Annotated in this window: 106 protein-coding genes (2 of these 106 running past the window's edge); 47 read left to right on the top strand and 59 right to left on the bottom strand. The window is 66.2% G+C overall.

What is annotated here, in order from left to right; translation table 11 throughout:
• From IHQ52_RS14800 to IHQ52_RS14785, 4 genes are all read left to right on the top strand, one after another.
• Positions 1–573: the final stretch of a phosphotransferase gene (locus tag IHQ52_RS14800; protein ID WP_024499223.1), read on the top strand. The gene continues 576 nt to the left of window position 1, outside the view; the window shows 573 of its 1,149 coding nt (coding positions 577–1,149); its start codon lies off the left edge, out of view; it ends in the stop codon at positions 571–573.
• Between the two features lie 260 nt (positions 574–833).
• On the top strand, positions 834–1,820 hold the full coding sequence (locus IHQ52_RS14795; protein WP_232512983.1) for an oxygenase MpaB family protein: 987 nt from the start codon (positions 834–836) through the stop codon (positions 1,818–1,820).
• A gap of 75 nt (positions 1,821–1,895) precedes the next feature.
• Positions 1,896–2,204 carry an ArsR/SmtB family transcription factor gene (locus tag IHQ52_RS14790; RefSeq protein ID WP_051349633.1) on the top strand — a complete coding sequence of 103 codons (309 nt, stop codon included), beginning with the start codon at positions 1,896–1,898 and terminating at the stop codon, positions 2,202–2,204.
• 1 nt (position 2,205) lies between these two features.
• Positions 2,206–2,601 (top strand): VOC family protein, encoded by a 396-nt coding sequence (locus IHQ52_RS14785; protein ID WP_024499226.1) that lies wholly within the window; start codon positions 2,206–2,208, stop codon positions 2,599–2,601.
• 63 nt (positions 2,602–2,664) lie between these two features.
• Here IHQ52_RS14785 and IHQ52_RS14780 read toward each other — a convergent pair whose 3' ends face one another.
• The gene (locus tag IHQ52_RS14780; protein WP_096274046.1) at positions 2,665–3,798 is read right to left on the bottom strand and encodes a DUF2235 domain-containing protein; all 1,134 of its coding nucleotides are present in this window, start codon (positions 3,796–3,798) and stop codon (positions 2,665–2,667) included.
• A 97-nt stretch (positions 3,799–3,895) separates the two neighbouring features.
• Here IHQ52_RS14780 and IHQ52_RS14775 point away from each other — a divergent pair, with 97 nt between their 5' ends.
• The 5 genes from IHQ52_RS14775 (at position 3,896) to fadD5 (IHQ52_RS14755) (ending at position 9,598) form a co-directional block, all read left to right on the top strand.
• Entirely contained in the window at positions 3,896–4,414 is a 519-nt protein-coding gene (locus IHQ52_RS14775; protein WP_024499228.1) for a M15 family metallopeptidase, read from the top strand.
• A gap of 91 nt (positions 4,415–4,505) precedes the next feature.
• Positions 4,506–4,883, top strand: coding sequence for a YciI family protein (locus tag IHQ52_RS14770; RefSeq protein ID WP_024499229.1), 378 nt, complete (start codon positions 4,506–4,508; stop codon positions 4,881–4,883).
• Complete coding sequence (locus IHQ52_RS14765; RefSeq protein WP_024499230.1) at positions 4,880–6,127, top strand: RNA polymerase sigma factor; 1,248 nt, start codon at positions 4,880–4,882, stop codon at positions 6,125–6,127. The genes IHQ52_RS14770 and IHQ52_RS14765 overlap by 4 nt, the downstream gene beginning before the upstream one ends.
• 165 nt (positions 6,128–6,292) lie before the next feature.
• A complete protein-coding gene (fadD5, locus tag IHQ52_RS14760) occupies positions 6,293–7,897 on the top strand; it encodes a fatty-acid--CoA ligase FadD5 (protein ID WP_024499231.1) in 1,605 nt (534 codons plus the stop codon).
• A 93-nt stretch (positions 7,898–7,990) separates the two neighbouring features.
• Complete coding sequence (fadD5, locus tag IHQ52_RS14755; RefSeq protein ID WP_024499232.1) at positions 7,991–9,598, top strand: fatty-acid--CoA ligase FadD5; 1,608 nt, start codon at positions 7,991–7,993, stop codon at positions 9,596–9,598.
• An 81-nt stretch (positions 9,599–9,679) separates the two neighbouring features.
• Here the strand turns inward: fadD5 (IHQ52_RS14755) and IHQ52_RS14750 are convergent, their stop codons facing one another.
• From IHQ52_RS14750 to IHQ52_RS14725, 6 genes are all read right to left on the bottom strand, one after another.
• Complete coding sequence (locus tag IHQ52_RS14750; RefSeq protein ID WP_024499233.1) at positions 9,680–10,369, bottom strand: hypothetical protein; 690 nt, start codon at positions 10,367–10,369, stop codon at positions 9,680–9,682.
• A gap of 30 nt (positions 10,370–10,399) precedes the next feature.
• A complete protein-coding gene (locus IHQ52_RS14745) occupies positions 10,400–11,554 on the bottom strand; it encodes an FAD-dependent oxidoreductase (RefSeq protein ID WP_024499234.1) in 1,155 nt (384 codons plus the stop codon).
• A complete protein-coding gene (locus tag IHQ52_RS14740) occupies positions 11,551–12,459 on the bottom strand; it encodes a DUF1295 domain-containing protein (RefSeq protein WP_024499235.1) in 909 nt (302 codons plus the stop codon). Before IHQ52_RS14740 ends, IHQ52_RS14745 begins: the two co-directional genes overlap by 4 nt.
• 25 nt (positions 12,460–12,484) lie before the next feature.
• Positions 12,485–12,961, bottom strand: coding sequence for a glutathione peroxidase (locus IHQ52_RS14735; protein WP_024499236.1), 477 nt, complete (start codon positions 12,959–12,961; stop codon positions 12,485–12,487).
• Positions 12,962–13,027: 66 nt separating this feature from the next.
• Positions 13,028–13,744, bottom strand: coding sequence for a ferredoxin reductase (locus IHQ52_RS14730; RefSeq protein ID WP_024499237.1), 717 nt, complete (start codon positions 13,742–13,744; stop codon positions 13,028–13,030).
• Positions 13,741–14,337: a sulfite oxidase-like oxidoreductase gene (locus IHQ52_RS14725; RefSeq protein ID WP_024499238.1), complete on the bottom strand. Its 597-nt coding sequence runs from the start codon at positions 14,335–14,337 to the stop codon at positions 13,741–13,743. Before IHQ52_RS14725 ends, IHQ52_RS14730 begins: the two co-directional genes overlap by 4 nt.
• A gap of 137 nt (positions 14,338–14,474) precedes the next feature.
• On the opposite strand from IHQ52_RS14725, the gene IHQ52_RS14720 reads away from it, so the two are divergent.
• Positions 14,475–15,392 (top strand): ABC transporter ATP-binding protein, encoded by a 918-nt coding sequence (locus IHQ52_RS14720; protein WP_024499239.1) that lies wholly within the window; start codon positions 14,475–14,477, stop codon positions 15,390–15,392.
• A gap of 2 nt (positions 15,393–15,394) precedes the next feature.
• Positions 15,395–16,987, top strand: a complete 1,593-nt coding sequence (locus tag IHQ52_RS14715; protein WP_024499240.1) for an ABC transporter permease — start codon at positions 15,395–15,397, stop codon at positions 16,985–16,987.
• Positions 16,988–17,056: 69 nt separating this feature from the next.
• Here the strand turns inward: IHQ52_RS14715 and IHQ52_RS14710 are convergent, their stop codons facing one another.
• From IHQ52_RS14710 to IHQ52_RS14700, 3 genes are all read right to left on the bottom strand, one after another.
• Positions 17,057–17,923 carry an LLM class F420-dependent oxidoreductase gene (locus IHQ52_RS14710; protein ID WP_024499241.1) on the bottom strand — a complete coding sequence of 289 codons (867 nt, stop codon included), beginning with the start codon at positions 17,921–17,923 and terminating at the stop codon, positions 17,057–17,059.
• 48 nt (positions 17,924–17,971) lie between these two features.
• Positions 17,972–18,862: a hypothetical protein gene (locus IHQ52_RS14705; RefSeq protein WP_024499242.1), complete on the bottom strand. Its 891-nt coding sequence runs from the start codon at positions 18,860–18,862 to the stop codon at positions 17,972–17,974.
• A gap of 94 nt (positions 18,863–18,956) precedes the next feature.
• The gene (locus IHQ52_RS14700) at positions 18,957–20,120 is read right to left on the bottom strand and encodes a beta-ketoacyl synthase N-terminal-like domain-containing protein (RefSeq protein ID WP_024499243.1); all 1,164 of its coding nucleotides are present in this window, start codon (positions 20,118–20,120) and stop codon (positions 18,957–18,959) included.
• Between the two features lie 320 nt (positions 20,121–20,440).
• On the opposite strand from IHQ52_RS14700, the gene IHQ52_RS14695 reads away from it, so the two are divergent.
• The 4 genes from IHQ52_RS14695 to IHQ52_RS14680 all read left to right on the top strand — a co-directional run bounded on the left by IHQ52_RS14695 (position 20,441) and on the right by IHQ52_RS14680 (position 29,139).
• Positions 20,441–22,837, top strand: coding sequence for a sensor domain-containing protein (locus tag IHQ52_RS14695; RefSeq protein WP_394855162.1), 2,397 nt, complete (start codon positions 20,441–20,443; stop codon positions 22,835–22,837).
• Between the two features lie 177 nt (positions 22,838–23,014).
• A complete protein-coding gene (locus IHQ52_RS14690; RefSeq protein ID WP_035760598.1) occupies positions 23,015–24,481 on the top strand; it encodes a sugar porter family MFS transporter in 1,467 nt (488 codons plus the stop codon).
• An 18-nt stretch (positions 24,482–24,499) separates the two neighbouring features.
• Positions 24,500–25,513 carry an NAD(P)H-dependent flavin oxidoreductase gene (locus IHQ52_RS14685; RefSeq protein ID WP_024499246.1) on the top strand — a complete coding sequence of 338 codons (1,014 nt, stop codon included), beginning with the start codon at positions 24,500–24,502 and terminating at the stop codon, positions 25,511–25,513.
• A 161-nt stretch (positions 25,514–25,674) separates the two neighbouring features.
• A complete protein-coding gene (locus IHQ52_RS14680) occupies positions 25,675–29,139 on the top strand; it encodes a serine/threonine-protein kinase (protein WP_024499247.1) in 3,465 nt (1,154 codons plus the stop codon).
• Positions 29,140–29,198: 59 nt separating this feature from the next.
• Here the strand turns inward: IHQ52_RS14680 and IHQ52_RS14675 are convergent, their stop codons facing one another.
• Entirely contained in the window at positions 29,199–29,672 is a 474-nt protein-coding gene (locus IHQ52_RS14675; RefSeq protein ID WP_024499248.1) for a MarR family winged helix-turn-helix transcriptional regulator, read from the bottom strand.
• Positions 29,673–29,786: 114 nt separating this feature from the next.
• On the opposite strand from IHQ52_RS14675, the gene IHQ52_RS14670 reads away from it, so the two are divergent.
• From IHQ52_RS14670 to IHQ52_RS14655, 4 genes are all read left to right on the top strand, one after another.
• The gene (locus IHQ52_RS14670) at positions 29,787–30,251 is read left to right on the top strand and encodes a DoxX family protein (protein WP_024499249.1); all 465 of its coding nucleotides are present in this window, start codon (positions 29,787–29,789) and stop codon (positions 30,249–30,251) included.
• Positions 30,252–30,353: 102 nt separating this feature from the next.
• Complete coding sequence (locus IHQ52_RS14665) at positions 30,354–30,704, top strand: DMT family transporter (protein ID WP_024499250.1); 351 nt, start codon at positions 30,354–30,356, stop codon at positions 30,702–30,704.
• 2 nt (positions 30,705–30,706) lie between these two features.
• Complete coding sequence (locus tag IHQ52_RS14660; protein WP_024499251.1) at positions 30,707–31,027, top strand: DMT family transporter; 321 nt, start codon at positions 30,707–30,709, stop codon at positions 31,025–31,027.
• Positions 31,028–31,168: 141 nt separating this feature from the next.
• Entirely contained in the window at positions 31,169–32,683 is a 1,515-nt protein-coding gene (locus tag IHQ52_RS14655) for an acetyl-CoA hydrolase/transferase family protein (protein ID WP_024499252.1), read from the top strand.
• A gap of 4 nt (positions 32,684–32,687) precedes the next feature.
• Here the strand turns inward: IHQ52_RS14655 and IHQ52_RS14650 are convergent, their stop codons facing one another.
• The 7 genes from IHQ52_RS14650 to IHQ52_RS14620 form a co-directional block, all read right to left on the bottom strand.
• Complete coding sequence (locus tag IHQ52_RS14650; protein ID WP_024499253.1) at positions 32,688–33,704, bottom strand: YihY/virulence factor BrkB family protein; 1,017 nt, start codon at positions 33,702–33,704, stop codon at positions 32,688–32,690.
• 131 nt (positions 33,705–33,835) lie between these two features.
• Positions 33,836–35,158, bottom strand: a complete 1,323-nt coding sequence (locus IHQ52_RS14645; RefSeq protein WP_024499254.1) for an NAD(P)H-binding protein — start codon at positions 35,156–35,158, stop codon at positions 33,836–33,838.
• Positions 35,159–35,299: 141 nt separating this feature from the next.
• Positions 35,300–35,734 carry a nuclear transport factor 2 family protein gene (locus IHQ52_RS14640; protein WP_024499255.1) on the bottom strand — a complete coding sequence of 145 codons (435 nt, stop codon included), beginning with the start codon at positions 35,732–35,734 and terminating at the stop codon, positions 35,300–35,302.
• Positions 35,735–36,085: 351 nt separating this feature from the next.
• Positions 36,086–36,739 carry a UdgX family uracil-DNA binding protein gene (locus IHQ52_RS14635; RefSeq protein ID WP_024499256.1) on the bottom strand — a complete coding sequence of 218 codons (654 nt, stop codon included), beginning with the start codon at positions 36,737–36,739 and terminating at the stop codon, positions 36,086–36,088.
• Between the two features lie 82 nt (positions 36,740–36,821).
• Positions 36,822–38,027, bottom strand: a complete 1,206-nt coding sequence (locus tag IHQ52_RS14630; protein ID WP_024499257.1) for a lipase family protein — start codon at positions 38,025–38,027, stop codon at positions 36,822–36,824.
• Positions 38,028–38,207: 180 nt separating this feature from the next.
• Positions 38,208–38,789 carry a hypothetical protein gene (locus tag IHQ52_RS14625; RefSeq protein ID WP_024499258.1) on the bottom strand — a complete coding sequence of 194 codons (582 nt, stop codon included), beginning with the start codon at positions 38,787–38,789 and terminating at the stop codon, positions 38,208–38,210.
• 10 nt (positions 38,790–38,799) lie between these two features.
• Positions 38,800–39,948, bottom strand: a complete 1,149-nt coding sequence (locus IHQ52_RS14620; protein ID WP_024499259.1) for a zinc-dependent alcohol dehydrogenase — start codon at positions 39,946–39,948, stop codon at positions 38,800–38,802.
• 163 nt (positions 39,949–40,111) lie between these two features.
• On the opposite strand from IHQ52_RS14620, the gene thiD reads away from it, so the two are divergent.
• On the top strand, positions 40,112–40,906 hold the full coding sequence (gene thiD, locus IHQ52_RS14615; RefSeq protein ID WP_024499260.1) for a bifunctional hydroxymethylpyrimidine kinase/phosphomethylpyrimidine kinase: 795 nt from the start codon (positions 40,112–40,114) through the stop codon (positions 40,904–40,906).
• A gap of 139 nt (positions 40,907–41,045) precedes the next feature.
• Positions 41,046–42,521, top strand: coding sequence for a flavin-containing monooxygenase (locus tag IHQ52_RS14610; RefSeq protein WP_024499261.1), 1,476 nt, complete (start codon positions 41,046–41,048; stop codon positions 42,519–42,521).
• On the opposite strand, the gene IHQ52_RS14605 is transcribed toward IHQ52_RS14610, so the two are convergent.
• From IHQ52_RS14605 to IHQ52_RS14590, 4 genes are all read right to left on the bottom strand, one after another.
• Positions 42,480–43,802, bottom strand: coding sequence for an LLM class flavin-dependent oxidoreductase (locus IHQ52_RS14605; RefSeq protein WP_024499262.1), 1,323 nt, complete (start codon positions 43,800–43,802; stop codon positions 42,480–42,482). The genes IHQ52_RS14610 and IHQ52_RS14605 overlap by 42 nt on opposite strands.
• A 56-nt stretch (positions 43,803–43,858) precedes the next feature.
• Positions 43,859–45,079, bottom strand: coding sequence for an acyl-CoA dehydrogenase family protein (locus tag IHQ52_RS14600; RefSeq protein ID WP_024499263.1), 1,221 nt, complete (start codon positions 45,077–45,079; stop codon positions 43,859–43,861).
• Positions 45,076–45,987 (bottom strand): haloalkane dehalogenase, encoded by a 912-nt coding sequence (locus IHQ52_RS14595; RefSeq protein ID WP_024499264.1) that lies wholly within the window; start codon positions 45,985–45,987, stop codon positions 45,076–45,078. Before IHQ52_RS14595 ends, IHQ52_RS14600 begins: the two co-directional genes overlap by 4 nt.
• Positions 45,988–46,243: 256 nt before the next feature.
• Positions 46,244–47,458, bottom strand: coding sequence for a cation:proton antiporter (locus IHQ52_RS14590; RefSeq protein WP_024499265.1), 1,215 nt, complete (start codon positions 47,456–47,458; stop codon positions 46,244–46,246).
• A gap of 171 nt (positions 47,459–47,629) precedes the next feature.
• Here IHQ52_RS14590 and IHQ52_RS14585 point away from each other — a divergent pair, with 171 nt between their 5' ends.
• Together IHQ52_RS14585 and IHQ52_RS14580 are read left to right on the top strand one after the other, a co-directional pair.
• Positions 47,630–48,058, top strand: a complete 429-nt coding sequence (locus tag IHQ52_RS14585) for a DUF1622 domain-containing protein (protein ID WP_024499266.1) — start codon at positions 47,630–47,632, stop codon at positions 48,056–48,058.
• Between the two features lie 93 nt (positions 48,059–48,151).
• On the top strand, positions 48,152–48,937 hold the full coding sequence (locus tag IHQ52_RS14580; RefSeq protein ID WP_024499267.1) for a thioesterase family protein: 786 nt from the start codon (positions 48,152–48,154) through the stop codon (positions 48,935–48,937).
• Positions 48,938–48,941: 4 nt separating this feature from the next.
• On the opposite strand, the gene IHQ52_RS14575 is transcribed toward IHQ52_RS14580, so the two are convergent.
• The 4 genes from IHQ52_RS14575 to IHQ52_RS14560 all read right to left on the bottom strand — a co-directional run bounded on the left by IHQ52_RS14575 (position 48,942) and on the right by IHQ52_RS14560 (position 52,583).
• The gene (locus tag IHQ52_RS14575; protein WP_024499268.1) at positions 48,942–50,033 is read right to left on the bottom strand and encodes a YihY/virulence factor BrkB family protein; all 1,092 of its coding nucleotides are present in this window, start codon (positions 50,031–50,033) and stop codon (positions 48,942–48,944) included.
• 151 nt (positions 50,034–50,184) lie between these two features.
• Entirely contained in the window at positions 50,185–50,922 is a 738-nt protein-coding gene (locus IHQ52_RS14570; protein ID WP_024499269.1) for a 1-acyl-sn-glycerol-3-phosphate acyltransferase, read from the bottom strand.
• Between the two features lie 113 nt (positions 50,923–51,035).
• On the bottom strand, positions 51,036–52,079 hold the full coding sequence (locus tag IHQ52_RS14565; RefSeq protein ID WP_024499270.1) for an NAD(P)-dependent alcohol dehydrogenase: 1,044 nt from the start codon (positions 52,077–52,079) through the stop codon (positions 51,036–51,038).
• A 132-nt stretch (positions 52,080–52,211) separates the two neighbouring features.
• A complete protein-coding gene (locus IHQ52_RS14560) occupies positions 52,212–52,583 on the bottom strand; it encodes a TraR/DksA family transcriptional regulator (RefSeq protein ID WP_006435605.1) in 372 nt (123 codons plus the stop codon).
• A gap of 154 nt (positions 52,584–52,737) precedes the next feature.
• Here IHQ52_RS14560 and IHQ52_RS23700 point away from each other — a divergent pair, with 154 nt between their 5' ends.
• Positions 52,738–53,019, top strand: coding sequence for a hypothetical protein (locus IHQ52_RS23700; RefSeq protein ID WP_024499271.1), 282 nt, complete (start codon positions 52,738–52,740; stop codon positions 53,017–53,019).
• A 100-nt stretch (positions 53,020–53,119) separates the two neighbouring features.
• On the opposite strand, the gene IHQ52_RS14550 is transcribed toward IHQ52_RS23700, so the two are convergent.
• Genes IHQ52_RS14550 through IHQ52_RS14530 form a run of 5 tightly spaced genes read right to left on the bottom strand, consistent with a single transcriptional unit; the run spans position 53,120 to position 62,184 of the window.
• Positions 53,120–54,625, bottom strand: coding sequence for a protein adenylyltransferase SelO (locus IHQ52_RS14550; protein ID WP_024499272.1), 1,506 nt, complete (start codon positions 54,623–54,625; stop codon positions 53,120–53,122).
• 57 nt (positions 54,626–54,682) lie between these two features.
• Positions 54,683–56,269: a phytoene desaturase family protein gene (locus IHQ52_RS14545; RefSeq protein ID WP_024499273.1), complete on the bottom strand. Its 1,587-nt coding sequence runs from the start codon at positions 56,267–56,269 to the stop codon at positions 54,683–54,685.
• A 6-nt stretch (positions 56,270–56,275) separates the two neighbouring features.
• Positions 56,276–59,263, bottom strand: coding sequence for an FAD-binding and (Fe-S)-binding domain-containing protein (locus tag IHQ52_RS14540; RefSeq protein WP_081712455.1), 2,988 nt, complete (start codon positions 59,261–59,263; stop codon positions 56,276–56,278).
• 12 nt (positions 59,264–59,275) lie between these two features.
• Positions 59,276–60,394: an enolase C-terminal domain-like protein gene (locus tag IHQ52_RS14535; protein ID WP_024499275.1), complete on the bottom strand. Its 1,119-nt coding sequence runs from the start codon at positions 60,392–60,394 to the stop codon at positions 59,276–59,278.
• Positions 60,391–62,184, bottom strand: coding sequence for a thiamine pyrophosphate-requiring protein (locus IHQ52_RS14530; protein WP_096274049.1), 1,794 nt, complete (start codon positions 62,182–62,184; stop codon positions 60,391–60,393). Before IHQ52_RS14530 ends, IHQ52_RS14535 begins: the two co-directional genes overlap by 4 nt.
• A gap of 205 nt (positions 62,185–62,389) precedes the next feature.
• Between IHQ52_RS14530 and IHQ52_RS14525 the strand changes: the two genes are divergently transcribed.
• On the top strand, positions 62,390–64,147 hold the full coding sequence (locus IHQ52_RS14525; RefSeq protein ID WP_024499277.1) for a glycoside hydrolase family 15 protein: 1,758 nt from the start codon (positions 62,390–62,392) through the stop codon (positions 64,145–64,147).
• Between the two features lie 23 nt (positions 64,148–64,170).
• Positions 64,171–65,196 (top strand): SDR family oxidoreductase, encoded by a 1,026-nt coding sequence (locus IHQ52_RS14520; protein ID WP_024499278.1) that lies wholly within the window; start codon positions 64,171–64,173, stop codon positions 65,194–65,196.
• Positions 65,197–65,221: 25 nt separating this feature from the next.
• Here the strand turns inward: IHQ52_RS14520 and IHQ52_RS14515 are convergent, their stop codons facing one another.
• Together IHQ52_RS14515 and IHQ52_RS14510 are read right to left on the bottom strand one after the other, a co-directional pair.
• On the bottom strand, positions 65,222–65,731 hold the full coding sequence (locus IHQ52_RS14515) for a MarR family winged helix-turn-helix transcriptional regulator (RefSeq protein ID WP_024499279.1): 510 nt from the start codon (positions 65,729–65,731) through the stop codon (positions 65,222–65,224).
• Positions 65,732–65,811: 80 nt separating this feature from the next.
• Positions 65,812–66,015: a zinc-ribbon domain-containing protein gene (locus tag IHQ52_RS14510; RefSeq protein ID WP_024499280.1), complete on the bottom strand. Its 204-nt coding sequence runs from the start codon at positions 66,013–66,015 to the stop codon at positions 65,812–65,814.
• Positions 66,016–66,190: 175 nt separating this feature from the next.
• Here IHQ52_RS14510 and IHQ52_RS14505 point away from each other — a divergent pair, with 175 nt between their 5' ends.
• Together IHQ52_RS14505 and IHQ52_RS14500 are read left to right on the top strand one after the other, a co-directional pair.
• On the top strand, positions 66,191–67,033 hold the full coding sequence (locus tag IHQ52_RS14505) for an SDR family oxidoreductase (RefSeq protein ID WP_024499281.1): 843 nt from the start codon (positions 66,191–66,193) through the stop codon (positions 67,031–67,033).
• Between the two features lie 115 nt (positions 67,034–67,148).
• Positions 67,149–67,904 carry a DUF6319 family protein gene (locus tag IHQ52_RS14500; RefSeq protein WP_024499282.1) on the top strand — a complete coding sequence of 252 codons (756 nt, stop codon included), beginning with the start codon at positions 67,149–67,151 and terminating at the stop codon, positions 67,902–67,904.
• A 5-nt stretch (positions 67,905–67,909) separates the two neighbouring features.
• Here the strand turns inward: IHQ52_RS14500 and IHQ52_RS14495 are convergent, their stop codons facing one another.
• Positions 67,910–68,314 (bottom strand): VOC family protein, encoded by a 405-nt coding sequence (locus IHQ52_RS14495; protein ID WP_024499283.1) that lies wholly within the window; start codon positions 68,312–68,314, stop codon positions 67,910–67,912.
• Between the two features lie 214 nt (positions 68,315–68,528).
• On the opposite strand from IHQ52_RS14495, the gene IHQ52_RS14490 reads away from it, so the two are divergent.
• Complete coding sequence (locus IHQ52_RS14490; protein WP_024499284.1) at positions 68,529–70,106, top strand: FMN-binding glutamate synthase family protein; 1,578 nt, start codon at positions 68,529–68,531, stop codon at positions 70,104–70,106.
• A 43-nt stretch (positions 70,107–70,149) separates the two neighbouring features.
• Here IHQ52_RS14490 and IHQ52_RS14485 read toward each other — a convergent pair whose 3' ends face one another.
• Positions 70,150–70,950 (bottom strand): crotonase/enoyl-CoA hydratase family protein, encoded by an 801-nt coding sequence (locus IHQ52_RS14485; protein WP_024499285.1) that lies wholly within the window; start codon positions 70,948–70,950, stop codon positions 70,150–70,152.
• A gap of 66 nt (positions 70,951–71,016) precedes the next feature.
• Between IHQ52_RS14485 and IHQ52_RS14480 the strand changes: the two genes are divergently transcribed.
• Both IHQ52_RS14480 and IHQ52_RS14475 read left to right on the top strand, forming a co-directional pair.
• Positions 71,017–71,562, top strand: a complete 546-nt coding sequence (locus IHQ52_RS14480) for a YceI family protein (RefSeq protein WP_024499286.1) — start codon at positions 71,017–71,019, stop codon at positions 71,560–71,562.
• 150 nt (positions 71,563–71,712) lie between these two features.
• The gene (locus IHQ52_RS14475) at positions 71,713–72,525 is read left to right on the top strand and encodes a hypothetical protein (protein WP_024499287.1); all 813 of its coding nucleotides are present in this window, start codon (positions 71,713–71,715) and stop codon (positions 72,523–72,525) included.
• Positions 72,526–72,606: 81 nt separating this feature from the next.
• Here the strand turns inward: IHQ52_RS14475 and IHQ52_RS14470 are convergent, their stop codons facing one another.
• Positions 72,607–72,825: a hypothetical protein gene (locus IHQ52_RS14470; protein ID WP_024499288.1), complete on the bottom strand. Its 219-nt coding sequence runs from the start codon at positions 72,823–72,825 to the stop codon at positions 72,607–72,609.
• A gap of 192 nt (positions 72,826–73,017) precedes the next feature.
• Between IHQ52_RS14470 and IHQ52_RS14465 the strand changes: the two genes are divergently transcribed.
• The 3 genes from IHQ52_RS14465 to IHQ52_RS14455 are packed head-to-tail and all read left to right on the top strand — an operon-like array spanning position 73,018 to position 77,794.
• The gene (locus IHQ52_RS14465; protein WP_024499289.1) at positions 73,018–74,259 is read left to right on the top strand and encodes an ABC transporter substrate-binding protein; all 1,242 of its coding nucleotides are present in this window, start codon (positions 73,018–73,020) and stop codon (positions 74,257–74,259) included.
• A gap of 47 nt (positions 74,260–74,306) precedes the next feature.
• Positions 74,307–77,072, top strand: coding sequence for a branched-chain amino acid ABC transporter permease/ATP-binding protein (locus tag IHQ52_RS14460; protein WP_024499290.1), 2,766 nt, complete (start codon positions 74,307–74,309; stop codon positions 77,070–77,072).
• On the top strand, positions 77,069–77,794 hold the full coding sequence (locus tag IHQ52_RS14455) for an ABC transporter ATP-binding protein (RefSeq protein ID WP_096274051.1): 726 nt from the start codon (positions 77,069–77,071) through the stop codon (positions 77,792–77,794). Before IHQ52_RS14460 ends, IHQ52_RS14455 begins: the two co-directional genes overlap by 4 nt.
• Before the next feature lie 58 nt (positions 77,795–77,852).
• On the opposite strand, the gene IHQ52_RS14450 is transcribed toward IHQ52_RS14455, so the two are convergent.
• On the bottom strand, positions 77,853–78,446 hold the full coding sequence (locus IHQ52_RS14450) for a hypothetical protein (RefSeq protein WP_024499292.1): 594 nt from the start codon (positions 78,444–78,446) through the stop codon (positions 77,853–77,855).
• Between the two features lie 243 nt (positions 78,447–78,689).
• Here IHQ52_RS14450 and IHQ52_RS14445 point away from each other — a divergent pair, with 243 nt between their 5' ends.
• Positions 78,690–79,577, top strand: coding sequence for a universal stress protein (locus IHQ52_RS14445; protein WP_191834947.1), 888 nt, complete (start codon positions 78,690–78,692; stop codon positions 79,575–79,577).
• A 60-nt stretch (positions 79,578–79,637) separates the two neighbouring features.
• A complete protein-coding gene (locus IHQ52_RS14440) occupies positions 79,638–80,453 on the top strand; it encodes a slipin family protein (protein ID WP_024499294.1) in 816 nt (271 codons plus the stop codon).
• Positions 80,454–80,525: 72 nt separating this feature from the next.
• On the opposite strand, the gene IHQ52_RS14435 is transcribed toward IHQ52_RS14440, so the two are convergent.
• From IHQ52_RS14435 to IHQ52_RS14400, 8 genes are all read right to left on the bottom strand, one after another.
• The gene (locus IHQ52_RS14435) at positions 80,526–82,550 is read right to left on the bottom strand and encodes an erythromycin esterase family protein (RefSeq protein WP_024499295.1); all 2,025 of its coding nucleotides are present in this window, start codon (positions 82,548–82,550) and stop codon (positions 80,526–80,528) included.
• Entirely contained in the window at positions 82,547–82,792 is a 246-nt protein-coding gene (locus IHQ52_RS14430; RefSeq protein WP_006435584.1) for an acyl carrier protein, read from the bottom strand. The genes IHQ52_RS14435 and IHQ52_RS14430 overlap by 4 nt, the downstream gene beginning before the upstream one ends.
• A 9-nt stretch (positions 82,793–82,801) precedes the next feature.
• Complete coding sequence (locus tag IHQ52_RS14425) at positions 82,802–84,034, bottom strand: dihydrolipoamide acetyltransferase family protein (RefSeq protein ID WP_024499296.1); 1,233 nt, start codon at positions 84,032–84,034, stop codon at positions 82,802–82,804.
• A gap of 10 nt (positions 84,035–84,044) precedes the next feature.
• Complete coding sequence (locus IHQ52_RS14420; protein ID WP_024499297.1) at positions 84,045–85,019, bottom strand: alpha-ketoacid dehydrogenase subunit beta; 975 nt, start codon at positions 85,017–85,019, stop codon at positions 84,045–84,047.
• Positions 85,016–86,017, bottom strand: a complete 1,002-nt coding sequence (gene pdhA, locus IHQ52_RS14415) for a pyruvate dehydrogenase (acetyl-transferring) E1 component subunit alpha (RefSeq protein WP_024499298.1) — start codon at positions 86,015–86,017, stop codon at positions 85,016–85,018. Before pdhA ends, IHQ52_RS14420 begins: the two co-directional genes overlap by 4 nt.
• Positions 86,014–87,843: an acetate--CoA ligase gene (gene acsA / locus IHQ52_RS14410; RefSeq protein ID WP_035760599.1), complete on the bottom strand. Its 1,830-nt coding sequence runs from the start codon at positions 87,841–87,843 to the stop codon at positions 86,014–86,016. Before acsA ends, pdhA begins: the two co-directional genes overlap by 4 nt.
• Positions 87,840–88,634 carry an SDR family NAD(P)-dependent oxidoreductase gene (locus tag IHQ52_RS14405; RefSeq protein ID WP_096274053.1) on the bottom strand — a complete coding sequence of 265 codons (795 nt, stop codon included), beginning with the start codon at positions 88,632–88,634 and terminating at the stop codon, positions 87,840–87,842. Before IHQ52_RS14405 ends, acsA begins: the two co-directional genes overlap by 4 nt.
• Before the next feature lie 415 nt (positions 88,635–89,049).
• The gene (locus tag IHQ52_RS14400; RefSeq protein ID WP_024499301.1) at positions 89,050–90,222 is read right to left on the bottom strand and encodes a GNAT family N-acetyltransferase; all 1,173 of its coding nucleotides are present in this window, start codon (positions 90,220–90,222) and stop codon (positions 89,050–89,052) included.
• A gap of 263 nt (positions 90,223–90,485) precedes the next feature.
• Here IHQ52_RS14400 and IHQ52_RS14395 point away from each other — a divergent pair, with 263 nt between their 5' ends.
• Positions 90,486–91,109, top strand: coding sequence for a TetR family transcriptional regulator (locus IHQ52_RS14395; RefSeq protein ID WP_157753396.1), 624 nt, complete (start codon positions 90,486–90,488; stop codon positions 91,107–91,109).
• Positions 91,106–91,927, top strand: coding sequence for a mycofactocin-coupled SDR family oxidoreductase (locus tag IHQ52_RS14390; protein ID WP_024499303.1), 822 nt, complete (start codon positions 91,106–91,108; stop codon positions 91,925–91,927). The genes IHQ52_RS14395 and IHQ52_RS14390 overlap by 4 nt, the downstream gene beginning before the upstream one ends.
• A gap of 160 nt (positions 91,928–92,087) precedes the next feature.
• Here IHQ52_RS14390 and IHQ52_RS14385 read toward each other — a convergent pair whose 3' ends face one another.
• On the bottom strand, positions 92,088–92,984 hold the full coding sequence (locus IHQ52_RS14385; protein ID WP_024499304.1) for an SGNH/GDSL hydrolase family protein: 897 nt from the start codon (positions 92,982–92,984) through the stop codon (positions 92,088–92,090).
• A gap of 712 nt (positions 92,985–93,696) precedes the next feature.
• Between IHQ52_RS14385 and IHQ52_RS14380 the strand changes: the two genes are divergently transcribed.
• Together IHQ52_RS14380 and IHQ52_RS14375 are read left to right on the top strand one after the other, a co-directional pair.
• Positions 93,697–94,134: a hypothetical protein gene (locus IHQ52_RS14380; protein ID WP_084811750.1), complete on the top strand. Its 438-nt coding sequence runs from the start codon at positions 93,697–93,699 to the stop codon at positions 94,132–94,134.
• 58 nt (positions 94,135–94,192) lie between these two features.
• Positions 94,193–94,429: a hypothetical protein gene (locus tag IHQ52_RS14375; RefSeq protein WP_074852728.1), complete on the top strand. Its 237-nt coding sequence runs from the start codon at positions 94,193–94,195 to the stop codon at positions 94,427–94,429.
• 79 nt (positions 94,430–94,508) lie between these two features.
• Here IHQ52_RS14375 and IHQ52_RS14370 read toward each other — a convergent pair.
• From IHQ52_RS14370 to IHQ52_RS14360, 3 genes are all read right to left on the bottom strand, one after another.
• Positions 94,509–95,674 (bottom strand): IS3 family transposase gene (locus IHQ52_RS14370; protein ID WP_085948641.1). Its coding sequence is split into 2 segments (ribosomal slippage): positions 94,509–95,387 and positions 95,390–95,674, totalling 1,164 coding nucleotides; the frame shifts between segments, so codons are not numbered across the junction.
• 535 nt (positions 95,675–96,209) lie between these two features.
• Positions 96,210–97,046 carry a F510_1955 family glycosylhydrolase gene (locus IHQ52_RS14365; RefSeq protein WP_024499307.1) on the bottom strand — a complete coding sequence of 279 codons (837 nt, stop codon included), beginning with the start codon at positions 97,044–97,046 and terminating at the stop codon, positions 96,210–96,212.
• A gap of 140 nt (positions 97,047–97,186) precedes the next feature.
• Positions 97,187–97,504 (bottom strand): hypothetical protein, encoded by a 318-nt coding sequence (locus IHQ52_RS14360; protein ID WP_024499308.1) that lies wholly within the window; start codon positions 97,502–97,504, stop codon positions 97,187–97,189.
• A gap of 235 nt (positions 97,505–97,739) precedes the next feature.
• Between IHQ52_RS14360 and IHQ52_RS14355 the strand changes: the two genes are divergently transcribed.
• A complete protein-coding gene (locus tag IHQ52_RS14355; RefSeq protein ID WP_005179979.1) occupies positions 97,740–98,690 on the top strand; it encodes a M56 family metallopeptidase in 951 nt (316 codons plus the stop codon).
• Positions 98,691–98,718: 28 nt separating this feature from the next.
• On the opposite strand, the gene IHQ52_RS14350 is transcribed toward IHQ52_RS14355, so the two are convergent.
• Positions 98,719–99,372, bottom strand: coding sequence for a DUF305 domain-containing protein (locus IHQ52_RS14350; protein ID WP_024499309.1), 654 nt, complete (start codon positions 99,370–99,372; stop codon positions 98,719–98,721).
• Between the two features lie 268 nt (positions 99,373–99,640).
• On the opposite strand from IHQ52_RS14350, the gene IHQ52_RS14345 reads away from it, so the two are divergent.
• Positions 99,641–100,576: a M23 family metallopeptidase gene (locus IHQ52_RS14345; RefSeq protein WP_024499310.1), complete on the top strand. Its 936-nt coding sequence runs from the start codon at positions 99,641–99,643 to the stop codon at positions 100,574–100,576.
• A 22-nt stretch (positions 100,577–100,598) separates the two neighbouring features.
• Here the strand turns inward: IHQ52_RS14345 and IHQ52_RS14340 are convergent, their stop codons facing one another.
• The 7 genes from IHQ52_RS14340 to IHQ52_RS14310 form a co-directional block, all read right to left on the bottom strand.
• Complete coding sequence (locus IHQ52_RS14340) at positions 100,599–100,946, bottom strand: metal-sensitive transcriptional regulator (RefSeq protein WP_005195356.1); 348 nt, start codon at positions 100,944–100,946, stop codon at positions 100,599–100,601.
• Positions 100,943–103,105: a copper-translocating P-type ATPase gene (locus IHQ52_RS14335; protein ID WP_024499311.1), complete on the bottom strand. Its 2,163-nt coding sequence runs from the start codon at positions 103,103–103,105 to the stop codon at positions 100,943–100,945. The genes IHQ52_RS14340 and IHQ52_RS14335 overlap by 4 nt, the downstream gene beginning before the upstream one ends.
• Positions 103,102–104,781, bottom strand: coding sequence for a heavy metal translocating P-type ATPase (locus IHQ52_RS14330; protein WP_024499312.1), 1,680 nt, complete (start codon positions 104,779–104,781; stop codon positions 103,102–103,104). Before IHQ52_RS14330 ends, IHQ52_RS14335 begins: the two co-directional genes overlap by 4 nt.
• Positions 104,782–104,960: 179 nt before the next feature.
• Complete coding sequence (locus tag IHQ52_RS14325) at positions 104,961–105,173, bottom strand: hypothetical protein (RefSeq protein WP_024499313.1); 213 nt, start codon at positions 105,171–105,173, stop codon at positions 104,961–104,963.
• A 92-nt stretch (positions 105,174–105,265) separates the two neighbouring features.
• Positions 105,266–106,306, bottom strand: a complete 1,041-nt coding sequence (locus tag IHQ52_RS14320; protein ID WP_005195353.1) for a flavin-containing monooxygenase — start codon at positions 106,304–106,306, stop codon at positions 105,266–105,268.
• 16 nt (positions 106,307–106,322) lie between these two features.
• On the bottom strand, positions 106,323–107,546 hold the full coding sequence (locus IHQ52_RS14315; RefSeq protein WP_005195350.1) for an MFS transporter: 1,224 nt from the start codon (positions 107,544–107,546) through the stop codon (positions 106,323–106,325).
• A 4-nt stretch (positions 107,547–107,550) separates the two neighbouring features.
• Positions 107,551–108,891, bottom strand: coding sequence for an NAD(P)-binding domain-containing protein (locus tag IHQ52_RS14310; protein ID WP_005195348.1), 1,341 nt, complete (start codon positions 108,889–108,891; stop codon positions 107,551–107,553).
• A 95-nt stretch (positions 108,892–108,986) separates the two neighbouring features.
• Between IHQ52_RS14310 and IHQ52_RS14305 the strand changes: the two genes are divergently transcribed.
• The 5 genes from IHQ52_RS14305 (at position 108,987) to lspA (ending at position 113,399) form a co-directional block, all read left to right on the top strand.
• Complete coding sequence (locus tag IHQ52_RS14305) at positions 108,987–109,892, top strand: GNAT family N-acetyltransferase (RefSeq protein WP_005195334.1); 906 nt, start codon at positions 108,987–108,989, stop codon at positions 109,890–109,892.
• A 5-nt stretch (positions 109,893–109,897) separates the two neighbouring features.
• Complete coding sequence (locus IHQ52_RS14300) at positions 109,898–110,215, top strand: hypothetical protein (protein WP_005195331.1); 318 nt, start codon at positions 109,898–109,900, stop codon at positions 110,213–110,215.
• A gap of 351 nt (positions 110,216–110,566) precedes the next feature.
• Positions 110,567–110,944: an ArsR/SmtB family transcription factor gene (locus tag IHQ52_RS14295; protein ID WP_005195330.1), complete on the top strand. Its 378-nt coding sequence runs from the start codon at positions 110,567–110,569 to the stop codon at positions 110,942–110,944.
• Positions 110,941–112,899, top strand: a complete 1,959-nt coding sequence (locus IHQ52_RS14290; protein ID WP_005195329.1) for a heavy metal translocating P-type ATPase — start codon at positions 110,941–110,943, stop codon at positions 112,897–112,899. The genes IHQ52_RS14295 and IHQ52_RS14290 overlap by 4 nt, the downstream gene beginning before the upstream one ends.
• The gene (gene lspA, locus IHQ52_RS14285) at positions 112,896–113,399 is read left to right on the top strand and encodes a signal peptidase II (protein ID WP_005195328.1); all 504 of its coding nucleotides are present in this window, start codon (positions 112,896–112,898) and stop codon (positions 113,397–113,399) included. The genes IHQ52_RS14290 and lspA overlap by 4 nt, the downstream gene beginning before the upstream one ends.
• A gap of 97 nt (positions 113,400–113,496) precedes the next feature.
• Here lspA and IHQ52_RS14280 read toward each other — a convergent pair whose 3' ends face one another.
• The gene (locus IHQ52_RS14280) at positions 113,497–114,558 is read right to left on the bottom strand and encodes an ArsO family NAD(P)H-dependent flavin-containing monooxygenase (RefSeq protein WP_005195327.1); all 1,062 of its coding nucleotides are present in this window, start codon (positions 114,556–114,558) and stop codon (positions 113,497–113,499) included.
• 2 nt (positions 114,559–114,560) lie between these two features.
• Positions 114,561–114,593, bottom strand: partial view of a thioredoxin-disulfide reductase gene (gene trxB, locus IHQ52_RS14275; protein WP_005195324.1) — the 3' end only. The gene runs 951 nt beyond the window's last position; the window shows 33 of its 984 coding nt (coding positions 952–984); its start codon lies beyond the right edge, outside the window — the gene reads right to left on this strand; the stop codon is at positions 114,561–114,563.

The raw sequence follows: 114,593 nt of genomic DNA, 5'->3' as shown, positions 1-114,593 counted from the left end.
GAATCCGCACGCCCGGGATTCCCGTTGTTGCTCTGGCAATTCCGCAAGGTGCGCAAGACGATCCTGAACGACGAGAACGTCGAGATCCCGGCCGCCGCCCGGCGGATGGCGGAGTTCGCGAACCAGAACGACAAGGCGCTGCACGCGAAGTGGGAAGAGGGTCCGCAGACGATGCTGCACGGCGACTCCCACATCGGTAACACCTACCTGAAGCCAGACGGTACGGCCGGCCTCCTGGACTGGCAGGTCATCCACCGGGGTCCGGGCCTGCGCGAGGTCAGCTACATGCTCACCCACTCGACGCCTGCGGCCATCCGCCGCGGAAACGAGGAAAAACTCCTCCGCGCGTATCTCGACACCCTCGAGGATGAAGGCGTCGAGGACGCGCCGACCTTCGATCAGGCTTGGGAAGCGCTGCGGTTCTTCGCCTTCGACGCCTGGGACTCGATCGCCATCTGCACGGTGTGGCCGGGGCTGCAACCGGCCGACCGCGTCGAACTCGCCTTCGCGGCCGCGAACTCGATGGTCGAGGATCTCGAGGTCGACAAGGCCATCAAGAAGGCGCTCGCCTGACGCCGAACACCGAATGTCGAACGCACCGTCCCGATCGGGACGGTGCGTTCGTCGTTCGGTCCGGCCGCCGGGTCGGCGGTGCGTCCCGTGTTCGGCGTTGACGACCCGAATGCGAACACTTGGATCAGACGCCCTGCCACCGCCCGCTGACGAAGCCGAATTCCCCTGCAGTGGAGCGATGTTCACGTTTCGGGGGTCGGCCAGGCAGCTCGCCGAAAGCGAATAGAATACGAATAGTCTGTCGCGTTATTCTCGGTGGCATGGTGATCCAAGACACAGCACGGCCCGCTGTTGAGCCGACCCCGTCGGTCGCGTCTGTTCCACACAAGCGCAGCGTCTTCGACTGGGCGGTGGACAAGTCCTTCCAGTCGATCCGGGACGAGTTCTTCCGGAACGTCCAGTTCACCGAACCGAAGGGTGATCCCGGGTGGTTCGGACCCGGGAGCGCCGTCTGGTACGTCCACGAGCACCTGCCGACGGTCCAGATCGCCATGGGTGCCGCCGCGATGATGGAGACCCTGCACCCCGACATGGCCTGGATGGCGTACGAGCACACGCGCGCCCTCGAACGGATCGACGGCGTACCGACCGGCCAGTTCGACGAGAAGGCATTCTCCTCACGTTCCGGACACACCCTGTCCTTCTTCTTCGGTGTCGCCCTGGCGTCGACGCCGGTGGCCGAACGGGTGTCGAAGACGGTCCGGGGAATGCACAATCGCATCGAGGGTGTGCGTCCCGACGGCCACGCCTACAAGGCCAGCGACCCCGATCTGCTGACCTGGAACTACTGCACCCAGGCGTGGGCTCTCGCAGCGTCGCACAAGGCCTTCCATCCCGACCCGCTGAGAGACGAACGTCTCGAGGAGTTCTTCCACGATTACGCACGGATGGGTCGTGAGCTGGGCGGAGCGAACGTGCCGACGACGAAGGAGGGTGTCGACAAGTATCTCGCCGACTCGCTGCCGTACCTGGCCGTGACCATGCCGACCGTCGAACTCCTCAATCCGACCGCACCGTGGCGCTACCCCTCGTGGCAGCGTCCGGTGGTGAGCCTCGTCGACTGGGCCATCCAGGATCTCCATCCGGAATGGGCGCAGAAGCTGATGAACACCAGGCAGTACCCCAAGCCGATCGCCGCGGCTCGTCGCCGCGCGGTGAAGGCGCTTCTGGGCTCGTTCCGGGACGGCAAGATGAAAGAGGTCTACGAGTCCTACGAGCGCATGGGCGTACCGTTCCCCAGGGACTGAACTGAACTACTCGACGCGGGTTCGCGGACACTGTCCACGGGCCCGCTTCGTCATCTCTGCAAGTCGGCCGTTGACATGCAAGCGGCGACTTGCCTATGGTCGGGTGTGGCCGACGTGTTCCATGCTCTCGACGATCCAACGCGACGTGCGATCCTCGACGAACTCGCCGACCGCGATGGTCAGACGCTGTTCGAGATCTGCGGACGTCTCACCGCCAACCGGGGACTGAGCCTGACCCGCCAGGCCATCTCGCAACATCTGGCCGTACTGGAGGCCGCCGGATTGGTTCACGCCGAGAAACGCGGACGCGCCAAGTTCCACTACTTCGATCCGGCACCGCTGGCAGAGATCGCCAGGCGGTGGCCCGCGCCACGAAAGGCATGACATGAGAATCGCGTTGACCTCGATCTTCGTCGACGACCAGCGAAAGGCATTGGATTTCTACACCGACGTCCTCGGCTTCACCAAACACCTCGACATACCGCTGGGTGAGGACGCCTGGTGGCTCACCGTCGTGTCGCCGGAGGCCCCCGAAGGAACCGAACTCCTGCTGGAGCCGGCCGGACATCCCGCGGTGAAGCCCTATCGGGATGCACTCGTCGAGGACGGTATCCCGTTGGCGCAGTTCGCCGTCGACGATGTGGACGCCGAGTACAACCGCCTGCGTGAACACGGTGTCGTCTTCACCCAGGAGCCCACCGACGTCGGAACGGCAATCGTGGCCATCTTCGACGACACCTGCGGCAACCTCATCCAGATCGCCGCGGTCAAGGAGGCCTGACCCGGCCTCCCGGAGGCGTTCGCCCGCGGGTGCTGGTGTTCGGTCTCGATCCGAAGGCTGCTGTCACGCTGTGGCGAGTGGCGCCGAGAGTGGTGGGATCTCGACGACGCGGGCGCGTAACGCAGCGGGGTCGCCGTCGAACATGTCGATCCACCATCCGATGTTGGGCGCCTTCCGCCTGCGCCCGTCCTGGTCGGTCTCCCATCGAGTGAGCGCGGGTTCGGCGATCAACAGCGGCGACGCCGGATCCTTCTCGACCTCGAGCCTGCGTCTCTGGCGCCGATGGCGAATTGTGGTGCCGTGCAGTCGAAATGGTCCGATTGCGAGTTTGATGAGGTTGATGACCTGGTATGCGGCGTTCATCGACTTGTTGGCGGCATACTCGGGGCACGCGGGATCGACCGGCTGTCGGATCGCCGTGAACCGGTCGTAGGAGAACTCGAGACCGCGCAGGCTCGCTTCCCGCACCATCCAGGCCAGGGTGAGTTCGGACGGTTCGACCACTTTCAGACCTCCGCCGATGTCGGAGTGCACGCCCTCGAACCAGACCTGCTTCACATCGGTCTCGGTGTTACCGGCGGTCTCCCAGACACACGGGTCGAACGTCAGCCGACACTCGTCGATCGCCAGCGCCTGACGCGCGACCTCGACCTTGTCGCCGAGCTTCACATTGTGGAAGTTGTGCTTGTACCGGGTGATACCGGGAACGCCGAGGGCTCCCACGGTGTCGAACACGCCGATGAACGCGACCGGCACCTCGCGACCGAGGGCGGATCGTTTGTTCTCGTCCCGATACGACTGCAGGGCCTTCTCGAACAGGTTGCTCGCGGGGTTCTCGGCCAGTTGGCGTGGCGTGACCAGCCCGACCTTGCTGATCATCCCGACCAGACTGCGGGCGGTGTACGCGCCTCGACTGAAACCGAAGACGAAGATCTCGTCATCGGGCTCGTAGTTCAGGACGAGAAAACGGTAGGCGTCAACGTGATTCGCGTTCAACCCGCGTCCGAAGGCGCCTCCGAGGACACGGTCGGACCACGCGGAGCCCGTCCCGACACCGTTCACGTAGTGAACCAGTTGAACGGCACCGTCGGCTGCATCGGTCTTGACGGCCCGAGCGATCTTCTCCACGTTGGAGGCCCGCGGATCCTTCGATGATTTCCACGTGCCATCGCAGCAGATGATCAGACGTTTCCTCATGCAGCCCCTCCATTGCGTCGACGGGCCCGACACATTCGACGGTAATGCCGCACACCGGTCCATGCAGTACACGTCAGTCGTACGGTTTACTGGTCTGATGAGCATCTTCGCGTCTGGACTCACGCGGGTCGTCCTCGCGACGGCCGGCGCTGCGTGTGCCGTGACCGGTGCGGTGGTCGGCGTCGGCCCGGCGGTGGCAGCGCCCACCGCCCTGGCCCCCGGGACGGCCGGACTCGTACCGGGACTGGCGGTGTCGTACACGCTCGCCGCGAACGACGGCCGCGCCCAAGGGATTCAGATGTACATCACCTCCGGCAAACGGTCCGACGCCGAACAACGACAGTTGTGGCGGAACGCCATCGCCACCTACGGCAGTCCCGCGGCGGCCCGGCGCTGGGTTCTTCCCGCGGAGGAGTCGCCGCACGTTCGCGGTGAGGCCGTCGACGTCGGCCCGTGGGAGGGCGCTGCCTGGCTGGAACGCAACGGCTATCGCTGGGGGTTGTGCCGGACATTCGTCAACGAGTGGTGGCATTTCGAACTGGCCACGACACCCGGGACAGCGTGCCCGCCGATGTGGCCCGATGCCGCGGTCCGGGCGGATCGCCGCGGAATCTGATCCATCGGCCGTAGGCTGTCGATCGACGGGTCGCACGCTCGTCATCTCCTCACACGGACCGAGAGGCGGTCCGGTGACCAGGAGGTAGACCATGCATTACTCACTTCTGCTGCACTACCCGGAGCAGGACGCCACGACGCTCGGCGAGGACGCCATCCGGTCGGGTCAGGCAGCGTTCTCCGCCTACGCACGGGCATTGCAGGACGCCGGCGTCCTGGTGAGTGCCGAGGTGCTCCAGCATTCGACCGCCACCACCACGCTGCGGAAGGTGGACGGCGAGCTCGTCATCCAGGACGGTCCGTTCGCGGACACCAAGGAGCAACTCGGCGGGTCCATCGTCGTCGATGTCGAGGACCTCGACGACGCCATCGAGTGGGCACGTCAGGCGCCCCCCATCGACTGGGGTGTCGTCGAGATCCGACCCGGGGCCACGTACACCGTGAACGGGGCGTGGACACCGAACGGATGAACCTGCCGGGAGCGCACGCCGTCGCGGAACACGCCGCTCGCGAGGCGTATTCGCGGCTGGTGGCGCTCCTTGCCGCATCATCGGGCGACCTCGCGCTCGCCGAGGACGCGTTGTCGACCGCCTTCGAACGTGCGCTCGTCACGTGGCCGGCACGCGGCATACCCGAGAATCCGACCGCGTGGCTGCTCACCGTCGCCCGCAACCACCAGCGCGACGTCTGGAAGTCCGCGTCACACCGGATGTCGGTCGATCTCTACGACCGCGCCGATACCGCCGGGGAGGCCAGCGTGACACCCATCGACGATCTCGACCCCGACGCGATCGGCGACAAGCGACTCGAATTGCTGTTCACCTGCGCTCACCCCGCGATCGACCCGGCCATCCGGACACCCCTGATGTTGCAGGCGGTGCTGGGATTCGAGGCCACTCACATCGCCGCGGCCTTCGCGGTGGCGCCCGCGACGATGGCGCAACGACTCGTCCGCGCCAAGCGACGCATCCGCGACGCCCGCATCCCGTTCGCCGTTCCCGACCGCACGGCGATGCCGGGACGACTGTCCGCGGTGCTCGAGGCCGTCTACGGGTGCTTCGCGATCGCCTGGGACGACGCGACCGGTTGCGGGCCCGACGCCGTCGAATCGATGACGGGGGAGGCGCTGTATCTCGCCGTGACACTCGCATCTCTCCTCGACGTCGAGCCCGAGGCATGGGGACTCGCCGCTCTCATCGCCCTGTCGTTGTCACGTGCGCCGGCCCGGGACGGACCGTTCGTCCCACTCGAGGAGCAGGACCCCGCGCTGTGGGACGGCGAACTGATCCGCGACGGCGAGGCGATGCTCCGACGTGCCGCCGCACTCGGCGCACCGATGGGGCGATTCCAGCTCGAGGCCGCCATGCAGTCGGTCCACGCCGATCGCGCACGCACCGGCGTCGTCGAGTGGGCCGTACTCGAGACCTTGTCGACCGCCCTCCTCACCGTCACCCCGACACTGGGTGCACGGGTCGCGCACGCCGCCATCGTGGGGCGCGCGACGTCGCCCGCCGATGGTCTGGCGCTGCTCGGGCAACTCGAGGAGCAGCACGACCTCGACGACTTCCAACCTTTCCACGCCACACGCGCAGACCTCCTGGCCCGCACCGGCGCACTCGACGAGGCACGTCGGCACTTCGAGCGCGCCGCGACGTTCGCCCGCGACCCTCGCGTCCGAGAGTACTTGCGGTGCCGGGCGGACCGCATGGGGTGACTCCGTCCCGGGGGACACGTGCGCAGACGCCGCCCCGGCGTCGTCCATAGGAGCCGGCTAACCCTTCCATAGGCGCAAATCATCGGCTGCACAGCGTATTCCGTGACAGTCACGACCTAGGGTGGTGAGTCGGACAACGAGTGTCCGACGACACGGGAGACCGCAATGACTGCATCCGCCGAGGCCGTCACCGACGTGACCTCCGAGCCCTACCGCTCGCGCCGCAACCACTGGAACAACCATGTCCGCCGCCACGCTCTGACGACTCCCGACGAACCCGCGATCACCTTCCTCGGCCAGACGCGCACGTGGACGCAGATCGACGACCGCTCCCGGGCTTTCGCCGCGGCGCTGAGCAGACGCGGTGTGGAGTTCGGCGACCGGGTCATGATGGCGCTGCTCAACCGCACCGAGTACGTCGAAGCGATTCTGGGGGCGACCCTCATCGGTGCGATCGCGGTGCCGGTGAACGTTCGCATGAGTCCCGGCGAGATCGCCTATCTCATGACGGACAGCGGCGCCGAGGTCGTGGTCACCGAATCGGCGCTGACCGGCGTCGTGGATGCCGCGCGGGCCCTGGGAGGCACCTCCGATACCGTCGTCGTCGTCGGCGAGAGCGACAACCCCGACCATCTTTCGTTCGAGGACCTCCTCGCCGAGGACCCCTCGGATCTCCCGCCGGTGGACGTCCCCGAGGACGCTGTCGCGATCATCATGTACACCTCGGGCACCACTGGCCGTCCCAAAGGTGCGATGCTGACCCACCAGAACTTTCAGTCGCAGGCCGTCACGTCGATCTCCACGACGAACCCACAGCCCGGTGACGTCGCATCGATCGTCCCGCCGATGTTCCACATCGCGGGCCTCGCGACCTTCGCGATGGTCTTCTACCGAGGAATCCGGGCGGTCATCCATCCGCTGGGATCCTTTGACCCCGACGTCATGCTCGACACGCTGGAGCGAGAGGGCTCGACATCGGTGTTCATGGTGCCCGCACAATGGCAGGCAGTGTGCGCCGCACAGCAGGCACGTCCGCGCGGCCTGCGTCTGCGTCACCTCAGCTGGGGTGGCGCCCCCGCCTCGGACACCGTGCTCAACGCCATCAACGAGACATTCCCGGGCGTTCTCAACATGACGTCGTTCGGGCAGACCGAGATGTCGCCGGTGACCTGCATCCTCGAGGGTAAAGACGCCCTGCGGAAGATCGGGTCGATCGGCAAGGTGATGCCTGCGGTGACGGCGCGCATCGTCGACCCGCTGATGAACGACGTGAAGCCCGGCGAGGTGGGGGAGATCGTCTACCGCGGGCCGACCCTGATGAAGGGCTACTGGAACAAGCCCGAGGAAACCGCGGACGCCTTCCGCGGTGGCTGGTTCCATTCCGGTGACCTCGTCCGGAAGGATGACGAGGGATTCCTCTTCGTGGTCGACCGAGCCAAGGACATGATCATCTCCGGCGGTGAGAACATCTACTGCGCCGAGGTCGAGAACGTCCTCTACGGCCATCCCGCTGTCGCCGAGGCGGCGGTCATCGGCCGGGCGGACCAGAAGTGGGGCGAGGTGCCCGTCGCGGTCGTCGTGCTCGCCGACGGTGTCGAGGACCTGACCCTGGCGGAGCTGGGACCCCACCTGAACGAGAATCTGGCGCGCTTCAAGCACCCGAAGGATCTCGTGATCATCGACGCCCTCCCGCGAAACGCCGGTGGCAAGGTCACGAAACCCATGCTGCGCCAGCGCTTTGGCAGCAAGGACGCCGGTTTGTCCGATTGACCCGGCGAAATCTGACGAGCAACCCGCCCGGTCTGCGTAGGGTGTGACGCAGACAACAACGTCGACCATCGCACGATCGACACGGGAGCAGGGATGACCGCAACCACCGACGCCACCGCCGACCTGACCACCGAGCCCTACCGCTCGCGCCGCAACCACTGGAACAACCAGGTCCACCGGCATGCGCTGATGACGCCGGACAACATGGCAATCACATACCTGGACAAGTCCACGACGTGGAAGCAACTCGATGACAGGTCACGGGCTTTCGGCGCAGCATTGAGCCGGCTCGGAGTCGAGTTCGGCGACCGAATCCTCATGGTGCTGCTCAACCGCACCGAGTACGTCGAAGCCGTGCTGGGCGCAACGCTGATCGGAGCGATCCCGGTTCCGGTGAACATCCGGATGAGCCCCGCCGAGGTCGCTTATCTCGTCGCCGACAGTGGGGCCAAGGTCATACTGACCGAGAAACTCCTCGCGCCGTTGGCCGATGCCGTGAGTGCGTCCACCGGTGGGATCGACACCCTCATCGTCGTCGACGGCAGTGAGAACCCTCAGCATCTCGACTACGAAAGCCTTGTCGCGCAGGGGGACTCGGATCTGCCGGCGGTCGATGTCCCGGAGGACACCGTCGCCGCGATCATGTACACCTCGGGTACCACCGGAAAGCCCAAGGGCGCCATGCTGACCCACCAGAATTTCCACGCGCAGGCCGTCACCACGATGGCGACCACCGCGTCCGCCGATGCCGAGGACGTGGCGTCGGTCGTACCGCCGATGTTCCACATCGCCGGGCTCGCCGCATTCGCCCCGGTCTTCTACCGCGGCATCCGTGCGGTCATCCATCCACTCGGTGCTTTCGACCCGGACGCCATGCTCGACACCCTGGAGAGAGAAGGCACCACCTCGGTGTTCATGGTGCCCGCACAGTGGCAGGCGGTGTGCGCGGCGCAGAAAGCGCGGCCGCGAAAGCTCCGTCTGCGCAACATCAGCTGGGGTGCGGCCCCCGCGTCGGACACCGTGCTCAACGCCATGGGCGAGGCCTTCCCCGAGGCGCTGAACATGACCGCCTTCGGGCAGACCGAGATGTCTCCGGTGACGACGATCCTCGAGGGCAAGGACGCACTGCGCAAGCAGGGTTCGATCGGCAAGGTGGTCCCGGCGGTGACCGCCCGCATCGTCGACCCGCTGATGAACGACGTGAAGCCCGGCGAGGTGGGAGAGATCGTCTATCGCGGACCCAACCTGATGAAGGGCTACTGGAACAAGCCCGCGGAGACCGCGGAAGCGTTCCGCGGCGGGTGGTTCCACTCCGGCGACCTGGTGCGAGAAGACGAGGACGGCTTCCTCTACGTCGTCGACCGAGCCAAGGACATGATCATCTCCGGCGGTGAGAACATCTACTGCGCCGAGGTCGAGAACGTCCTGTATGGCCATCCCGCGATCCTGGAGGCGGCCGTCATCGGTCGCGCGCACGAGAAGTGGGGCGAGGTGCCGGTCGCCGTCGTGGTCCTGGCCGAGGGCGTCATCGATCTGACGCTGGCCGAGCTGGAACCTCATCTGAACGAGAATCTCGCGCGGTTCAAGCACCCCAAGGACCTCGTGATCATCGACGAGCTGCCCCGGAATGCCGGCGGCAAGGTCGTGAAGCCGAAGCTGCGGGAGAGCTACGGCAGCAAGGATGCCGGGCTGGCCGACTGACCGCCCCCGCCCCCTGAACGGGTCAACCCGCCACCTTCGTGAGGTGGCGGGTTGACCCGTTCGGAGTGGTCTATCCGACCATCACTTCTTCTTGTCCTTCTTCTTGTCCTTCTTCTTGTCCTTCTTCGGGCGCGTCGCCTCGAGTTGTCGTCCACGCCGCCGATATCGCCAGATGAACCAGCCGACGAGGATCGCGAGAAGGACACCGATGATCACGCCCCACGCGGTGGCGGCGCGGAAGCCCGGGGCTTCGACGTCGAAGATGCGTTCACCCGCGTGGGCACCGTTGCCGCCGCCGGCGACGACGGAGAGCGTCAACAGGTTGGGGATCGCCACGACGATGCCGGCGACGGCGAACGCGATCGCCGGGACGTTCCGCAACCGGCTGCGGCTCAGGAACGCCAGCGTGAACAACAGGAGCGGAACGAAGGTGCAGAGAACACCCAGGACGAGTCCGGTCCAGACACCGCTGGCCATCGATCCGTCGACCCGGCCGCCGATCTGGCCCGCCCACCAGCGCGGCAGGAATGCCTCGAGGATGAAGTAGGTGATCACCAGGAGGGCGGCGATGATCAGGCCGATGACGACCTTCCTGACGATCGTGTTCGCACGTTCGGCGGCTGTCGGCTTCAGTGATGCATCGGTCGTCGCGGGGGCGCCCGGGGGTGTCGATCCCGCCGGTGCCGACGCGGGCGGGACCGGCGCGGTGTTCGAACCGGGCGGCGGGTCCACCGGGTCTGTCGGATCGGCCGAGAACTGCTCGTTGCTCATGGGCCGAGTGTAAGCGCGGAAGATGACCTTTCAGGTGCGACGCCGCCGACGATCGGTGGCGGCCGGCGAACCCGCGTCGCGAATCCCGCCGTAGATCCCCCGGCGGACGATCCACGGTTGCAGCACCGTGTCGACCGACCAAGCGGGGAAACGGAACGCGCGACCGTTCGGCGCGAACACCTGCAGACCGTCGCGTTGCACACCGAGAACCGATCCCCACCGTCGGCGGGGCGGCACGTAGCGCCGCGCCCGGTCCGGTCGGCCCGCCAGATCGACGCGGATGTTGTGGGCGAGAAGCCGGTCGGCACGGTTACGGGCCGAACCACGGAGGGCGTCGGTGGCGGCGATGTCGCCGACGGCATAGACGAGTTCATGTCCCGGAACCCGGAGCTGCGGTGTCACGTAGACGAATCCGCCCGGATCGAGGATCTGCGGAGGCAACCACTCCGAATTCGGGGTCACCCGACCGATCGCCCACAGCACCGCGTCGGCGTGCACGGCGTCCTGCCCGGTGGTCCAGCGCACGGATCCGCTGGTGATCTCGTCGCAGCCGAAGCCGTCGGGCACCTGGGCGCGGTGTCCGCCGTGCACACCCACACCGAGTGTGCGCAGCCGCGCCGACACGTTCCGCCAGGTCCGCCGATGGTGGCGGGGCAGTGCGCGCTCACCGGGATGGTAGAGATCGATCCGTTTACCCGGCCAGGTCGCTGCCAGGTTCGCCGCCGCGCTCACCGCGGCGGCACCCCCGCCGATCACCGCGATCGAATCCGCGACCGCCAGACGGCGGTGTGCAGCGGCCAGGTCCCGGTCGACATCGGTCGGGGACTGGAGACCGGGACGTCGCCAGAAGCCGTTGCGGACACCGGTGGCGATGACCAGCGCGTCGAACGGTTCGATGACATCGGTTTCGTCGGCGGTGCGTACGGTGACGGTTCGTTCGACTAGGTCGGCTCCGGTCAGCGACCCGTGGACGGTGCGGACGCGGTCGAGCTTCCGGAATCGTTCGAACGGAATCCGGTAGTCGCGGGCCCAGGTGTCGGGCCGACTCACGCGAAGCCCGAGTTCCTGACCGCTGACCAGCCCGGGCTTCGACGAGATCCCGACGACGTCCGCGTGGCGGGACAGATGGATGGCGGTGAGGATGCCGGTGTCACCGAGCCCGGCGACCACGACGCGGCGAGTCATCCGGTGATGCGTTCGGCGGAATGCGGCGGACGGGTTCGGCGAGGTGGGCGGGGTACGAACCGGGACACCCGGTCGACGACCTCGGGATAGCCGGGACGTCGGGACAGGCTGCGCTGCTCCATCATCGGAATGCTGGCGCCGAGGAACATCGCCAGCATCACCACCACACCCACGAGCAGCCACCACCAGTCGGCGGGCGAGGCGGCGATCCCGAACAACGCCATCGCGACCCAGAAACCGAACTCGCCGAAGTAGTTCGGGTGCCGGGACCACGACCACACGCCGGAGTCCAGCACCGACCCAGGCGTGCGGTGTGCGGTGAAGCGACGCAGCTGGGCGTCGGCGACGTACTCGAGGGCGATGGCGGCCGATCCGACGACCGCGGCGAGTGCGGTGAGCCAGCCGATCGTCGAATCATGTCGGGTGACTGCGACATACACCGGGACCATGCCGAGGAACACCTGAATGGTGGGGATGACGTGGATGGCGACCAGGTCCACGACGAAGGCCGCACGGCCGGCACGCTGCTTGAGCAGTCGGTAGCGCCAGTCCTCGTGATCCAGACCCGGCCACCCGATGGCCCAGTTGGCGGTGAGCCGGACGGCCCACACTCCGAGGACGAGAGCGATGACCCAGCAGTGCACCGCTTCGATGCCGACATCACCGGCGGCCCACCAGTACACCAGGAGTGCGGGCGGTATGACGCTCCAGTAGGCGTCATACATGCTCGAGTTCGAGTACAGGCGGCTGGAACCGAAGATCACCAGCGTCGCCCAGAGGTCGGCGATGAGGGTGTCGAGCCACAGGTGGCCGGTGTCGGGACCCAGCCACAACCATGCGGCGGCGACACCGAACGCCACCAGGTAGGCGAGCACCACGCGCACGAACGACGCTGTCCGGCTCACGAGATCTCGTCCTATCGTCGGCGGGTCACAGCTGCTTCTCGATGGCCCCGACCAACTTCTCGGGTTTGGTGGCCGGTGCGAAGCGTTCGACGACGACTCCGTCGCGGTTCACCAGGAACTTGGTGAAGTTCCACTTGATCCGTCCGCCGAACACTCCCGACTTCTGGGTGCGTAACCACTCGAAGAGGGGATGGGCGTCGGGCCCGTTCACCTCGACCTTGGCGAACATCGGGAAGGTGACGTCGTAGGTGAGCGAACAGAAGTTCTTGATCTCTTCTTCGTCGCCGGGTTCCTGATGTGCGAACTGGTCGCACGGGAAACCCAGAACATGCAGTCCCTGCTCCTGGTAGTCGCGATGAAGCGTCTCGAGGCCTTGGTACTGGGGTGTGAAGCCGCACTTCGACGCGGTGTTCACGATCAGCAGCGGGTCGCCCCGGAACTGCGAGAGGTCGACCGGGTTTCCGTCGATCCCGGTCGCGGTGAAGTCGTACGCGGAAGTCATGCCGCCACGCTACTTCCGGTCCGCGCGCGACGAAACGCATTGGCCGGAACCCGCAGGTGCCGCGGATCAGTCGCCGAATCGTTCGGTGCGGATACGGCTCGGGTCGTGGCCGGCGTCGACCATCCACTTCGCACAGTCCTCGACGAACCGATTGGGCCCGCAGATGTACACGGTCGGTGATCGGGACGGATCCATGGTGAGTGCGGCCAGTTCCGCCGAGTCGAGGCGTCCGGCCGGTCGCGCCGATCCGGCTGGTGCGTCACGGGTGTGGACGAGATGGAGATCCAGGCGATGGTGCTCCATGAGTTGCCGGATCTCGTCGCGGTAGTAGACGCGTTCCGGACTGCGCACCGAGTACACCAGGGAGAAGGGCGTGAGCGGTGCGTCGACCTCGCGGCTCCGGACCATCGACATGAGCGGCGCGACCCCGGATCCACCGCCGATCAGTTGCACCGGTCGGTCGTCGCCGGAGGCCCAGGTGAAATACCAGCCATGCGGTCCGCTGATCTCCAGAGGATCACCGACCTCGACGACATCGACCAGGTAAGGGGACACCTCACCGTCCTCGAGGCGTTCGACGGTGACCTCGAGCGATCGGCTCTCCCGGGCGTCCGATACCGAGTAGGTGCGGGCGGTGGAGTAGCCGTCCTCGGCGGTGAGCCGGATGTCGACGTGCTGACCGGGCAGCACGTGGATCGGCTCGGGGAGCGCGAGACGCAGTGTGCGTGCGGTCGGGGTGATGTCGACGACGGACGTCACCGTCGTCAGCAGCCAGTCGGTCACGAGTACCGCTGCTCGCGCCAGGGGTCGCCGTACATGTGGTAACCGCGTTCCTCCCAGAATCCCGGCATGTCCTCGGGCATGAACCGAAGGCGCCGAATCCATTTCGCGCTCTTCCAGAAGTACAGGTGAGGGACGAGGAGCCGGGCGGGACCGCCGTGTTCGGGTGCCAGCGGTTCCCCGTCGAAGGTGTCGGCAATCCAGCCTCGTCCACCGGTCAGGTCGGCGAGCGGGACGTTGGTCGTGTACCCGCCGTAGCAGTGCGCCATGACGTACGGGGCGGGTTCGAAGGGCATCGCATCGATCAGCGTGTCGAAGGAGACACCACGCCAGCGCGTCGCGAACTTCGACCACCTTGTGACGCAGTGGATGTCGGTGGTGACCTCGTCGTGGCGCAGCGCCTGGAACCGCTCCCAGGTGAATGTCGTGACCCGGTGCTCAGCAGACTGGATGGCGAGGGACCATTTGTCCAGGGGGATCGACGGTGTCGGTTCGGCCGACAACACCGGGAAGTCAAGGGTCGTGTACTGCCCGGGCGGCAGCCGGCGAGCATCGCGGTCCCGACGGCCCACGAACCCTCGGTTGACAATCGCCATGGTCGCGGAGTCTACGCCCAGGCGGTCGGGTCGGCCGCGTGGCCGTAGACGGTAGTGTGACCTCTCGGCGCGTTGCACCGGCAGCGCTTCGGGCGTCATGGAACGATCGTGGCGACTCACCGAGCCGGAGGTACGCCATGCCCGTAGACACGTCCGATCTCGTCATCGACGCACGAGGACTACGCAAGTCGTTCGGCCGTTTCGAAGCACTGCGCGGTCTCGACCTGGGGGTCCGGCGGGGGGAGGTCCACGGATTCCTCGGTCCGAACGGAGCAGGCAAGTCGACGACGATCCGCGTGCTGCTGGGATTGTTGCGGGCCAACGCGGGTGAGGTTCGGATACTGGGTGGCGATCCGTGGCGCGACGTCGTGGAACTCCATCGACGGCTGGCCTATGTCCCCGGTGACGTCGCCCTGTGGCCGTCGATGACCGGCGGCGAGATGATTGATCTCCTCGGTTCGATGCGCGGTGGACTCGACGAGGATCGTCGTGCCGATCTGGTCCGGCGTTTCGAACTCGACACCACCAAGCGCGGACGCCAGTACTCGAAGGGCAACCGCCAGAAGGTGGCGATCGTCGCCGCGCTCGCATCGGAGGTGGAGCTGCTCATCCTGGACGAGCCGACGTCGGGTCTGGATCCGTTGATGGAGAACGTCTTCCAGGAGGTGGTCGGAGAGGCCAAGTCCCGGGGTACCACGGTGTTGTTGTCCAGCCACATCCTCGCCGAGGTCGAGACCCTCGCCGATCGTCTCAGCATCATTCGCGACGGCGTGATCGTCGCGGCGGGGACCCTGTCGGACCTACGTGGTCACACCCGCACATCGGTACGTGCCGAGCTCGAGACCATCCCGTCCGAGGATCGGCTCGGTGAACTGCACGAGGTCGACATAGACGGCCAATGGATCAGTGCCACAGTCGATTCCGACCGCATCGGTGCGGCGATGGAGGTGTTGACGTCGTGTGGACTGCGGTCGCTGACCGTCGAACCTCCGTCGCTGGAAAGCCTGTTCCTCCGGCTCTACGGGTCCGAGGATTCGACGTCGGGGAAGAAGTGACCATGGCCGTCGCCTCGATCGCCGGTACGCGACCGCTGTTGACCGCGACGCTGCACCACGAGGCGAGAGCGTTCGCTCCGTGGATCGTGCTGCCCACGGCGTTGTCGGTGTCGTCGGTCCTCGTGTACCCCTGGCTGTTTCCCGACCTCGTGGAAAGGCGGGCCTTCGCGGCCACGGTCGGGGCCAACCCGGCGCTGGGTTTGATCTTCGGCCCGGCCTACGACCTGTCGACTGTCGACGGCTTCAACGCCTGGCGCAGTCTCGCACTCGGTGGGTTCATCGCTGCGCTCGGCGCGATCCTCATCGTCGTCAAGGCCAGTCGCGGGCAGGAGGACTCCGGCCAGGCCGAATTGCTGGCTTCAGGTGTTCTCGGTCGGTCGGCACGCCTGCTGACGGCGCTGGTGATGGCCGTCCTGTGCTCGCTGGCGATCGGTGTCGTGGCCGCAGTGGCCACCGGACTGTGCGGCGGCGCCTGGGGGTCGTCGATGTTGCTCGGTGCCGGATTCGCCGTCACGGGTTGGATGTTCGCCGCCGTCGCGGTTGTCAGCGCCCAGGTGGGCGCCGACGCCCGTGCGGCGACGACGATCTCGGTGTCGCTGCTCGGCGTGCTGTTCGTCCTGAGAGGCTTTCTCTATTCGGTGAGCGCACCGACCTGGACGACGTGGGCCAACCCGCTCGGATGGGTCCAGGAGACGCGGCCGGCAACGGGAGATCACTGGTGGCCGCTGGCACTCGGAGTCGCACTCGCGGTTGTTCTCGCCGGAGTCGGCTTCGTACTTCAGGTCTCACGTGATTTCGGCCAGGGACTCGTCCCGTCCAGGCCCGGACCGCCGCGGGGGCGGAGCAGAACGCCGATGGACCTCGCGGTCCGCCTCAACCGAGCCCCGATCGCCTCGTGGTCGGTGGGGTTCATCGGTCTGGGCGTTGTCTTCGGTTACTTCACCAGGTCGGTGAAAGGCCTGCTGGAGGCGAATCCGGCGATGGCCGGGGTCTTCGCCTCCGGCGCCGCGTCCCCGGCCGATTTGATCTCCGCATTCGTCACGACGATCCTCAGTCTGGTCGGGATCATCGCATCGGTCGCGGGCGTGCAGATCGTCAACCGCGTGCGTACCGAGGAACTCGAGGACCGGGCCGAAGCGGTGCTCGCGACATCGGTTGCCCGAGTGCGCTACATCGCCACCAATGTCGCTGTCGCACTGCTGGCCACGGCGGCGTTCCTGCTGATCGCCGGGATGGTGGTCGGGATCTTCGCGTCCACCGCCGACATCGGGATCACCTTCGGCGACGCGCTGCTCCAAGCCCTTGCGACGATCCCCGCGACCTGGACGGTCATCGCCTTCGCAGTCGCCGTGATCGGCGCCCGACCGGTGGCCCGTCCGGCGATCTGGCTCGGTGTGCTGGTGTCCTTCGTGATGACCATTCTCGGCCCGAGCTTCAAATTGCCTGGGTGGGCACTCGGTTTCAGTCCGTTCCACCACGTACCCGACGTCGTTGCCGCCGGCGCGAACTGGTGGGGCCTTCTGTGGATCGGCATGGTGACCATCGGATTCCTGGCCATCGGTTTCGCCGGATTCCGACGGCGCGACATTCCGTGAGCTCAGCCGAATCCGTATGACATCGAGCCCGGTTTCCGGACTCGATGTCATACGGATCGCGGTTCGCGATCAGTTCTGTCGGAGAGCCGCCGCAAGCCGGCGCCACTGCTCGCGCGGGAAGCCGCGGTGGTCCTTCTGGAGCACCTGGACGCACACGTGATCGGCGCCGGCGGAGCGGTGTTCGTCGATGCGCGACAGGATCGCCGACTCGTCGCCCCAGACGATCAGTGCGTCGAACAACCGGTCGCTGACCGTGGTGAGGTCCTCGTCGGTGAAACCGAGGCGACGAAGGTTGTTGGCGTAGTTGGGCATCGCGAGATAACCCGTGAGCCACTTGGTGCCGACCGCACGCGCCTCGTCGCGGTCCGCGGCGAAGATCGCAGTCTGCTCGGGGGCGAGCAGCGGTCCGTCGCCGAGGGTCTCGCGAGCGGTGGCGGTGTGCTCGGGCGTGACCAGGTACGGGTGGGCCCCGAGTGTCCGGTCCGCCGCGAGACCGAGCATCTTCGGTCCGAGTGCCGCGAGGACCCGGCTGTCCGCTGGGACCGGCTGCGGCGCGGCGTCGAGCCCGTCGAGGAATGCGCGGGTGGTGGCGAGCGGCTTCTGGTAGCGGCCGGCCTCCTGCGCGTCGATGAGCGGAGCGTGGCTGATACCCAGGCCGAGCAGGAAGCGCGGACCGAACTCATCGGCAAAACTCGCGTGCGCGGCCGCGACATCCGCGGGTTCGTGCATCCACATGTTGAGGATTCCGGTGGCGACCACCGCCTTCTCGGTGGCACCGAGCAGGTTGCGCACCGAATCGAGAACCGGACCGCCGACGTCGGGAACCCAGAGGGCGGTGAAGCCCAACTCGTCGAGTTCGGCAGCGGCTTCCGCGGCCTCCCCGGCGTCTCCGTATCGTAGTGGCGAACTCCAGATTCCTACCCCGTCGAGATTCATGGTCACGACACTACCGACGGTCCTCGGCGGGGGGCGCGAGTACCGGGTTCATGGCCCTTCCGACGTTCCCGGCACCGTCCTGGCCAGGCGGGTGTCGAACGCAGCGGTCAGCTGACGGAAGACCTTGATTCCGACCGCCCCGACGACGATGACGCCGATCCCGACAGCTGTGCTCAGTTCTTCGGTCAGCAGACCGGCGATCCCGATCGCCAGGACATAGCCGGGCACCCACTCGAACAGGTGGAACATGCTCTGCGGTTCCTCGTCCGTCGGCCACCCCTCACGGACGGCGGCGTGATACGTGGCGTAATCGGGATAGAACTCGGTGAACGCGATGGCGAACACCGTGCCGCCGATCTGGATGATCCAGCCGGTCCAGAAGTTGTTCGGGTCGTCCAACACGATGTCCCCGACGGCGCCCGAGATCGCTGCGACGGCGAAACCGCCGACCCACGCCCAGGTGATGACGTAGTTGATCCGCAGGAACAGCGGACTGGTCCAGTATTCCGGCTCGGTGGTCTCGCGGGCGTACTGGAGGGTGAAGGGTTGCCGCACGAGGATCGAGCCCAGGGCGAAGGCCACCAACGCGACGTTGGTCATCTCGCCGCCCCATTTTTCCAGCCAGTCGATGACATCGTCCGAGGCGAACAGAGCCAGTGCGGCCATCGTCCCGAAGTAGGCCACATCGAACAATTCGAGCAGTTTGAAGCTGCTCCCGCGGCGATGGGTCCCCACGACCAGCAACAACGAAAGTGCGAAGGCCGACGCCGCTGCCTCCTCGAAGCGGCCCGGTCCCGTCACCAGTGCCATCAGGATCCACGGCGACATACCGGCGAAGGGGGAGTCCAACAGCGCGGTCAGAACTCCACGCGCACCCGACCTCGGTCCGTGCTCCGTGGTGGGTCGGTCGGTCGCCGAGTTCTCCGGCACGTTGGACATCTCTGAATTGTGAGTCTTCGCTGGGGTTTTCGCTTGGATCTCGCCGAATAGGTATGGAAAAGGGTCAATTCACGCCGCGTCGGCGTGATTCCGCTCAGCGCTGGGGCGCGATCACCAGCGCCGCGTTGTGGCCACCCATCCCCAGCGAGGTCTTGACGGTGGGTCCCGCATCGAGAGGGGACAGGCCGTCGAGCAGTTGCGGAATACCCTCGGACACCCTCGGCGTCGCCGGGATCTCGCCGCGCTCGTAGCCGAGCAACGACGCGGCGAGCTCTACCGCACCCGCTGCTCCCTGGCAATGCCCGGCAAGTGGTTTGACGGAGAAGACCTCGCTGTTGGGCAGCATCGTCTCCGCGATCGTCGCCTCGGCGCGATCACACTGCCTGGTACCCGGACCGTGCGCGTTGAGATATCGGATCTCCTCGCCCGCGACGCCGGCGGCCGAGAGCGCCTGTTCCACGCAGCCCACGACGTTGGTCAGTTCCGGATCGATCGAGGTGACGTGATAGGCGTCGTGGGACATGGCCCCGCCCAACACATCTGCATAACCGTCAATGGCGCGGTTGGTCATCGTGAAGGCGATGGCGGCCTCGCCGAAGGTGAAACCGCGGCTGCCGGTCTGGAACGGACGGCAGGCGTCGAGTGCGTCGGTGTCGGTGACGGCGACGCCCAGCTGCACGAACATGCCGACCACCTCGGGTTTCGCCGACAGGTCGGTCGCGACGACGAGCACGTCGTCGACGAGATCGGAGTCGAGCCACGACTTCGCGGTCACGATCGCCGCGGACCCCGAGGTGCACATGGCCGACACGTTCATGGCCGGACCGTGAAAGCCATACTCCTGCATGAGGAGCGAGACCGGCGTGGACGGTGTCACGGACAGGTACTGACGTCCCGTGTACTGCCCGACACCGGAGGTGACCATCGGGTACATGTCGAGATCGCCGAGCACACAGGCGTGTACCAACCCGACGCGACAGCCCGGACGCCAACCGCGTTCCGACGCATCCTCGATCGCCTCCCGCGCAGCACTTCGCATCGCGCGGGCGAACCGGGTGTTCCCGTCCGCCTGGTCGCCGCCCTCCGGTACTCGCACGATCCAGCCCGGACCCCCGTGGTCGTCGGAACCGAATCCGAAACCTTCGTGCAACGCGGCTGCGGACTTGCCCGAGACGAGGCCGTTCCACAGGGCCTCCCGACCCCATCCGTAGCCGGTCACAGCTCCCACACCGGAAATGGTCGATCTGTTGTTTGTCATTGGTGCACTCCCTTTTCGTGATTTGGAATTGACAGCGATTGTCGAGGTCATCGGACCGAACCCCACCCACAAGAATCCCCCAGAAAGCGGCATTCGACCCATCTCACGGCGCCGGTCGCGACGAGATTTCACGGTGCCGGTCGCGACGAATCTGACTTTGGCACGACTCTGCCGTCGTTTTCGCGCTCCATTTGTCCCCTGTGTGGGGGAATATGAACAGCGGGGGCTCGGAGCAGGGTGGGGGGAGGACTGACGCAGTGCCGGAATCGATGCCGACGGACGGTGGCCACGGTGATCTCGTCGCGCCGCACGCCGAGCCGATGACTCGATCCAGCGACGCGGCGGTGGCGGAACGCTACCGACTCCTCCTCGAACTCAGTCCGGACGCGATCGCCGTACACCAGGACGGTGTCATCGTCTATGTGAACTCCGCGGCGCTCGACTTCGCTCGTGTGACCGACCGGGGTCAGATGCTCGGCCGTCCGATCACCGACTTCGTCCATCCTGACGAACTCGCGCACATGATCGAACGAATCGTCAGCATGGGCGAGGAGGCCGGAGCGGCGACGTATCCGGAGGAAGTCGTGATGGTCGACGCCCACGGGGTGTCACGTCCGATGGAGGTCACCTCGGTACGCACGGTGTGGCACGACAAGCCCGCCTATCAGGTGATCTTGCGCGACATCACCGCCCAGAAGGCGATCGAGGTGGCTCTACGGCGGCAGGCGGCGTTGCTCGATCACGTCAGCAACGCCGTGATCGCCGTCGACCGGGACATGACCGTGCGGTCGTGGAATCCCGCCGCCGAGCAGATGTACGGAATCAGCGCCGACAAAGCCCTGGGTCGTGAACTGGGTTCGGTCATCGGCGGCACCCTCGACATCAAGGCGGCGATGGCACTGGGTGGCACGGTGGACCAACTCCACCGCCGTGCCGACAACGATCGGACCTTCCTGGCCCACATCTCGGTGACGTCGATGGACGATGGCTTCCTGATCGTCGCCGAAGCCACTCGCAGACCGCTGATCGAACGCCTGGGCACCATCCTGGCCGCCCTGCATCAGGCAGTGATCGTGGTGCGAGAGGACGGCAGAATCGAACTGGCGAATCCGGCCGCCGCGACCATGCTCGGTCCACAAAGCGTGCCCGGTTCGCTCGTCCACGATCTGCCGCTCGACTTCGTCGACGGTGAATCGCCGGTCGTCCGTTGTCTGAGGACCGGGGTCGCGATCACCGATGCGACCGCGACGATCAACACGCCGGGCGGCGAGCGATGGCTGTCGTGCAGCTGCCGGCCGATCGACGACGACACCTCCGACGCGGTCGCACTGGTGTCCTTCGCCGATATCACCGAGCGCTATCGCGAGCGGACCCGGCTGGCGTGGGACGCGGTCCACGATCCACTCACCCAGCTGTACAACCGGGCGGGGATCCTCAAGGAGCTCGAGGCGCATATGGATGCCCTGGCCGAACACGACTCCGGTTGCGTGGCGATCTATTACATCGACCTCGACAATTTCAAACTCGTCAACGATTCGCTCGGTCATGCCGTCGGCGACGAGGTGCTCCACGCCGTCGCCCAGCGGCTCGCGGCGGCGACGCCCCCGGCGGGTGCGGTCGGGCGGATCGGGGGCGACGAGTTCGTCCTGGTCACCACCCACACGAAAGAGAGCACGACCGCCGAGATCGATCGACAGATCGAGTCGGTGCGCGCCGCGATCAGACCTCCCGTGAGGGTGAGCATCCGCAGCGAACCGCTGACGGTGCGGGTGAGCATCGGCGTGGCCACCGTTGCGGCGGGCGAACGGTACACCCCCACGGATCTCCTTCGCGATGCCGATATCGCTCTTTACCAGGCACGCAAGGCATCTCGAGAACCGTACGTCCAGTTTCGGACGCAGCACCGGGAAGAACTCCAGCGCCGCCAGCGGATCGAAGAGGAACTGCGCCGCGCCCTGGACACCGACCGCTCGCAGTTGGAGATCCACTACCAGCCGATCGTCTCCACCGACACTGGAACGCTTGTCGCGCTCGAAGCACTCCTGCGGTGGAATCACCCCGACCTCGGTTCGATCCCGCCGGCCGAGTTCATCCCTCTCGCAGAGCAATCCACGCTCATCGACAAGGTCGGCGCGCACGTCTTGGCAACGGCCTGCGCCGAGGTGGCAGCGACGCCCGAGCTGGCGCAGATCATGTTGTGCGTCAACGCCTCCCGGCGTGAACTCACCAACGGCGAATTCCTCCACCGACTCACGGCGACCTGCGAGCAGACCGGCATGAACCCGCGATCACTCTGCCTGGAGATCACCGAGAGCGCGCTCGCACCGCTCGACGGCGGCCTGCTCAACCTGCTGCGTGAGATCCGGGCACTCGGCATCCACATCGCCCTCGACGACTTCGGCACGGGCGCTTCCTCACTGAGTGAGCTGTATCGACTGCCGGTCAGCATCCTCAAAACGGCCAAGGCGTTTGTCGACGCCCTCGAGGAACGCCCGAGCGCCCGCACGATCCTCGCGGGCATCGTCGACGTCGCGCACGCGATGGGCGTCCGGGTGATCGCCGAGGGCGTCGAGACCGCCGAGCAGGCCGCCACCATCGCCGCCGTCCGGTGCGACCTCGCACAGGGCTACCACTACGGACGGCCGAAACCGCTCGCCGAGATCGTGACCGAGGGCGCGGCGAGCTCGGCCCCCCAAGACGTACGGGACGACTTCTGACCCGCCGGTCCAGACCAGATCGAGACCGACGCGTGTTCGGATGTGCGCCGCGTGGTCTCGCTCCGCGAGTAGATTGGGCGCGAAACCGTCGAAAACGACGGCCATGCAACCGGACAGCGAGGTCACGGACATGTCCCAGGATTCGTGCTGCGACACACCCGCGAGCGGGGTCATGTGATGGCCGACGCGCAACAACGCGAGATCGCCGAACAACACACGGCGAAGGTCATCGGCGTCACCGTTGCCGCGGCCGTCGGCGGATTCCTCTTCGGCTTCGACAGTTCCGTGGTCAACGGCGCCGTCGACTCGATCGAATCGAATTTCGGTCTCGGCAAGCTCATGACGGGGTTCGCCGTCGCGATCGCACTGCTCGGTTGCGCCCTCGGCGCATGGTTCGCCGGGCGACTGGCCGACGTGTGGGGCCGCAAGCGGGTGATGCTGCTCGGTTCGGCATTGTTCACCATCTCGGCGATCGGCACCGCGTACACGCAGACGATTCCGGACCTGCTGCTCTGGCGCGTGCTCGGTGGCATCGGCATCGGTATCGCCTCGGTCATCGCCCCGGCCTACATCTCCGAGATCGCGCCCGCTCGTTATCGCGGCGCACTCGCATCGATGCAGCAACTGGCCATCACCATGGGTATCTTCGCCGCCCTGCTGTCGGATGCCGTTCTCGCCGACACTGCCGGCAGTGCGTCAAACGACCTCTGGTGGGGTCTGGAGGCCTGGCGATGGATGTTCCTCGTGGGTGTCGTACCCGCCGTCGTCTACGGCGTGCTCGCTCTGATGATCCCCGAGTCACCGCGATATCTGGTGGGCCGCAACCGCGATGAGGAAGCAGCCCGCATTCTCCAGGAGGTGACCGGAGAGAACAACCCGCTCGATCGGGTGAAGGAGATCAAGCTCACCGTCAAGCGTGAGTCCAAGTCGTCCATCAAGGACATCACCGGCCCGTCGGTCGGACTTCACCCGCTGGTGTGGGTCGGTATTTGGCTCGCGGTGTTCCAGCAGTTCGTCGGCATCAACGCGATCTTCTACTATTCGACGACGCTGTGGCAGTCGGTGGGATTCTCCGAGAGCGACTCGTTCAAGACATCGGTGATCACGGCGGTCATCAACGTGGCCATGACGTTCGTGGCGATCCTGTTCGTCGACCGCATCGGACGCCGGAAACTCCTCCTGGGCGGATCTGTGGGGATGTGCATCGGACTGCTCATGGCGTGTGTCGCGTTCACCCAGCAGATCGGTGAGGGCGAGAACGTCACGCTTCCCGACCCGTGGGGTGTGATCGCGCTGATCGGCGCGAACCTGTTCGTCGTCGCCTTCGCCGCCACCTGGGGACCGGTCATGTGGGTGATGCTGGGGGAGATGTTCCCCAATCGGATCCGAGGTGTCGCTCTCGGCGTGTGCACCGCGGTGAACTGGATCGCCAACTTCACGATTTCGATGCTGTTCCCGCCGATGACCGAGGCCGTGGGACTCGGAATCATCTACGGATTCTTCGCCTTCTGTGCCGCGGCATCGTTCGTCTACGTGTTCAAGAAGGTCGAGGAGACGAAGGGTCTGGAACTCGAGGACATGGACTCGGTCGCGGAATCCAGGCTGTCCCGGATCACCGCCGCCCGAGCCCCCGAACAGGCATGAGCGGAGGAGTACCGGTCCATGGCTGATCTGCGCGACCTCGACGTGCCGGTCGTCGCGGCACCGATGGCCGGCGGTCCGACGACCCCCGAACTGGTCATCGCCGCGAGCATGGCCGGGGGACTGGGCCAGCTGGCCGCGGGATACCTGACTCCCGAGCGCCTCGCGTCGGACATCGCCGCCGTCCGCGACGGGGGCACCGACGCCTTCGGGGTGAACATCTTCGTCCCCGAGGCCGAACCGGTGAATCGGGACGCCGTGGCACGCTACCGCGATCGCCTCCTCGACTACGCCGCCTCTCTCGGCGTGGAACTGCCCGCCATCGAGGAACTCGGCGACGACGACGATCGGTTCGACGCCAAGATCGCGCTGATGTGCGACGAACGAATTCCCTTCGTCTCGTTCGCTTTCGGTTGCCCATCGGCCGACACCGTCGGCGAACTGCGACGCCATGGCTGCAACGTGGGCGTCACCGTCACCACCGAGGACGACGCGAGCAGGGCCGCCGAGGCCGGCGCCGACTGGCTGTGTGTGCAGGGACCCGACGCCGGCGGTCATCGGTCGGTGTTCGACCGTCGGACCGAACCGCCCACCCAACCGCTGGACGACCTCGTCCGGGCGGTGATTGCACGCGTCGATCTTCCTCTCGTGGCGGCGGGCGGTGTGTCGACCCGTGATCGAGCCGGCGAGGTGCGATCCCTCGGTCCGGTCGCGGTGCAGGTCGGCACCGTGCTGCTGCGCACCCACGAAGCCGGAACCAAGCCGGCGCACGCGGACGCGCTGGCCGATCCGGCGCGCACCGAAACGGTGGTGACCCGCGCGTTCAGCGGACGCCCCGCACGGGCGCTGCGCAACCGCTTCACCGACGAGTTCTCCGACGCCGCGGTGGCCGAGTATCCGGCGGTCAACAAGCTCACCGGTGGCATCCGACGCGCCGCCGCCACCGACCCCGACGGCATCAACCTCTGGGCCGGGAGCGGATTCCGCGACGCCGCCGTCGAGTCCGCGGCCGACACGATCCGCCGTCTCGGCTGACCCATGCCGCGGCAATCGCCGCGCCCCGGCGCCTAGACTCTGAGACGACGAGGGGACGCCATGAATGAGCCTGCGGTGCGTCTGTCGGCCGAACCAGACATTCGGAGTTCGCCCGACCAGCCGCGATCGATGACGACACGAGCCGATCTCTAGGACCTGCGATGGCCCGTCGGACAGTCACGCGACCAGCCGATCCCCCGTCCCGGGAGATCGCGGATGATCTGAGCGCGGCGGGCTTCACCAACGCTCGGATCGCGGGGCGTGGCGGGTTCGGGGTCGTCTACCGCTGTCTCCAACCTGCGCTCGACCGTGAGGTGGCGGTCAAGGTGCTGCGGGCCGGCCGCGACGAGACCGATCGCCTCCGGTTCCTCCGCGAACAGCAGGCGATGGGCCGTCTGTCGGGTCACCCCAACATCGTCCACATTCTCGAGGCCGGCGTGACGCGATCGGGATTCCCGTACATCGTCATGCCCTTCCACGCCCGCGGCTCGCTGGACACGCGGCTCCGTCGCCGAGGGCCTTGCGAGGTCGACGAGGTCCTCGATGTCGGGATCAAGATCGCCGGCGCCCTGGAGACCTCCCATCGGGCCAGCGTTCTGCATCGAGATCTGAAACCCTCGAACATCCTTCTCACCGAGTACGGCCAACCACAGCTGACCGACTTCGGCATCGCCCGGCTCGCCGATCGCGACGACACCACCCGCGGACTGGTCCTCGGCACACCGGCCTACACCGCGCCGGAAGTGCTGCGCGGTGAGTCACCATCGGTGCTCTCCGACGTGTACGGGCTCGGCGCCGTACTGTTCGCGGCGCTGGCCGGCCGACCGGCGTACGGGCGTCGCAAGAACGAGGACCTGGTCGCCCAGCTGTTGCGGATCACCACCGAACCGATTCCGGACCTCCGAGCGCAAGGCATACCGGAGCCCCTGTGGACGGTCATCGCGCGGGCGATGGCCCCCACACCCGCAGACCGCTATGCGACGGCACGCGAGTTCGGTGAAGCCCTGCGGCAGGCCGGCCTCGAACTCGGATATCCCGTACCCGAGGTGCCGGTACCGCTGTTCGCCGACATCGACGGTCCCGCGCCGACCGAGTCCGACTCGTCCACGGACACCTCGGAGTACCCACACCTCGACACCCGCGCCGACGGATCGGATTCGGGGCGTCCGCCCGTCATCACCGCCAAGTACCGGCCGCCGGTCCTGGCCCACGCCACGGTTCCACGCACCCGGTTGCTCGCGCGGCTGACCACCGGCAATCGGGCACGGCTGATCCTGATCCACGGACCCGCGGGATACGGGAAGACCGTGCTGGCCGCCCAGTACGTCCAGGCAGCCGAGACCACCGGCGGAAAGACGGCGTGGTTGGCGATCGACGAGGACGACAACACACCCGCATGGTTTCTGTCGCACCTCGTCGACGCGATCAGCGTGACGTTTCCCGGCCTGGGGAATGAGCTCACCCGCACCTTGGAGGAGTACGGCGAAGGCGCCGAGCGCTACGTGCTGACCACGCTGATCAATCGCGCCCACACGACCGACGAGCACATCCGCATCGTCCTCGACGACTGGCATCGGATCACCAACCCGGCGAGCCGGGCGATCGCGCAGTTCCTGATCGACAACGGTTGCCACCACCTCCAGCTCGTCGTCACCAGCCGCACACGCCGATATCTGCCGCTCAGCAGTCTTCGAGTGAAGAACGAACTCATCGAAATCGACGCCGCGGCACTGCGTTTCGACATCGACGAGTCTCGCGAGCTACTCACCGGGGGAACCGGGCTGCCGATCGACGACACCGATGTCGCCGAGCTCGAGGAGACCACCGACGGCTGGGTGGCCGCCCTGCAGCTGGCGTCCCTGGCGCTGCGCGAGCACGACGATCCCCGCGCGGCGATCCGTCAGTTCTCGGCGAACCACCGCGAACTGGGGGAGTACCTCGCCGAGAACGTCCTCGACAGCCTCGACCCGGACCTCCTCGACTTCCTCCTGGCGACCTCGGTCAGCGAACGGATCTGTGCGTCGCTGGCGGCCGCGTTGACGGGCCGACGCCACACCCAGAGCATGCTCGAGGACATCGAGGAACGTGACCTGTTCCTCACCCGACTCGACCCCGAAGGACAGTGGTTCCGCTACCACAACCTGTTCGCCCACTTCCTGCGTCGTCGACTCGAACGGCAGGAGTCCGACAGATGCGACGATCTCCACCGGCGAGCAGCCGCGTGGTTCGCCGAGCGGCGCATGTTCAGCCCGGCCGTCGACCATTTCCTCGCCGCCGGCGATGAGTCCGAGGCGGTCGACCTGGTCGAACGCGAAGGCTACGACCTGCTCGAACAGTCCAAGATGAGCACCCTGCTCGGCCTCGCCGCCAAGCTCCCGGTGACAACGCGCAGGCAGCGACCGGATCTCCAGCTGGCGCTCGCCTGGGCGCACGCGCTTCTTCACCACCGGGCACCGGCGAACACGGCGCTCGCCTCCATCGATGCCGCACTCCCGGCCGGCGCCGGCCCCGATGGCGATGTCGCCGACATCCGCGCGGAGACCGGACTCATCCGTGCCTCGATGAATGTTCTCGACGATCAACTCGAGGGCGTCGACGAGGCCGTCGGGGCCTGCATGGTGCGCGCCGAGCGCCTGCGTCCGTGGGTTCTGTCCGGCGTCGCCGCTGTCGCATCGTTCCGCGAGATCCAACGGTTCGCCTACGACGAGGCCCGGGAATGGCAGCGCTGGGCACGTCCGCACCACCGCCGGACGAAAGGACCGTTCAGCGTCATCTACGGATACATCCTCGACGGCGTGGCGGCGCGGGAAAAACTGGACTTCGACGCCGCCGAGGCATCGTTCCGGCACGCGATGGGACTCGCTCGTGCCTCCGACGAGGACCGCTCCTACGGCTCCCGGCTCAGTGGCGCGCTCCTCGGGGAGTTGCTGTACGAACGCGGGAATGTGGACGAGGCCCAGCGGCTCCTCGACGACACCTACAACCTCGGCGCCGAGGGGGGCATCGTCGAGATCATGCTCGCCACCTATGTCGTCGGCGCACGCGCGAAACACGCTCTCGGGCAAGATGACCAGGCCGCCGAGCGGCTGGACGAGGGCGAACGGCTGGCACAGGCGCTGAATCTCCCGCGGTTGGCCGCCCACATCACGGCCGAACGCATCCGTTCGGGTATCGGTGCGTCAGCGCTGTCCGCAGATTCGTTCCCGGCCGAGATGCCGCACGACCTTCCGGACGGAATCGTTCAGGTCACCGCCGAGAAGACCGAGGAGGCAGCCATCCGCGCACTCCTGGCCGTCGGTACCACCGACACCCGGAACGCCGCGTGCCGACGGGCACGCGCCCTGGCCGGGTCGATCGACGAGACGACCCGGCCGAGAGCGGAGCTCGACGCCCGGCTGCTCCTGGCCGAATGTCTGGCCGCGAGCGGGTCCCTCGCCGAGGCGGAGGAACTGCTTCTCCCGATCCTCGATCGCTGTGCCCGTCTGGGTCTCGTGCAACCCGTGCTCGATGCGGGATCCGGTGTCCAACACATCGTCCGAAGACTGGGTACAACCGCTCGCGGGGACGTGGACCCGGTGGTCGTCCCGTTCCTGGACAGACTGCACACGTCGCCCCTCACGGAGTGAAGATCGAGTTGCCCGGTGTCGTCGGCACACAGCAGCTGACCGCGAGCCGTGGACGACCGTCAGCGCCTGCCGGGTTCGTCGCTGTCGTTGACGCGTCGCCCGATCGCTGACACCTGACGCAACTGCGCACGGGTCACGCGGTCGACGACGAGCCGACGCACATTGGCGACATAACCGGGCGCAGTAGCCACGACCTTCTCCCAACCCGCTTCTGTCAGAACCGCATTCGTGAAGCGACCGTCCTCCGGGCACTGATGGCGGCGCACCCATTCTCGTTTCTCCAGCCGACCCACGACATGGGAGAGACGCGACAGGGAACCATAGGACATCTCGGCGAGCTCACTCATCCGCAACGTACGGTCGGGCGCTTCGGACAACGCGGAGAGGACCTCGTATTCGAAGTGGGTGAGCTGCGCTTCCCGGAGCAGTTGAGCGTCGAGCGCATGGGGGAGCCGAGCCAGCGCCGTGGCCACCTGAATCCAGGCGTCCATCTCCTCGTCGTCGAGCCATCTGGGCTCCTGCTCACCGGACATTCGCGCAGTCTATCCGATCTCCATTACTTGAAGCTTCACTTGACTCATCAATCATTGGGCCTAGGTTCATCAATTGACACATCAAGTGAATCCTCGAGCTCAAGGCGGTTTTCCATGTCCAGTCCCATCGTCCGGAGCGTGGGAATCCTCCTCGCACGCATCGCATTCGGCGCCGTTTTCCTCGCCCATGGCCTGCAGAAGTTCCAGCAGAACGGGTGGGCCGGCCCCAAAGCCGGGTTCGAGATGATGGACGTTCCACTGCCCGCGATCTCGGCGTTCCTCGTCACCTGGCTCGAGATCCTCGGCGGTATCGCTCTGATCGCCGGTCTGCTCACCCCGGTCGTCGGCCTGCTGTTCTTCCTCGACATGCTGGGCGCGCTGTTCATCGCCCACATCGACAACGGCATCTGGGCCTCCGACGGCGGCTATGAACTCGTGCTGGCACTCGGCGCCGGCGCGCTTCTGCTGGCCGTGGTCGGCGCAGGCCGTCTCAGCATCGACGCGATCCTCGGCACCAAGGCACCCTGGCGCGCCGTCGACGGCAACCGTCCGGCGACGACGGTCGGCTCCGCCAACTGACCGCACACACACCCGTTTTCGGACCCGCAGCCCAGGCTGCGGGTCCGAGCCGTTGGCGGGGTAGATTTCGCGCGAAGTCCCTCAACCGTCGAAGGAACCCCATTGCCCAGGATCCTCCTCATCGGCGCGATCGTGTCCGAGGTCGCCGCGACGTTGTCTCTCAAAGGCTCGGAATCACTCCCGGTCCTCTACCTCGTGGTGGTCGTCGGCTACGCGACGGCCTTCATGCTGCTGGCCGCAGTCCTGAAGCGGGGGATGGGGATCGGCGTCGCGTACGGCGTGTGGTCGGCGGCCGGCGTCGCCCTGACGGCGGTGCTCGCCGCCCTGATCTTCGATGAGGCGTTCAGTCCCGTCATGGCGGTGGGGATCGTGTGCATCATGATCGGGGTCGTGCTCGTCGAATCCGGGTCCTCGTCCCACGCACCGGTCGCCGCGATGATCGACGAGGCCTGAACGTGGGGTACGTATTCGTCATCCTGGCGATCGTGGCGGAGGTCAGTGCCACGCTCGCACTCCGCGTGGCCACCGACGGGAGACCGCGGTTCTACGGGATCGTGGTGGTCGGCTATCTCACCGCCTTCGTCGCACTGACAGTCGCACTTCGTCTGGGAATCCCGCTCGGTGTCGCCTATGGGATCTGGGCGGCGGCCGGTGTGGCGGCGACCGCCATCGCAGCCCACTTCCTGTTCCGGGAAAGACTCACCCCCCGGGTGCTGGCCGGCATCGGAGTCATCGTCGTGGGAGTGCTGCTCGTCGAGCTGGGCGCTGTGCACTGAGACCTACCGGACAGGTCAACCGACCCAACTCACCCGAGGCCTCATACCATGCCGCGATCGACATGCCTCGGTCATCCGTGACCGTGATCATTTCGACCTGCGCTTATCCTGAGGGACGTGACCCCCACCGTAGGTAGTTCCGTGCCGTCGGGACGTATTCGCAGCACCGCATACGCGTCGAAGGTGATGTCCGCCGACGACGCAGTGCAGTTCATCCAGCCCGACGACACCGTGGCGATCAGCGGATTTGCCAGTGCCGGAACACCGAAGGTGATCATCCCCGCCCTCGCGGACAAGATCAGGGGAGCCCGGGCGACAGGTTCGAATTTCACCATCAACCTGCTGACCGGCGCCTCGGTCTCGACCGAGACCGAACGCCTCCTCACCGAGGTCGACGGCATCGCACTGCGGATGCCGTACCAGTCGGAGGCCACCGCCCGTAAACGCATCAACGACGGTCGGATGGACTACGTCGACATACACCTGTCCCACGTGGCCCAGCAGGTGTGGGTGGGCTACTACGGCAAAGTCGACGTCGCCGTCGTCGAGGTTGCCGGAATCACCGAATCGGGGGAGCTGATTCCGTCCGCGTCCATCGGCAACAACAAGACCTGGCTCGACGTGGCCGAGAAGGTCATCCTCGAGGTCAACTCGTGGGTACCCGCGGGCGTCGAGGGAATGCACGACGTGTACTACGGCACGGCACTTCCGCCCAACCGCAAGCCGATCCCGCTGACCCGCGTACAGGACCGGATCGGCCAGCCGACCTTCCGGGTCGACCCGGCCAAGGTCGTCGCCGTCGTGGAGACCGACCACCGCGACAGCGCCAGCCCCGTGACCCCGCCCGACGCCATCAGTGAGGCGATCGCCGGTCACGTCCTCGACTTCTTCGACTACGAGGTCCGCAACGGCCGGCTACCCGCCGACACGCTGCTTCCTCTGCAAGCAGGTATCGGCAACGTCGCCAACGCCGTGCTCGGCGGTCTGGACCGCGGCCCCTACAAGGGACTGACCTGCTATTCCGAGGTCATCCAGGACAGCATGCTGCGGCTGATCAAGGACGGGACCGTCTCACACGCGTCGTCGACCGCACTGGCACTGAGCGAGGCGGGTATCGAGGAACTGACGTCCAACATCGACTTCTACCGGAACCACATCACCCTGCGTCCGCAGGAGATCAGCAACCATCCCGAGGTCGTCCGCCGTCTCGGTGTGATCGCGATGAACGGCATGCTGGAGGCCGACATCTACGGCAACGTGAACTCGACGCACGTGATGGGCACCAGGATCATGAACGGCATCGGCGGGTCGGGTGACTTCGCCCGCAACGGTTATGTGTCGTTGTTCCTGAGTCCGTCGACGGCCCGCGACGGCGCGATCTCGTCGATCGTGCCGATGACGCCACACGTCGACCACACCGAACACGACTGCCAGGTGATCGTCACCGAACACGGGTTGGCCGACCTACGTGGCCTGTCGCCGCGACGCCGCGCGCCCCTGATCATCGAGAAATGTGCGCACCCGGAGTTCCGGCCGATGCTGAACGATTACTTCGTCCGCGCCGAGGCGATGCCGGCCGCCGGCCAGACCCCGCACATCCTCGGTGAGGCGTTCAGCTTCCATCAGCGGTACCTGGAGACCGGCTCCATGCGCTGAGGACTCAGCGCGAATCGTCTCCACCCTGACCACCCGGGGCGTCCTCCCCGTTCGTGCGGTCCTCGCGTGGGTTGTCGAAAGTCACGTCGATCGCCTGAAACCCCTTGTTCCGCTGCGCCCTGACCTGCGCCGAGTAGGCGGCCTCGTCGCCTTCGGTGAGGATGACGTTGTCGGTGAACGGTGTCAGCAGCGATCGCGGATACAGGTGATCCACTCGTACGGAATTGGCTTCGAGGCAGAACACCAGCACGATCGAGGTCACATAGAGAAACGCGAGCAGCCCGAGAACGATGGCGAAGACGCCGTTGGTGGAGCTCGCGTTGGCGATGACGCGTGCGACGTACACCGCGCCGAAGGTCTGGATCGCCTGCCAGCACGCCGCGGCCGCCAGCGCACCGGGTAGGACGTCGCGCACCGACAGGGCTCGAGCGGTACCGAACCGGAACGCCACGATGAAGACGGACGTGCTCAGCACGACAGAGCCGAGAATCGCGAACCAGCGTCCGACGACGCCCAGCTCGATACCGGCGGCGAGGCCGTTGACAACGGTCAGTCCGATGACGGCGAGGCCGACCGTCGACAGCAGCACCAGGCCGCGCAGACGCACGAAGATCGGGTCCGGTCGTTCGTTGCGTGGCACTGCCCAGATCGTGTTCATCGCATTCTGGGCCGCGACGGCGACACCCAGACCGCCGTACAGCGAGACGAGCACACCGATCACGAGGGCCGGGATCCCGCCGCTGAGCTTCTCGGGCTCTCCGAGCTGGCTCCCGATGACCGGGATCTGACTCATCGCCGAGTCCAGGATCCGCTCCTGCAGTTCCGGATTGTCGGCGAGCACGATGCCCAGGATCGTCGAGAACAACAACAGCAGCGGGAACAGGGAGATGAACGCGTAATAGGTGCAGAGTGCTGCCAGGTACGCGCCCTGATCGTCGACGAACTTGTAGATCACCGCCAGGGGGAACCCGGTCGCCGGATGACGTCGCTGGAAGTCGTCGATCCGTTCCGACAGCGACACCCGATCACCTTCTGCTCGTCGTCCGCCCGGTCGTGCTGGCACCGCCCGATCGGCGGGTCCGCTGACTGTATCCCGTGAGACGCCCGATCCCCGGTAGCCCGGTCCGTTGGTCGGCGAATCCGATCTGCGCCTCAGTGAAACGGATCCGCGGACGGCACACCGAGTGCGCGAAACGGACCTCCGAGTCGCCAGTAGGCGAGTCCGACGATCCCGTGGGGAAAGAAGCGGCAGGTGGTGGTCACCTCGGTACGTGGGGAATCGCCACCGAGGTCGCGCAACGCGTATTCGATGAACCCGTTCCCGCGTGAGTCCTCGCTCACCCGAACGCGCAGGAACTCGGGACGCTTCTCGCCGACCACCTGCCCGCGCCGCTCGAGGGAATCCCAGATCTCGTCGGCGGATCCGTTCTCGACGGTCGTCGTACTCGTCTCGAACACCTCTTCTCCGGCCCAGTCGGGGTCGGTCGGGATCGGTTCGGAAGCAGGCACATCCGCGGCGGCCTTCGCCCACGTCGCCGGTGCGGCACCACGTTCGGCCCGGTTCAGTGTCTCGGCGACTGCGCGGCTGTACGGCGTCAACCCGCCCGGTGGGCGGGGGATGATCGAGTCGATGTCGCGGTTTCGGCAGACGGCGTCGCATTCCAGCGACTCGATCAGCGGCCGGGCGATCTTTCCCCGGATAGGTGTCACGAAGCGGACCCAACGACTCGCCACCGACGGTGTGAGGAACGGAAGGACGACCATCGTCCGCGGGCGGAGCCCGGCGACCTGTGCGTAGATCCGCATCATGTCGCCGTACTCCAGCACATCCGGTCCGCCGATGTCCCAGGTTCGAGACGACGGGACCTCCGCGGTCGCGGCCTCGACGAGGTAGTGCATCGCGTCGGAGACGGCAATGGGCTGGATCTTGTTGCTGACCCACCGCGGTGTCGTCATCGCCGGCAACCGCTCGGTGAGGTGGCGGATGAGTTCGAACGACGCCGATCCGGACCCGATGAGGGTTCCGGCCTGCAGCGCGACGGCTTCGACCGGCGACTCGATGAGGATGTCGCCGACCTCGGCCCGCGATGCCAGGTGTTCGGACAGTTCGGTTCCCTCTGGATGCAACCCACCCAGATAGACGATCCGGGACACGCCGCACTCCTGTGCAGCTGCCACCACGTTCTCAGCAGAGCGTCGCTCTTCGGTTGCGAAGTCTGCGTCGGTGCTCATCGAATGAACCAGGTGATAGACGACGTCGACGCCGTCGAAGGCCGCCACCAGTGAGTCACGGTCCGACAGGTCACCCTGGACGACCTCTGCACGCGGGTCGGCCGTCCACGGCGCGTCGGCCAGCTTCGACGGTGTCCGGGCCAGCGCACGGACACGGTGACCGCGGTCGAGCAACCGGGGTGCCAGCCGGGCGCCGACGTAGCCGGTCGCTCCGGTGACCAGACAGGTTCGCGTGTCGTTCACATGACTCCTCTGTGTGCCTTCGGGCGTTACCCCTCAGGCTAGGAGCGGAAACCTCGACGCCGGGCCCGTCGCCAGGTGTTGGTGCCGGATCGTTCCCTCTGGCCACAGGTCGGTAACGCCGGACGGCGTCGCGTCGCGTCGTCAGTCGTCCTGCGCAAGGGGCGAATTGACGAACCAGAGGCTCTCTTCGTGCAGGCGTTCGCTCCGCCAGCCCGTTTCGGTGCGCACCATCGAGTGGTGATAGTTCCCGCCGCACGTGCTGAGTTCGGTCATCCCCACGAACTGCATGGGGTTGTAGAACATCGCGCGGACCTGGGCGCGGTCGCCCTCGAAGGAGTATTCGATGTTGGTGATGAAGTGCTGGCTGACCGTGACGAATGCGAAGCTCTCCTCCAGCCACGCGGCGATCTCGTCGCGGCTTCCCGATCGACCGGCGGGCGCCGAGGAATAGTCGACCGTGGCGTCGGCAGTGAACACCGAGCGCCACAGATCCCAGTCCTTCGTGTCGACGGCACGGGCATATCTGTAGAGCGTGTCGGCGATATCGAACCGGTCGGCGATCTCTGAGGTGTTCACGGCTCTCCGTTTCTGTGCGCACCGCCACGGGCGATGCCGGGTCGTGGTCAGTGGTTCGGACGGAAGCCGATCCGCGGTGGGGCAGAGGCACTTCGGTCGTCGACCAGGCCAATCTGCCACCAGGTCAGACATCTCGAACCAATCGACGGGCGACGGCCGTTCCTCCACGTCATGGCCGCACCCTGCCGACTATAGACACCTCCAGACTCCCGTCAGGGAGTTCGGCGCAACCTACCAGGGACAGGCTTCATGGATTTCGTGACGAGGACCCGAGTTACACAGTGCTGGAGAATGTTTCGCAGTAGGTACGCCGCTTCGCTCGATCGTCACCGCTCGGCCGGGGATGGAAGATCAGGGTTGCAGCAGTTCCCGCACCACCCGTAGGTCGGCGACGAACTCGTCGAAGGCCCGGTCACGTTTGTCCGACGGTCCGCGCAGGATCGACGACGGGTGGACGGTCGCCAGCACGTCCACGGCGTAGTCGGGTCCGACATCACCGTCGGCGGCCAGATCGAATCGTTCGCCCCGGTGCCGGGTCAGCCGGAACGTGCTCCCGAGCAACGCCTGGGCGGCGGTCGCGCCGAGGCATACCACGATTCGGGGTGCGACGGCGTCGAGTTCGGCCAGCAACCACGGTCGGCACGCCACCACTTCGGTACGCGACGGCTTGTCGTGGATTCGACGTTTCTGGCCGGCCGCGCGAGTGAACTTGAAATGCTTCACCGCATTGGTGACGTAGGTGAGTTCGCGATCGATCTCGGCGGCGTCCAAGGCACGATCGAACACCCGTCCCGCCGGACCGACGAACGGTTTGCCCGCCCGATCCTCCTGATCCCCGGGTTGTTCGCCGACGAACATGATCGTCGAACCCGGAGATCCGGCTCCGAAGACGGTCTGATCAGCCGCCTTGTAGAGGTCGCAGCCGCGGCACGTGCGGGCGGCCTCGACCAGGTCGTCGAGATCGTGCGAGTCCGGCAGGAACCGTTCTGCCCCAGGGAATGCCATGACGTTCCTTCCGGCGGCTGTGCGAACGGAAGTGGACATACCCGGAGGCGTAGGACATCACACCTCGGTCATCACACCTCGGTCACCGCGCGGGCAGGGCGGCCGCCTTGCCGTTCAGCCAGGACAGGGCCGCGAGCTCGGAGGTCAATCCGATCCCGTGTCCGAGGAAGGTCCCCGGCAGCACCAGCGGGAGATGCATCGTCTCGACGGTGACGTCCGCACCCTGTGCACGCCAGGACCGCACCATCCGATCGGTACCGCGCGCATCGACCACGTCGTCGCCACGGTTCTGACTCACCAGGATCGGCATCCGCGGCGCGACACGGCCCAGACGCTGGTCGTTCACCACCGTCCGCCACGGCTCCTTGCGCAGATGGGCGGCGATGGGACGGCCATCCCTGGTGTAGAAGGTCGTGGGCACGAACGGATTCATCCGGAGCACATCGAACACACAGTACGAGTTGACCTGTCGCAGAACGTTCCGGCCGAGGGGGTTGAACACGGAGAGGAACTCCGCACGTCGTTCGGGGTAGGCGGCCATGAAGCCGTTGACCACCCAGCCGACACCACCCCCGAGAAGGCTCCCGTCCCCGAGTCGTGCCAGATCTGCCAGATCCGGTGCCGGGGCACCGGCGAAGGCGCCGAAGATCGGGAGTTCGGGAGCGTACGACCCGGCGAGTTCGGCGGCGGAGCCGGCCGCGAAGCCTCCCTCTGAGTAGCCCCACAACGCGACCGGGGCCTGGGCGCTCACCCCGAACTTCGGGTTGCGTGCCACACGCGCCATGTCCAGCATCGACGTCCCCAGCGACCTGCGGTTGAGGTAGGGGTGATCACCGGGCGTGCCGAGTCCCTCGTAGTCGGTCAGCGCCACCGCGTAACCGTTCGCGAGGAGCGCCCCGATCGCGAGCTCCTCGTACGCCTGCCCGTATCGCAACAGTCGCGAGGGCGCGCATTGATCGCCGGCACCGATGGTCCCGGACCCCACCACCACGACCGGACGCTCGCCGCGTCCGGTCCAGGGCGATCGGGGGACGAGGACACTGCCGGTCACGGCAGTCGGACGGTTCCGCGCGCCGGTACTCGCGTACATCACCGTGGTGGTCCGGGCGTCGATGTTCGCGCCGGTGAACGGGATGATCGCCGCGTACGACGGCGCCGACCGGATCAGCGATCCGGGGCGGGTGTCGAAGGCCGGTGGCGGGTCGTAGAAGCCGGGGTAGGGGTCGGCGGCCACCTGGCCGGCACCGCCGAATGCCAACGCGGAGGCCGCCGTGCACGCTGTCAGCACGGAGCGCAAGCGTCGACGTCGCGTCGGGAAACGCCTGTGATCGCGCGTCAGGACGCGGATGTGAGTGCGCGAGAAACTGCGTGGTCGACCCCCGATGGACATGAGTCCATTAGTCCGGTCTCGGCGCCTCGTGTCCGGGGTTTGGGGAAATCCGTGTCGCTCCGGTGCCCGAGGGCCTGCTCAGCGACTCCGTGACCGCTCGCCCCGCAGGATCGCGCGCGACACCAGTCCGGCCGCTGCCGCGGCGGCGACCCACGGCCCGCCGACCAGGATCGGATCGAGCCAGGCATGGTTGTTGTCGACGCGTTCACGCCCCACCCGCGAACTCCAGCCGTGTTGGCTGACCTCCGTCCGGATGCCGGTCTCGGTAATCGGATTGTCGGGCCGGCCGGCCGCGACCGAGCGGAGTCGCGCCTCGACCGCGCCGACACGATCGGCCCCGATCAGGATCAGCCAGTGCGCCGCACGACCCTCGCTGAACCGATAAGCGGATCGCCGGATCACTCCCGACAGACCGCTGGGCGGGGTCGACGTACCGAAAACCGGTGTCAGGAAGGCATGTTCGTTAGATCGTTCCCTCGCCTCACGGTGAGGCTGATCCTCCGGTACGTCCCAGTGCACACCGGGAGCGGGCCCGACCGGCAGTTCCTCCGGGACCGCGGGCCGGGAGGCCGGATCGGCATCGACGCCCCAACCCGGGATGCGGTCGACGAGGTCGGTGGTGTCCGGATCGTTGGGTCGGTTCGCTGGGTAGGCAGGCATGCGCTTCTCCTCAGCCGGCGTCGGCGACGATGATGGGCTTGATGCATCCGTCCAGCTTCGACGAGAAGATGTGATAGCCGTCGGCGATGTGCTCGAGCGGAATGCGGTGTGTGACTATGTCATTCGGCTTGAAGTAGCCGTTGCGGATGTGTTCGAACAGGCGCGGCCACTGGCGCTTGACCGGGCACTGGTTCATGTTGATCGTCAGGCCCTTGTTCAACGCATCGCCGAACTTCACGGCGCTGAAGATCGGGCCGTACGCGCCCATCACCGATACCGTGCCGCCCTTGCGAACGGAGTCGATGGCCCAGTTCAGGGCCACCGGTGAACCGCCCTGGAGCTTGAGCTTGGCGGCGGTGACGTGTTGCAGGAAGTTGCCGTCTGCCTCGGCCCCCACCGCGTCGATCACGCGGTCCGCACCGATGTTGTCGGTGATGTTCTTCAGATGGACGATGATGTCGTCGTAGTGGGCGAAGTTGTAGGTCTCCGCATATGCGAAGGTCTCGGCCTTGTCGAGACGGTACTGCAGGTGGTCGACGACGATGACCCGCCCGGCACCCATGAACCACGCCGACCGCGCCGCGTACAACCCGACCGGACCCGCACCGAACACGATGACCGTCTCGCCCTGTCGGATGTCGGCGAGCTGCGCGCCGAAGTATCCCGTGGACAGCGCATCTGTGAGGAGTAGTGCGTCTTCGGGGTCCATCCAGTCCGGGATCACGCTGGGACCGACGTCGGCGAAGGGAACCCGGACGAACTCGGCCTGCCCGCCGTCGTATCCGCCGCAGGTGTGCGAGTACCCGTAGATCCCACCGACCGCGGTCGCGTTGGGATTCACGTTGTGGCAGTTGGAATAGAGGCCTCGAGCGCAGAAGAAGCAGGTGCCGCAGTAGATGTTGAACGGCACCATCACGCGGTCGCCGACCTTCAGGTTCTGTACCGACCCGCCGACGGACTCGACAACACCGATGAACTCATGACCGAACGTCATGCCGGGTCGGGTGTCGGGCATCATGCCGTGATAGAGGTGCAGATCGGAGCCGCAGATGGCGGCGTGGGTGACCCGGACGATCGCGTCGTTGGGATGTTCGATGCGGGGAATGGGCTTCTGCTCGACACGAACCTTGTACGGCCCCCGATAGACCATGGCACGCATCGTGTCGGTGCTCGTCGACGCTGTCATGCGGCGTCGGATACCCGGCCGCTTTTCGGGCAAACCTCACGGCCGAGACGTCGCCACGGCCGACTCCTGTGCAGGTGGATCCGGTCGGGGGTGTAGAAAAGACCCGGTTCATCCAGAACCCCGAAAGGATCGAGCAATGTCTGTGGTGTCGTATGTGATCGCCGGTTCAGAGGCGACGGGTGGTGCGGGAATCCAGGCCGACCTGCGCACTTTCGCCCAGCTCGGCACCTACGGCGTCGGAACCATCACCTGCATCGTGTCCTTCGACCCCAAGGCCGGCTGGGGTCACCGTTTCGTCCCGATCGAGCCCGGCGTGATCGCCGATCAGATGGAGGCCGCCACCGTCGCGCACGAACCGGACGTCGTCAAGATCGGCATGCTGGGCACGCCCGCGACCATCTCGACGGTCGCCGAGGCACTGGCATCGCGGTCGTGGCGGCACGTGGTCGTCGACCCCGTCCTGATCTGCAAGGGCCAGGAACCCGGTGCGGCGCTCGACACCGACAATGCCCTACGCGCGGAGATCCTGCCGCTGGCCACCGTCGTGACCCCCAATCTGTTCGAGGCGGCAACACTCGCCGGCATGGACGAGCTCACCAGCGTCGACGACCTCGCCGAAGCGGCTCGTCGTATCGCCGATCTCGGACCGAAGTACGTGATCGTCAAGGGCGGGGTCGGACTCGCCGGTGACGAGGCCGTCGACGTCGTCTTCGACGGTACGGACATCACCATCCTGCGCGCACCCAAGGTGGGCGACGAGCGGGTCTCCGGTGCGGGATGTGTGTTCGCCGCAGCGACGACCGCCGAGCTGACCAAGGGCGCCGATGTGCTCGACGCGGTGCGCGCGGCCAAGGAGTACACCCATGCGGGGATCGTCGGCCGCCTCGGCTCGACCGCACCGTTCGACGCCGTCTGGCACGGGCAGCAGTAGCACTCCGCGCCGTGGCGTGAACCCACCATTTTTCGGCAGAATCTCCACCCTGATAGGTGCTGGGTTTGCCAAAAAGTGGTGGGCTTGTCGGAGCTGGCATCCTGGAGACAGCACCGCGTCGGACAGCCAGGAGTGAACAGTGACCGCAGTAGACCGCGTCGACGTCCTCATCATCGGAGCCGGGATCTCGGGGATCGGCGCCGCCCACTATCTGCGGTCCGAGCAGCCGTCGAAGACGTTCACCATCGTCGAAGCCCGCGGGGCCGCCGGCGGAACCTGGGACCTCTTCCGTTATCCCGGCATTCGCTCGGACTCGGACCTGCACACGTTCGGCTACGAGTTCAAGCCGTGGACAGACAAGCAGGCGATCGCCGACGCCCCGCGGATTCTCGACTACCTGCACGAGACGATCGAGGACAACGACCTGGCCGGCCACATCCGGTACCACCACAAGGTCGTGTCCGCCGCCTGGTCCTCGGACGAAGCACGGTGGCTGGTCGACATCGAACGGGCCGATACCAGTGAACGGACGCAGATCAGCGCGCGGTGGATCTTCTGCGGTTCCGGCTACTACGACTACGACGAGGGGTTCAGTCCCGACTTCGCCGGACAGGATCGGTTCCGCGGTCAGATCGTGCATCCGCAACACTGGCCGGAGGATCTCGACTACGCAGGCAAGCGAGTGGTGGTGATCGGAAGCGGCGCGACGGCCGTGACGCTACTCCCCGCGATGGCCGACGAAACCTCGCATGTGACGATGCTGCAGCGCACGCCCACCTATGTCATCCCGCTGCCCCGGGAGGACGCCCTCGCCAACGCTCTGAAGCGGATCTTCGGCGACGAGCGCGGATACGCACTGACCCGGCAGAAGAACGTCGCGCAGCAGCGAATCCTGTTCGAACTGTGCCAGCGGTTCCCGCAGGTCGCCCGGCGGATGATCCGGAAGATCAACGAGTCTCAGCTGCCGGACGACTTTCCGGTCGACGTGCACTTCAATCCGCCCTACGACCCGTGGGATCAGCGGCTGTGCGTGGTGCCCGATGCCGATCTCTTCCGCACCATCCGGGCGGGCAAGGCCTCGATCGTCACCGATCGGATCGCATCCTTCACCGAAACCGGCATCCTCCTGGAGAGCGGTGCCGAACTCGAGGCCGACATCATCGTCACCGCAACAGGTCTCAACATCAAGATCATCGGCGGTATCGAGCTCACCGTCGACGGAGAGTCCGTCTCACTGCCGGACACCGTCGTGTACCGCGGGATCATGCTGTCCGGGGTGCCGAACTTCGCGCTGGCGATCGGCTACACCAATGCGTCCTGGACACTGAAGATCGGGTTGCTCTGCCAGTACTTCTGTAAGCTGCTCGGCTACATGGACTCTCACGGCCACGACGCGGTGTGGGCGGTCGCCGACCCGGACATGCCCACTCGTCCGCTGCTCGACTTCGGCGCCGGCTACGTCCAGCGTGCTCTCGACACCCTGCCGAAACAGGGACCACGCGCACCGTGGGTGATGTCGATGAGCTATTACACCGACCGTCGTCTGTTCAAAGGCGATGTCGCCGACGAGAACCTACGGTTTGCCCGGGCGCGGCAGACCGAGGTGCTCGCGTAGCGTCATGCCTTCGTAGCCCTCTCGGAACAGGCCACGGCGGCGCAGGATCGGTACCACGGTCTCGGCGAACACGTCGAACCCACCGGGGAGAAATGGCGGCATGACGTTGAAGCCGTCGGCCGCGCGGTTGTGGAACCAGTCCGTCATCGTGTCCGCGACTTGCTCGGGGGTACCGGCGACGACGCGGTGACCGCGGGCACCGGCGAGCTTGTGCAGCAACTGCCGAAGTGTCGGCTTCTCGCGACGGACGATGTCGGCGTACACCTGCGTTCGCGACTTCTTGTTGTTCGTGACGTCGCCCGCGTCGCCGAACGCCTCGATCGGTACGGGCGCGTCGAGGTCCAGATCGTCGAGGTCGACGTAGGCGAAGTCCTTGAGCTGCATGAGACCGAAAGCGGGAATCGTCAGTTCGTTGAACTCCCGCTCGAGTCGGCGAGCCTCCTCCTCGGTGCCACCGATGAACGGGCTGAGTCCCGGCAGGATCTTGATGTGGTCGGGGTTTCGGCCGAGATCGAAGGCTCTGCTCTTGACGTCCCGGTAAAAGGCCTGCGCATCCTCGATGCGTTGCTGAGCAGTGAAGATCGCCTCGGCATGTCGCGCCGCGAACACGCGGCCATGGTCGGACGAACCCGCCTGTACCAGGACGGGGTGTCCTTGCGGCGGACGCGGCGTGGTGAGCGCGCCGGCGACTTTCAGATGGGGGCCGGCGATGTTCGGATGATGGATGCGGCTCGGGTCCACGTACCATCCGGCCGCTCGGTCGAGCACGACCGCATCGTCGTCCCATGAGTCCCACAGCGCTTCGACCGCCTCGACGAAGGCTTCCGCGCGTTCATACCGCAGCGCGGCGTCCGGATTCCCGTTCAACCCGAAATTCCGTGCGGCGTCGGGGGAGTCGGTGGTGACGATGTTCCACGCGGCACGGCCGCGAGACAGATGGTCGAGTGTCGAGAGGGCTCGGGCGAGCTGCCACGGGTAGGAGTAGGTGGTGGAGGCCGTCGCGATGAGACCGATGCGTTCGGTCCCGCCGGCGACGGTCGCCAGCGTCAGCAGCGGGTCGAGGCGGCCGGCCGCGTTGAACTCGATGTTGGCGTCGAGTTTCGGTATGTCGGCAAGGAACACCGCGTCGAGTGTCGCCGCCTCCGCTGCCCGGGCCAGACCCAGGTAGAAGTCGGGCTCGAACATCCGCTCGGGCGTCGAGGCCGGATGGCGCCAGGCCGCCTCATGATGTCCCGACGAGAGGATGAAGAGATTGAGGTTCATCTGGCGACGATCGGCCATGGCTGACGCGGTGTTCCTTGTCGTGTGGGTGCTGCGGTGAGTGTTGGCGGTTGCGATCAGAAGTACGTGTTGTCGGGGAGGGTGACGTCGTTGACGACGAGCTCGCCGATGGCACGATTCTTGAACCGAGTCGGATTGTGCGACGCCACGGTCCGGATGTTGCGCCAATGCCGGTCGAGGTTCGCCGACCGCTTCACCGCCGACGCCCCACCGACGTCGAACAGCAGGGCGGCCGCCCGCAGCGCCAGATCGTCGACGACAACCTGTACCTGAGACGCGCGCAGGGCGGCCTCGTGCACGACGCCGTCATCGGTCACGCCGTCGACCACCGTTGCGGGAATCCGGCCCAGGACGTCGGCGGCGTCGAGCACCAGCGACTCCGTGGCGTAGGCGAGGGAGTGGATCTCGCCGACCACCTCGAGCAGCACCGGATCCTCTCGCGGTAGGTCGGCCGAGCCATGGGTGAAGCTGCGTCGTCGACCACGGATGAGTTCAACGGCGTCGTCGGCGACGGCGAGAGCGTTGCCGGCGACGACGGCGTTCAGGTAATGCTGATAGAACGGTCCGAGATGCCAGCGCGGGATCGTGCTGAGGTCCTCCGGCGGGAGAGCGACCTCGTCGGCTTCGACGCGAACGCCCTGGAAACGGGTTGTGCCCGTTCCGGTGAGGGCCTGACCAAATCCGTCCCAGTCGTCCTCGACGGTGATGCCCGCACGGCTCAGCGACAGCAACGCCTGGACCGGGACGCCCTCGGAGGTCACACCCGTGACGAAAGTGTGTTCGGCGTACAGGGTTCCGGTGGAGTAGTACTTCACGCCGTCCAGTCGGTAGCCGTCACCGTCGGGCGTGAACGTCGTCGACTTGGCGAAATCACCGGCGTGCTTGTTGCCGAGTTCGTTGTTGCCGTTGCCGATCAGTTCACCGGCCGCGACCCGCTCCAACCACAGACGGCGCCGGGGCGACTCCGGCCACAGCAGGATGTCCTCGACCGTCCCGAAATGGGCACGCAGCAGGTGGCCCAGATTGGAGTCGGCCTTGCTCAGCCGGATGACGAGGTCGAACAACTCGCGGACGGTCGCACCGCCGCCGCCGTCGGCGACCGGCAGCCGATACGCACCGATCCTCGCCTCTTTCAGCCACGCAACCTGCTCATAAGGGGCGGTGTCGGTGCGTTCGCGCTCGAAGCTGCCTGCGGCGATGCGCTCGAGAAGTGCGTCGAGTTCGGCGGATCCGGGGCGTACCGCGTCGGCCGTCGTCGTGGCGTCGGTGACGGTCATTTCGCTCCCTCGACACGCGCGAGCAGGTCGACGACGCCGTCGGCGATGGCCTGGGGCTGTTCCTCCTGGACGAAGTGGACACCAGCACCCGCGGCGCGAACCTCGAGCGCGGCGATGTTCTCGGCGGCCCAGGACAGGATCTCCGGGGTCAGCAGGAAGCCCGGCTCGAAGGTCAGCAGCAGCTTCGGAACGTCATTGCTGGTCTTCAGCCAGTCGACGCTGCGCTCCAGGAAGTCGACGCTCGAGGCGGGGGTGCCGTCGATGGGCAGGTTGCGCGGGAACTTGATGAGGTGGCCGCGCGACTCGGGGGTCGGGAACGGCGCCAGGTAGACGTCGAGGTCCTCCTGTGCCGGCGGGGTGAGGAAGGCACCGGGTAGCACCTGGGTCAGGAACAGGTTGTCCTCGACGACGAACTTCTCACCGTCGCCGGGCGTCCGGATCAGCTGCTGCGCCTGGACGAACGGTTCGGGCAGGTCCGCTGACGCGATGTCACGGATGACCGGCTCGGCCAGGAGGACGGCCTTGACGCGGCCGGAATGTCGTGCAGCCCAGGAGACTCCGAAGGCGGCGCCGTAGTCCTGCACGACGAGGGTCACATCGCGCAGATCGAGGGCATCGAACCAGGCGTCGAGGTACCGGATGTGGTCGTCGAGTTCGTAGGCGATGTCAGGACGTCCGGAGTCCCCGAATCCGATGAGATCCGGAACGATCAGTCGCCCGCGTCCGGTGAGACGTGTGAACACGTGACGCCAGAGGTATGAGCTGGTGGGGCTGCCGTGCAGGAAGACGATGGGGTTCCCATCGCCGTGCTCGATGTGGTGGATGTGGGAGTCGAGCACCTCGGTGTCGACGCTGCGGGCGTCGGGACCGAAGGCGTCGCGCGGGATGGCGTGGGAGGTCAGTGTCATCGGTATTCCTCTGGACGAACTGGATGGATTTCCAATAGGCCAGAAACTCTACGCATTTCTCACATCCACGAAGGCTGCTGTGAGACAGCAGAACTCTGGACATGCGACCCATACATCCGCCGCACAGAGGACCACGCTGCGTCCGTCCGGACGCCCAGACCGTATGCGAGCAGCGGTGATGCTCCCGGGGAAACGGTCACGGTCCGGCAAGCGACCGGCCGCTCCGGGCGATCGACCCGCCGTGCAAGTCAAAGAATCAGTCGGACTTCAACTCCGGAGCCGGGTTCCGCCGGCCGAGACGATGAGCGATGAGAGCCGCGCCGAAGCCGTGGAGTAGGACACTCGCCAGGACCGTGACCGTCATCGCGTAGAGGGTCTGGTCGGCGACCAGACCGTCGAATTCGTTGAATGCGAGTTGACCGAACACGATCGACGCGGTGCCACGCGGGCCGAGAACGCCGACCAGTAATCGATCGCGACGACCGAGGTCGGTCCGCAGGAGCGCCAGGTACACGGGAACGATCCGCAGGACCGTCAGCGCAGCGATCCCCAGAACGACCAGCTGCCAGACGAATCCGAGCTCGAAGACCAGGACGGCTGCGCAACCGAACACAAACCACATCGTGAGTGCGGCGAGGCCACTGACGTCGTCGGCCAGGCGCAGCTGCTCGTCACCGGGCCCGTCCGCGCGGGCTGCCTTGTAGGCGATACCGCAGATGAACGCCGCCACGAAGCCGTTGCCGCCGAGCTGCACCGAACATCCGTAGGCGAGTATCGGGATGAGGACGAGACTGATCCTGATCGACTGTTCCGTGGCGAGCCCGCGACGCGCCGAGATGTTCGTCAGTCGAGCCGCGACGAATCCGATGACACTGCCCGCCAGCGCGGCCCACAGGGCCGAGGGCACTGCCTGTTCCAGGGCGTCGGCAGGCGAGGAGGCGTGTTTGTGGTCGCCGGCGAGCGTGAGCGCGAAGATGAAGACCGGCGCGATGATCCCGTCGTTGTAGCCGCTTTCGATGTTCAACAGGTGACGCACCCTGGAGGGGATTCGCTGGTCGCGTACCAGCGATGAGACGGGCGTCAGGTCCATCGGGATAACGACACAGGCGATGGCCAGTGCCACACCCACCGACATGGTCGGAAGCAGTGCGAGGCCGAGTAGCGTGGCCGCCGCGATCGACAGGGGCATCGCAATCAGCAACAGGCGGAACGACGTTCGGCGTTCGCCGGCGAAGTAGCCGCCCCGGACCTCGATCGCGTCGACGAACAACAGCAACGCCAGGATCAGCTCGACCGCCGGTTCGGCATCGTCGGTGTCGAGTGCATAGCCGATCGGGTTGCTGGTGGTCAGTCCGATGACCATGCCGGTGATCACCATCAGCAACGCACCCGAGATCCTGACCCGGGACAACCCGCCCGCCACAAACGACCATCCGACGATCACCAGAATGGCGATCAAAGCGGAGGTCATCGACATCGCCCTCGTACCAACACCGACGAATCGTATCCCGACCGCTCTCGGCCATCACGCTCGCGCGGGTCGGTCAGTGACAAGTGCGCACCGAACCACACGATCGAGACGTGACGCACGACAGGCCGTGAAATGCTCTGGAAACCCCCGGACGTGGATAGTCTGGCGCACATGGATTTCGAGGACGTCTTCACCGCCGTCGCCGTCGCCTTCGAGGCGCTCGGCGCGTTGGCGATGATCGTGGGGTTTGTGATCGCCATCGTCCTCGGCGCACGATCGCTCTCCCGCAAGGAGGGCGGCGGCGAGGCCTTCTCGGTGCTACGAACCACACTGGGGTCCGCGATCCTCCTCGGTCTCGAGATCCTGGTCGCCGCGGATCTCATCCGGACGATCACCTCGAAGCCGTCCATCGAGGACGCCGTGATCCTCGGCATCATCGTGGTCATCCGGACGGTGTTGTCGATGTCCATCCAGATCGAGATCGAGGGCACGCTGCCGTGGCGGCGTGCGGTGCTCACCAACGGGGGGCAACTCATGCGCGAGGCGATGGCGCGCGATGCTGCCGCGGCCAGGTCTGCCCGTTCGCAGGCCGAGGAGTAGCCGACCGGTGGAGTGCGGTTGCCTATGCAAACCGTCATAGCGTAGCGTTCGCCGGGTATACCGATCGTCATAATTGCGTCAGGGAGCTTCCCCGTGCCCACACTCGCCGAACTCGTTTCCCGTTTCGATCCGACCTGCGACTTCGTCGTGCCCGTCGAATGGACGCAGGGTCGTACCGCCTACGGAGGCTTGACGGCCGCACTGTCCGTGCACGCAGCGCAGCTGACCGAGGGGGGCCCGCTCCCGCCGCTAAAGTCGGCCCAGTTCCTGCTCAGCGCTCCGGTTGTCGACGCCGCGACGATCACCGCCCGTCGTCTTCGCGAGGGCCGCTCGGCCACGAGTGTCGCGGTGGAGACCGTCAGCGGGGGACAGGTGGCCGCCCACGCGTCGCTGATCTTCGCCGCCCCGCGGCCCAGCGCGATCGCCCACGATTTCGTCGTGATACCCGAGGTTCCGGGCCCGGACGACTGTCAGGCATTCTCGGAGGCGTCCTCGCTCCGGCCGGCGTTCGTGGACAACTTCGACATCCGCAAGGCGGGCGGCGCCGGCCCCATGTCCAACGACGGGCCGCCGCGATTCCTCGCCTGGGTCCGCCACCGTGGCGCCGAGGGGGTCGATCCGGCGACCGCGCTCGTCGCCCTGGCTGACGCGCTGCCGCCCGCGACAACCGCGGTGTTCACCGACTGGGCACCCATCAGCACCATGAGCTGGACATTGCACATCTGCACCGACGAGGTGCCCAAGCCAACGGAGTGGTTGTTACTCGAATCGTCGAGCACGTTCACCCGTGACGGCTACTCGCACCAGTCGATGACGCTCTGGGACAGCGCATCCCGGCCGATCATCCAGGCCTCACAGACGGTCGCGGTGTTCGCCTGACCCGTCAGCCACCGCGGGAGTTCCGCAATTCGCGCCCCTTCTCGATGTACTCCTGGTGGATCTTCTCGTTCTTGTCCGAGACAGTAGTGTCGCGGGGCGGAAGTTGCAGGCGCTCTTCGGCTGCCATGCCCGCCTGGAGCTGTCGACCCCGCTCGAGTTCGGCGTCGAACTCGGCGCCGAACAGCAGGGCCAGATTCGTCAGCCACAACCACAGCAGGAACACGATGACGCCCGCCAGTGCTCCGTAGGTCTTGTTGTAGCTGCCGAAGTTCGACACGTAGAGAGCGAATGCCGCCGACGCCACGATCCAGGTGACGATCGCGAGGACCGCGCCCGCGCTGATCCAGCGGAACTTCGGTTGCTTCACATTCGGTGTGGCCCAATACAAGACCGCGACGATCACCACGACGAACAACAACACCACCGGCCAGCGGACGATGTTCCACACCGTGAGCGCGGTGCTGCCGAAACCGATGGCGTCACCGATGGACCGCGCGATCGGCCCGCTGACGGCAAGCATCAGCGCCACCGCCGCAGCCAGGACGAGGGCCAGGAGCGTCACCAACAGCATGGCGGGCCGCAGTTTCCAGATCGGCCGGCCTTCGTCGACCTCGTACATGCGGTTCATCGCCCGTCCGAACGCACCGACGTACCCCGACGCCGACCACAGGGCGCCCGCGAGACCGAGCACGAGCGCGAGACCGGCACTCGGTGCGGCCACCAGTTGCTCGACGGGCGCGCGGAGGGTGTCCACCGCGTCCGAGGGCCCGAGGTCTTCGACCATCGTCAGCACCGCGTCGACGGTCTTCTCGCCCTGCCCGAAGACACCGAGCAGAGACACCATGGCGAGGAGCGCGGGGAACAACGACAGCACCGAGTAGTAGGTGAGTGCGGCGGCGAGGTCGGTGCACTGATCGCGGGAGAACTCGCGAGCCGTCTTGCGCAGGACGAACATCAGTGACGGTTTCGTCAGGTCGGTGGGCGACTCCGGTTTGCGAGGATCGTCGGGATCGGCACGCTCCGGGTCGTCGCGGACATCGACGTCGCGTACATCGACGTCCCGGTCCGGTTCCTTGGTCTGCTCATCCTTGCTCATACCCCGGTGTAGCCGCGGGGTTCGCGGACCAAACCCTTCATGCCGCGACCAGCGAGGATTGGCGAGGTGGTCGGCGCGCTCAGCCGGCCGAAGCGACCTCACGAGACCGTAACCAGTCGTGGGAAGATCTGCCGCCCACGACGGACTGACCTCAGGCCCGGGCAGCGACCCGACTCACCTCGTCGACGACGCCCTGCAGATCCCCCTGGATGATCCTGGTCAGTGCAGCCGGCGTTTCGTCCTTGAAGCCCGCCAGAACAATGGGTTCCCCAAAGGTCACGCGTGGACGTGCACGGTCGCCGTGGTCCGGGTAGGCGATCCCGGCGGACACCAGCGAGACGTCGACCCCGGCCTTCAGCGCCCGATAGGCGATGTGACCGATGCCGGTGCCGAGTTTCTGCAGACGGGTGACGTCGCCCTCGTTGCAGGTCCCCTCCGGGAAGACCGCGATGCTGTCACCGCGGACCATTCGCTCGACGCAGACGCCGAACATCTGCCGACCGGCCTCAGCCGCCGCCCGGACGCCGTGGTCCTTCGGACGGAACACCGGGATACCGCCCAGGGTGTCGATCTTTCGTCGCTGCTCCGGATCCTCGAAGAGTTCGTCTTTCGCCAACACGCGCAGGTGGCCGATCCGGGGTCGAATGGGGGAGCGGAACCCCGCGGCCGCCAGCACCAGCGGATCGCGCTCGGAGACATGGTTGGCGGCGATCAGTAACGGCTTGCCGCTCCGGACCGCACGAACCAGACGATCGCGGGACGTGAATCGCACCACGGGCCGAATCCTGGCGGCGAGCACCCCGTACATCAGCCTCGCTCGTACGCGGTCCTGCTGGTGATCCAGGTAGTGCGCGTATACGGCTTCAGACTGGGCGAGCTCTACATCCACGTAAGTTACGGTACCGTAGGTTAGCGGCTTCGCCTAACGAACGACGAAAGTCACCCGCGGTCTCGAGCACGAGAAACCGCAGGTGACACGTCCATGAGGCGTCCGGATGGTGATCAGTCCGGCACCACGACGGCCCGCCCGCGGAGCTCATTCGCCGCCAGCCGCCGGTAGGCCTCGAGGCCGTCGTCGAGTGAGAACTTCTCGACCGCCACCTCGAGAACACCGTCCCGCGCCAGATCGAGCACCTCGATCAGCTCATCGCGCGCACCCCAGTACGGTGCGCGCACCGACACCTCATAGGGCTGGGTGAAGAAGCCGACCTTCGCCGCCGCGACACCGTCGCCGATACCGACGATCACCACGTCGCCCATGGTGCCGACGACGCCCATCGCGATGTCGATCGTGGGCTGCAGACCGACGAAGTCGAAGACGGCGGTCGCACCCTCGCCGCCGGTGATCTTGCGGACATTGGCGACGGCGTCGGCGTCACTGAGCACCACCTCGTGGGCGCCGACCTCTCGCGCGAAGGCCAGCTTCTCGTCGTTCACGTCGAGCACGATCACCCGTGAGGGGGTCAGGTGACGAAGCAGTTGGATGCCGACGTGTCCGAGGCCGCCGGCGCCGATGACCACCGCAGTCGTGCCGCCCACCAGCTTCGGAAGGCTCGGTTTGATCGCGTGATACGGCGTGAGTCCGGCGTCGGTGAGCGGTACCGCGGCCACCGGGTCCAGATCGCCGAGGGGAACCAGGTGCCGCCGGTTGTCGACGAGCAGGTACTCGGCCATCGCACCAGGGTTGCCGAGCCCCGGTGGTGCGATACCGAGTTCGCCCGCCCGGCTGCAGTAGTTCTCCAGACCCCGCGAGCAGAAGTGGCAGACGCCGCAGCCCCAGGGCCCGTAGACCGCGACCGATGTGCCTTCGGAGACACCCGTGACGCCGCTGCCGACTTCGGCCACCACGCCCGCGCCCTCGTGACCGAGCGTCATGGGCAGGGGATAGGCGAAACCTTCTTCGGGCAGATTGAGCACGAAGTCGTCCGAATGGCACGCGCCGGCGGCCGTCACCTTCAGCAACACCTGGCCCGGACCCGGCACCGGCTTGTCCACTTCCCGCAATTGCGGGGGCTGACCTGGTTTGACGATCTGAATGGCCTTCATGCGCATACCTTTCGATCCGGGAGAGAGTGACCCGACCTCCGGTCTACTCGGCCAGACGCAACGGCATGTATCTTCCGGCGAACTCAACATGAACTTCTCGACCTGGCGTCGTCGGGTTCACCATCGTCGGGTTCACCATCTGCGGGACGGATTCCGCGCCGCGCAACGGACACACTGCCGGGCCGCGGGAAGAACCTCGAGCCGCTCGGGGTCGATCACCGTGCCGCAGGTCTCACAGCGTCCATACGATCCGCGACCGACACGTTCGAGCGCAGCGTCGATCTCGTCCAGACGAACCCGTGACCGCTCGAGCTGGGCCACCAGCTGGCCTCGCTCGACGGCGAGCGTCGTCCCTTCGGGATCGTGCTCGTCGTCGGAGGCAGCGTCCGCCGTCGCCTCGATGACGGCGGCCAACCGCGCGGACATCGATTCGATGAGCGCCGTCGTTCGGGCGCGTTCGATGATCAGCGATGTCTCCGATTCGGTCGGGTCGGGTCTGTTCACCGTGACCGACCCCAGGCATCACGCATGCACGTCACGTAGACCGACCGCACCGCGCAGACCGGAGCAATTGATGCATCCCACACAACCGATGCAATCGGTGCACCGGATACAACCGACACACCCGACGCAACCGCGGCACAGCAGGCTCGCCACGATGCCGAGGCTTCCGGCGATCCCGAAACTGAGTGCTGTACCCATACTTCCGGCGACGACCGCACTGGCGGCCGTCACCGCCGAACCCGCGACGATCGCACTCGCGACGGTCCCGGCCGAGGAGCTGACGCCTACGCTGGAGGCCGTACCTGCCGAATTGGCGACAGCAGCGCTGGCGACAGTGCCCGCCGAGTTCGCCACCGCAATGCTCGACACCGTCCCGATGGAGCGGGCCACCGCCGTCGAATTCCGCGTCGCCGGCGAGTCGCCGACGCTGGTCTGATCCCTCGTGAGCGTCCACATGACGTCCATGGTCGCGCAACCGGCAGACACGTGAGCCCGTTTCGGCGCGTCGGAGTGTTCCCCGGAACGCTCCTGGACGCTCAGGTCCCGCAGAACGTCTGGAACGACGAGTTGAACTCCTCGGGGGCGGGCGACGTGTACTTCACCCATTCGACGCGGCGCTCGAACGGGTTGGTCACGACGTCGAGCAGTTCCGCGAACAACGCGAGGTCACCGTCGTTCGCGGCCTGCAACGCCTCGTCGACCAGATGATTGCGCGGGATGTAGAGCGGGTTCACGCGGTCCATCGCATCAGCGGTGGCCGCCTCGTCGCGACCGTGTCGGGCCAGGGCTTCGCGCCAGCGCGCGAGCCACGGCGTCGAGGCTTCTCGCGGAAGAAGGATGTCGAGCGGGGTGCTTCGTCCACGGAGTTCCTCCGCAAGCGCCCGGAAGGCACCTGTCCAGTCGGCCCGATGGGCTGCCAGCAGCGTCAGGAGGTCGTCGATCACCTCGTGCTCGACGAAGGTGTCGGCCAGGCCCAGCTTTGCCGACAAACCGTCGTAGAGATGGCGCTCGTAGTGCGCGTCAAAGGTCGACAGCGTTGCCGTCGCGACGGCGATCGCATCGTCCGGCGTCGGACTGATCAGCGTGAGGAGCGTTTCAGCGAAACGTGCGAGGTTCCACTTCAGGACGGCGGGCTGGTTCCCGAAGGCGTAGCGTCCACCGTGGTCGATCGAACTGAACACGGCCGCGGGATCGAAGGCGTCGATGAACGCGCACGGACCGTAGTCGATGGTCTCCCCGGAGATGGTGGTGTTGTCGGTGTTCATCACACCGTGCACGAACCCGACCAGCATCCACTGGGCGACGAGCGCGGCCTGCCGCTCGACCACACCCTCCAGCAACTTCGTGTAGCGGTTCCCGCCGCCGGTTGTGGGCAATTCGGCGAGGTCGGGATAGTGGCGCGCGACTGCATAATCGGCGAGCGGCTGCAGAACACTCCCGTTCCGCGCTGCGAACTCGAAGGTCCCCACGCGCAGGTGGCTCGCCGCGACCCGGGCGAGTACCGCTCCGGGCTCGACGCCGTTGCGATGAATCCCGCGGCCCGTTGCCACCACCGCCAGCGATCGCGTGGTGGGTACGCCGAGTGCATGCATCGCTTCGCTGACCAGGTACTCGCGAAGCATCGGCCCGACCACCGCGAAACCGTCCCCGCCGCGCGAGAACGGCGTCGGCCCCGAGCCTTTCAACTGCAGGTCGACGCGACGGCCCTCGACGTCCACGAGCTCGCCGAGCAGGAGGGCGCGTCCGTCTCCCAGCAGCGGTGCATATCCACCGAACTGATGACCGCTGTACGCCGTCGCCACCGGCTTGACGTCGGCGGGCGAGGCCGCGCCGGAGAGGATCGCTATCCCGTCTTCTGTACGCAGGGAATCGACGTCGAGACCCAACGAGGCCGCGAGCCGGTCGTTGACGACGAGGAGGCGCGGATCGGGGACGTCGGCGCCTCGCCATTCGACGGTGAGAGGCGTCAGTTCGTCGGCGAAAGTGCTCTCGAAGCCGGTGATCGCGTCGGATGTGCGTGCAGGGGAGTCGGTGGCAGCCACTCTTCGAGCGTAACCACTTCGTCGTATCGCCTGGTCACGTCGGCGTCCGGGACGACCTCAGCGTGTGATCACGTTCAGCAGCGACTTCGTCGTCATGCGGTAGAGCCCACCGAACATTCCGTTTCGCGCGAGGGCGGCACGCGCGGCGTTGGCTCCCGGGGCCCCATGAACAGCTCCGCCGGGATGGGCCGACGAGCCGGCGAGAAACAGCCGGTCGATGGGTGTGTCGGCCCGTCCCAGTCCCGGCGTGGGCCGGAAGATCAGCTGTTGATGGATCGCGGTGGTGCCCTGATTGATCGCGCCGCCCACCAGACTCGGATCGTGCTGTTCCAGGTCGACGGGAGTCTGAACGGCGCGCCCGACGACGCGGGAGGTGAACCCCGGAGCATGGCGCGCGATCACGGTTTCGATCCGGTCGGCGAAGCGCTGAGCACGTTCGGCCGTCCATCGGAGGTCTCTGGGGACGTGCGTGTAAGCCCACACGTTCTCGGTTCCCCGGGGAGAACGTGCCGGATCGGCAGTACTCATCTGTCCCAACAGGATGAATGGATCGTCCGGAAGGACTCCGTTGCGCAACTGCGTGTAGTACGTGGCCATTCCATTGATGTCGCAGCCCAGGTGGACGGTTCCCGCGCCGGAGGCGGCCGAGTTCGACCACGGGACGGGACCCGACAGCGCCCAGTCGACCTTCACGGTTCCGTCGTCCCACTGGAACCGCTTCAGATCGTCCGCCATGCGTGACGGGAGATGTTCCTCGCCGATCAGACGGCGATACAGCGTCGGCGCCGGCACATCGGCGAGCACAGCACGCGTTGCCCGCACCTGTTCGCCCTCGGCATCACGCACCCCGACCGCGCGACGCTCCCGCAGGATGACGCCGGTGACCGGTCGGTTGCACTCCACGACTCCTCCGCGGTCGGCCAACCGCGCGACCAGTGCGTCGGTGATCCGGCCGGCACCGCCCTCCGCCACGGGATAGCCCACGGTTTGTCCCAGCATCGTGAGCAACCACCCATACAGGGCACTCCCCGTGACGTCGGGTCCGAGGACGCTGTGAACCGCATTTCCGGCGAGCAGCAATCGAGCTCCATCCCCACTGAACGTCTCCTCCCCGAATCTCCGGACGGGCAACAGGAATCGCCGGATCAGCCGCACCGCCTCGGCCGTGTCGACCGCGCACATCAACGACGTGGCACCGCGGACCGGTGGAAAGGGATGGAGCAGTGAGTCGAGCAACTGCCGCCCGATTCGTTTCCACAGAACGACTTCATCGCGCCAGTTCTGTGCATCGATGGCGGCGAATCGTCCTACGGAGGCAGCTGTACGTTCGACATCTCGAGAGAGCAGCACCGCCTCGTCGTCGGGCAGTATGTGCGCCAGCACATCCGGTGCATGTCGCCAACGTAGTCCGTAGCCCGACAGGCCCAGGCCCTCGACGACCGGTGATGCAATTGCCATGGGGTAGAAGGCACTACAGAGGTCGGTCGGGAACCCGGGCGCGGTGAGTTCGGCGGTTCGCACCGCACCGCCCGGTTCCGCGGTGGCCTCGAGGACGAGCACACTCCAACCCGCATCGGCCAGAAGATTGGCGGCGACGAGCCCGTTGTGTCCGGCTCCGATCACCACCGCGTCGACTGTTCGCATTCCTCCTCAACTCCTGTGCGCCGCGGAAGACGAACTCGCCGATGTTCCCGATCGAGCGCCACGGGCGAGAGCGGCGGCCAGGACTTGGGCGGTGTGCCACGGCGAGACATCCGGCTCGAGGTCTCGGATCTGGGTTCGGCAGCTGAATCCGTCCGCCACCACCAGGGTTTCCGCGCCGGCGTCGCGGATCGCCGGGAGAAGTTTGTCCTCGGCACAGGCGACGGAGACGTCGTAGTGCCCCTGCTCGAACCCGAAATTGCCTGCCAGGCCACAACATCCGGCGTCCAACACCTCGGTGTCCACGCCCGCGGTCTCGAGTGCAGCGCAGTCGGCGGTGTACTTCAACACCGCGTGTTGGTGACAGTGCGGCTGCAGCAGCGCCGAGGCATGAAGATCGGGAGGGGCCCAATCAGGAGCTCTGCCTCGTAGGAGTTCACCGAGTGTCACCGTTTGCTCGGCGCAACGGTGTGCGTCCTCGTCGCCGTACAACAGTTGTGGCAGATCAGCGCGGAACACCGCGGCACAACTCGGCTCGAGTACCACGATCGGCGTACCGGAACGCAGTGCCGGTCCGAGGATGTCCAGTGTCCGGCGCAAGACCCGCTTGGCGGTCGGCAACTGCCCCGTGGAGATCCACGTGAGTCCACAACATGCGAACCGGTCGGGGAGGTGCACTTCGAAGCCGGCGTCTTCGAGGACGGCGACGGCGTCCCGACCGATCTGCGGATCGAAGTTCTCGGTGAAGGTGTCGGGCCAGAGCACGACGCGTCCTCGCGTTGCGCCCCCTGTGGGGCCATCACGGAGTGCGAACCAAGCGCTGAAGCGCTGGTCGGCGAACCGCGGCAATGCGCGTTGCGGGTCGATCCCCCCGGCGGATTTCAGTAGTCGCGACAGGACCGGGGCGTGCGCAACGGAGTTGACGAACCGGGGCGCGGCGCTTGCCATACGCGCCCACACCGGGATCCATCCCATCGAATAATGCGTCCGAGGTCGTGGACGACGTGCATAGAAATGGGAGAGGAACTCGGCCTTGTACGTGGCCATGTCGACATCGACGGGACAGTCGCTCCGGCACCCCTTGCAGGCCAGGCACAAGTCAAGTGCGTCTTTGACTTCCGACGATCTCCACCCGTCGGTGATCACGTCTCCTTCGAGCATCTCGAACAGTAGTCGCGCGCGCCCACGCGTGGAATGTTCCTCTTCTCCGGTGGCACGATAGCTCGGACACATGACCCCGGACTCGTGCCCGCGGCATTTGCCGACTCCGACGCAGCGAGCAGCGGCGTGCGCGAAGCGGTGACTGTCGTCGGGGTAGGAGAAGTGCGTGATCGTTTCAGCAGGTCGGTAGTCGGCGCCCTGTCGCAGATTCTCGTCCAAACGGTTGGGGTGAACGATCTTGCCCGGGTTCATCCTGTTTCCGGGGTCGAACAGTGCCTTGAGTTCCTCGAACGCACGGATCAGGTCTGCGCCGAACATCAGGGGGAGAAGTTCACCCCGAGACTGGCCGTCGCCGTGTTCACCGGACAATGATCCGCCGTAGTCGACGACGAGGTGCGCACTCTCTTCCGCGAACGCGCGGTACTTTGCGATACCGTCCGTCGAGCGCAGATCGAAGGGAATCCGGGTGTGCACGCACCCCTGGCCGAAATGCCCGTACAGCGAGGCGCTTCCGAATCCATACCGGTCGAGCAGACCGCGGAAGTCGCGCAGGTAGTCTCCGAGCCGGTCCGGCGGTACGGCAGCGTCCTCCCAGCCTTCGTGGGTCTCCGGTTCACCGGGCGGGTAGGCGGTGGCACCCAAGCCGGCCTCGCGTGCAGCCCAGATCTGCTTCTTGTGTGTCGCATCATCGAAGATCGCGCCGTGCGCACCGGTGCGTGGACACACGTCTTCGATCAGATCCTTCGCCTTGGCGTCGGCATCGGCGCGGTCGTCACCGTTCATCTGGACCATCAACCAGGCGTTGCCTTCTGGCAGTTGTCGAAGGGCGTCCTCGGCGAGTCGCCGGCTGTGTTCGAGTTGGGCGAGGCGGTGGTCGATGCCTTCCAACGCGGCCGGTCCATGGGAGACGACGAGCGGGACCGCATCGGCGGCCGTGGTGATGTCGTCGAAGCCGAGGAGCACGAGCGCAGAAGCCGCCGGGCGTCGAACCAGCTTCAGTTCTGCACCGAGCACGGTGACCAGGGTGCTCTCACTGCCGACGAGCAGCTGGGCGACGTCGAAGTTCTTCTCGGGCAGCAACGAATCGAGGTTGTAGCCGGAGACACGACGGGGGATGTCCGGGTAGCGTTCGCGGATCTGGTCGGCGTGGTCATCGCGTAGCCGCCGGAGGCCCCGATAGATCTGAGACTTTCGGTCTCCGACCCGGACGATCCTCTCGTAGTCCGTGTCGGGGGTGGCCTGGACCCACATCCGCGTGCCGTCATAGGTGAGCACGTCGAGGCCGAGAACGGAATCGACGGTCTTGCCGTATGCCTGGGCAGTCGAGCCGCACGAGTTGTTACCGATCATTCCGCCGATCGCGCAGCTGACATGAGTGGACGGTTTCGGGCCGAACATCCACCCGGTCTTCTCGAGGGCATTGTTGAGCACATCCAGAGCGATACCGGGTTCGACTGTGACAGTGCCTTTCTCCTCGTTGACGGCATGGATGCGCGTGCAGTACTTGCTCCAGTCGAGCACGACGGCGGTGTTGCAGCACTGACCGGCGAGACTCGTTCCGCCACCGCGGGAGAGCACGGGCACGTCGAAGTCCCGGCACACGGTCACCGCGTCGGCGGCGGCCTCGGGCGTTCTGGGCACGACCACCCCGATCGGCACCTGCCGATAGTTGGACGCATCCGTGGAGTATGCGGCGCGGGACCCGGCGTCGAACCTGACCTCGCCATCGACCCGATCCCGGAGGGCGTCGGCCAGATCGTCGAACAAGAGCGGAGTTCGCGGAGTCGCTCCGGAAGCGTGGTTCTCGGTCACGGGTTTGTCCTCACTATGTGACATCGTCCGGCGTTCTCACCGGACCCGAAAAGGTTCGAGGTCTGCGAACTTGGGTGTCAGGCCATGTCCAGGGGCGTCGTCACTCGGCGTCAGGTAGCCACCGGTCGGGTCGAGCGTGCCGTCGAAGAACGCCGTCTCGATCCGGACATGATCGTGAAACCACTCGAGGTGACGCAGGTTGGGAACTGCGGTGGCGACGTGGACGTGCAGGTGCGGAGCGCAATGGGCGGAGAGATCGAGATTGAAGGTCGCCGCCATCGCGGCCACCCGCAGCCAGTCGGTGATCCCTCCGCACCGGGTGACGTCTGCCTGCAGACAGTCCACGGCACCGGCGCCACACATCTGCCGGAAATACGCAGGCGCATAACCATATTCACCGGCGGCTACATCGGCGTCGACCGCCTCGCGGATCTGATGCAGTCCGTCGAGATCGTCGGAGGACACCGGCTCCTCCAGCCAGCGTACGTCCGCGTCGGCGGCGGCCTGCATCATCCGGATCGCCTGTTTGCGGGTGTATCCGCCGTTGGCGTCGACGAACAGTTCCGCCGCATCGCCGACGACTTCGCGCGCCTGACGGATGCGTCGGAGGTCCCGCTCGGGCTCGGTGCCCCAGCTCTCGGCGATCTTGATCTTCACCCGTGGGATGCGCTGGTCGTGTACCCAGTGTTCGAGCTGTTCGTCGAGTTGGGTGTGGTCGTAGGTGGTGAAGCCTCCGCTGCCGTAGATCGGGACGCGCTCGTGCACCGATCCGAGCAGGCGATGCAGCGGAAGCGAGAGCAGGCGTGCTTTCAGGTCCCACAGGGCCACGTCGACCGCTGACAGTGCACATCCCGCGATTCCCGGTCGGCCCGCGTTGCGCAGCGCACGAATCATCCTCTCGTGGACACCGATTACATCGGCTCCCGATCGCCCGACGATCAGCGGGGCCAGTAGATCCGCGATGACGGGCACGCATGCCGCGGGCGCATAAGTCCATCCCACCCCGACCCCGTCGTCCGTATGTGCCTGCACGAGAACGAGTGTCGTACTGTCCCAAGAAAGTGTCCCGTCCGCTTCGGGCGCGTCGGTGGGAATCGTGTATGCGGCTGCATCGAGTTCGACGACGGTCATCGACGGCTCCGGCTCTGGTGTCATCCGTTCCTGTGGGGCAAGAATTCCTGAGCCTTGGTTCTGATCCCTTTCTTGATGAATCCCCACCGGTCCTCGTCGCCGCCGAGCACCGCAGCGGTCGCCGATGTGAACTGCTCCCACGTGGCGTGCGGTGGGATGGGAGGCATGTTCGGATCGGTGTGGACATCGAGAACGGTGGGACGCGGTGCGGACAGCGCCGCGTCCCAGGCGCCATCGACGTCGTCCGGGTCGCTCACCGTGATCGCGTGAAGACCGAGCGACGAGGCGAAGCCGGCGTAGTCGACATCCGGCAGGTCCTGGGACTCGGTGAACTTCGGGGACCCGGACATCGCGCGCATCTCCCACGTCACCTGGTTGAGATCGTTGTTGTGCAGAATCGCGACGATCAACCGGGGATCGCGCCAGTCCTCCCAGTACCGTTTGATGGTGATCAGCTCCGCCAAGCCGTTCATCTGCATCGCGCCGTCACCGACGAATGCGATCACCGGCCGGTCCGGGTGGGCGAACTTGGCGCCGATCGCGTATGGGACACCGGGCCCCATGGTCGCCAGGGTGCCTGACAGCGAACCCCGCATGCGTCCTCGGAACCGAAGCTGACGCGCATACCAGTTGGCCGACGATCCGGAGTCCGCGGTGACAATGACATCGTCTGGCATCCGGGGCGACAATGCGGCGAACAGCCGCAGCGGGTTGACGGGGTCGGCCGGTACAGCGGCCTCCATCTCCATGGTCTCCCACCACCGGGCGACATCGGATTCGATCTTCGCCTGCCAGGCCCTGTCCTCCTTGCGCTGCAGGTGGGGGATGAGCGCTTCGAGAGCTGTACGAGCATCGGCGACGATGTTGACCTCGTTGGGATAACGCATACCCACGAAGCGGCCGTCGACGTCGATCTGCACGCCGCGGGCCTGATCGAGGTCGGGCAGGAATTGCGTGTAGGGGAAACTCGAGCCGATCGTAAGAAGCGTGTCGCAGTCACGCATCATCTCGTAACTCGGTCGCGTGCCCAGCAGTCCGATCGATCCGGTGACCCAGGGTAGTTCATCGGACAGAACATCCTTGCCCAGAAGCGCTTTCGCGGCACCGGCGCCGAGGAGATCGGCGACCTGTTCCACCTCCGCAGCGGCGCCGCGTGCACCGTTACCGACCAGGAGTGCGACCTTTTCGCCCGCGTTGAGTACCGCGGCGGCTCGTGCGATCGCCTCGTCGTCCGGCGCCACTTTCGGTCGATCGAAGCCCAGACTGGACGGGACCATCTTGAACTCATGTGTCGGTGGCGAGTACTCGAGCTCCTGCACGTCGGCCGGGATGATCAACGCCGTGGGTACCCGCTGGGTGAGTGCGACCCGTATCGCGCGGTCGAGCACGTTGGGCAGCTGCTCGGGAACGGTGACCATCTGTACGTAGTCGCTCGCCACGTCCTTGTAGAGACTCAGCAGATCGATCTCCTGCTGATAGGCGCCACCCATCGCAGAGCGGTTGGTCTGTCCCACGATCGCGACCACGGGGACGTGATCGAGTTTGGCGTCGTAGAGGCCGTTGAGCAGATGGACTGCCCCCGGGCCCGACGTCGCCATACACACACCGAGACGGTCGGTGAACTTGGCGTAGCCGACCGCTTCGAACGCACTCATCTCCTCATGGCGAGACTGAACGAACTGCGGGCGGTTTCCAGCTCGTCCCCAGGCCGCGAGCATGCCGTTGATGCCGTCGCCCGCGTAGGCGAAGACGTGTTCGACGTTCCATTCCCGGAGTCGTTCGAGCAGGAAGTCTGCGACGTTCTTGTCTGCCATCGGTATTTCTCCTCGAAATCACGTGCAGTGTGGTTTCTCCTCGAGTCCATGTGCAGTGCCCATGGTCGTCCACGGAGGCGGAACAATCAACCATGAGCAACCATTGCATTCGATCAATCATTGCGAGTAGCAAGGTAGAGAGGGCGAGACGCCATCCGACACAGTCGTTCCTGGGAGTTCCGAGAGGGAGAACGTGGTCCACGCAATGAGAACGGCCAGCTCAGATGCGGACGTTGCCCCTCATGTGCTCCGCGAGTATGCCTTGGTCGCGGACGGTGAACGAGGAGCGCTGATCGGTCCGCGCGGTGATCTCGCGTGGATGTGCGCACCGCTATGGGGTTCCGAACCCGTTTTCTCCACGCTGCTCGGCGGGCCCGGGATCTACGTCGTCGCACCCGACACGCCCCGGTTCGTGTGGGGCGGTTATTACGAGGACGGGTCGTTGATCTGGCGGAGCCGCTGGGTCGACACGGGGATCGTCGAATGCCGCGAGGCTCTCGCGATGCCTGCCGACCGGCACACGGCAGTGATCCTGCGCCGGATCGTCGCGCTCGACGGACCTGCACCGCTGCGCGTACTCCTCCGAGCGCAACCGGACGAGGGCCGAAGGTCGAGTCCATCGCGCGGCCCCGACGACTCCTGGCACATGCGGGCGGGGCCTCTTCATCTGCGCTGGAGCGGGGCCACGACCGCGGTTCGGTCCCGGTCCGGAATGGAGATGCATCTCGACGTACCTCAGGGACATACCCACGATCTGGTCCTGGAGATCTCCGACCGTCCGCTGGTCGACATCCCGCCGACACCGGATGAACTCTGGGACCGGACCGAACACGCGTGGGCCGGTGCCGTCGCGCCGATCCAAGGCACCCTTGCCGACCGGGACGCACGACACGCGACAGCCGTTCTCACCGGGTTGACAAGCAGCAGTGGGGGAATGGTGGCTGCCGCGACCACCTCGTTACCCGAGAGGGCCGAGCAAGGGCGGAATTACGACTACCGCTACTGCTGGATTCGTGACCAGTGCTATGCGGGTCAGGCGGCGGCCCTGTACGACACGCATCCACTTCTCGACGCATCGGTTCGCTTCGTCGGCGATCGGTTGCTCGCCGACGGCTCGAAGCTGAAGCCCGCGTACACCACGGATGGCGGCGACGTTCCCTCGCAGAGCACAGCCGAGCTTCCGGGCTACCCCGGCGGAAGCGTGGTCGTCGGCAACTGGGTCAACCATCAGTTCCAACTGGACACCTTCGGAGAGGCGTTGTTGTTGTTCGCAGCGGCAGCTCGCCACGACGGCCTCGAATCCTCATCCTGGCGCGCGGTGGAAACCGCCGCCGCTGCCATCGAAGCCCGCTGGCGAGAGCCCGACGCCGGAATCTGGGAGCTCGACACTCGCCGCTGGACACACTCGACCCTGACGTGCGCTGCCGGATTACGCGCCGTGGCCCCTTTCGCACCACACGCACAGTGCGACCGCTGGCTCGACCTCGCCGAAACCCTCGTCGATCACGCCCGTCACCGCTGCACTCATCCATCGGGGCGGTGGCAGCGCGCCCCCGACGACGACCGGGTCGATGCCGCTCTACTGCTGTCGGCGATCAGGGGAGCGATCCCGGCGACGGATCCGTTGAGCCGACGAACACTGGATGCGGTCCGCACCACGCTCAGCAGCGACGGCTATGTCTACCGATTTCGGCACGACGATCGCCCGCTCGCCGAAGCCGAAGGCGCCTTCCTGCTGTGCGGATTTCTCATGGCACTCGCTGATCATCAGCAGGGCAACACATTTCAAGCGGTTCGATGGTTCGAACGGAATCGTGCCGCGTGCGGCCCTCCGGCATTGTTCACCGAGGAATTCGACGTGATCGAACGACAGTTGCGCGGGAATCTACCCCAGGCATTCGTCCACGCGTTGCTACTCGAAACCGCGAGACGACTTGCCCAGCCCTGGGATTCGACAACCTGAGCGCCGCACGGAAAGGACATGCAATGTCATCACCACCCCACCGCCAGATCGTGGTCGTCACCGGCGCGAGCGCGGGCATCGGACGCGCAGTGGCGCGCGCATACGGACATCGTCGAGCAAAGGTCGCGTTGATCGCACGCGGAGAGGTCGGACTCGCAGCGGCCGCACGTGAGGTCGAGGATGCAGGTGGCGAGGCACTCGTCCTGCCCACCGACGTCGCCGACCCTGAGGCGGTCGAAGCCGCCGCTGCGGCAACCGTCGAGCGGTTCGGTCGCATCGACGTGTGGGTCAACGTGGCATTCACCTCGGTATTCGCACCGTTCACCGAGATCAGTCCGGCCGAGTACCGGCGCGTCACCGAGGTCAACTATCTCGGCTTCGTGTACGGCACCATGTCGGCGCTCAAACGGATGCTGCCCGCCGACCGCGGCACCATCGTGCACGTCGGCTCCGCTCTGGCCTATCGAGGTATCCCGCTCCAGAGCGCCTATTGCGGATCAAAACACGCCATCCAGGGATTCCATGAATCGGTCCGGTGCGAACTGTTGCACCGCCACAGCAACGTTCACGTGACCATGGTGCAGATGCCCGCGGTCAACACGCCGCAGTTCTCGTGGGTTCTCTCCCGCCTGCCCCGGCATGCACAACCCGTGCCGCCCATCTATCAACCCGAGGTGGCAGCGCGTGCGGTGCTCCATGCCGCGGATCACCCGAAACGCCGTGAATACTGGGTCGGTGCGAGCACCGCGGCAACTCTCGTCGGCAATGCGCTGGCACCCGGACTGCTCGATCGGTACCTGGCGCGTACCGGCTTCGACTCTCAGCAGACCTCGCGCCCCCGCGATCCCGACCAGCCGGCGAACCTCTGGGAGCCGGCGGACGGCCCGGACGGAAGCGACTTCGGCGCGCACGGGGTGTTCGACCGACGCGCCAAGAACTCGAGTGCTCAGACCGTCCTGTCTCGTCACCATGGGGTCGCGGGTGGCGCGGCCGCGGTCGCCTCGCTGACTGTTGCGTTACTGGCCAGGCGATCGCGCGCCCTCAGGTGATACCCGGTTACGCCGAAGGCTGCGTTCACGGGTGCAGCGGCCACACCAGGGTCAGGGAATCGTCAGTGGTCGGCTCTCCCGCCGCGACGGCGAAGGCATCGAACGCGACGGTCAGTTCGTCACGCTGCGTTGCACTCAGCTTCTTGAGCACCGCGGCGATGGCCTCACGTCGATGATCGGTGACGGTCTGCACGAGGTCGGCGCCGTCGGCGGTCACCGTCACCGCCAGTCTGCGTCGATCCTCAGGGGCATCACGCCGGTCCAGCAGGCCTGCCTTCATCAACCTGTCCACACTTCGACTGGCGCTGGAGGGATCGACGTCGAGTTCGTCGGCGATGACTGCGAGACTGAGCGGACCCCGGGTGGCGACCAATGTGAGGATCCGCAGCTGAGGAATGCTGACCCGATCCTCCACCTCCGCGACCGAGGCAGCGGCGATCCCGATCAGTGCACGAGAAGCCCACATCACCGCATCGACCTGCTTGTCGAACTTCTTGCGCGATCGGCGCCGAGGTGGGGCAGACGTGGAGTCCATCGAGCCATCTTCTGTCATTCCATGCTGTTGATCAAGCATTGCACGCTGCATGAATAGATGGCGGTTGCCGATGTGACCGCTCAGGCCGCGACGGTGGCACCGCAGATGCCACACGCCTCGAATTGCCGACGACCCCAGCGCGCCACCGGGATGAAGAAGAGCGTGAATTGGCTGTACTCCCGCATCCTGGCCCATTGGGTGGTGTTGTGGCATCGCGGGCAGGTCCGCGTCTGTCCCGCACCGAGATGTTGTTGCCTGCGACCGAATCCGAAAAGGAAGAACACGTTGCCATCGTGCCAGAAGGAGGACGTGGCGACCGTTTCCACCACCACTGGTCCCGAACCGGCGGCTTCGCCGTTCAGAAGTTCCATGCCACAACTGCTTCCCGGAGACCAGCAGCATGGTCCGAGACGCCTTAGGCTTGGGCTCGCCGAATATCAACAGAGGGGACCAACACCGATGGACAGGACGGTGATCGTGACCGGCGGCGCCGGCGGGATGGGACTGGCCACCGCCAGGATCATGGGTCGCGACCACGACGTGGTGCTCACCGACGTCAGAGAGGATCCGCTGGCCTCCGCCGTGGCCGATCTCGAGTCGAGCGGGATCCGCGCTCGGTACGTCGTCGCCGACATCACCGACCGCGGATCCGTGGAGGCCCTCTTCGCGACCTCCGCCGCCTCCGCGCCCGTACGCGCGGTGGTGCACGCGGCCGGGGTGAGTCCACAGATGGGGTCGGCGGAGAAGATCATCAAGATCAACGCCGTCGGGACCATCAACGTCACCGAGGCGTCCCTTGCCGTCGCCGGCGAGGGATTCGCCCTCGTCAACGTCGCGTCCATCGCCGGGCACATGCTGCCGTCGGTCATGGTGCCGCGGCGCACCTACCGGCTGGCGACGCGCGACGTCGAGGAGTTCACCCGCAAGATGATCGCGAACGCATCCCGCGGTCCGGCCAGGATGCATCCCGGTTCGGCCTATTCGCTGAGCAAGAACTTCGTCATCCGTTACTCGGCGGACCGAGCCGGTGCGTTCGGTGCTCGAGGTGCCCGCATATTGTCCGTCTCGCCGGGATCGTTCGACACCGAGATGGGCCGGCTCGAGGAGAAGAGCGGGTCGGCCAGACTGTTGGAGTTCGCCGCACTCAAACGATTCGGCCGCCCGGACGAGATCGCGGAACTGCTGGCCTTCTGCGCCGGCGACAAACCGGGCTATCTCACCGGCACCGACATCCTGTGCGACGGCGGCACCAAGGCAGGACTGGGCATCAAAGGCATGCTGGCAATGGCCCGCGGCGCCTGAGTCCAGACCTCCACCCGCGTATGGCGCACCTGCCGACGAGTTGATCGACCGCTTCGATGGGCCTGGTACCCGTCCGCTTCGGCTGGGGGTGTCCTCTTCGCACGCGTGTGCGAAGATGGTCGGTGTGAGTTCGCATCGAAGGCCGGGACTGACTCCCGACGATCTGGAATCTCTCTCCGCGGCGCTCGCCGCAGGCAAGCGGGCCACCGTGTACCTACGCGATCCGATGCCGTCGCTGGGGCTCGACGCGGGCGCATCGGCACGTGTCGTGTCGATCGACGGATCCACGGTGATGGTGAGCCCCAAGGGCGTCGACGACCAGCTACCGTTCGAGGCCGACGAGTTGCAGAAGACCCGAGCGGCGACCTCTGCTTCCTCTGCGCGTCAGCGAGCTGCCAGGGCGACACCGGCGCCTAATCCCGGGCAGCCACCGAAACCCGTACAGGCGCCGAAACCCGTTGCGCAGAAACCGAAGGCGGAGTCACCCCAGGCACCTGCGGTGCGCGCCGAACACTCATCGCGCACTGAACCGGAAACGGACACGGTGAAGCCGAGACCCGTCCCGCCCAAGGCACCCAGACGCCCGAAGACCGCGTCGGTGGTGAGCGTCACCGTGGCATCGGCGGGCGAGAGCACGTGGACGGTGTCCGTCTCGCACGGCAGCAGGAAGGGCAAGGCAACCGAGGTGACCGCAGACCGGGTGGCTCGTGCGATGCGCGAACTGGGTGACGAGACGGCGGTCGCGGCAGTCGACGGCGTGATCGAGTCCGCGCGTGCCGCGGCTCAGGAGCGGATCGATGAGCTCACCCGCGAGTTGGAGAGCGCGCGGGCTGCTCTGGCCCATCTCGACGGAGAGTCCACGGACGACTGACGCGATCAGCCGGCTGGTGGGGCGAAGAACTCCAGCGCGATGTTGTCCGGGTCGCGAAAAGAGATTCCCGACCCGTAGTGCGCGTGTTTGATTCCGCTGTGCTCGATTCCAGCCTCGTCGAGGCGTGCGACCCAGTCCTCGAGTTCGGATTGCGTGCAGGCGAACGCGATATGGTCCAGTCCCGCGTTCAGTTCGCTGAACGGATGCGTACCGCCAGAATTCGTGGTGTGGGTGTGGAGGCCGAACAGTGTTCCACCGCCGAGCGCGAAGACCGTGTGGTGGAAATTGCCGGACTCTTCGTCTTCGTCCAGAACAGGCTGGGCGTCGAACAATTTCTGGTACCACACAGTGCTGGCGTCGAGATCGCTGACCGTGATCGCGACGTGGGTGAGTGCAGGAAAGTTCGGCATCGTCGCCTTCTCCTGACCTTGCAAGGTTGGGTTTTCGGTTGAGGGACAGCCGGTTCCACGGCGACCTGCGCGAGACCGGAGGTCGTCGGGGACAGCGCGCCGATGAGCGGATCAAGAGACGCAACGCGTCGATCAGTATATCGCCGGCCTCGAATAGGGATCCCGGCTCTGTGATTCGTGGCGCTACCCGGCCCGTCTGGTGAACACTCGACACATGAGCCGCAAGAGGTCTGCTGTCGTAGTCGGTGCCGCCACCACAGCGGCGGCCGTTGTCGTTCGAGATCTGTTTCAGCGCGAGCACTCGTTGCTGCGCAACTTCCCGCTCATCGGGCACGCGCGCTACTGGATCGAGACGTTCGGACCCGAGTTACGTCAATACATCGTCGCCGCCAACGACGAAGAGCGTCCGTTCACCCGCGATCAACGCCGGTGGATCTACTCCTCGTCCAAGAAAGAGAACAACTACTTCGGGTTCGGCACCGACAACGACGTCGAGTTCACGACCGGATTCCCGGTGATCAAACATCGGACGTTCAGCCAGTCGTCTGCGCCGGCTTCGGCACCCGAGGCCGGCCACGAGGTGGTTCTGCCCTGCGCGAAGGTGGTCGGCGCAGCACGTGGACGACCGGGTGCGTTTCGTCCGACGTCGGTTGTCAACATCTCCGGGATGAGCTTCGGAGCCCTGTCCGGGAACGCCATCGAGGCACTCAATCGCGGGGCCGCCATGACCGGCGCGCTCCACAACACCGGCGAGGGCGGGATCTCGCCCTATCACCGTCACGGTGGGGACCTGGTCTTCCAGATCGGCACCGCCTATTTCGGCTGCCGAGACGCCGACGGTCGTTTCGACCTCGCCCGCCTGAAAGCCGTCGTCGCCGAAGCTCCGGTACGCGCGCTCGAGATCAAACTCAGCCAGGGCGCCAAGCCCAATCTGGGTGGGTTGCTTCCCGGCCCCAAGGTGACTGCGGAGATCGCAGAGGCGCGCGGCGTCACGGCGGGACGTGATTGCGTGAGTCCATCACGGCACGCCGAATTCTCCGACGCCGACAGCATGCTCGACTGGGTCGAACTTCTCGCCGCCGAAACGGGGCTGCCGGTGGGCATCAAATCCGCGGTCGGAGACCTCGACTCGTGGCATCAGATCGCCGACCTGATGGCGACGACCGACCGCGGAGTCGACTTCGTCACCATCGACGGAGGAGAAGGCGGCACGGGTGCAGCACCGTTGCTCTTCGCCGACACCGTCTCGCTCCCGTTCTTCCTCGCGTTCAGCAGGGTCTACCGGATTTTTGCCGAGCGGAACCTTCATCAGCAGATCACGTTCATCGGGAGCGGCAAGCTCGGCCTACCCGACAACGCCGTCCAGGCCTTCGCACTCGGATGCGACATGGTCAGCGTCGCCCGCGAGGCGATGCTGTCCGTCGGGTGTATCCAGTCCCAGAAATGCCACACCGACACCTGCCCGACGGGTGTCGCCACGCAGAACAGCTGGCTCACAAGGGGATTGGCGCCCGACGACAAGGCGCCCCGAGCAGCGAACTACATCACGACGCTACGCCGGGACCTGGCCAGGGTCGCGCAGGCCTGCGGCGTCGACCACCCGGGACTCATCACCACCGAGTCGGTGGAGATCCTGGACGGGCGGCGGAGCTCCAGACCGATGACCGAGGTGTACGGGTATTCGCCGGGTATGGGTCTTCCGTCGGACGCCGACTGTGCGGAGATCGCACGTCTGATGAGCGATCAACGCCAGGGCGGTTCGGCTCCACCTTCGGCGACGAGCGCGAGCTGAGGAGAACCTGCCGAATCGACGGAGCGGTGGTCGGATGACGGTCTCACTCCGGGTCGGCGAAGCGGGGTTCCCGTCCGGACATGCCGGCGCGCACGGCCTCGAGCTGATTCGGCGACCGCATCAACTCGACCTGCAGTGTGCTCTCGAGCAACAGTGCCGCCGCCGGATCGACGCCACTCCAGGTCTCGTCGTAAAGGCGTTTTGCAGCGCGCACGGCATGTGGCGACTTCGCGGCGATCTCATGGGCGAGCGTCATGGCGCGGGCGAGAGGGTCGTCGGCAATTCCGGTGACCAACCCGACCTCGTGGGCTTCGGCGCCCGACAGGATGCGGCCCGTGAAGGTCAGTTCCTTGGCCACGTCGGCCGCAAGAAGCCCGGGAAGCGTCTGGGTGATGCCCATATCCGGCACCAGGCCCCATTTCACCTCCATCACGGACAGGCGGGCGTCGGGCGTCGCGTAGCGGATGTCGGCACCGAGAGCGACCTGCAGTCCGCCTCCGAAGCAGTTGCCGTGTAGCACCGCGATCACCGGCGCCGGCACGCGCCGCCAGTCGAGAGACACCCGCTGCGCATGGTTTCCACGGTCGGCGTCGTCCCGCTCCAGCAACGAGCCGCCCAACCCCTCGCCGCCGAGAGACGAGATGTCGAGGCCGGAACAGAAACTCTTTCCGTCCCCGTGAACGACGACGGCCCGCACGCGACGATCAGCCGCCAGTTCGCCGGTCACCTCGAGCAACGCGTCGAACATCGCGGGGTCCAGCGCATTGTGCTTCTCCGCGCGGTTGAGCGTGACCGTCGCGACCCCCGCCTCGTCGACATCGAGCAGGATCCTTTGTGCAGTCACCATCTTCGTCACCTCTCCACCTGTCGTCGGGCCACGAGCATGTACCCGAGCGCTTACACTACGGCCGTGGAGGAATCGGTCTGGAAGTTCAGCGAATCCGACGGCTCGGTCGTGGTGCACACCGGGGTCACCGGACCGGCGGCACGCACCGGCCATCGGCTGACGATCGCGATGCGTGCATGGACCGCGGTCGTGACCTTGAAAGACTTGGTACCCAACCGCATCGCGGCGACGATCTCAGTGGACTCCATGCAGGTAGAAGCCGGCGAGGGCGGACTCACCCCGATGACCGGAGCCGAGAAGTCGCTCGCCCGTATGAACGCCTTGAAGTCCATGCGCGCCGACAAGTACCCCGAGATCTCCTATGAATCCGAGGCACTCACCGCGACGGCACACGGGTACCGAGCCGACGGCACGTTGACCATCCACGGCCGAACACGCCCGCTTTCGTTGGACTTCGAAGTCGTCGACACCGCGGCGGGCCGGCAGATCTCCACCGACGCGACGATCACTCAGAGCGACTTCGGGATCAAGCCGTACTCACTGATGATGGGCACGTTGAAGGTCGCCGACGACGTTCGAGTGGTCGTCGACGTCGCTCGCGCTCGGTGACCGTGGTGTGGAGGTGGACCGACTGGGCGGCGGTCCGCCCCTCCTCCCGATCGGTACGCTCGAAGGTGCCCGATTTGTCGGCCGGGCCCGAGGCCTCGCAAGGGCTCCAGCCTGACGAGTCCGTCGGACACGCACGAGCTGGAGAGAACCATGGAAGCACTGATTCTGATCGCCGTCGTCGTCCTGGTCGTCGTCGGGGTGGTGGTGATCGCACAGCAGCGCTCCGGGGCGAACGCCGCTCGCACGCTCGACGACGCCAAGGCTGACGCACGGCAAGCCATCGAACGCCTCGGCGGGCAAGTGTTCATGTTGGTCGGTGATGGTCCGGCGTCGAAGCAGGCGCTCGCCGATGCGGGGGAGCGGTACACCGCAGCCGGTTCGCAGATCGAGCAGGCGAACTCGCCCGCGCAGGCGCGACTGGCCAAGCAGACGGCCCTCGAAGGCCTTTACTACATCCGTGCTGCTCGAGTCGCGATGAACCTCGATCCCGGTCCGGCCATCCCGGAGCTCGATGGTCAGCAGAGTGCGGGCAGGGTCACCGAAGACCGGCAGGTCGACTTCGAAGGACGCAAGGTCGAGGCGTCACCCAACCCGTCTGATCGGACGCCGAACTACTACCCGGGTGGCCGCGTCGCCGGTCGTCCGGTCCCGGCCGGTTGGTATTCGGAGCCCTGGTGGCGGCCGGCTCTCGTGGCGGGCGCCTGGGGCGTCGGGTCCATGTTCCTGTTCTCGGCGATGTTCTCCGGCATGGCGGGCGTCCCGTATGACGCACAGGGCTTCGAGAGCGGCGTCGGCGACGGTTCGGACCTGGGCGCCATCGACGGAGGCGACGCCGGCGGCGGGGATGACTTCGGCGGAGACGACTTCGGCGGGGGCGATGCCGGCGGCGATTTCGGTGGCGGCGATTTCGGTGGCGGCGATTTCGGTGGCGGCGATTTCGGTGGCGGCGGGTTCGATTTCTGATCCCGCCGATCCGTCGAAACCCGCGGCGGGTTCCCCTCGCGGCAGAGTCGTAGCTGTGCGTCATCACCATCGGACAGCGCCTCAGAACGGTGGCCGGCTTCCCAGGTGGTCGCGGCGTTCGGCGTCGCGGAGTGCTTCCCGCTCCTGACTGTTGCGGGCACGCTCGGCCCGCCGGCGTGCCTGTCTGGCGGCCAGTCGGCTGCGGTAGCGGCGCGGGTTGTCCTCCGGGCCGATGATGCGTGCACCGGGTGGAGCTTGGGCGGCCTGCTCGAACCGGATCCGACGCAGATCGGGTCCCACACCCCGGTGCGGGTTCGCAGGACATACGCGATCTCGGCGTCAGGAACGGGGACACCGAACCAGGTCAATCGACCATGACCCGAATTCGGTGACACAGATCACTCGGCGCCATATAGTTACCCAATGCCACTTAGTCATCTAAGTGACCGAGGACGGCAGCGCCGTCTCTATCCCCTACTGAAAAGGACATCGATGAAACCGTTCAGAGGCTCGCGCGTCGCCAAGATGGTGGCCGCATCGATCGCGGTGGTGGCGCTGAGCGCGACAGCCGCATGTAGCAGCGACGACAGCAGTGACGGCTCCGCGTCCGAGAGCGTCGCCGCGCCGGAGGGTTCGTTCCCCGGGAATGCGGCCAGTGGCGAGCCCGTGAAGATCGGTCTCATCAACAACGAAGGCGGACAGGCCATCTCGATGCCCGAGAACCGGGAATCGGCCGAGGCCGTCGTCCAGTACGCGAACGAGAACCTCGGTGGCATCGGTGGCCGGCCCATCGAACTGGTCACCTGCAAGCAAGGCGAAGACGCCAACCAGGCCCGCGACTGTGCCAACAAGATGGTGGAGGCGAAGGTCTCTGCAGTCCTCATGACCAGCAGCGGCCAGGGAAATTCGATGGTTCCCATCATCACCGGTGCCGGGATCCCCTACGTTTCGGCGGCCGGTCAGGCGTCGTCGGAGCTGACCACTCCGGGCGCCTTCATGTGGACCGCAGGTCTGCCCGGTGCCATGACCTCGATGGCGAAGTACTCCGCCCAACAGGGCATGAAGAACGTGACGGCTTATGTGATCGACGTCCCGGCAGCGACTGCCGGCGTCCAGGCGATGGGCGCACCCGCCTTCCAGGCCGCGGGAGTCAACCTCAAGGTCGTGCCGATCCCGCCGGGCACCCCGGACGCCACCCCGCAGGTGAGTGCCGGCCTGGGAGACAAGCCTGACGGTGTGGTGGTCATCGGTGAATCCACCCTCTGCACATCGGTGTTCAAAGCCTTGAGCACGGTGTCGACAACCGCCGAAAAGATGACCATCCAGCCGTGTTCCGATCCGGCGGTCGTCGAGGCGGTCGGTGCCGAGAATCTCAACGACACGAAGGTCTCGACCGCTTCGGTCATCAACTCCGATGACCCGGAGACCCAGCTCTACAAGGCGATCATGGCCAAGTACGCGCCCGACACCGACATCGAGGGCTTCGCGATCATCGGCTATCAGGGCATGCTCGGCCTGGTCCGCGCAACCGAGTCGGTGCAGGGCACCGACACCTCACCCGCCGCCCTGACCGCGGCGATCAAGAGCACCAAGGATGTTCCGCTCCCAGCCGGCTACGGGCTGACGTTCACCTGCGACGGCAAGGCGATGCCGGGCATGCCGTCGGTGTGCGGCAGCGGAGGCATCATCGTCACCTTCAAGGACGGCGAGCTCGTCGACCCGAAGCTCGTCTGAACACGGCGAACGTTCACCACACCCGCACGATGACCGGAAGTCGGTAGATGACCCAAGATATCCAGTTCTTGCTCCTAGGGCTCGGCAACGGCGCTGTCTACGCAGCATTGGCGCTGGCTCTGGTCATGACCTACCGGAGTTCGGGTGTGGTGAACTTCGCCACCGGGGCCATCGCGCTCTACATCGCGTACACGTACGCGTACTTGCGCGATGGTGAACTCCTCATCCCGATCCCGGGATTTCCCAAGACAATTGATCTCGGGGGACCCCTGGGACTGGCGCCCGCCATGGTGATCGCTCTACTGATCGCCGCCGGGTTGGGCGCTCTCCTGTACCTCTGCGTGTTCCGGATGTTGCGGACCGCACCAGCGACAGCAAAGGCGGTGGCGTCGATCGCCGTGATGTTGGTGATCCAGGCCGTGCTCGCCGCCCGGGTGGGCACCAGCCCGGTGTCGGTGGATGCGATCCTGCCCACCGAGATCATCGAGATCGGCGACATCCGGGTCCCGGCTGATCGCGTCTGGATTGCGGCGCTGGTCGTCGTGCTGACGGTGCTGTTGATCCTGGCGTTCCGTCTGACCCGCTTCGGTCTGGCCACCCGAGCGGCCGCCGAATCGGAGAAAGGTGCGATCGTCGCAGGTCTGTCACCTGAACGCATCGCCTACGCCAACTGGGCACTGTCGACGATGATCGCGGGTCTGTCAGGCATCCTCATCGCCCCGATCGTCCCGCTGATCCCGGTGTCCTACACGCTGTTCATCGTGCCGGCACTGGCCGCTGCCCTGGTCGGCAACTTCAGTGCGATCGGGCCGGCGGTAGCGGCCGGGCTGGGTATCGGAGTCCTGCAGTCGGAGATGACACACCTGCAGGCAACGGTCAGCTGGATGCCGCAATCAGGGATGGCCGAGCTGATACCCCTGGCGATGATCTTGATCTTCCTGGTGCTGCGCGGCAAACCCCTACCCACCCGCGGCGCCATCGTCCAGAACACACTGGGCGCCGCACCTCGTCCACGAAATCTGTTGCTTCCCAGCATCGCCGGTGTCGTGGTCGCACTCGGGTTCCTGATCTTCACCGAGGGCAGTGTCCGGGGCGCGGTCATCGTCACGTTCACGGTGGCGATCATCGCCCTGTCCCAGGTGGTGGTCACCGGGTTCGCCGGTCAGATCTCATTGGCGCAGTTGACCCTTGCGGGAGTGGCAGCGTTCATGATGTCGCGTCTGACCACCGATTGGGGTGTTCCGTTCCCGATCGCACCGGTGCTGGCGGCCGTGGTGGCGACGGTGGTGGGTGTTGTCGTCGGACTCCCGGCACTGCGCATCCGGGGTCTGCCGGTCGCGGTCGTCACGCTCAGTCTCGCGGTGTTCCTGGAGGCGTTCTGGTTCCGCAACAACGAGTTCAACGGAGGAATCGACGGGGCTGCCGTCAAGGATCCGTCCCTGTTCGGCCTGGATCTCGGCATCGGTTCCGGGAACACCTACCCCAACATCGCGTTCGGCGTCCTGTGCCTCATCGTCCTGACGTTGGTCGGCCTGGGTGTCGCGCGGCTGCGGACCAGCCGGTTGGGCGCCTCGATGCTGGCGGTACGCGCGAATGAACGATCGGCCGCGGCGGCCGGAGTGAACGTGTCACGAACGAAGCTGGTGGCGTTCGCCATCGGCGCGTTCATCGCCGGGATCGGCGGCTCACTCATGGCCTATCAGCAGACCGTCGTGGTTCCCGAATCATATGCCGCCATCGCCGGAATCGGGATGTTCGCACTGGTGTACCTGGCCGGTGTCACCTGTGTCTCCGGCGGCGTTCTCGCGGGGATCATGGGGGCCGGCGGCATCCTGTTCGTCCTGCTCGACCGTGCGGTCAACCTGGGCACGTACTACCACGTCATCACCGGCATCCTCCTGGTCATCACCATCATCGCCAACCCCGAGGGCATCATCTCCGAGGTGCACAAGGCGACGAACTGGTTGCGCACCAGGGTCTTCGACCGCAAGGACACCGTCGCCGAACTCGAACTGGCCATCTCGCCCGGCACCGATTCGCCGACTCTCGAGGCACCCCGCGCACCCGGCGAGGTCATCCTGTCGTCGAAGGAGATCGGCGTCCGCTACGGCGGCGTGACCGCCGTCGAGAACGTGTCGTTCGACGTCCGCGAAGGCGAGATCATCGGCCTCATCGGACCCAACGGAGCCGGCAAGACCACCCTCATCGACGCCATCAGCGGATTCGCGGACTCGACCGGCAGTGTGAACCTGGAGGGCCACAGCCTCGACGGGCAGCGCCCCTTCCAACGCAGCCGCCACGGGCTGGGTCGCACGTTCCAGGGCATCGAACTGTACGACGACCTCTCGGTCCGTGAGAATGTCGCCGTCGGCACCACCGCCGCCCGGCACCGCCCGGACACGGCGATGCTGGGGGTGGACGAGTTGGACCGGCTCTTCGAGTTGTTGCACCTCGTCCCGGTGGTCGATCGCCAGGTGAAGGAACTCTCGCAGGGACGGCGGCAGCTCGTCTCGGTTGCTCGCGCACTTGCTGGGCGACCGCGGGTGGTCCTCCTCGACGAGCCGGCCGCCGGCCTCGACAGCACCGAGAGCTTGTGGCTCGGACACCGACTCCGAGCGATCCGCGATGCGGGGGTGACCGTCGTGATGATCGACCACGACATGGAACTGGTTCTTGCCGTCTGTGACCGGATAGTCGTTCTCGACCTCGGCAAGGTGATCGCGATCGGAACCCCCGACGAGATCCGTAGCGATCCGGCCGTTACCAGCGCCTATCTCGGCGCCACCCACAGCGGTGAGGAGCTGAAGGCATGAACCCTGTACTCAGCTGCACCGGATTGGACGCCGGATACAACGGTCGGCCGTGCGTTCGCGGATTCGATCTCGAGCTCGGCGCGGGGGAGGTGCTGGCGCTCCTCGGCCCGAACGGGGCAGGGAAGACCACGGTGTTGATGTCGCTGGCCGGCCTGCTGCCGACCTTGGCCGGCACGGTGTCCGTCGACGGACACCAGGTGAAGTCCGGACACGCTCGGAGGGCGGCCAAGGCCGGACTGGTCCTGGTTCCCGACGACCGCTCGTTGTTCACCTCGCTCACCGTCGAGGAGAATCTACGGCTCTCGGTCCGATCGCGACGTTCCTGGCCGGCCGAACGCGATTCGATCCTGGAGACCTTCCCGCAGCTGGCCGACCGGCTCAAGGTGCCGGCCGGTGCGCTGTCGGGAGGTGAGCAACAGATGCTCGCGATCGGGCGGGCTCTCGTTCAGCACCCCAAGGTCCTGCTGATCGATGAGCTCAGCATGGGTCTGGCGCCGGTCATCGTCGAACGTCTTCTACCCGTGGTGCGTGCCGTCGCCGACAGCACCGGTGCTGCGGTCATCCTCGTCGAGCAACATGTCCAGCTCGCCCTCGAGGTCGCGGACACCGCCATGGTCATGCGCCACGGCAACCAGGTGCTCCGAGGTGATGCCGCCGAACTCGCCGCGACGCCCGAGGTGATCGAGAACGCGTACATGGGGGAGGCGTTCGCTACGTCCTGAGCGGAAATCGAACTGCAGCTCAGACCCTTCCGATATCCAGTCCTGAACCGGCCGACTGTCAGGCCGGCTCCAGCGCCCGCTTGGCCTTCTCCAACGCGGCGAGCGTGCGCAACACAGAATCGCGCTTGGCGGTCAGGTCGGACACCTTCGCCTTGCCGCTCAAGCCGGAATCCTTCTGAGCGACGGCCAGGCGTTCCTCGATTTCGGCGAGCTGTGCCAGCAGGGCTTCGGCGCGGTTCATGAGCGCAGCACGGTCGGGTCGGGAGACGTCGGCGGGTCGGGTGCCCCCGGACTTGACGTTCTGCGCCTTGACGGGCGCAGCGTTTCCACCTGTCTTTGTCGCGGTGGACGCGGAGCGGGCGACGCCACGCTGCCCGGACCGGGATGCACCTCGCGGTGGAGTGTGCGTACGGGTCTGATTCAGCACCGCCCAGGCTTCGCGAGCTGCGACCCGGTGTTCGCGTTCTTCTTCATCGTCGGACGCCAGCGACCCACCCAGGGGTCGTAGACCATAGAACCCGACGAACTCGCGGGCCGCGGCGACGGTCTGTTCTGCGGTGCGGCAGCGTCCGCATCGCGGTTCCCCGCGGAGTTCCGCGATGTCCTCGCTGGACGAGCACCATACGCATGCGTGGGCAGTGAGATCGGTCACGAGAGTATTGGCAGCAGCGGGATTCACGGGTGAAAAGACTACGGCACAAAGCTTTTCACATTGAAATCGGGTTGGTCGCACGAAAGGTCGCAGGTCGACCGGGCCTCACGCCGCGGGCGATGCCCGACGCGGCAGGACCTTTTCCGATCTACTGGTGACTTTCGACCCCGCCGTTCTCGTCGGGTCGGTACGACGATGAAGTTTCCGGAGGGGAACGGGCGGCGCCACATCTGGGAGACAACCATGACTGATTCAGTGACCGATGCGACGGCACCGATCGTCGTCGGTGTGGACGGTTCGGACTGCGCTCTGATGGCGGTTCGCTGGGCGGCCGGCGCCGCCGTCCGGGAGAAACGACATCTGCGTCTGATCTCCGCGGTGGGCATCGTGCCCGGCGCATATGCGCCGGCACCGACGATGACTTCCCCGGCAGTGGTGGAGGCCATGCATGCCGGCGCGGCGCGTGCCCTCGACGCCGCGACGCAGGTGGCGGCCGACGTCGCCCCGAACGTCGACGTCGAGGGCAAGACCGTGAGCGGATCGGCCACGCTCGCGCTCCGGCACGCGTCTACCTGGGCCCACATGCTTGTCCTCGGTAGACGTGGGCTGGGTGGAGTCCGCGGACTGCTCTTCGGATCGGTCAGCAATGACGCGACAGCGCACGCAGAGTGTCCGGTGGTGGTGGTCGGCGGCCCTGCTCCGACGACCGGACCCGTGGTCGTCGGTGTCGACGGGTCGCCTACGTCGACGGCTGCGATCGGCCACGCGTTCCGTCAGGCGGACCTGTTGAAGACGGCTCTGCTCGGGGTGCATGCGTACGGAGGCTCGTCGGGAGCCGCGTTCTACGGTGCGGATCAGAGGACCCTTCGACAGTTCGAAGACGAAGCCGAAGAATTGCTGGGTGAACAGCTCGCCGGTTATCCGGAGGACTTTCCGGACGTCAAGATCGAGCGGCGGGTCGGGATCGCTTCACCGGCGGAGGAGATCGTGGACGCCGCACAGTCAGCACAACTGGTCGTGGTGGGAACGCGGGGCCGCGGTGGTTTCCGCGGTCTGCTCTTGGGATCGACCAGCCGGGCTGTCATGGAGGTGGCCCCGTGTCCGGTGATGGTGGTGCACAAGAATCCCTGACCGGTCGGAAGTCGCCGAGGTCTTGACTGGTGGAGGCCTCTCAGAGAGGTAGGTGGGAAGATGACCACAACCACGTGGGTCGTGATCGGCTGCGCAATCGTCGCGATCCTGCTCGTGGCCGCCACGGCCATCCGGATCGTTCCCGAGTACGAACGAGGCGTCGTGTTGCGCTTCGGCAAACTCGCCGGCACACGCAAACCAGGACTGCGCCTGATCATCCCCGTCGCCGACCGCATGATCAAGGTCTCCATGCGAGTGGTGACGATGCCGATCCAATCGCAGGGAATCATCACCCGAGACAACGTGAGCGTGGACATCTCCGCGGTCGCCTACTACCGCGTCGTCGACCCGGTGAAGGCGGTGGTCGAAATCGAAGACGTCCATGCAGCGATCAACCAGATCGCCCAGACCACGCTGCGCAAAGTCGTCGGACAACACTCTCTCGACGACGTGCTCGCACATACCGACTCGATCAACGACGACATCCTTCGCATCCTCGAGATGACCGCGCAGGAATGGGGCGTCGAGGTTCGACTGGTGGAACTCAAGGACATCCAGTTGCCCGGTGGGATGCAACGCGCAATGGCCCGCGAGGCCGAGGCCGAGCGGGAGAAGCGCGCCAAGATCATCGCGGCCGAAGGGGAAGCCGTTGCCGCCCATCAGCTTTCCACCGCAGCGAAGACCATGGCCGAGAACCCGATCGCCTTGCAGCTCCGCAGCCTGCAAACCCTTATGGAGATCGGCGTGGAGAAGAACACGACAGTGGTGTTCCCAGCGCCGCTGATGGCCTCACTCGCCGACCTGACCGCGTTCTTGTCCCGCGAAAACGGCGCACGAGACGCTCCCGGATTCCGCGGAGACAGCTCGGACATCTGACACGGTCAACAGCACCATCTCGTCCGGGCCATCCGTCTGAGGTCCACCCTGCGTGGCGATCTTCTCATTTCGTCACAGACCGGTCGGGTACGTCTCGGGGTGTTGACTCTCCTCCCACATACCGAAGGGTTCGAGGGGGCGCACCGCATCTGTCCGATCGAGATGAATGTACGCGTCGAACTGTTCGGGAACGCGGACGTGGAAGTAGTGGCTCTGGCGTTCGGTTTCCGGCAGATAGATCACACCGATTGCGCGAGCAAGGCGAATCGAGTCGACCGAATCGGCCGCACCGGCCGCCTGCGACGACAAGAAGAACGACTGCACTCCCGCCTGGTGGAAGGCCTCTTCGACGCTACCGGGGAGTGCGCGGCGAACCGTCATGCGTCGAGCCGGTCCGCCCCATTCGTCTGCGGCGGTGACGGTTCCTTCGAACGTCGAGAATCCGATGAGCCGACAGCGTCGCCGATACCGTTCACGCACCAGCTGCCCCAGGGTCAGCTGACCGTCGGCTCCGACTTCGGTCGCCCGTGCATCGCCCACGTGCGAGTTGTGTGCCCACACCACGATCTTCGCCGGGCTGGACGAACGTGAAGACAGATGTTCGGCGAGCGCGTCGAGGGTTTCGGCCATGTGGCGGTCGCGCACGTTCCAGGACGTGACCCGACCCCGGAACATGGTGCGGTAATAGAGTTCGGCGTCCTTCACCGCCACGGCATTCCGCCGGGCACAGAACAGTTCATCGGCCTCCGCGCCGTCGCCGCGGAGACGTTCCAGGGTCGCGGCGTACATCTCGACCAATTGGGTGACGACCTGCTGTTCGCAGGACTGTCCTGCACCGAACGCAGCCGCGTACCCGTATGCCTGTCCATCCGCAGCCGTGGAGTGATCGAAGCATGCGTATCGCGCGCGAGCACGCCGGGCCGCCTCGCGATCAACGGTGTCCAGGTAGGCGATCACATCCTGCATCGAGCGGTGCAGACTGTAGAGGTCGAGCCCGTAGAAACCGACTCGATCCAGATCCTGTGCTCGGCCGGCGTTGTATCGATGCAGCCAGTCGACGAAGTCCTTGACCACGGTATTTCGCCACATCCACGCCGGAAACCGTTCGAACCCCGACAGCGCCTCGTCGGCGGATCCGTCACTTCCCTTCCCCTGGACCCAGCGATTGACTCGGTAGGCGTCGGGCCAGTCGGCCTCCGCAGCCACCGCCGTGAAGCCTTTGTTCTCGATGAGCCACCGGGTGATTCGAGCGCGGGAGTCATAGAACTCTTCGGTGCCGTGAGAACTCTCGCCGATGAGTACGAATTCCGCGTCGCCGATGAAGTCGTCCAGCACTGCATCCGGCGGGACACCGTATCTGCACTCGATCGCCGATCGTGCGACGACGGCCGCCAGGGTTTGTTCGTGCGGATGTTCTGAGGGCGTGGTGGTGGGTGTGGACAGCAGGGTTCGGACCTCGTCGTCGGGCACCTGCGGGAAGGTCCGGTATGACTGGCCGACGGCTGCGAACAGTGTTGGCATGGAGGCACAGACGACTTCGTCGACCGCTCCGGCGAGTGCGAGACAGGTGGATTCGGGGGCCACCGGGACCGCGATGATGATCGCGGCCGGCTCACGTTCGCGTAGCGCACTCACCGCTGCCCGCATGCTGGCTCCGGTCGCCAGTCCGTCATCGACGAGGATGACTGTCGTGCCTGCGATCTCCAGCGGCGGGCGAGCCCCTCGGTACAGCCTCTCCCGCTTCTCGAGCGTGCGGGTCTCTCGTTCGACCACGGTCCGCAACTGTTCTTGGGTGACTCGACCGGCTCGCACCACGTCGTCGTCGAGCACGATGCGTCCGCCGGCTGCGATTGCCCCGAAGGCGAACTCTTCGTTCCCGGGCAGTCCCAGTTTGCGCACGACGAACACGTCCAACGGCAGTCGAAGCGATGCGGCGACCTCGAAGGCGACCGGAACTCCACCGCGGGCCAGGCCGAGGACGACGACGTCGTCGTGATCGCGGAAACCGGACAGCAGCTCGGCGAGGGCGCGCCCGGCCTCCCGACGGTCACGAAACAGCTGCGGTGCCGTCGTTCTCGCTGTCACGGGCGAGTTCATCGTCTGATCTCCTGTGCGTAGCGAACGACATCGGCGACGGTTCGGAGCTTGGCGTAGTCCTCTTCGGGCACGTCGACCCCGAGTCTCTTCTTGATGCCGGTCAAGAAGCTCAACCAGTCCATCGAGTCCAGGTCGGCTTGTTCGCGAATGGGCTCGTCGAAAGCGAGATCCCCGTCAGACAATTCGGGTGCCACCTCGAGCAGTGCGTCCACGACCGCGGTGGTGGTCGTCTCATCGTCCATGGTTGCTCCTCACAGTTCGTGCGGCCGCAGCAGCAGTTCTCGGATGGTGGAGAGAAACTTTGCGCCTTGGCGTCCGTCGCTGGCTCGGTGGTCGGCGGAGAGCGAAACGGTGACCACCGGGATGGGTTTGATCTCGCCGTCGACGATCCAGGGACGCTGGGTCATCGTGCCCACGCCGACCAGCGCGACCTGCGGTGGATAGATCGCGCCGAAGACGGCCTCGACGCCGTTGTCGCCGAGGTTGGTCACCGTGATGGTCGAGTCCGTGAACTCGGAGCTGCGCAGCTTACCGCTGCGGGTACGCGCCACCAGGTCGACGAGATCGGACTGCAGGGTGTCGAGAGACTTGTCGGGCACGTCATGGATCGCGGGGGCGATCAGTCCGCCGCCCCGTAACGCGATCGCGACTCCCACGTGGACGTCTGCTTGCATCGTGAACTCGTCGTCGGTCCAGAATCCGTTCATCGACGGACATTTGCGCGCGGCGACGGCCACGGCCTTCAAGATCAGGACGGCCGGGAGAAGACGCTCTTCGACCGGGTGTTGGGCGTTGCGTTCGGACAACCACCTCGACGCCGTCTCCATCGGAATCGTCTCGGCGAGGTAGTAGTGCGGTATCTCCCTTTTGGACCGGCTCATCGCCGCAGCGATGGTGCGACGCATTTCTCGTGCTCGACTGTCGGGTGCAGTGGTTTTGGCATGCTGCTCGACGTCGTCCAGTGTTATCGCGCCTCCGGGTCCGGTGCCGCGCAAGCGGTCAGGGTCGAGTCCGAGCTCTCGCGCACGACGCCGGGCAGCGGGGGAGATGCGTACTCGGTTCGAGGCCATGGGGCCGGTCGGGGCCGCAACAGTGGTCGTATGTGGGACGGACGGTGCGGTCGGCCCGGCCGAAGGGGAGGTTCGAGCGGTCACCAGAACCGGTTCGGCAGGCGCTGCGGGTGGGGGCGTCGACGATGGCGCCCCTGCATCGCCTCGTGCCGGTTGTTTCACCGTGGACGGTGTTTCGCCCGGTTCATAGAAAGTGGCCATCACCGTTCCGACCGGAATGGTCTCGCCGACTTCGACTTTCAGCTCGGCGACGGTGCCGTCGTGCCAGGTTTCCACCTCGATTGCGGATTTGGTGGTCTCCACTTCGGCGACGACTTGCCCCTTCTCAACGGTGTCTCCGGGGGCGATCTGCCACTCGGTGAGCTTCGCCTCGTCCATGTCGGCACCGAGTGAGGGAAGCCGGAACTCGATCACGACGCCTCACCTACTCCGATCCCATGACGGAGCGCACCGCGGCTTCGATTGTCTCTCGTCGTGGGAGTGCGGCCTGTTCGAGCTGGCGCGCGTAGGGGATGGGTACCTCGGCGGTGCAGACACGTGCGGGAGGTGCATCGAGGTCGTAGAAGGCCTGCTCGACGAGTTGGGCCATCACTTCACCGGCGAGGCTGCCGCTGCGCCACCCTTCGTCGACGATCACCGCCCGGTGGGTTCGCGTCACCGACGCCACGACCGTCGCCATGTCGAGCGGTCTGAGCACTCTCAGATCGACTACTTCACAGCTGATCCCGTCCTCGGCAAGCTCGTCGGCGGCCTCCAGTGTCTTGGGCAACGACCCTCCGTAGGTGATCAGGGTGAGGTCGGTGCCCGGTCGCCGGACGGCTGCCGAGGTGATGTCGACATCGAACGGGTCCTCGAGATCGTCGGCGAGGTTGTAGAGCTGTGCATGTTCGAAGATGACGACAGGATCGGGATCTGCCAGGGCCGGTGCGAGCATCCCGCCAGCATCGGCAACGGTCGATGGCGCGAGGACGGTGATGCCCGGGATGTGGGCGTACCAGTTCTCGAAACTGTGGGAGTGTTGGGCAGCGAGCTGACGACCTGCACCCGTGGACATCCGGAGCACGAGCGGGACGGAGAACTGCCCCCCGGACATGTGCCGCAACGCCGCTGCGGTGTTCACCAGCTGATCGAGGGACAGCAGACTGAAGTTGACCGTCATGACCTCGACGATGGGGCGCAAACCGTTCAAAGCGGCGCCGACGCCGACGCCGACGAAACCGAGTTCGGACAGCGGTGCATCCCGAATCCGTTCTGGTCCGAACTCTTCGAGTAGCCCTTTGGTGACCGCGTAAGTACCGCCGTAGCGACCCACGTCCTCACCCATCACGAAGACACGGTCATCGGAGAGAAGCGCCTCTCGATGGGCGTCGCGAAGGGCACCTCGATACGTGGTCTTCACAGCGCCTCCTCGGCGTGTGGCGTGGAAACATCACGCAGGAGGTCATCGACGGGTTCAAGGGTGCCCTTCTCCGCGAACGCCACCGCCGCGTCGACCTCTGCTTCGGCCCGGGTCTTGATCGCCGAGACCTGGTCGTCGGTGAGAAGATCCAACTCTTTCAGTCGTGCGGTGAAGGTCGATATAGGGTCCTTCTTCTTCCATTCGTCCACCTCGGCCTTGTCCCGGTAGAGATCCGGATCGAACATCGAATGCGCGCGGAACCGGTAGGTCAGGAACTCGATGAAGTACGGCCCGCCGGTATCGCGGACATATTCCGCGCCGTGGTCTGCGGCCTCGTGACAGGCCATCACGTCCATACCGTCCACCTGGACAGTGGGCAGGTTGTAGGCCGCGGCCTTGGCCCGTAGATCGGTTTGTGACTGCGCCCGTTCGAGAGCCGTTCCCATCGCGTACCGGTTGTTCTCGCAGCAGAAGAGTATCGGCAGATTCCAGAGTGCTGCCATGTTGACGGATTCATGGAAGGCGCCTTCGGCGACGGCGCCGTCACCGAAGAAGCACGCCGTCACCCGCGTGCGTCCGTGAATCGCCTCGGCCAAGGCGATTCCGACCGCGAGCGGTAGCCCTCCGGCCACGATGGCGTTGCCGCCGAAGAATCGGGTGCGAGAGTCGAACAGGTGCATCGACCCACCGCGTCCGCGTGAGCACCCCTCCTGCTTGCCGAACATCTCCGCCATGATCGCGGTCATGGGTACGCCGTGGATCAATGCATGACCGTGCTCGCGGTACGTTGCAACCACCGCTTCGTCGTCAGTCAAGGCTCGTAGTGCTCCGACCGCGACGGCTTCCTGTCCCACGTACAAGTGCAGGAAGCCACGAATCTTGGTGGCTCCGTACAGTTCTGCTGCGCGTTCCTCCATGCTGCGAATGCGAACCATGTCGCAGAGAAGCCCGTGGAGGAAATCCTGACGATAAGCGCGGATCGCTGACGGGCTGCTCATGATTTCGCCTCGGATGTCGGAATGTGGCCGTCGGACTCCAACGTCGACAAGTCGCCCTCGGGCAGTCCGAGTTCGCGGGCGCGTACCAGTCGCCGCATGATCTTGCCGCTGCGGGTGTGCGGTAGCGCCGCGGCGTACTCGACGTCTTTGGGGGCGACCGCCGCCCCCAGTTTCTTGCGTGCGTGCCCGAGAAGCTCACGACGCAGTGCGTCGTCGAATTCATATCCGTGCTTCAGGGTGACGAACGCCTTGACCATTTCGCCGGTCACCGGAGAGGGCACGCCGATCACCGCGGCCTCGGCCACTGCGGGATGCTCCATCAGCACGTTCTCCACCTCGAATGGGCCGATCAGGTGTCCGGCGGATTTGATGACGTCGTCGGCACGTCCGACGAACCAGTAGTAGCCGTCGGCGTCTCTGGTGGCGAGGTCCCCGGTGAGGTACAGATCGTCGACGAAGCAGTCCCGGTAGCGTTGGGCGTTGTTCAGGTAACTGCGGAACATCGACGGCCACCCTGCGCGAAGGGCCAGTTCCCCGACTTGGTCCGGGGTATCGATGACGGTGACGCGGTGGTCTGCGCTTCGTTGCACGAGGCACGCGTCGACACCCGGTAGCGGCCGTCCCATCGATCCCGGTTTGATGTCGAAAGCCGCCGTGTTGGCGATCATGATGCCGCCGGTCTCGGTCTGCCACCAGTTGTCATGGATCGGCAGCCCGAGGACATCGCGTCCCCACCACACCGCCTCGGGATTCAGCGGTTCGCCCACGCTGGCGACAAACCGCAGATCGGGGTGTGAGAACTTGCGCGCCAGGTCCTCCCCGGCCCTCATCAGCATGCGGATCGCCGTCGGCGCGGTGTACCACACCGACACCTTCTCCTGCTCGAGGATCCGGTACCAACGCTCGGCATCGAAGTCTTCGGGATCGACGATCGAGGTGATGCCGTGCAGTAGTGGCGCGATGATTCCGTACGACGTGCCGGTCACCCAACCGGGGTCGGCTGTGCACCAGTAGATGTCGTCTGGGTGCAGGTCGAGTGCGTAGAAGCCGGTTGCGTAGTGGGTCGCGAGGGCGCCGTGGACGTGGACTGCACCCTTGGGAGTGCCGGTGGTCCCGCTGGTGAAGTGCAGCAGCGCTGGATCGTCTTCGGTGGTCGGGGTCAAGTCGGCGTCGTCAGAGGCCGCGGCCATGAGTTCACTGAAGCTTTCCGTTCCGGAAACCGTAGCGACCGAACCAGATTCGCCGATGACGATGACCCGGCGCAGAGTCGGCATCGTGTCGCGGATCGCCGCCAGCTTCTTGCGATACAGCGACTCGGTGATGAGCAGGACTGCGCCACGGCCGAGCCGAATCCGGGTGGCGATCGGCTCTGGTCCGAACGCGGAGAACAGGGGAGAGACGATCGTGCCGTTGCGGAGAGCGCCCATCACCCCGGCATAGAGTTCCGGGCCGCGGGCGGCGACGACGAACATGACGTCGCCCTTGCCGATGCCGAGTTCGCGGAGCACATTGGTGAACCGCCGGGCCGAGTGCGCCAGCTGGTCATAGGACAGATCGACACTGCCGATCGTGCCGGTCGTGGCCGGGGATCCCATGAACCGTAGCGCGGTTCGAGCGCCGGCCTCGCCGTCGGCGTGGCGGTCGACCGCGGTGTAGGCGATGTTGCACCCGCCGTCGGGGGTTCGCAGCAGGGGGTCTGACCGCGCCCAGCTGAACGTTTCCCGCGTGGCCTGATAGTCGTCGAAATTGGGGCGCACCAGCAGCTCCGCCGGCGTTTTGCGGATGATCTCGGTGGCGGCGTGCGCAGCGGCCGGCTGTCGGGTCATCGTGATGCTCTGGTCAGCGAACCGTCGGCGCTCGGAGCGGCTTCGGGAAGGTCGAGGTCGGCCGCGAGACCGGTGACCGCGCCTCCGTCGACGACGAACTCTGCGCCGGTGGAATATGTCGCCTCGGTGACGATGAACCGGATCATCCGCGCGACTTCATCTGCCTCACCGTAGCGAGGTATCGGCTGATTCATCGTGAGCTCGTCGCCGAGCCCTTCGGTCATCGGGGTGCGGATCGGTCCGGGGTGTACCGAACAGACGCGGATGCCGTCGGCGCTGAGGTCGAGTGAGGCGGCCTTGGTGAGTCCCCGCAATCCCCACTTGCTCGCGACGTAGCCGGCGAGATTCGGATAACCCATCAGTCCCGCTGTCGACGACACGTTGACGATCACCCCCGATCCGCTGCGCCGAAGTTGATCCGCGGCCAGGTGCATACCGAGGTAGGGGCCGACCAGGTTGACCTCGAGAATGCGATGAAACTGATCGGATGTGAAGGTCTCGATGCTGCCGAAGTCGAGAATTCCGGCATTGTTGATCAGAGCGGTCAGGGCCCCGGCACGTTCCTCGGTTCTGGAGAGGACGGCTTGCCAATTGTTCGCGTCTGTGACGTCCAGATACTCGAACATCGCAGTGGGACCGATCGATTCGGCAACGGAATGACCATCGAGAATGTCCGCGATGACCACGGTCATCCCTGCTGAGGCCAACGCACGCGCGGTCGCATCACCGATTCCACGGGCGCCGCCGGTGATCAGAGCGACTCCGGTGTCGGGCTGGTGGTTCTCTGCCATGATTCGCGGCTTTCGTCGGGTGTGGAGAAGGCCCTCATCACCATTCGACTCCCCGAATCCACCCGCCTCTAGTGTCCAATGGCCCACAGTCGTGTGGCCAACGTCGGAGATCGAACCTTATGCCGCTTTCGGGCGGTTCATACTATTCACCTTGGGCCGACTCGGCTACCGGGGCTGATCCGTGCCGAAATCCGGAAGTGATCGGATCAGCCGACGGAGGATAGGTGGTGTTGCCCTGGAGGATCAGGGTCGAATGTCGTGACCCCGGGGCAGGCCGAATCGAAGTCGGCTCCGCAGGGTGCGGCATTGGTCGGCAAGGCGCCTCAGCGGTCGTGTTGCGTCTGCACGGTCGGCCGTCGAGGCGGGGCAGACAGCGGTTCGGACGAAGTACTGCTGCCATGGCCGCGGATTCTAATCAATCATCCTGTTGCGCCGAATCATTCATGTGAGGGAGTGGACCTCGTACGGGTCCAACCTCGGCCCGCCGGGCAGGTGCGTCCACGGTGACCCGAGATCGGATCGCGCCTCCCAGTGCGATCAAGGCGACACCTATACCGACGCAGGCGGCCTGCATGAAGCTGTAGGTGCGGATGACGAGGAGTTGGATGATGATCCACCCGATGAGCCAGCCTCCTGCCACCACCGACACCCACACCGCGCGGGTGTCGGACTTTCGATACAGCAACCAGGCCGCGACGGACATCGGCACTCCAACGAACACGGCCAACGCGACGCCGGCCAAGACCGGACTATCCAGCGGCAGGCGGGAATTGATGGTCTCACCGAAATCAGTACCGCCACCGATCAGGCCCACGGCACCGGCGAAGGCGAACAGCGCGGTCAGCGAGGTCAGCAAAACGGCTGCTCTCCGGAAGACACCGGATCGCTGGGTGCGAGCCTCGTTGTTGTCGGTCATCTGGTCGTACCTCGGTGGCGTAGAGCTTCCCTCACTACAGCGTGCTCGCGACGTCGCCTCGACATCAGGGCCTGAAGTCACCTCTCGACGGCTACCGACCGGATCACCGGCGGCTTGGTCGAGGTCGACGTCGAGATGAAGGACTGCACCCTCACGTCGAGTCCAGCGGGACCATCCCTGGTCGCGGACCAGCTGCAGCATGCGTGTGTTCTCGGCGAGGATATCTGCGGTGAGTTCGTGATATCCGCTTTCACGGGCCCAGATCGCCAGATGGTAAAGCAGTTCGGTACCCACTCCGTGGTCCTGGTGATCGTGTGCGACAACCATCGCAACCTCACCACTCTCGGTCCCGTTTGACTGGCCATCACGCTGTGGTGCCGGGCCCACCGTCACCAAGTACGCGACCCCGATCAGCCGCGTCCCGGTGAACGCACCGAGCGCGAGATGCCGGCCATCTTGTGCGCAGATGTCCGCTGCCAGGACAGCGAGATCACCCGGGCGCAGCGCGAAGAACCGAAAGTAGGTCTCGCGATCACCCATCTGTTGGTGCAGCGCGACAACCGACGCCTGGTCGGCCGGCTGCAATGGGCGGATGAGCAGGTCGGTGGGGGTACTCGTGGGGGAGAAGCCCGCACCGGCCTGTTCGGCCGCAGACCGCGCGTCGTCCGTCATACGTCCATGGAAATCTGGCGTCTGGAGCCGAGCTAGGGCCGATTGCCATGCAACGAGTGCCCTAAGACTCACGGAGTGGACTCTCGTCTTTGCGGCAGATGGGCCGGATTCACCGTTTTCCTACGAGTGAAGTCGGTCGCTGCTACGCCGATCGCTGGAAAGTGACTCGCCGCGTCCGGCAGCTCCATGGTTGCGTAGGGACACTGCAGTGGCAGCATCTGACAGTAATGGCGTCATCTGCCGGACAGGCGTACTCTCGCCACATGAGCGCACCGTCGGGCTGGCGTGAACGGCGGCAGCAGAGTGCCATGCTCGACATCTCCGACACCGCGCTGGACATGTTCGCCGAGCACGGCTTCGTCGAAACGACAATCGTCGATGTCGCGCAGGCTGCCGGCGTGTCCGAGCGCACGTTTCACCGATATTTCCCCACCAAAGGGCACGCCATCGCCCCCGCTCTCGATGCCGGCTGGCAGGACTATGTGGACAGGTTCGCCGGCCGACCTCACTCTGAGTCAGTGGTAGACGGGCTTGTCGACTCGCTTGAGTCGGTGCTGGACGGACCCCATGGCCGGCGGCACGCGACGTTTCTCAAGTCTCTGCCGAACTCACCGATGCTCGCGCCCGCCTGGCTGAGTGTGCATGATCGATGCCGCGCGGCGTTGCAGCCAGTGTTGGCCCGCCGACTCCAGCTCGACCCCGATGGAGACCGTGCCGAGTTCGTGGCCGCTTGTGTGATCGCCGCCAATCGGGTGGCCGTCGAACGCTGGTCACGAGATCCGCGCCAGGCAATCGCCGCCACGGTGCGGACCTGTCTCGACACCATGCGCCCACTGTTGACCCCCGATCCCGGGTGTCGCACCCTCACAGAAAGCAGGACACCATGACAACCGCTGGAACACTGGCTGGCCGAGTCGCCTTCATCACCGGTGCCGCGCGTGGTCAGGGACGCGCCGAGGCCGTCGCTCTCGCCAAGCACGGCGTCGACGTCATCCTCACGGATATATGCGCGTCGCCAGCCGAGACCGATTATCCCGCAACGACTCCCGAAGACTTGGAAGAGACGGTAGCCCTCGTCGAGAAGGCCGGGCAGCGCGCGGTGCACGCAGTGGCCGATGTGCGCGACCTGGGCGCAATGGAGGCGTTGGTGGCACGAGGGGTTGCGGAGTTGGGGCGACTGGACATCGTGGTCGCGAACGCCGGCATCGTCAGTTGGGGACGATTCTGGGAGATGACCCCGGAGCGCTGGCGGGACATGATCGACATCAATTTGACTGGCGTCTTCAACACGCTGCGCGCTGCGGCTCCGGTCATGATCGAACTCGGGAACGGTGGCTCGATCATCGCGACCAGCTCGGTGGCCGGGATCAAGTCGCTACCCGGACAAGCCCACTACAGCGCCGCCAAGCACGGTGTCGTCGGACTGGTGAAATCAGCCGCGATAGAACTGGCTCCGTACAAGATCCGCGTCAACTCTATCCACCCCTGGGGCGTAAACACCCCGATGGGAGCAATGGGCGCCGACGGAGAGAAGGTATTCGCCGACAACCCCTCTTACAGCGCCGCCATGGGCCAGTACTGGTTCGATCCGCCGATTTCAGAACCTGAGGACATCGCCAACACCGTTGTCTTTCTGGCCGGCGACGAATCCCGCACCATCACCGGGATTCAGCTACCGATAGACCACGGCGCAACCAAGATCTGACCCTACGCGCTCCACGGGATCGATCCGGGTTCGATTGTCTTCCACAGGCAACGGTCGGCCATTGGCTGGCTCAGATTCCAGTGGTAGACGATTCGGCGTTGCTCGCCCCCGGACACTTCCTACCCCCGCTTTCGGGGAGCAGGTCCTCGAAAGCGGTCCCTCAGCGACGCAGTGCGGCCATGACCTGATCGGCCATCGCCTGCTGGCCACGTGTGTTGGCGTGCATCGCCGGGAAGCTGACCGCACCCAACGTCGGCTCGACCCATCGCCGATCGCCCGCGCAGGCGTCGTGGCCGGTGGAGACCTTGGTCATGTCGACATAGGTTGCGTGCGTGGCTGCGGCGGCGCGGCGCATGGCGTCGTTGAGGGCAGCGAAGGCCCGGTGCAGGTATTCGATGTCTCCGGGCGCCGTAAGCAAAGACACCGAGCAGAGCGCAGTGCCCACGGCCGGGAAGATCTGCGGATACCCGACGAGGAGGACGCGGGCGCGCGGCGCGGCGCGGTTGATGTGGCGCAACGCGTTCACGAGGTCGGGGTACGTCGAGGAGTTGATCTTGTCGACCAACGAGGTCCCGAACTCATCGCGGCATGGGGCCGCCGACAACGGCGCGGACAGCCAGGCCTGCTGGCAGGCCGAGGTCGAGTAGTTGAACAGCCCGTTGTTGTTTGCGCCGATCGTCAGGGTGATCAAGCGGGTCGCCGGTCCCACCGCGCTGATCTGCGGCCCCTGCCACCGGTACTGCGACCGGTTCAGGTTCTCGGTCGTCGCGCCTGCGCAACTGACGTCGGCGACCGGGGTCCCGTGTCGCTTGGCGACGAGGTGGGAGTAGTTGACCAGCGAGTTCGAGCAGAAGGTTGCCGCACTCGTCGCCTGGGGGAACACCGATGCGCCTGCGCTGTAGCTGTCACCGAGATTCACGAACGGGTATCCGTCCGCTGCCTGGGCCCCGCCCGCCTGGGCGAGTCCGCCAACGAGAGCGACGGCGGTGGCCGCCGCGGTCAGCACGGTTCGGATGCCGAGGCGTCGGTGGGGCCTGCGGCCGTACGGCAAGGGCATCCGGAACTCCAGATCGTGGTGCTCAAGTGACTGATGTTGTTAGTTGAATCTAACATACGGGCCGACAAACCCACGATCGGCGTCCGCATTTACGGGGATAGCCCAATCGAGACACCCGTAACATTTTCGTCGCTGGTGACGAAACTCGTCGCACCACAATGATGCATTCGCGCGTCAGGTTGACATATGGAGAAGTCGAGTCTTCTCATCTGTTTCGACTCGTCTTCTTTAATTGGTAACGGGACGTGTTGATGTAGGGCGAGTAACTTAGCCCCGCGCGCGACCGGTCGTGTAAGGTCCGGCCGGGCCGTGGTGGGACACGGATCATTGGATGACGTCGCCGACGCGGTACACACAGCTAGCCGCAGCCCTACATTGGGGGAATGGCTAAAGACTGGAAAGATGAGGTCGCGCGAGCACGAGCTGCGCTTACTGTCGCGGCAATGCGTAGAACGTTGCTGACTTATAAAGAGCTCGGAACGGCGATCGGCATGAGTGGAGTCGAGCTACGCAATAGGTTGCCGCGCGTCCTCGACGCGTTGTCGGATGAGTGCAATCACGCGGGGGAGCCTTCCCTCGCAGCGCTGGTGGTGAATGCCGACACCGGCAAGCCAGGCGCGGATGGTCGGACGGGGTACGACCTTGGCACACTGAAGTCAGGAGGGTATTCGTCCACCACTCCAGCTGACACAGTCCCAACTAGAACTGTTCGATGTACGCCGAGAAGCACCGGCACGCCGAGGAGTTGTATATCCGACGTACTGCGGCTCAGCGCGGTGCACCTACACTCAGACGTGCCCTTTTATGTGTCGATGACAACGCCACGACGAACTACTTCGGCTGCACTGACGGCATACGCATGAGCAGCACTCTGACGCGTGGACGCACGCAGGTGACCCCGTACGGCCATCACCCTGATGAAACGACGAACGGTTGCGCCATCGCAGCACTATTCGCGGCACTCGCGGGAATTGTGCCGGCCGCGATCGTTCTCGCGTGGATTGCGATCCGCGAGACAGCACGACGACCGCACGAGCAAGGCTTCGGCTTAGCCGTCGCTGCCATCGTCATCGCTGTCGTTGAGATAGCGGTTGTGGTCGTGTTGCTATTCAGTGTTGGTCTGCCGTTTGGCGATTGGACGGCTCAGTAGCGTGCCCGTAACTCGTCGCGAAGGCTCGCGCGTCACCCTCACCGCGGACCCAGTCCACTTGCCCAAACCTGAAGAAACGACGAACCTTTGTGCCTGCCTCGCACTGTTCGCCGCGCTCCTGGGCCTGATCCCGGTCACTGTTGTGTTCGCGTTCATTGCGTTCTCCGAAGTCCAAAGACGGCCGTACGAACGCGGCGCTGGCATTGCGATCTCGGCGCTTCTCATCGCCATCGTGGAGATCATCGCAACCCTCATTGCGCTTCGACATTTCGGCCTTCCACCCTTCAACGGTTAGGGGTACGTGAGTGGCAACACTTATGTCACATCACCGTGAGAGGTGTTGGGCCTGGTGCACGGATAGGTGACAGGGTTAGTCACGCGGCCTGAGGGGCCTCGTGGTTGATGATGGTCTCGAATTCAATGGGGGTCAATCTGCCGAGGCGGTCCTGTCGTCTGCGGCGGTGGTAGGTCCGTTCGATCCAGTGCACGATGGCGGCCCGGAGCTCGTCTCTGGTGGCCCAGGATCGACGGTCGAGGACGTTGTTCTGTAGCAGCGAGAAGAAGCTCTCCATCGCCGCGTTGTCACCACACGCACCGACCCTGCCCATCGACCCGAGCATGCCGTGCCGGGTGATGGCCTTCTGCATCTTCTTCGAACGAAATTGAGACCCTCTATCGCTGTGCAGAACGCAGCCGGCCACGTCCCCTCGCCTGGCGACAGCGCTGTTCAGGGCGGCCACGGCCAGGCGGGACTTCATTCTCGAGTCGATCGAGTACCCGACGATCCGGCCCGAGTAGACGTCCTTGATCGCGCACAGGTACAGCTTGCCCTCGGCCGTCCAGTGCTCGGTGATGTCGGTCAGCCACAGCTCGTTGGGGCCGGGCGCGGTGAAGTCTCTCTTGACGAGATCGTCGTGTACAGGCGGGCCGGCCTTGCGGTGCTTGCCGCGGCCTCTCTTGCTGATGGTGCTGGTCCAGCCGCCGGCGGAGCAGATCCGCCACGCCGTCCGCCGGCACATCTTCTCGCCTGCGGCTTCGGCCTCGTCGGCGAGGTAGCGGTAGCCGAACTCCGGGTCTTCGCGGTGGGCGTCGAACAGGGCGTTGGCCCGGTACGCCTCGGCGAGCTCGGCGTCGGTGATCGGGTTCTTGCGCCACCGGTAGTAGGGCTGGCGAGCGATCTTGAGTACCCGACACGCCACCGTGACGGGGATGCCGTCAGCGGCCAGCTCACTCACGAGCGGGTACCACCTTTTCCCGGCAGATTCGCTTGGGACAGGTACGCCGCCGCCCGGCGTAAGACCTCGTTCTCCTGTTCAAGCAGGCGCACACGCCGCTTGGCCTCGCGCAGCTCACGCGATTCGGCCGACGTGGTGCCGGGCTTGATCCCGGCCTCCACGTCGGCCTTGCGGATCCACTTGTTCAGGGTCATCGGGTGGATACCGAAGTCGGCAGCGATCTGTTCGAGAGTCACACCGTCTTCACGGTTCTGGGCGACGCGGACAACGTCGTCGCGGAACTCCTGGGGATAGGGCTTGGGCACAGCTGGCATCCTTCCAGGCCGCCCGGCAGGGCAAGCCAGATCAGATGTCACCTACTCGTGCACCAGCCCCGTTCTCCCCCTGCGTCATTCAGCCGGTAGCGAGACGTGTTGAAGTATGACGAGTAACAGGGGGCGGGCCTAGACAGGCTCAGTCCGTACGTTACGGACTAGAACCCGCCCAGTGTGAGTTCCAGCTGACAACGGACTCGGGAGCCAGGCGGCAACCACTGACGTGGCGCCACTCCAACCCAGGGTAGTGATCTTTGCTTAGCATCGGGGGAACGGTCAGAACCCAAAGGTGCTGACTCGCATCTGTTTTCACTCGTCCTTGTTCATCGCCGATTTTACGTTATGTCATCACTGCAGCTACCAGGACAGCCGATTGGCGGGGCCTTCGATGGCCGTCCCCGCCCAAGGCGATCTGACAGAGGGGGGTGCCCGGGCGACCTAGGCGGTTCTCGCGAGGAGTGGGCGAGATCTAAACGCTCTTCCGGATCTCAGTCGCCTCCTTCCTTCGTTGCTCCCCACGAGTCCGTTAGCTGAGCGTGTATAGCGATTGCCCGTTTGCGGCGTATGCAGTTTCGGCGTCTCTGGCGACCAGCGCGGTGACACTGCTGATGGTGCTGCGTTGTTCCCAGTGTGTGCCGTCTGGGCTGCGCCAGACGGTGTTGGCGGTGTCAATGCCCCAGAGCGTGCCATCGGGTGCGGCCGCCAGGAGGGCTAGGGCCGGCGCATCGGGGACGATTGTGAAGGTCTGGGCGTCGTCGGTGCTGTGTTGCAGCCCTGCGGGGGTGGTCGCCCAGACGCCGTGGTCGGTGATCGTGAGTGCTGCTGCGGCCAGGGACGCGCCGGTGTTCCAGCTTGTCCCGTCGTCGGTCGATACGAGCAGGCGGTTGATTCCGTCGAAGCCTACGAGTAGTTGTCCGTTGGTGGCGAGCGCGTGGAAGTCGATTTGGCCGGCCACCGATCTCGGTGTCCATGTCTGCCCGCCATCTTCGCTGGCGACGAGTCCCAGCGGGTTGGGTGCCGAGCTCCGCGGGCTGGGATGGCCGGAGGCGAAGAGCCGATCAGAGCCGGGTACCCCGGTCAGTCCCATGAAGTCGTCGTCGGAGACGCCGACCCGGCTGGTGGTTCCGTCTGCGGTGAGGGCGACTACGCCGGTGTGAGTTCCGGCGAGGATCGTGCCGTCGGCGCGGATGTGCAGGGCGTGAAGGTGGTCGAGTTCTGGGGTCAGTGTTGCGACTATCTCTGGTGAGGTTGCCGACGTCGGTGGGGATGTGGGTTGTTCCTGGGTGGCACAACCGCTCAGCACAGTCAGCGTGGCGATGACTACGACCGCAACAGTGCGGATGGACAGGCTCGAGACAGGCAAGCGGCTAGGACTTTCGTGTGGATAGGGCCGAGTTCGGGCGTGGCGTCTCTGGGTGGTGTGGGTGATCGGCGATAGCGGCGAGACCGGGATCGAGGGTCGGTAGAGAGCCACCCTGGCCCTCTGGGGCGTCGTGGTCGTGGTCACGACATCTGGATGGGGATGGAAGCCTGCGAAGGTTGTTGGCCGCAATGTCTTTGGAGGACGAGGGAGGCAAGGACGGTACCGAGGTGGTGACGCGCCCCGGCGAGGTCGCCGATCGCAGCGAGGTGGCGGACGAGACCGATGTGTGCGGCGAGGTGGCGGCGTCGGTTCGAGGTGACGCTGAAGTGATGGGCGCGGTGGAAGAACTGGTGGGCCGAGTATGGCGTGGGTGCCCGGTAGACGTCGCGCATGGCATGCAGATACTGACGACGGTGGTCGTCCGGGGGCGAGTGCGTCCCCCTCGGGTTCTCGGTCACAGCGCATCCCTCGAACTAGTACGCGCAGGCTGGGTCAACCCGCGTCATCTAACTACTATAGGGCCTAGTAATTGGCGGCGCGGTGGGTGCTGGAGTTGCGGCGTCACGGACGAGCCCCTGGGGCATACTGGCTGGTGGTGCAGGTGGCGGACCGCCGGGAAGGTGTATTGAGCGTGGGTCTCAGCGAGCACGACGGCGGGCGTCGAGGATCGAGGCGAACGATGGGTGAGCATCCATGAGTGCAGCGGTGGTGCTAGTTGTTGCCGCAGGTGTGCTGGGCTGGCTGTGGCCTCGATGGATGGTTCGGGTGCAGGGCCGTATCGATGCTCGTTGGGTGTTGGTGGCCTGGCCGGCCGCGCAGGTCGTGTTTGCGTTGTTGTGGGTGGGAGCTGTTGTGACGCTGGCGGTTCCCGGTCATTTCGGCATCCATTCGTTGTCTGAGGTGGTGTCGTGTCTGCGGGTGTTGTCACACGGCGCATCCCCGCGGGTGGAAGCGATCTCTGGTGGCGTGCTGGCGGTGGTGACCGTGGCAGCGATTGTCCGAGCGGTGACGATCGCGGTGCGATCGGCGGTGCGGATGCGTGGTGCTCGTGAGGAGTATCTTCAGTCGTTGCGGTTGGTGGGCGCCCGCAGTGAGCGCTATCCCGATGTGTGGTGGCTCGCCGACGGGCGGCCGATGGCGTTTTGTCTGCCGGGCAAGGATGCCGGCATTGCCGCCACGACCGGGTTGCAGGCGGCGTTGTCCGGTGAGGAACTCGATGCCGTCGTTGCTCATGAGCGCGCACACCGGCGGCAACGTCATCACACCGTGGTGTTGGCGGCCCGCGCTCTCGGGCGTGCGTTCCCGCTGATTCCGTTGTTCAGCCGCGCGGGCCGTGAGGTCGCCGGCTTGGTCGAGCAAGCCGCCGATGCCCGCGCGGCCCAGCTGGTGGGTGCGCGGGCGGTCTGCTCGGCGTTGGGAACGTTGGCCCGTTCGGGACCTGTAGCGGGCCCGGTGGGTGTGTTGTCGATCAGCGATTCGTCGTCGGTGGGGCCTCGGTTGAGCCGCTTGGACTCCGGTCACCGGTGCCGGTCGCGACGTCATCATGTGGGTGCTGCCGCGGCGGTGGCTGGTGTGGTGGCGGTGCCGACCACGCTAGCGGTGTCCGGTGTCGTCTCGGCGATGGTGATCGCGATGTGTGTGTAGCCGAGACCGACCCGGGCAGGTCCGACCGCTAGGGGTTGTTGAGAAGCTGCTGCATCCTCGCAATTTCGCTCTCCTGATCAGTGACGATCTGACGTGCCAGAGCGATCGCCTCGGGCGATTGGCCGTCTTGAATCTCGGTCTTGGCCATGGCGATGGCGCCGCGATGGTGTTCGATCATCTGCGTCAGGAACAGGCGCGACGCCTCGGCTCCTTGCGCGTCGCGTAGCTGCTGCATCTGTTCTGGCGACATCATGCCCATCATCGACGGCATCGGGGAGGAACCCGGCGCCATCGACGTACCCATGTCCATGTTGTGTCCCTGGCCCTCGAGTGGGGCTCCCCATTGCTTCAGCCACGACTGCATCTGCTCGATCTCAGGCTGCTGAGCGTCTTTGATCTGCTGGGCCAGACTGACGACCTGGGGGTTGATGTTGTCCTTCTCCAACAGGATGTCGCTCATCATGATCGCCTGGGTGTGGTGCGGGATCATCTGCTGGGCGAACGAGATGTCCGCGCTGTTGTGTTCGGCAGAGGCCGCCGCTGACGATTCGGTACTGACCGTGCTGGTACCCATCCCCGACATCGAGGAATGATCCTCAGTCGAGGTGTCCGAACACGCGGCCACCACTGTCAGAACAGCCGCCGCGGCAGCAACGACGACACCGGTTCGTGTGACTCTCATCGATCTCCTCCTCAAGAGTGATACTTCGCCACCGCCCGGCGGCGCTTCGATAACAATTCTACTAACACCGATAGTAGTTAGTCGCCTGCCCGCACCCACAAAACGGGCGGTGAACTGCGCAAACAAAGCCACCAATGCCCGATTAGTTCGCTTCGTAGTGGAGCCGCGTGTGACTGGTGGGGCACAAGTGACTTGTGGTGTGATCTCGCGGGTACACGCATGGCACTCGTGCGTGGGTCTACGACGTCCGCGGGAAAGGTCCGACCGCATGCAGATGGTGTTGACATCGCTACGGGTCAAGGCGGGGCAGCAGTGGGGCCCCAAAGCGCTGGGGGTGGCAGCGGCGGTGTGTGTGGGTGTTGCGCCTGTGATTGCCACCGCACCGGCGGCGGCCTCGACCGATGGACATGTGGCCGGGGAGCTGATCGCGATCGTGCAGGACTCGGTGAAGGCCGCTTTGGGTGGTGCCGCGGCTGCGAATTTGGGGAAGCCGATCACGCAGACGGCGTCCTGCCTGGGCGCTCAGGCCCAGTCGGGCAGCGTCGGCGATGCGGGCAGTGCAGCCGCACTGCAGTGCTTCGGCACGTTTTCGCTCATTGATCCGATAGACGGGTTCCGGATCATCGACGCGTTACCGCTGGCTCGGCTGGTAGCCACCCTGATCGCCGCAATCGTGCCGCACGATCCGAACGAGCCGCATGGCCCCCAGCCGCAGGAACCCGGAACGCCGACACCGCTGCTGCCCGGTAGTGGCGGTGCGGTGGCGCCGACTGCGGGCGAGATCACGTCCACCTTCGGTGACGGACGGGGCCATCAGGGCATTGATATCGGCAATGATCTGGGCGCGCCCATTGTCGCGATAGCTGACGGGGAGGTCATCACCTCCGGACCTGCCGAGGGGTTCGGGTTGTGGATGCGGATCCGGCACGATGACGGCACGATCACCACCTACGGCCACAACGACGAGAATCTGCTCGAGCAGGGCGCGCGAGTACGGATGGGCCAATCGATCGCCACAGTGGGCAACCGTGGGGTCTCGACCGGCCCGCATCTGCATTTCGAGGTTCTCGACCCGACGGGAGTCAACGTCGATCCGGCACAGTGGCTGGCCGATCGCGGGGTGGTTCTGGCGATGGCCGCTGATGCAGACGCCCGCGCGCCGGGGCCGGTGGTGCCGCAGTGGGTCGGCGAACCACGCCTGTGACGAACCCGGCGTGGTGGGTGGCTCAGGAACGAACGAGGCGAGCGATGGCCGCCGAGGCTTCAGCGATCTTCTCCTGCGCCTCGTCCCCGCCGGCGTGGGCGGCATCGAGCACACAGTGGGTGAGATGGTCGTCGAGCAAACCCAGCGCGACCCCCTCCAGCGCCTTGGTCAGCGCCGAAATCTGGGTCAGGATGTCGATGCAGTACTGCTCCTCGTCGACCATCCGATAGATACCTCGGGATTGCCCCTCGATGCGCTTGAGGCGGGCCAGGTATTTGCCCTTATCGCTGATGTAACCGTGGGAAGAGTGTTCCGAGGCAGAGGATTCTTCCGGGGTGGAGGATTGTCCCGGTGCGGACGCAGCGGTCATGGACTCACCTTCTCAATGGATCTCGGTCGGTTGTGCTGCAGTCCACGCACTGTACTCGCGCCTGGCTGCAGGTCGAGTCGGCGTAACAGTTGCGCGTTGAGTGCGACCACGACCGTCGAGGCTGACATCAGAATCGCTCCGACCGACATCGGCAGGACGAACCCGATGGGCGCGAGAATTCCGGCGGCCAGCGGTACAGAGATCAGGTTGTATCCCGCTGCCCACCACAGGTTCTGCTTCATTTTTCGGTAGCTGGCGTCCGACAGCTCGATGACCGACAGCACCGAGCGGGGGTCGTCGCTGGCGAGGATGACCCCGGCCGAGGCGATCGCGACGTCGGTGCCGGCCCCGATCGCGATGCCCACATCGGCCTGGGCCAGGGCGGGGGCGTCGTTGACGCCGTCGCCCACCATCGCCACCTTGCGGCCTTCGTGCTGCAGTTCGGCCACCTTGCTGGCTTTGTCTTCCGGCCGTACACCGGCGAACACCCGATCGATACCGAGGTCGTGAGCGACGGTGTGCGCCACTGCTTCGGCGTCGCCGGTAATCATCACAACCTCGACCCCGCGGGCGTGCAGCACCTCGACGGCTTGGCGGGATTCCCCGCGCACCTCATCAGCAAGTTTGAGAGCTCCAATCAGCTCAGTGTCGCGGGTGACATGCAGGATGATTGCGCCGTCGGCGCGCCAGCGATCAGCGATGGCCAGTTCCTGATGGCCCTGTTCCTCGAGCATGCGGGGCCCGCCCACCCGCACTGTGGCGCCCTCGACGCGAGCGGTCACACCGACCGCCGGTGACGAGGTGAAGTCGGTGGCCGCCGGCACCGGCCGCGCGCGGTCTCCGGCAGCTGCGACAATCGCTCGCGCCAACGGGTGCTCACTGTCGGCTTCGGCGCTGGCGGCCAGGGCGAGCACGGTGTCCTCATCGACGCCGTCGGCGGCCGCGATCTCGATGACCGTGGGCTCACCCTTGGTCAGGGTTCCGGTCTTGTCGAACAGCACCGCATCCACAGTGCGCATGGCCTCAAGTGCCAACCGGTCTTTAACCAGCACGCCGCCGCGGGCGGCGCGTTCGGTGGCAATGGCCACCACCAGGGGGATAGCCAAGCCGAGTGCGTGCGGGCAGGCGATGACCAGCACGGTGATGGTTCGAATCACCGCCTGGTCGGGTTGGCCGATGACCGTCCACACGATGGCGGTGATGATCGCTGAGCCGAGCGCGAACCAGAACAGCAGCGCTGCAGCGGAATCGGCCAGCCGCTGGGCGCGGGAGGTGGAGTTCTGCGCGTCTGCCACCAGGCGCTGAATCCCGGCCAGCGCCGTGTCATCGCCGGTGGCGGTGATCTGGACCCGCAGCCCCGAGTCGGTGGCCACCGTGCCGGCCACCACCTGATCGCCGATGCCGCGGCGCACCGTGCGCGATTCTCCGGTGACCATGGATTCATCGAGCTCGGCCGAGCCGTCTACGACGCGACCGTCGGCCGGCACGCTGGCCCCCGGGCGCACGATCACCACATCTCCGACCTGCAGCTCACTGGGAGCAACCGTGGTGATCTGGTCGCCATCGACGCGTTCGGCCTCATCGGGCAGCAGCGCGGCCAGCGAGTCCAGGGCCGAGGTCGTCTGGGCCAGCGACCGCATCTCGATCCAATGCCCCAACAGCATGATCACGATGAGCAGCGCCAGTTCCCACCAGAAGTCCAGTTCGTGGTGCAACACACCGATGCTCGCACCCCAGGACGCCACGAAGGCCACCGTGATCGCCAAGGCGATCAACAGCATCATTCCCGGTGCACGCGACCGCAGTTCTGAATAGGCGCCTACCAGGAACGGCCGCCCACCCCAGCAGTACATCACCGTACCCAGCACCGGTGAGACCCACTTCAACACTTCACCATCGGGTAGGTCATAGCCGATGAGCATCGCGAACATGGGCGAAAAGGCCACGACCGGCACAGCCAGGGCCAGCATGATCCAGAACAGCCGCCGGAACTGCCCGGCGTGATCACCATGCCCCCCATGCCCAGCGTGATCATGGTCTGCGCGGGCGCGCTCAGCATGGTGATCGTGGTGGTTGTGTGACGCTGCGGCGAGTTGGCCGTGGTGGCGTTCATCGGCGGCGTCGTGACCGACGTGCTCAGGGGAAGAGTGCTCGTTCATGCCGCTACCTTATACCCCTTGGGGGTATACGTCGAGGGGTTGGTGGGTGGAACTGTGGACGATGAGTGGGGCGGGCTGGTGAAGGCGCGCAGCCGCAGGCTGTTACTGACGACGAACACGCTGGACAACGCCATGGCGGCCCCGGCCAGCATGGGGTTGAGCAGTCCCAGCGCGGCCAGCGGTATCGCGGCGACGTTGTAGGCGAATGCCCAGAACAGGTTCATTTTGATCGTTTTCAGAGTGGTGCGTGCCAAGGCGATCGCGTCGGCGGCAGCGTTGAGGTCGCCGCGGACCAGGGTGATGTCAGCGGCATGCATGGCGGCGTCGGTGCCGGTGCCCATCGCCAGCCCGAGATCGGCGTGGGCCAGGGCAGCGGCGTCGTTGACGCCGTCGCCGATCATGGCCACAACCTTGCCGTCGGATTGCAGGTCGGTGATGACGGCGGCTTTGTCGGCCGGCAAGACGTTAGCGATGACGGTGTCGATACCGACCTCAGCGGCCACGGCATCGGCGACGGTCTGGTTGTCGCCGGTCAACAGGATGGGCGTCATACCCAGTGCGGCGAGCCGGGCGATGGCGTGTGCGCTGGTGGGTTTGATCGCATCGGCGACCGCCAGGACCGCATGGGCGCGGCCGTCCCAGGCGACGAGTACGGCGGTCTGTCCGGCTTCTTCGGCGGCGGTCTGCGCCTCGTTGAGGTGAGGGTCATCCACGGCGATGCCGTGTTCGGCCAGCAGCGTCGGACGCCCGACGGTGACCACACGTCCCTGGACCAGACCGCGCACGCCTCGACCTTCGAAGTTGCGGAAGTCGTCGACCTCGTCGAGCGGCCCGACTTCGGCGGCTGCACCAGCAGCGATGGCGGCCGCGACGGGGTGCTCGGAGGCATTCTCCACCGCCCCCGCGAGGGCGAGCACGTCTTCGCGAGTGGTGGAGGGAGCAGTGGTGACCTGGACGAGTGTCATCTGTCCCGTGGTGACCGTGCCGGTTTTGTCGAGGACAACGGTGTCGACGGTTCGGGTGGATTCGAGGACTTCGGGGCCTTTGATCACGATGCCGAGTTGGGCTCCGCGGCCGGTACCGACCAGAAGTGCGGTCGGGGTGGCCAGTCCCAGAGCGCAGGGGCAGGCGATGATCAGCACAGCGACCGCGGCGGTGAACGCCGCTTGCAGGGGATAGCCGGCGCCGATCCACGCGCCGAGGACAGCGATGGCGACGGCGATGACCACCGGCACGAAGACACTTGAGATCCGGTCGGCCAGTCGCTGGGCGTGGGCTTTGCCGGTCTGGGCGCGTTCGACCATCGCGGCCATTTGCGCGAGTTGGGTGTCCGCTCCCACGCGGGTCGCCCGCACCCGCAGGTGCCCGCCGGCGTTGACCGTTCCGCCGGTCACGGTGTCGGCGGGGGCGACCTGGACTGGCATCGACTCGCCGGTGACCATGCTGGCATCGACTGCCGAGGTGCCGGACACCACCACACCGTCGCTGGCGATCTTCTCGCCGGGGCGCACATTGAACTCGTCGTCAATGGCGAGCTCGCCGATCGGGATCCGATGCTGGTGGCCGTCCCTGATCACTGTGACGTCTTTGGCGCCCAGCTCCAACAAGGCCCGCAACGCCGCACCGGCGCGCCGTTTGGACCGCTTCTCGAAGTATCGGCCGGCCAGGACGAACATCGTGACCCCCGCGGCTACCTCAAGGTAGATGTTGCCTGCACCGTCAGAAGCGCTGACCGTCAGGGTGAATCCTTTACCGGACTAGGATGGCAGGAGCTCGCCAGCAATGCGTTTGCCGCAATCATCTGCTGACGACCGTCTCCCGAACCGACGCGCCAACGAAGGCGTGACTGCTCTTGTCAGAGCTTGATCTTGACATTGTCACCGCGGCTGATTGCTTCGGCGATGCTGGTCAAAGTCGGCTCGACGAGGGCGGTGCCAAGCTTGCGTTGCAGCGCTCGCTTGACCGTGGCTACGGGCTGGCCTTTGCACTGGCGGTAGACGGCGTCGACCTCCCGCTGCATGTTTCCCGCAACCTGCTTCGCGAGCTTCTTCTCGAAGTTCGGATCCATCGTGAATCCAGCCATGTCGTCCCCCTTGTGGTCACCACTTGAGTGATCACGATCGTATCTGCGGGCACCGACACCAACCCCGCCATCAGCGTCTACCTGACCATCCGCCTGACGAGGTAGCGAGCGTCACGGCCGACTCCCCGTAAAGATGCGGAGGAGAGGCTGCGCTGCCATTCGAGGCCGATGTAGCCGAGTCCGGTGTGGGTGGTGGACAGGCCTTTCCGTTGCCGGGGGCGCCCGTCCTGGTCGAGAGCACCGATACCGGCGAGGTAGGGCAGGTGGGGTGTGTATCCGGTGGCAAGGACGATCGCGTCGACGTCGCTGGAGGTGCCGTCGGGCCATACGGCGGTGTCGCCGTCGAGTCGGGTGAACATCTCGCGGGCAACGGGTTGGGATGCGGCGAGGGCGGCGCGGTAGCGGCCGGTGTCGAAGACCGGCACGGTGGGCGGGTTGGTGATCCGGTGCCCGATGGGGAGGGCGTCGATGCCGGTGATGGTGAACCAGAAGTGCATGTCGCGGCCGAGGGGGCGTTGCGGGGCGAACTTCACCGGTGTGCGGCTGGCGAGGGTGACTGTGGTGGTGTCGGCGAGTTCCGCGGCGATCTGGACCGCGGAGTTGCCGGCGCCGACGACGATGACGTTCTCCCCGGTGTGGTCGGCGGGGGTGCGGTAGGTGCTGGCATGCAGCAGTTTTCCGGTGAACGTGTCTTGTCCTGGCAGTGCCGGGAGGTGGGGTGAGCCGAATCCGCCTGTGGCGGCGACGAGCCGGGGTGCGGTGAAGGCGGTTCCGATGTCGGTGTGGGCGGTGAAGGTGTGGCCGTCGTGGTCGACGGCGTCGACCCGGTGGTTGAGGTGGATGTCGACGTCGAGGCCCTTGGCGTAGCGGCGCAGGTAGTCGACGACTTCGTCGCGGTGCGGGTAGTGGTCGGGGTCGCCGGGGAAGGAAAGCCCGGGTAGGGAGCTGTATTTCGCGGGCGAGAACAGGGTGAGGCTGTCGTAGTAGTGCGGCCAGGATCCGGCGGTGTCGTCGGAGGCTTCGAGGATCGCGGCGGTCAGGCCACGCTGGCGGAGGGAGTGGGCAGTGGCCAGGCCGGACTGGCCGGCGCCCACGATGAGGGCGTCGTAGTGGGACATGTGGGGGTCCTTCGAATCAGGGAGTGGCGTCGACGGTGCGGCGGGGGACGCTGGCGGCCGCGACGAGGGCTGCGAGGAGTGCGATGGCACCGAGGACGAGGTAGGCGTGGGCGTAGCTGCCGGTCCAATTCGACAGGGCGGTGCCGGCCCACGGGGCGAGTGCCATCACGATGACGATGGGGGCGGACATCAGGCCGTTGAGGCGGCCGTAGTGGACGGCGCCCCACCGGTCGGTGATGGCGGTGGCTTGGACGAGGGTGAACAGTCCACGGATCAGTCCGGCGCCGATCGCGACGGTGATCAGGGTCACGACCGTGGTCACGACACCCAGTAGTGCGGTGCTGACGGCGGTCGCGACGAGAACACCTATGGCACGGCTGCGAGCCGAGGTACGGGCCGCGAGGGGCAGGTAGCCGATGCGGCCGAGGAGCTGTCCCGCCCCACTCAGGCCGAGGGTCAAAGCCGCCAGAGACGGGGAGAAGCCTTGTTCGATGAGCAGCGGCACGAGGTTGAACACGCCAGCGAAGGCGGCGAACGCGCCGAGGCTCAAGGCGGCGACGAGGGCGAGGAACGCGGGGCTGCGGGAGGCGTCGCGGTGATCGGCCGCGTCTCCGTGCGCCGGTGCCGGTGGGTGCGGCCAGCGCCCGCGCAGCCCCCACAGGTGGGCGGGGATGGTGATGACGGCGAGGATCGCCGCGAGGATGAGATAGGTGGCGCGCCAGTCGGTTCGCTCGACCAGCGTCGCGGCGAGCGGGGCGAAGACGGTGCTCGCCAGGCCCGCGGCGAGGGTGAGGATCATCAGCGCCTTGACGTAGCTGTCGCCGTACCAGCGGGTCAGCGCCGCGAACGCGGGCGGGTAGAGAACGCCGCCCATCGCGATGCCGGCGAGGATCCAGCCGGCGTAGAACGTCGGCAGGTTGTGTGCGGTCGCGATGAGGAGCAGTGCGGGCACGGCGAGTACGGAGCCGGCGGTCATGATGGCGCGCGGGCCGATGCGGTCGATGATGCGGCCGACGGGGATGCCGGTGAATGCGGCGGCGAGCTGGCCGATCGAGAACGCGGCCATGATCGTCTGTAGGGACCAGCCGGTGTCGTCCGCGATGGACACCGACAGCACGGGGAAGGCGTAGTAGAGGATGCCCCAGCTGGTGATCTCCGTCAGGCACAGGATCGCCAAGACCCGCCGCAGACCAGCCGCGGGAAGGGTGTCGGTCTGCGGCGGGGCCTTGGTGTCCGTCATCGGGCTATCGTGACCCGCCGGGTGCGGTCAGGGTCACCAACTCTGGCTGCGGCGCGCCGCAGCAGCCGCCTTCCGAGGCGTCGGCGTCGGGCTCGTCGAATACCCCTGCGCCGCCGCAGACCCCGGTTTCGGGGAGGATCAGCTCGACGCGGGCGGCGGCCTCGTGGTCACCGGCGATCGCGGCGGCGATGCTGCGGACCTGCTCGTACCCGGTCATGGCCAGGAACGTCGGTGCGCGGCCGTAGCTCTTCATTCCGGCCAGGTAGAAGCCGGGTTCGGGGTGGCTGAGTTCCTCGGCGCCGTGCGGGTAGACGGTGCCGCAGGAGTGCACGTTCGGGTCGATCAGCGGGGCCAGCTCGATCGGGGCCTGCAGGACCGGATCGAGGCCGAGGCGGATCTCCGACAGCCAGGACAGCTCGGGCCGGAAACCGGTGAGCACCACGACACGGTCGACACCGTCGACCCGCTGACCGTTGTCGGAGGTCAGGGCAACCCGGTCCTGATCGGCGGGTTCGACTGCGGCGGTGCGGAACCCGGTGACGACGTTCAGCAGGCCGTCGTCGACGGCCTTCTTCGCCTTCAGGCCCAGGGCGCCGCGGGCGGGCAGCTGGTCGGATTCGCCGCCACCGAATGTGGAGGCGACGTCGCCGCGGCGCAGGATCCAGGTGATCCGGGTGCCGGGTGCTTCCTTCTCGAGCGCGGCGAGGGCAACGATGGCGTTCAGTGCCGAGTGGCCGCCGCCGGCGATCGCGGTGTGCTTGCCCGCGTACTGCGCGCGCACTTCCCGGTCGTCGAGGTCCGGGACGCGGTAGGAGATGACGTCGGCCGCGGCCTTCTCGCCGAGCGCGGGTAGTCCTTCGCCGCCGAGCGGGTTCGGGGTGCCCCAGGTGCCGGAGGCGTCGATGACCGCCTGCGCAAGCACACGTTCCTCGGTGCCGTCGGCGCGGCGGATGTGCACGGACAGCGGTTCGGTGTCGCGGCCGGAGTCGACGACGAGGTCGCGGCCGCGGCGGGCGACGCCGATGACCTCGGTGCCGAACTGCACGGCGTCACCGAGTGCGGCGGCGAGCGGGACGAGGTAGTCGCGGACCCACTCCTGCCCGGTCAGATACGCCTCATCGTCGGGGGCATTCCAGCCGGTCTGGTCGAGCAGGCGGCGGGCGGCGGGGTCGATGACCTCGGCCCAGCGGGAGAACAGTCGCACGTGGTTCCACTCGGCCACGGCAGCTCCTGCGCGGGGGCCCCGCTCGAAGACCAGCGGGGTGAGCTGGCGTTCGCGCAGTTCGGCGGAGGCGGCCAGACCGATGGGTCCGGCACCGATCACGACGACGGGCAAGTCGTTCATCATTCGACCTTTCATCGATGTTCTTCGATCAATGCCCACAGTATCGATGGCCATCGATGAATGCAACCATCGATGCCGATCGATATACTGAGTTCATGGTTACGTCCACTGAGTCCGCCGAGTGCCGTGTCCCGCCGAGTGCAGGTGCCGGGCATCCGTCGGCCGGTTTGGCGGCCGAGGACGCGGCCACCTACGCCGGTTGGTTCGCCTGCCTGGCCGAACCGACCCGTGTCCGGCTTCTCCACGAGGTCGCCAGCACCCCGGCCGGCGTCAGCATCGGGGAGCTGGCCACACGGCTGGGCATCGGCCAGCCGACCATCTCGCACCACGTCCGCAAGCTCGCCGACGTCGGCTTCGTGACCGTCCACAAGGACGGCACCAGCTCCGTCGTGGTGGTCAACCCGGCGTGCTGCACCGGCCTGCCGAGCGCGGCCGACGCAGTCATGGGCCTGCTCACCCAGCGCCCGTGCTGCCCGGACGATCTCCCCGGCGACGTGACCGTTCGACCGATGACCGACGAGGACTGGCCCGCCGTGCGCCGCATCTACAGCGACGCCATCGCCACCGGTCTCACCACCTTCGCCACCGAGGTGCCGCCTCGGAAGACGCTGGACACCCAGTGGCTCCCGGATCACCGGTGGGTCGCCGAGATCGACGGCACCGTCGTCGGCTGGGCCGCCCTAACCCCCGCGTCGCCCCACGAGCACTTCCGCGGGGTCGCAGAAAGCGCGGTCTGTGTCGCCGAAGGCTGGCGCGGCCGCGGCGTCGGCAAGGCCCTGCTCCGAACGCAGGTGATCGCCGCCGACCAGGCCGGCCTGTGGACGCTACAGACCTCGGTCTTCCCGGAGAACCGGGCCGCGATCGCGCTGCACCACTCCGCCGGGTTCCGCACCGTCGGGGTCCGCGAACGCATCGCCCAACTCGGCGGCGAGTGGCGCGACACCGTCCTGCTCGAACGACGATCCGAGACCGAGGCCGCCACCAGCTGCGCGGCGTTCTGACCGTCGTGGACATCGAGCTGCTCTACTTCGACGGCTGCCCCAACTGGCAGATCGCCCGGGACCAGATCGCCGAGGCCCTCGCCGCGACCGGGAACGCCGGAACGCCGATCGTGCTCCGGGCGATCGACACCCAGGACGAGGCAGAACGCGAAGCGTTTCCGGGATCGCCCACCATCCGCATCGACCGGGTCGACGCGTTCGGGCCGACCACCGGGGTGGGACTGACCTGCAGGGTCTACCACACCGCCAACGGCCCCGCCGGAGCACCGACAGTTCCCGACCTCGTCGAGGCGCTCCGCCAGGCGGAGCTGCGGCGACACTGACGTCAGACACTCAGTCCGCGTATGCGGACCGTGCGTTCGAGCATCGTCGAAATGTCGAATTGGCGGAAACCGACCCGATCAGTGACCTCGCGAGTGAGGGCAAAGATGCCCGCTCGTTCCGCCCACAGCGCAGCACTGCACCGAAGGCGACACGAGCGGGTTCACGGCCGAAGCAACATGCGACCTAGCAGCAGCCCGTCATCGGCGTGCACGCGCACATCTCACATGTTCCGTTCGCCATCATTACCTGACAGGTCCACCAGGCCTGCAGATTCGTCAGCCAGTTCTCCATGTCCTCACCTGATCTCCAACCCCCATCTAACATCGTAGTTCATCGGTTATCATCGCCGTATGACGATTGATCGTGCGGATGGTTGCCTGACAGCCGGGAGTACCGGCTCGACCCTCGATGCGGCGGTGGCGTTGTTCCACAGCCTGTCGGACGGGACCCGGTTGGCGATCGTGCGCCGCCTCGCTGCGGGTGAGGCTCGGGTGGCGGATCTGGTCGGCGAGTTGGGGTTGGCGCAGTCGACGGTGTCGGCGCATGTGGCGTGTCTGCGAGACTGCGGGCTGGTGACCGGCCGCCCGCAGGGGCGGCAGGTGTTCTATGCGCTGGCCCGGCCGGAGTTGATGGATCTTCTCGCCTCGGCGGAGACGCTGCTGGCGGCGACCGGGAACGCGGTCGCGTTGTGCCCGAACTACGGCACCGATGCCGAGGAGAAGTCATGAGCGACGCGTGCGGCTGCGGCCACGACGAACCCCGCCCCGAAGGCGAGGAAGAACACGAGCCCGAAAAGCTCTGGCACATCACCGAGATCCGCGCCGCCGCCGCGGCCGGCGTGCTGCTGGTCGCGGCGCTGATCGTTCGCGTGACCGGCGGAGCCGATGCGCTCGCTGTGGGGTTCGAGGCGGCCGCGCTGATCGTGGCGGGTTACACGTTCGTCCCGTCCACGCTCAAGAGGCTGGCCAAGGGCAAGATCGGCGTCGGCACGCTGATGACGATTGCCGCCGTCGGAGCGGTGCTGCTCGGCGAGGTCGGCGAGGCCGCCATGCTCGCGTTCCTGTTCGCGATCAGCGAGGGGCTCGAGGAGTACGCGGTCACCCGCACCCGCCGCGGCCTGCGGGCCCTGTTGTCCCTGGTCCCGGACACCGCCACGGTGCTCCGCGGCGGCCGCGAGGAGACCGTCCCGCCGGCCGAGCTCGCTCTCGGCGAGATCATGATCGTCAAGCCCGGGGAGCGGATCGCGACCGACGGCGTCATCCGCACCGGACGCACCGCCCTGGACACCTCCGCGATCACCGGCGAATCGGTGCCCGTCGAGGCCGGTCCCGGCGACGAGGTGTTCGCCGGGTCGATCAACGGCACCGGAGTCCTCGAGGTCGAGGTCACCGCTGGCGCGCAAGACAACTCGCTGGCCAAGATCGTGCGGATCGTCGAGGCCGAGCAGTCCCGCAAGGGCGAAGCGCAACGCCTGGCCGACAAGATAGCCAAGCCGCTTGTCCCGGCCGTGATGGTCGCGGCCGCGGTCATCGCCGCAGTCGGCAGCCTCGCCGGTGATCCGCGGGTGTGGATCGAACGCGCCCTCGTCGTGCTCGTCGCCGCCTCACCGTGCGCGCTGGCGATTGCCATCCCCGTGACGGTCGTCGCCGCGATCGGCGCCGCGTCCAAGCTCGGCGTCCTGGTCAAGGGCGGTGCCGCCCTCGAAGCACTCGGCCGCATCCGCACCGTCGCGCTGGACAAGACCGGCACTCTCACCCGCAACCAGCCCGTCGTGATCGACGTCGCCGCCGCTAACGGCGCCACCCGCGGCGACGTCCTCGCGGTGGCCGCGGCGTTGGAGGCCCGCAGCGAACACCCGCTGGCCCGAGCGATTCTCGCCGCCGTCGGCCACTACGTGCCCGCCGACGATGTCGATGCCGTGACCGGCGCGGGCCTGACCGGCCGCATCGACGGCGCACCGGTTCGGCTCGGTCGACCCGGCTGGATCGACCCCGGCCCCCTCACCGCCGACATCGAACGGATGCAGCGTGCCGGCGCCACCGCGGTCCTGATCGAGCGCGCCGGAACCGTGATTGGGGCGGTCGCCGTCCGCGATGAACTCCGCCCCGAGGCACACGAGGTGATCGCCGGCCTGCGCCGCGACGGCTACCAGGTCGCGATGCTCACCGGCGACAACGACCGCACCGCCCGCGCCCTGGCCGCCGACGTCGGCATCGACGAAGTGCACGCCGACCTGCGCCCCGAGGACAAGGCCCGCATCGTCGGAACCCTCCGCGCTGCGCGACCGACCGCGATGGTCGGCGACGGAGTAAATGACGCCCCCGCCCTCGCCACCGCAGACCTCGGTATCGCGATGGGCGCAATAGGAACCGACGTGGCGATCGAGACTGCCGACGTCGCTCTGATGGGCGAGGACCTGCGCCACCTACCTCAGGCGCTGCACCACGCGCGCCGGTCTCGGACGATCATGCTGCAGAACGTCGGCCTGTCCCTGGCGATCATCACCGTCTTGATGCCGCTGGCCCTGTTCGGTGTCCTCGGCCTGGCCGCGGTCGTCCTCGTCCACGAAGTCGCCGAGATCGTCGTCATCGCCAACGGCGTCCGCGCCGGACGCGCCCGAACCCTCACCGCAGCGACACCCTCGGCGATCACGCGCGAACCGATCGCCGGGACTCGGTCATGACCTACGCCGAGCCCACCACCTCGACCTCAGCCAGGTGGCGCCGCGGCCGCCGCACCCTCGTCGCGGTCGCCGTCGCCTTAGCTGCGATCGCGCTGGTCGTCGATCCGATTGCACGCGACACTCTTTCCTGGGGTCGGACCGTCGATCTCGGCCTGCTGCAACTGCGCCTGACCTACAACACCGGGGTCGCTTTCAGTCTCGGCGACCAACTCCCCACCGCCGTCGTTCTTGCCGCCACCGCGGCCATCACCGCCACGATCAGTGTGTTCGCGTGGCGTACCGCACCGGACAGTCACCCGATCCAGACCGTCGGGCTCGCCGCGATCGTCGCCGGCGCCGCCGCCAACGTCATCGACCGTCTTCTCGACGGCAAGGTCACCGACTACTTCCACACCGGATGGTTCGCCACCTTCAATATCGCCGACACCTACATCACCTGCGGCGTCGTCCTCGTCATCGGCGCATTGCTCCTCGAATCCAACGAGGACCACTCACCATGACCCGCATACCCGAGCACCTTGCGCAACGCCCACACCGCGGAAGCGTCCGGGTGAACGTGGGCGCGCTCGTCGCCGGTCCCTTATCGGACGAGTGTGGTCAGTCGTCGAGGTCGAGTTGGGCGACTGCAGCTTTGGCAGTGCGTCCGACGCCGAGGATGGTCGCCGAGCCGGGGCCGGTCCAGTCCCCGTAGCCGAGCAGGTGCAGGCGGGGCTCCTTGAGCGCCTTCGTGCCCGAGACGGCGATCGTGCCGTCGTGCTCGCGCAACCGCAGCGGACGCAGGTGGGCCAGCGCGGGCCGAAAGCCGGTGGCCCACACAATGACATCGGCGTGCTGAACCGTGTTTCCCCAGGCGACGCCGTCTCGGGTGAGACGGTCGAACATCGGTAGCGCCTGCAGGACACCACGATCGCGGGCCTCACGCACCTCGGGCACCATGACGATGTCGCCGAGGGAAGCCGGTCCGCCGGGATCGGGTTTCCCGGCGGCGATCGCCGCGGCGCGCTCGGATGCGACCTGGAACAGCACCCGCCCGTCGACGTCGTCGGCGAGGAAGCGGGGTGGCCGGGTCGTCACCCACGTGGTGGTGGCCACGGTGGAGATTTCGGCGACGAGCTGGGCGGCGGAGTTGCCGCCACCGACGATCACCACCCGGGCGCCAGCGAAGTCCGACGGTTGCCGGTAGTCGACCGTGTGGAGTTGGCGGCCGGTGAACTCCCGCGCACCCGGGTACAGCGGCCAGAACGGTTGCTGCCAGGTGCCGGTCGCGCTGATCACCCGCCGGGCCCGCCAGATCCGTTGGTTCGTGGTGACGGCGAGGTGCTGCCCGTCGCGGTCCACACCGGTGACCCGGACGGGCCGCTTGATCGGCAGGTCGTAGCGCTCCTCGTAGGCGGTGAAGTAGTCGACCACGTGCGAGGCGGGCGGGAAACCGTCCGGCCACGGCGGCATCGGCCATCCCGGCAGGGCCGCGAACTCCGCCGGGGAGAACAGCCGCAGCGACGGCCACGTGTGTGGCCATGCCCCGCCGGGTACCGGTTGGTCGTCGAGGATCACGAACCGGTGCCCGGCTCGCCGCAGGTAGTAGCCCGCGGCGAGCCCGGCCTGTCCGCCACCGATCACGACCACATCCATGTCGGTCACCGATCGCTGCTGCATCATGCTCAGACGGTGACGGGCTCGCCCGCGGCGGCGAG

The sequence above is a fragment of the Gordonia amicalis genome (assembly GCF_022059885.1).
Lineage (GTDB): Bacteria > Actinomycetota > Actinomycetes > Mycobacteriales > Mycobacteriaceae > Gordonia > Gordonia amicalis.
Note: the sequence above shows the minus strand (reverse complement) of the source record. Positions and strands in the feature narration are given on the sequence as shown.

Excerpts from the sequence above, each read along its gene's own strand:
- IHQ52_RS14795 (WP_232512983.1), top strand. The coding sequence starts at position 834 with ATGGTGATCCAAGACACAGCACGGCCCGCTGTTGAGCCGACCCCGTCG.
- IHQ52_RS14790 (WP_051349633.1), top strand. The coding sequence starts at position 1,896 with ATGCAAGCGGCGACTTGCCTATGGTCGGGTGTGGCCGACGTGTTCCAT.
- IHQ52_RS14785 (WP_024499226.1), top strand. The coding sequence starts at position 2,206 with ATGAGAATCGCGTTGACCTCGATCTTCGTCGACGACCAGCGAAAGGCA.
- IHQ52_RS14780 (WP_096274046.1), bottom strand. The coding sequence starts at position 3,798 with ATGAGGAAACGTCTGATCATCTGCTGCGATGGCACGTGGAAATCATCG.
- IHQ52_RS14775 (WP_024499228.1), top strand. The coding sequence starts at position 3,896 with ATGAGCATCTTCGCGTCTGGACTCACGCGGGTCGTCCTCGCGACGGCC.
- IHQ52_RS14770 (WP_024499229.1), top strand. The coding sequence starts at position 4,506 with ATGCATTACTCACTTCTGCTGCACTACCCGGAGCAGGACGCCACGACG.
- IHQ52_RS14765 (WP_024499230.1), top strand. The coding sequence starts at position 4,880 with ATGAACCTGCCGGGAGCGCACGCCGTCGCGGAACACGCCGCTCGCGAG.
- fadD5 (WP_024499231.1), top strand. The coding sequence starts at position 6,293 with ATGACTGCATCCGCCGAGGCCGTCACCGACGTGACCTCCGAGCCCTAC.
- fadD5 (WP_024499232.1), top strand. The coding sequence starts at position 7,991 with ATGACCGCAACCACCGACGCCACCGCCGACCTGACCACCGAGCCCTAC.
- IHQ52_RS14750 (WP_024499233.1), bottom strand. The coding sequence starts at position 10,369 with ATGAGCAACGAGCAGTTCTCGGCCGATCCGACAGACCCGGTGGACCCG.
- IHQ52_RS14745 (WP_024499234.1), bottom strand. The coding sequence starts at position 11,554 with ATGACTCGCCGCGTCGTGGTCGCCGGGCTCGGTGACACCGGCATCCTC.
- IHQ52_RS14735 (WP_024499236.1), bottom strand. The coding sequence starts at position 12,961 with ATGACTTCCGCGTACGACTTCACCGCGACCGGGATCGACGGAAACCCG.
- IHQ52_RS14725 (WP_024499238.1), bottom strand. The coding sequence starts at position 14,337 with ATGGCGATTGTCAACCGAGGGTTCGTGGGCCGTCGGGACCGCGATGCT.
- IHQ52_RS14720 (WP_024499239.1), top strand. The coding sequence starts at position 14,475 with ATGCCCGTAGACACGTCCGATCTCGTCATCGACGCACGAGGACTACGC.
- IHQ52_RS14715 (WP_024499240.1), top strand. The coding sequence starts at position 15,395 with ATGGCCGTCGCCTCGATCGCCGGTACGCGACCGCTGTTGACCGCGACG.
- IHQ52_RS14710 (WP_024499241.1), bottom strand. The coding sequence starts at position 17,923 with ATGAATCTCGACGGGGTAGGAATCTGGAGTTCGCCACTACGATACGGA.
- IHQ52_RS14705 (WP_024499242.1), bottom strand. The coding sequence starts at position 18,862 with ATGTCCAACGTGCCGGAGAACTCGGCGACCGACCGACCCACCACGGAG.
- IHQ52_RS14700 (WP_024499243.1), bottom strand. The coding sequence starts at position 20,120 with ATGACAAACAACAGATCGACCATTTCCGGTGTGGGAGCTGTGACCGGC.
- IHQ52_RS14695 (WP_394855162.1), top strand. The coding sequence starts at position 20,441 with ATGACTCGATCCAGCGACGCGGCGGTGGCGGAACGCTACCGACTCCTC.
- IHQ52_RS14690 (WP_035760598.1), top strand. The coding sequence starts at position 23,015 with ATGGCCGACGCGCAACAACGCGAGATCGCCGAACAACACACGGCGAAG.
- IHQ52_RS14685 (WP_024499246.1), top strand. The coding sequence starts at position 24,500 with ATGGCTGATCTGCGCGACCTCGACGTGCCGGTCGTCGCGGCACCGATG.
- IHQ52_RS14680 (WP_024499247.1), top strand. The coding sequence starts at position 25,675 with ATGGCCCGTCGGACAGTCACGCGACCAGCCGATCCCCCGTCCCGGGAG.
- IHQ52_RS14675 (WP_024499248.1), bottom strand. The coding sequence starts at position 29,672 with ATGTCCGGTGAGCAGGAGCCCAGATGGCTCGACGACGAGGAGATGGAC.
- IHQ52_RS14670 (WP_024499249.1), top strand. The coding sequence starts at position 29,787 with ATGTCCAGTCCCATCGTCCGGAGCGTGGGAATCCTCCTCGCACGCATC.
- IHQ52_RS14635 (WP_024499256.1), bottom strand. The coding sequence starts at position 36,739 with ATGGCATTCCCTGGGGCAGAACGGTTCCTGCCGGACTCGCACGATCTC.
- IHQ52_RS14625 (WP_024499258.1), bottom strand. The coding sequence starts at position 38,789 with ATGCCTGCCTACCCAGCGAACCGACCCAACGATCCGGACACCACCGAC.
- IHQ52_RS14620 (WP_024499259.1), bottom strand. The coding sequence starts at position 39,948 with ATGCGTGCCATGGTCTATCGGGGGCCGTACAAGGTTCGTGTCGAGCAG.
- thiD (WP_024499260.1), top strand. The coding sequence starts at position 40,112 with ATGTCTGTGGTGTCGTATGTGATCGCCGGTTCAGAGGCGACGGGTGGT.
- IHQ52_RS14605 (WP_024499262.1), bottom strand. The coding sequence starts at position 43,802 with ATGGCCGATCGTCGCCAGATGAACCTCAATCTCTTCATCCTCTCGTCG.
- IHQ52_RS14600 (WP_024499263.1), bottom strand. The coding sequence starts at position 45,079 with ATGACCGTCACCGACGCCACGACGACGGCCGACGCGGTACGCCCCGGA.
- IHQ52_RS14595 (WP_024499264.1), bottom strand. The coding sequence starts at position 45,987 with ATGACACTGACCTCCCACGCCATCCCGCGCGACGCCTTCGGTCCCGAC.
- IHQ52_RS14590 (WP_024499265.1), bottom strand. The coding sequence starts at position 47,458 with ATGACCTCCGCTTTGATCGCCATTCTGGTGATCGTCGGATGGTCGTTT.
- IHQ52_RS14585 (WP_024499266.1), top strand. The coding sequence starts at position 47,630 with ATGGATTTCGAGGACGTCTTCACCGCCGTCGCCGTCGCCTTCGAGGCG.
- IHQ52_RS14575 (WP_024499268.1), bottom strand. The coding sequence starts at position 50,033 with ATGAGCAAGGATGAGCAGACCAAGGAACCGGACCGGGACGTCGATGTA.
- IHQ52_RS14565 (WP_024499270.1), bottom strand. The coding sequence starts at position 52,079 with ATGAAGGCCATTCAGATCGTCAAACCAGGTCAGCCCCCGCAATTGCGG.
- IHQ52_RS23700 (WP_024499271.1), top strand. The coding sequence starts at position 52,738 with ATGCCGAGGCTTCCGGCGATCCCGAAACTGAGTGCTGTACCCATACTT.
- IHQ52_RS14545 (WP_024499273.1), bottom strand. The coding sequence starts at position 56,269 with ATGCGAACAGTCGACGCGGTGGTGATCGGAGCCGGACACAACGGGCTC.
- IHQ52_RS14540 (WP_081712455.1), bottom strand. The coding sequence starts at position 59,263 with ATGTCACATAGTGAGGACAAACCCGTGACCGAGAACCACGCTTCCGGA.
- IHQ52_RS14535 (WP_024499275.1), bottom strand. The coding sequence starts at position 60,394 with ATGACACCAGAGCCGGAGCCGTCGATGACCGTCGTCGAACTCGATGCA.
- IHQ52_RS14530 (WP_096274049.1), bottom strand. The coding sequence starts at position 62,184 with ATGGCAGACAAGAACGTCGCAGACTTCCTGCTCGAACGACTCCGGGAA.
- IHQ52_RS14525 (WP_024499277.1), top strand. The coding sequence starts at position 62,390 with ATGAGAACGGCCAGCTCAGATGCGGACGTTGCCCCTCATGTGCTCCGC.
- IHQ52_RS14520 (WP_024499278.1), top strand. The coding sequence starts at position 64,171 with ATGTCATCACCACCCCACCGCCAGATCGTGGTCGTCACCGGCGCGAGC.
- IHQ52_RS14515 (WP_024499279.1), bottom strand. The coding sequence starts at position 65,731 with ATGGACTCCACGTCTGCCCCACCTCGGCGCCGATCGCGCAAGAAGTTC.
- IHQ52_RS14505 (WP_024499281.1), top strand. The coding sequence starts at position 66,191 with ATGGACAGGACGGTGATCGTGACCGGCGGCGCCGGCGGGATGGGACTG.
- IHQ52_RS14500 (WP_024499282.1), top strand. The coding sequence starts at position 67,149 with ATGGTCGGTGTGAGTTCGCATCGAAGGCCGGGACTGACTCCCGACGAT.
- IHQ52_RS14495 (WP_024499283.1), bottom strand. The coding sequence starts at position 68,314 with ATGCCGAACTTTCCTGCACTCACCCACGTCGCGATCACGGTCAGCGAT.
- IHQ52_RS14490 (WP_024499284.1), top strand. The coding sequence starts at position 68,529 with ATGAGCCGCAAGAGGTCTGCTGTCGTAGTCGGTGCCGCCACCACAGCG.
- IHQ52_RS14475 (WP_024499287.1), top strand. The coding sequence starts at position 71,713 with ATGGAAGCACTGATTCTGATCGCCGTCGTCGTCCTGGTCGTCGTCGGG.
- IHQ52_RS14465 (WP_024499289.1), top strand. The coding sequence starts at position 73,018 with ATGAAACCGTTCAGAGGCTCGCGCGTCGCCAAGATGGTGGCCGCATCG.
- IHQ52_RS14460 (WP_024499290.1), top strand. The coding sequence starts at position 74,307 with ATGACCCAAGATATCCAGTTCTTGCTCCTAGGGCTCGGCAACGGCGCT.
- IHQ52_RS14455 (WP_096274051.1), top strand. The coding sequence starts at position 77,069 with ATGAACCCTGTACTCAGCTGCACCGGATTGGACGCCGGATACAACGGT.
- IHQ52_RS14445 (WP_191834947.1), top strand. The coding sequence starts at position 78,690 with ATGACTGATTCAGTGACCGATGCGACGGCACCGATCGTCGTCGGTGTG.
- IHQ52_RS14440 (WP_024499294.1), top strand. The coding sequence starts at position 79,638 with ATGACCACAACCACGTGGGTCGTGATCGGCTGCGCAATCGTCGCGATC.
- IHQ52_RS14435 (WP_024499295.1), bottom strand. The coding sequence starts at position 82,550 with ATGAACTCGCCCGTGACAGCGAGAACGACGGCACCGCAGCTGTTTCGT.
- IHQ52_RS14430 (WP_006435584.1), bottom strand. The coding sequence starts at position 82,792 with ATGGACGATGAGACGACCACCACCGCGGTCGTGGACGCACTGCTCGAG.
- pdhA (WP_024499298.1), bottom strand. The coding sequence starts at position 86,017 with ATGAGCAGCCCGTCAGCGATCCGCGCTTATCGTCAGGATTTCCTCCAC.
- acsA (WP_035760599.1), bottom strand. The coding sequence starts at position 87,843 with ATGACCCGACAGCCGGCCGCTGCGCACGCCGCCACCGAGATCATCCGC.
- IHQ52_RS14405 (WP_096274053.1), bottom strand. The coding sequence starts at position 88,634 with ATGGCAGAGAACCACCAGCCCGACACCGGAGTCGCTCTGATCACCGGC.
- IHQ52_RS14400 (WP_024499301.1), bottom strand. The coding sequence starts at position 90,222 with ATGACGGACGACGCGCGGTCTGCGGCCGAACAGGCCGGTGCGGGCTTC.
- IHQ52_RS14395 (WP_157753396.1), top strand. The coding sequence starts at position 90,486 with ATGAGCGCACCGTCGGGCTGGCGTGAACGGCGGCAGCAGAGTGCCATG.
- IHQ52_RS14390 (WP_024499303.1), top strand. The coding sequence starts at position 91,106 with ATGACAACCGCTGGAACACTGGCTGGCCGAGTCGCCTTCATCACCGGT.
- IHQ52_RS14385 (WP_024499304.1), bottom strand. The coding sequence starts at position 92,984 with ATGCCCTTGCCGTACGGCCGCAGGCCCCACCGACGCCTCGGCATCCGA.
- IHQ52_RS14380 (WP_084811750.1), top strand. The coding sequence starts at position 93,697 with ATGTACGCCGAGAAGCACCGGCACGCCGAGGAGTTGTATATCCGACGT.
- IHQ52_RS14355 (WP_005179979.1), top strand. The coding sequence starts at position 97,740 with ATGAGTGCAGCGGTGGTGCTAGTTGTTGCCGCAGGTGTGCTGGGCTGG.
- IHQ52_RS14350 (WP_024499309.1), bottom strand. The coding sequence starts at position 99,372 with ATGAGAGTCACACGAACCGGTGTCGTCGTTGCTGCCGCGGCGGCTGTT.
- IHQ52_RS14345 (WP_024499310.1), top strand. The coding sequence starts at position 99,641 with ATGCAGATGGTGTTGACATCGCTACGGGTCAAGGCGGGGCAGCAGTGG.
- IHQ52_RS14340 (WP_005195356.1), bottom strand. The coding sequence starts at position 100,946 with ATGACCGCTGCGTCCGCACCGGGACAATCCTCCACCCCGGAAGAATCC.
- IHQ52_RS14335 (WP_024499311.1), bottom strand. The coding sequence starts at position 103,105 with ATGAACGAGCACTCTTCCCCTGAGCACGTCGGTCACGACGCCGCCGAT.
- IHQ52_RS14330 (WP_024499312.1), bottom strand. The coding sequence starts at position 104,781 with ATGTTCGTCCTGGCCGGCCGATACTTCGAGAAGCGGTCCAAACGGCGC.
- IHQ52_RS14325 (WP_024499313.1), bottom strand. The coding sequence starts at position 105,173 with ATGGATCCGAACTTCGAGAAGAAGCTCGCGAAGCAGGTTGCGGGAAAC.
- IHQ52_RS14320 (WP_005195353.1), bottom strand. The coding sequence starts at position 106,306 with ATGTCCCACTACGACGCCCTCATCGTGGGCGCCGGCCAGTCCGGCCTG.
- IHQ52_RS14315 (WP_005195350.1), bottom strand. The coding sequence starts at position 107,546 with ATGACGGACACCAAGGCCCCGCCGCAGACCGACACCCTTCCCGCGGCT.
- IHQ52_RS14310 (WP_005195348.1), bottom strand. The coding sequence starts at position 108,891 with ATGAACGACTTGCCCGTCGTCGTGATCGGTGCCGGACCCATCGGTCTG.
- IHQ52_RS14305 (WP_005195334.1), top strand. The coding sequence starts at position 108,987 with ATGGTTACGTCCACTGAGTCCGCCGAGTGCCGTGTCCCGCCGAGTGCA.
- IHQ52_RS14295 (WP_005195330.1), top strand. The coding sequence starts at position 110,567 with ATGACGATTGATCGTGCGGATGGTTGCCTGACAGCCGGGAGTACCGGC.
- IHQ52_RS14290 (WP_005195329.1), top strand. The coding sequence starts at position 110,941 with ATGAGCGACGCGTGCGGCTGCGGCCACGACGAACCCCGCCCCGAAGGC.
- lspA (WP_005195328.1), top strand. The coding sequence starts at position 112,896 with ATGACCTACGCCGAGCCCACCACCTCGACCTCAGCCAGGTGGCGCCGC.
- IHQ52_RS14280 (WP_005195327.1), bottom strand. The coding sequence starts at position 114,558 with ATGATGCAGCAGCGATCGGTGACCGACATGGATGTGGTCGTGATCGGT.